Below are 113,856 nucleotides of genomic sequence, written 5' to 3'. Positions count from 1 at the left end.
TCTCCACCATTAATTCTACTTCTTTTACAAATTTGTCCAAGGGCATTGTGTCTAGACCAAATCTCCTCATAGGCTCGTATCTTTTTGAATCATCGGTTATTAGTAAACTCTTTGTATATATCGCCGTTGCTGCTGTCAGTACATCTTCTATATCGGGCATCATGCCCTTTCTCATTAAATCTGCTTCAATCTGAGCGGCTTTTATGGCTATCTCCTCGTTAAGAGGAACTATGTTGTAGATATCCTTTAACACATCTAGCTCAAGTTCAATGTTCTTCTTTAGGTATGCCCTTACAGTGAGGTAGCGGTATACAGTAACTATTGACAAATTTACGGTAAACTTTGCTAACGTTATCTCTAGTATTCTTTTCATACTTTGGGAGTGCATTTTTATCAAGGCTGGACTATCAAAAGTTATATCTGGTGGGAGGGGCATTTTTAACTCCCCTTCTTTTTCTTTAGCATGGTGATTAAGGTTTCTGCTTCTTCGTCATTTAGTATTATTTTATCGACTTTTTTGTCCAATTCAACGAGATGCCAAGTCTCTATTAGTCTTTGCAGGACTTCATCATATGATCTGGCTTCCATTTTGTCCTTAAGCATCTTAATTTTTTTCCACGTAGTTTCATCGACTGCTATTGTCTTCATTCAATCCCCTCCGCTACAATCATTTTATATGTTTCAACACTTCTCCTTCTTGGAATTCTTTCTTTAGTTATTAGATCTACTTCGTATAACCCAAATCTAATTTTAAATCCCATAGCCCATTCATAGTTGTCAGTCAGTGCCCAGTGGAAGTATCCTCCCACCTTTATTCCATTTTCTATCAACCTTTTAACTTCTCTAACGTGGTCAACAATGTATCTTGGCCTTAGTATATCTTTTGAATCAGCAATACCATTTTCTGTTATGAAGATATCCTTTTTATATTCTGCAGCTTCCAGAGTAGAATCATAGAGACCTTGGGGAAATACCTCCCAACCAAAATCGCTTGTTGGATTATTATCTGGTGATATGCTGTTTGGATTTCCAGAGTATCCGTACCCTTCAACTCCAACAAATGTAACTAATGGCAACTCTTCATATTTTGGTTCGATGTGCTTAACAACTTCTCTGGTGTAATAGTTGTTTCCAATCCAATCATTTCTCTTTAAGTGTGGGATTTTGGTGTATTCACCTGTAACTTCTAGGTCAACATTTCCTCTATTTACCGCCTCTAAGAACAACCTATTGTGGAAAAGATCATAGTTCTCTGCGGCTTTTACATGCTTGGGATCATTTGGATCAAATGGATACGCCGGAATTATGTTGAGGATTATTCCAACAGGTTTAGATGAATATTCTTTTATTGCATCATATGCCCTAGCATGAGCCACTATCTGATTAATTATCGCTCTTTTGGCTGCAGATGGATTAAGGATCCCCGGAGGCCAGCCAACGTACGGTGCCAAATACCCGAGCTCAACTGTTACCATCGGCTCATCAAATGTTGCCCAATAATCAACGTATTGATCAAACTTCCAAGCTACATAGGCAACATATTTTACAAATTCCACTATTGTTTTCTCATCTACCCATCCCCTTGCCCTAGCCTTCTGAAAATTTGCTCTAACTGCTATTGGATCGTGGATCCATATTGGATTAGTCTGATGATTTAATGTAACGAATGTTGTGAATCCAAGCTTTTTTAAGTTTCTTAAAGACATTTAGGTAGTGTTCTACTTCCCTATGATTAGCGAGTTGGTCAAGTTCCTCCAGGTTTTCTTTTTTTATCTTTATCCTTTTTATCAGCCCATACCCATCCCTCTCAACCTTAACATCTACGCTAAAAGTAGGGCATGGAAAAATTCTGCTCCATTCTATCGTTAATTGGTAAGCGTTTAAACCTAGATCTTTGGCCAATCTGTGGTCTATCTCATAAAGGTCATAGTTGTTTATTCCTTCTTCAGGTAAATCTCCACTGACGAGCTCATTTTTAATGTTGTATGGGTCTCTGACCCAATGCCACCAATCACTTCTAGTGTCTATGTTTTTTCTATAGGGATCTCCCATTTCAAACTGGAATGCCGATTGAACGACTCCCCAGTAAAATTCCATAAACTTCCCCTTACAGAATTATATGTTTCAGTGTTTTTATAATTTTGCATCTTCCACCATATTAAATCTAGCTATAGGACTTGGCACGTTCAATCCTTACCTAGTTATAACCAAAAAGTTTATATAGGATCTCAATTTTTTATAAATCTGACTAAATTATAATGAGGTGACATGCTATGAAGAAATACCTTGCTACAGTTTTAGTTGCTGCCCTAGTTTTGAGCAATCTTGGAGTAGTTCTTGCAGCAGAAGAACTTCCAAGAGAAGAAACACTGTATACCGCCAATAGCTCCCCGCCAACCAATGCAAATCCCCTTCAGGGGAGTAACATAATACCAATAGCCGGGTTGGTGTTTGAACCACTGTTTATGTTGAACTTCATGAAAACAGACTCATTCCTTGGCTTGCAGACTATGGAAAGTGGGTAAACAACAATGTATTTGAAGTTAAGCTAAGAGAAGGAACTAAATGGCAAGATGGCAAGTCTTTAACAGCTAATGATGTTAAGTTCTCATTTGAATACTACGAGAAAGTCGGACTTAAGGACTGGTCAAGGTATGGACTTACTGAGATTAAAGTTGTAGACGACAGAACAGTACAATTTGTTTTTAGTGGGACTCCAAACGTCTGGGCATGGAGAAACGAGCTTTATAGTGTTTTAATTCTTCCAGAACACATCTTCAAAGATCTCGATCCCCAACAGGTCACCCAGATGACATTCTTGGGAGCTGAGCAAAAATACTTGGTTGGTTCAGGGGCATATAAACTTTACAAAGTTGTCGAACAACAAAAGGCAATATTCGTGAGAAACGACGATTGGTGGGGTGCGAAGTACTTTGGACTACCAAGTCCCAAGTACATAGTCCAGCTTTACGTTGGTTCAAATGATCAAGCAGCAAACATGTTCCTTAAGGGGGATCTTGATGTAGGTACTTATTACGTGGATATAGTTGAACTCAAGAAGCAGAACCCCTACATAGTCAGCTGGCTCGATAGGCCACCCTACTTCCCACCCGTTGTTCCTGTTATCATGTATTTTAACGTTAAGCACAAGCCTCTAGACAATCCACTTGTAAGAAAGGCCATAGCTGAGGCAATTTGTCCCTCTCAAATAGTCAAACAAGGTCCAATCAGTGACCTCCCAGACCAAACTCCACTGGGTAACGTCATGAAGCCATGGAAGGAGAAGATAGGGGTTAGCCAGCTAATTGAGAAGTATGGATGGAAGTACTGTAACCCAAGTGAAGCCGCTGAACTATTAGACCAAGCTGGAATCAAAGACATTGATGGAGATGGAATAAGGGAGTATAATGGACAGGATCTTGTTCTAACATTTGCCGCATGTGGAGTATGTAGTGACTGGATGCAGGCTGTAGAAATTGTAGTTAACCAGCTAAAAGCAGTGGGAATAAAGGTTGACGTCAAGAAGTACGATTGGGGAACAATGGTTAGCAAGCAACAAGCAGGTGAATTTGATTTAACAATGCACTGGGCTGGAACGTTTAAGCCCGATCCATACAGCGTCTATTACGACCTCCTCTACTACAAGAGTGACCAAGAGAAGGGTGGAGCAAACTTTGGCAACTACTACAATTCAAAGGCAAATGAGTTGCTCGATGAACTTGCAAAGACACCAGATGAAGCAAAGCAAGTTCAACTTCTTGCCGAGCTGACAAAGATATGGCTCCAAGACATTCCAGCAGTCCCACTCTACATGGGTACATTATTCTATGAAGCAAACACCCAATACTGGGCCAACTGGCCAAATGAAGACAATCCGTATGGTGTACCCATCTTCTGGCCAGGCTTTGGTACCTGGGGTACAGCTCTAGCCTTCCTGGGAGTTAGACCAGCAAAAGCAGTAAGCCCAACTACTTCCACAGTTATCCAGGAGAAGACCGAGACAGTTACCCAGGAGAAAACTAAAACAGTAGTTCAAACCGTTACAGTAACTCAAACTCCAACAGAGACTGCAACGTCACCAACAGAAACTGAAGGAATTTGTGGGCCCGCAATTTTAGTAGGTCTAGCTGTAGTCCCACTCCTTCTAAGAAGGAGGAGGCGTTGAGTTTCTTCTTTTTCTAAATTTTTCTAGGGGGGAGTGTTATGGGGTTTAAAGAATATCTAAAGAGGAAAATTATTGTTTACCTCCTGACGTTTATTTTTGCTGTAACTTTAAACTGGTTACTTCCCAGGCTCATGCCCGGGGATCCAATTCAAATTATGATTAATTCTGCCTTAGGATTATCTCCCCAAGAGAGGGAAATATTATTGAGATTTTATGAAGAATTATATGGATTAAATAAGCCCCTTTACGCTCAGTTTGTTAGCTTCTGGGTGGCCCTCTTCAAAGGGGATTTGGGATACAGCATACTTTATAGAGCTCCCGTTTCAAGGTTACTTAAGAATGCCCTCCCATATGACATTGCAATTTTGTTCCCAGCTATAGTATTAAGCTGGGTGATAGGAAACTGGTTGGGGGCACTAGCAGGCAAGAACAAAAGATACGACACATATATGATGCCCCTATTTTATTTCCTAGCCAGCATGCCATACTTCTGGTTTGCAATGCTCCTCGTATACTTCGTTGGTGTAAAGGCAGGAATCCTTCCTTATCAAGGGGCCTACAGCCCTAACCTAGTTCCAAGCCTTTCTCTAAGATTCATCGTGGATTTCCTCAAACACTGGATAATGCCATTTCTCAGCTTATTTGTCGTAATGATTGGCAGCTGGGCAATTGGTATGAGAAATATGATAATATACGAGTTAGAAGCAGATTACGTAAGATACTTGGAGGCCCTTGGAGCAAGTGAAAAGCTAATGACAAAACATGCATACAAGAATGCAATTCTGCCTCAAATTACAGGACTTGCGCTCCAGCTCGGTTTAATGGTAGCAGGAGCGATAGCTACTGAGATCGTCTTTAACTATCCAGGAGTGGGGGTCCTTTTAATGAGAGCTGCAATGAGCCAAGACTATTTTCTTCTCCAAGGGGGTTTTCTAATGATCGTAATCTCAGTTCTCGTCGCCAACTTCCTGATAGATATCGTCTATGCCCTCATTGACCCACGTGTTAGGGCTAGCTATACGGAGGGATGATGAATGGAAACAATAAAGCTTGCCTTCAAAAATAACAAATTCAAGTTTGGATTTGGAGTATTGATGGCATTCATAATCTTTGGACTAATCGGCCCACTCTTTACATCATTTGCAAGTGATGGGTTGTATTATGAACAAGTGGGTAAAATCAAGATTGCCTCTTACTCAACTAAAACTCTTCCTCCAATGACCAGGGAAAACATAACTACATACACTGGAAAAAGCGTCGAAGTCCTGCACATCCTGGGAACAGATAAGGAAGGAAAAGACCTCTACGCTCAGCTCGTCTATGGCCTCAGAACATCTCTATGGATAGCGTTTTTAGCCGCAATAATAGGGACGCTAATGGGAATAACAATAGGTTTTGTCTCAGGTTACAAGGGAGGTCTAGTAGATGAAATCTTAATGATGTTCGTCAACATAATGCTGGTAATTCCCTCAATAGTACTCCTAATCCTAGTGGCCGCTTATCTTGAAGCTAGAAGCCCCGAAATTCAAGCCCTTATAATAGGATTAACAAACTGGCCATGGGTAGCTAGATCAGTTAGAGCACAAACGCTCTCGCTAAAGAATAGGGAATTCGTCCACCTCTCTAAGATAATGGGACTTGGAGATCTCAGAATAATAATGGAAGACATTCTTCCCAATATGATCTCCTACATCTTCATGGCTGGGATCCTCCAAGTTAGTGGAGCAATCTTGGCTTCAGCAACCCTAGATTTCATAGGACTAGGACCAACAACTATGGTCTCCCTGGGAGTAATACTTCAAAAAGCAATTATGCACAACGCCCTTCAGTTCGGCTGGTGGTGGTGGTTCATTCCACCAGGATTGTTTATAACTCTCATAATCACAGCGTTGTTCTTTGTGAATCTCGGTCTTGAGGAGGTGTTTAATCCGAGGTTGAGGAGGGAGTGAGATGCTTAAGGTTGAGAATCTCAAGATTTACTACTCAACCCCAATCGGATTTGTAAAAGCAGTTGATGGAGTAAGTTTCGAAGTCAAGAAGGGGGAAGTGTTTGGAATTGCTGGAGAGAGCGGTTGTGGGAAATCAACCCTCGTCCACTCCCTAATCCTCAGAAAACCACCAATGACACACAAGGGTGGGAAGGCAATCTTCAAGGGGAAGGATTTAATGAAACTCTCGAGGGAGGAGGCAAGAAAAATCCAATACAAGGAGTTATCAATAATCCCACAATACGCAATGAACGCCCTAAACCCAACGAAAAAAATCAAGGACATAGTATGGGATTTAGCAAGAGAACACGGCATGCAAGATAGAGAGGAAGTCGAAAAACTCTTGAAAGAAAGACTAAGCATGGTAAAACTCTCACCAAAGGTCGCCGAAATGTACCCAGTGGAATTGAGTGGAGGAATGAGGCAGAGAGCCACAATGGTAGTCTCAACCCTCCTAAACCCAGACTTGCTAATTGCTGATGAGCTAACATCAGCCCTAGACGTGACAACACAAAGAGTTGTCATTGAATTACTCCACTACTTCATGCAGGAGGGGATTGTAAAATCAATAATCTTCGTTACACACGATCTAGCCTTGCTAAAACAGATTGCAGACAGGGTTATGGTGATGTACGCGGGGAAGGTTGTTGAAATCGGGCCAATGGAGGAGGTTTTAGAATCCCCAGCCCACCCCTACACGCAAATGCTCCTCGACTCCCTCCCAAGAATGGGTGTACACTACAAGAGGCAAAAACTCCACGGAATCCCAGGTTATCCAATAAGCCTACTAAACCCACCCCAAGGTTGCAGATTCTACACAAGATGCCCCTACGCAATGGAACACTGTCCAAAAATAGAGCCAAAATTAGTCCAAGTCTCCAAAGAGCATTACGCAGCCTGCCACCTCCTCGGGGGTGAGGGAAGTGCTTGAACTCGAGAATGTGACAAAAACCTTCACCTCGGGACTCTTTGGTGGATATGAGATTAGGGCAGTGGATGGAGTATCATTCAAGGTTGAGGAGGGTGAGATAGTAAGCTTGATAGGGGAGAGTGGGAGTGGGAAGACTACAATCGGAAAACTAATCCTAAGGTTGATTAAGCCAACTTCTGGGAGGATACTCTTCAAGGGGGAGGACATTTGGAGTTTTGACAAGGAGAGGTTGAGGAGGTATTATTACAAGAACGTGCAGGCAGTCTTCCAAGACCCCTTCGCCAGCTTCAACCCCCTCCACAAGGTTGACAGAGTCTTCGACCTAGTATTCAAGAACTTCCTGGGGAATGTTGGTGAAGAGGAGAAAAAAGAAATGATCAAGAGGAGTTTAGAAAGCGTAGGCCTTAACCCCAGTGAAGTGTTGGGAAAATACCCACACCAGTTGAGTGGAGGGCAATTACAAAGAATCCTAATTGCCAGGGCATTACTCGTTGAACCATCACTCTTGATTGCAGATGAGGCAGTGTCAATGCTCGATGCTTCAACTAGAATTGACATTCTAAACTTGTTGGGCGAATTCAGGGATAGGGTTGGGACTTCAGTAATCTTCATTACACATGATTTAGCCTTGGGTTATTACATTAGTGATAAGGTTGTGATCATGTACAGGGGGAGGATTGTCGAGTGGGGTGATGCTGAGAAAATCTTCAACAACCCCCTACACCCCTACACGAGAATGTTGCTGGAGAGTGTTCCTGACTTGAATGTGAAGTGGGAGTTTAAGGGGATTGAGCCTGAGAGGGAAGAGGAAGGGATTTATGAGATTCAAGGCTGCAGGTACGCGCCCAGATGCCCTTACGCTAGAGAAGAATGCTACAAAAAACCACCACAAACAACCCAACCAGAAAAAAACCACCACGTAGCATGCTACCTCTATGAAAGGGGTGAGGCTTTATGAAAACGCTAACAGAGATTAAACAAACTCCTAAAGGTATAATCAAGGCAGATGAGAGCTTTAATCAGGTGAAAGATAAAATAAGACTACCACGCCGCATCCTATACCTGGGATGCGGCTCTTCCCACTTTTTAGCCAAGCTCTTAGCAATGGTCACAAACATGCACGGAGGAACTGGAGTAGCCCTACCTTGTTCGGAGTTCCTCTATTCTAAAGAAGCATATCCAATAGGGAAACCAGAACTAGTAGTTGGGATATCAAGGTCAGGAGAAACAACAGAAGTTCTTCTGGCCCTAGAAAAGATCAATACTCCAAAGCTTGGAATCTCTGCCTATGAAAGCTCTCTAACTAGAGCTTGCGATTATTCCCTGGTTGTTCCCACTATAGAAGAGAGCGTCGTGATGACGCATTCATTTACAGCCTTTTACTTTGCATATCTCCAGTTACTGAGACACTCTTATGGACTTCCATTATTAGAGGCCACTGAAGTTGCCAAAGCGACTGAAAAGGCTCTTGAATACGAGAATTATATAAAGGAGATAGTGGAAGATTTTGATTTCCAAAATGTAATCTTCCTGGGTTCAGGGTTGTTATATCCAGTGGCCCTAGAGGCCAGTCTAAAAATGAAGGAAATGGCGATATTCTGGAGTGAAGCTTATCCAACATTCGAGGTAAGACATGGTTTCAAGGCAATAGCAGATGAAAACACTCTAGTTGTGCTAATGGCCCAGGAACTTTTTGAATGGCATAAGAAGCTCGTTAATGAGTTCAAAGGTCAAAGAGCAAGAGTATTATTAATCTCAAATTCTCAACAGGAGTTTGGGCAAGACTATTCTATAGAGGTTCCCAGGTTGAGCAAGGATGCAACCCCAATTCCCTATCTTCCTGTGGTTCAGCTTCTTTCCTATTATAAAGCCGTAGCTCGGGGATTAAATCCAGACAATCCCAGGTTTTTAGATAAAGTTGTGAGGTGGTAAACATGAGGGTTAGTCATGATGGTAAAACCTATCTTCTTGATGGTAAAAGGATTGTTGTTTATGGAGGTACCCTTCAGTATTTTAGAGTTCCCAGGAACTCCTGGGAAAGAATGCTAAAGAAAATGAAGTCTCACGGGCTAAACACCATTGATACGTACATTGCTTGGAATTGGCACGAGCCCCAAGAAGGACTCTTCGACTTTACTGGCGAAACTCACCCCCAAAGAGATCTCGTCGGTTTTCTTGATCTAGCACAAAAACTCGGCTTTTACGTTATCATAAGACCTGGCCCATACATTTGTGGAGAGTGGAAAAATGGAGGCATCCCTGAGTGGTTGATTAACTCTCATCCAGAAATACTTGCAAAAGGCCCGAATGGTACTCTTCCAAGGGATATATACTATCCTCCAATCACATACCTCCATCCCACTTACTTGGAATATGTAATGAAGTGGTATGAGAATGTTTTTCCTATAATAAAAGAATATCTGTACTCCAATGGGGGGCCTATAATAAACGTGACGATTGATGACGAACCTTCCTACTGGGAAACCATCTTCCAGGCATTCTTGACCGATTACAACGAAATAGTAGTTAAGGAGAATGGGATCTGGCACTCTTGGCTAAAGGAAAACTACCAGTTGGATGAATTGGAGGAGAGATACGGTCAGAAGTTTTCAGATTATGCTGAGATTGTCCCACCAACGTCATTCTCAGAGCCCCTTCCAAAGATACTCGACTGGCATCACTTCAAGATATGGATGATCAACGAGTACGTAAGGATACTCTACGAAAAGATAAAGAAGTACGTTGATGTTCCAATTAGCATTTTAGATCCCTATTTACTCTTAGCCGCATGGAAGGAGTTTTACCTCTACGTAACCAAGCACAAGCTCGACATCCACCTATGGACGGAGTTCTGGTACTCATTCTACAGAACATTTGACTTCAAAGAAGACAGACTCGGCCACCTCTACTATAAGACGGGGGTTTATAGATATTACATAAACAAGCTGAAGACTCCCCCACTAAGCATAGAGACCCAAACATCCCTCGCCAATGTTATAGAGAAGGATGAGGCCGAGCTCCTCTATGCCCTCCTTCCAGCTTTGGGAATCCACAACATAAACTACTATCTCTACGTGGGTGGCGAAAATCCGAAAGGTTATGAATCACACAACGGAGCTACCTGGGACGTGTATTCCCCCATAGGATTGGATGGAAGAGAAAGACAGCACGTGGAACCAATAAAGTGGATTGGCGAGTTCTTAAAGTCTAACATGGACTTCATCGAGTCCCAACTAAAGCCAAAAGTTGCCTTTGGGATGTACGAGCCTTATGAAGCCTTAAGCATGTGGGGACATCGGCCAGAAAGCTTCGAAGAGAGCGTAAATCTCCAAGAATATCTCTTTGGGGAGAGAGGATTGCTCACACTCTTGGCCATGAGCAATGTTCCCTTTGACGTCATAGACCTTGAACTTTCCACTGTAGAGGAGATGCTCCAATATGAGCAGATTTGGATTTACAGCCTGGATTTCATGAGCAGAGAAGTTCAAGAAAAGCTTGCTAGATACGTGGAAGAGGGAGGAAACCTCGTGATCCTACCAACCCTTCCATCCCTTGATGAGAACATGAAGCCCTACACAAAGCTGAGGGACTTCCTAGGAATTGAAGTTGAGAAGGCCAAGGCAAGGGATAACATGAGGTTAATTCCCTACATCAGCGTTGATGCAGAGGAGATAGACAGGATGGTCGTCAGAAACGTCGTTAGGGAGGTTAAAGGAGGGAAAGCTATAGCTTGGGTTGGAGATAAAGTAGTAGGGGTTATGGTAAGGAAAGGAAAAGGTTCTGCAGTTGTCTTAGGGTTCAGGCTTCAGTACTACTCGAGCTACCACGATCTACACAGGAAGTTTGTTGATAAGATACTCCAGCTCCAAGGGATTGAAAGGGATTTTGAAGTCTCAAACAGAGACATAATAGTAATTCCAAGAGGGAATTATCTGGTGGTGGTAAATCCCAGGGACGACAAGGTTACTGGAAAAGTTAGATACAGGGGTGTCGAGTTTAATGTTGAGCTTAATAAGAGGGGAGTTCTCTACATCCCAATTAATGTGGAAATAAACGGCATTAAGGTGCTCTATGCCACAGCAACTCCAGTGGGAAGGGGAGAGGGAACAATTAGATTTAGAAACCATTTGGCAAATGTAACTGAAATTGCAATTAACGGCAAGATCAAGGAAGTCTCAGGGGGGTATATCCTCCAAGAGAAGAGCTCAGGAGAGAAAAACATCTATGTGATAAAACACGAGAGCGAAACATTCGAAATAAGAGTTTAGCTTTCTTCCTTTTCCCTTCTCCCTATTTGCCAGGCCTCATAAAATCTCTTCCATTCTTCCTCAAAGTCTCTCTTAACCCCCCATCTCCTTCTAAATGCGTTCAACAACACGGAAATATCTCTCTTTAGCAATTCCAAGCTTTCGGGATTTACACAGCTCAAATACTGGGCCCAGTCTATTATTAAGATGTCGTTATCCCTCGTTATAACTATATTAAACTCGCTCATGTCCCCATGTACAATTCCAAACTTGACTATCTTCTCATACTCATCCAAAACTTTTCCCAGGATTTCCTCTGCTTCTTCTTTCGTTAGATCAGTGTCCCTAAGCTCTGCCAACTCCACACCATCAATGAACTCCATAACTATGGCATGTCTATTCCATGCTATTGGCTTTGGAACCTTTGCAAAAGAGCTCAACAACACTAAAGCTTCATGTTCCTTCTTCGCTATTAGTCTTGAAACATAAAGCCAGCTCTTGTGGTGCTTGTCTGCAAAGACGTCGCTGTGGTAATAGGCCTTTCTGGCACTTGTCCTCTCCCCAATTCTGTTGAATTTAATGGCAACTTTCTCTCCCTGGGGAGTTATTGCCACATAAACATCTGCATCCTTTCCAACTCCTATGTGAGTTGAGCTAATGGCCTCGATAACTCCCTTCTTTGCAAAGGCCCTTATCGCCAAAGCATCATAGCCATGAATAGTTAGCTGGTAACCAATGTATCCTATGTCACTTCTCCTAATAACTAGGCCCAACTTGTCGAGTTTGCCAAGCCTATAGCTTGCGCTCTCTAAGTCTATTCTAGCAAACTTTGCTATCTCCTCCAGAGGCACCCATTTATAGTGTCTCATATTAAGCTCGACAGCCCTAAGTAGCCTGAAGTCTATATCTTTAAGCTTTGGGTAAGCTTCTAGCGCAAGTAGCTTGCTAACCATACTCAAATAAACGTTAAGTTTGAGAATTTTAAAGGTAACGTTAAAATACTTCTTCTTCCTAGATTAACACATGAGTATGCTTGAGATTGCAATGGTAATCACGGCTTTAATAAAACTATCTGGAGCTGGTTACCTTATTAGAGTATATCGGAAGACTAGGAGGAAATCATCGCTAATGTTTGCAACTGCCTTGGTAATGTACTCTCTACATACGTTCTCTGATCTCTTGGGTAATTACTTTTTGAATCAAATCTCGATAGCATTGACTTCAGCATTAATATTTAGCTCGATCTATTATCTTAGAAGTGAAGAGGAAAGTTTGGCTTCAAGATCAGTCCACATTTTGATGTCCTTTACCCCAATTATTGTTACCCTCTACACATGGTTGCTGTACAAGATAAAAATAGATTTTGAATTGTGGGGAATAACAGCAGTAAATTGGGGAGTCTCGGGGTTCTTTATATTGTTGTCTGGAATACTTGCCCTTGAACTCAGGAAAACTTTCAGTAAGGACATTCTATGGCTGGCACTTCCATTAATAGCGATAGGTGCTCATGAAATGGACTATCCCTTCCTTAGGCCTGTTCAATGGTTTACCCCGATAGGTTTCCTGCTTGCAGCAGCATTGGTTGTGCTCTTAGTCTATGGGATTGTTGTAGTTTTTGGAAGTGAAGTTTATTTCAAAGAAGAACACGCCAAGAGGCCAATCCAACTTAATTTATCCCCCGGAAGTGTTGTTATGACAACTCAAGAATTTAATAAGGTAATGCCAAGCCTTAAGGAATTCCCCACTCTAGCTTTTGTCAGGAACTTGAAACCTCCTGAGAACTGGTACTCGTACTTCATTACTCGGATTCAAGAAGATGAAAACACCCTTAATCCAACGAACTTGCCTAGAATGCTCGAGCTTTCCAGGAAGTATCTCCAGTCTGTTAAGAATGGTATAGTTGTCATTGACAGCCTTGAATACCTCTCGCTATACAATGGCTTCGAAAACACCCTCAAGTACCTTGCACTTATCAGAGATTACGCTCTCATAAATGGTGGGACACTAATAATAGTCACAGATAGGAAGATTTGGAATGAAAGGGAGTGGGCCCAATTAATGAGCTTGTTCTCCTAGCCCTATAGCTGAAATCACTTTGTTTTTAAGGTCTTCAAGAGTCCCTTCGTTCGCTATCACTATATCCGCCACTTCCTTTATCTTCGTTGTGCTGTAAAGTTTCTCCTCCCACTCGTCAAACTTTAGCAAATCCTCCAAAGAATTTATTCCCTTATCTTTTTCCGCCCCTCTTAACTTTAGCCTCTCAAACCTTATCTCAGGTCTGGCCTCTACGTAAATTAAAATTCCTCCCATCTTTTTTATTGCTTTCACTTCTCCCATGGACCTTACGCCATCAACAACTATATTCTTACAATGCCTAAGCTTATCTACCGCAAGCCTTATTAGAACGTCTTCTCCATACTTCTCCTTAAGAATCCTCCCCAGCTCAATCAAATTCTCCCTCGTTGGCTCACCCTTGAATTCGACTTCTGGAACCCAGGAATACCCTTGAGTGTTACCCGTTAAAATGTCAACTAAAGGCTCGCTACAGCTTATTCTACAAAATCCAAGTTCCTCCAAGATCTTTGCCACTGTAGTTTTTCCAGCCGCTATTTTTCCCGCAATTCCTATTATCAATGCTTCCACCCCCACCAGATAATCTTGGCACCATCAGTGGCCTCCATAAGGCCATCTCCAACCTGCTCCACAACATAATCTATTAGGTCTTCTTTTTGGAAAACTGCTGGTCTTGTTTCTCCAAATAAGTATTTGGTCTCAAAGTAACCTATTCCAAAGAATCTCATTGGATTTATCAAGATAACATCCTTCTCTACTTTGCAGCATTCTTGGAACTCTGAAATTGCAATTTCAACATTTTCATTTCTTGAAATTTCTGCCACAAAACTTGAATCTGGGAAAAATAGCTCCCTCAGAGGTCTATCAACGACTTTATAATTCAATTTAGGAAATGTGTATCTTATCCCATATACGCTTTGTTCCTTGAACATTAATTCTCCAAATCCCAGAAGGGCTGGAGCATTAAACGTGAGGAAAATCAATCCCTTCTCCTTCTTTTTAATTTGGGGCCAGTTTCTTGGTGGAAAGTTAAATTCCGCTTCAATTATTGGAATAAGGAAATCCAGACCATGCTCCTCTGCAAATTTTAGGCTCTTCTTTAAAGTCTCTCTTTTTACTAGCAAGTCAAGAGTAGTATAAACCGTCACAAGGTTAACTCCCAAGATTTCCCTCAGCTTTCCTATGACCAGACTACTTCCAATGATAACGCTTTTGTCAGTTCTATCGTGGGCTATTATGAAAAGTTTATCGCCTTCCTTGTCATACCTTATCTCATCTATCTCAAAGGGAGAGAGAGGCAGGCCGTGTTCCTTTCTTATTTGTATAATCAGCTCCTCTATCTCTTCCTTTGTTATCATTCTACCACCTCAGGGTATTGGAAATCCAAGGCCTTTTAGTATCATCCTAACAGCCAATATTGCCATAACTATTGAAAACATTCCCTTAAGGCTTTTAGCTCTCGTCTTTTTAGCTAGTCTAGCCCCAATTTGAGCCCCTATAATAAGCCCAGGAACGAGGAATGGGAGCCAGATGATCTGAACATTTCCTAGCATGTAATGCTTTATTGCCCCACTTAGGGAAGTGAACACTATTGCAAAGCTTGAGGTTGCCACGGCGTAGTGGATAGGCATTCCAAGCCAGGTTAGGAATGGGACGTTTATTATACCCCCTCCTACTCCCAGGAGGCCACTTGCTATTCCTGAGAAAAATCCTCCAACGGGTATTAATTTTTCATTGAGCTTAATCTCTTCTAACTTAACTTCGCTTGGCTCTACTGGCTTTTTCTTATACACCCTATATGCGACAAAAATCAAGGTTATACCGAAAATTACTTTGAGTTGATTCGATGGGAGAAAGGATGTCATCCAAGCTCCAATGTAGGCCCCAATTATTGCCGTACTCGCTAAAAGTATCCCCGCCCTATAGTGGATCCTTCGCTGTCTGGAGTATGCTATAGAGGAGCTGAGAGAGGTAAATACTATGCTTGCGCTTGAGGTTCCTATGGCACTGTGTATTTCAACTCCTAAAATGTTAAGGGTTGGGACTATTAGAAAGCCTCCACCAAGGCCAAACATAGCTGCAAGTATTCCTACAACTATTCCAACGAAAAAGAGAAATATCATTGCCTTCCCTCCTAGATCTCAAATGTTATTGCTTCTATTAAAGCAATTAGTGCCTCTAAATCTTTTACATTTAGCATCTCAACTTCACTGTGGAGATACTTCATTGGAACGCTCAAAGCCAAGACCTTGGACTTGTGCTGGAATACTGAAGCATCCGTTCCCCCACCTGTAACCCCTATCTGAATTGGAATGTTATTTTTCTCCGCGATTTCCCATACTTTCCTGGCCAAATCTCTTGAATAAATTGCTGAGTTGTCCACAGCCCTAATCACAGCCCCTCCTCCAAGTCTAACGTCTCCAGTCAGCTCAGAGCAACATGCAAAAGAGTCTATGGCAAATGCATATTCAGGGGAATACTTCTCTGCCAAAAACTTAGCCCCTTTCAAGCCTATCTCCTCTTGGACTGTGAATGCAAAGATGAACTTCCCACTTAACTCGTGGTCAACTAAATTCCTTATAGCTTGAACTAAAGCCACAACACCAAATCTGTCGTCTAAGCTTCTTGTGCTAACTATCTTGTTGTTCAAAACCGAGAAGTGTTTCTTAAATACGGCATAGTCAAGTGGCTTAACTCCCAGGGAGAGCGCCTCCTCTTTGCTTTCAGCTCCAATGTCTATTGTAAGCTGGTACCATGGGACTACATCTTTCACTCCTTTCACGTTGAGGTGTGGGGGAAGAGCTCCAATAACTCCATCTAATTTTCCATTTTCCGTTATAACATCAACGTGCCTCCCGTATAAAAGCCTGTCGTCAATCCCTCCGACTTTTCTAAATCTCAACTTTCCATCCTGGGTAATTCCAGTAATTAAAAGGCCAATCTCATCCATGTGGGCCATGAAAACCGCCTTTACTTCTCCCTCTCCAAGCTCCACAATTAGATTCCCGATTTCGTCAACTTTATAATCGGCATAGTCTTTTATCCATTCAATAATTTTCTCTCTAACTCTTTCCTCATACCCTGAAATCCCTGGGACTTGGGTTATCTCCTTTAGCATTTCAATTAGCTTCATCTTTCTCCCCCTCCTAAAGCATCTTTACACTTTCAATTGGCCTTATTTTTAACACTTCCTTATTTACTAAATCTTCGGGAACTATTCCTCTGAATATTGAGATGAGGTTTTCAACTGCCCTAAACCCTACATCTTCCTGAGCTTCTACAGCAAGCCCAGCATAGTGGGGAGTTAAAACAGTCTCCCACTCATACTTAAAGAGCTCATGCTCTCTAACAGGCTCATTCTCAAACACATCTGTTGCATAACCCTTCAATTTTCCTTGTTTTATGGCCTCCGTTATGGCCCTTTCATCAACCAACGCTCCCCTTCCAATGTTTACTAGGTATTTTCCTTCGAGCTTTTTCACACGTTCTTCGTTTATTATATGGTAGGTATCCTTCGTTAATGGGAGTGCAAGTATTACGATATCGCTCTTCTCCAACAATTCATCTATGTCCATGTAGGTAGCGTGAAGTTCACTTTCAACATCCACCTTCCTATGCCTTGACCAGTAGTAGAGTTCCACTCCGAAGGGAATTAGCCTTCTTGCAATTGCCTTCCCTATCGCTCCCATGCCAAGGATGCCAACCTTCTTTCCATACAAGCTTTCAATACCCTTAAAGCCAGTCCATATCTTCACATGACTCTCCCATTCTCCCCTTCTAATCAATTTATCAGCATAGTGGATTTTTCTCATTAGATTTATCAATAAACCAACTGCAAACTCAGCCACGGCTTCGCTTAACAGTCCCGAAACTTTTGTAACGTAAATCCCTTTTCTCGTGGCCTCTTCAACGTCAATATGATCATAACCAGCGGAATGACAACTTATAACCTTTAGTCTCTCAGCCTTTTCGAGAACATCTTTAGTTATCTTAGTAACGGGAGAAACTATAATCCCATCGAACTCGTGGATTTTATTCTTGAGCTCTTCCTCTGATGGATATGGAATAACCTCTACCTCGGCATACTTCTCAAGCTCTTCAAGCGCCTCCCTTTTCATTTTTAGAAGAACTCCAACTTTGGGTCTCATTTTACCACCATGTAGATGATCATCGAAAGGGGGTATAATAGTTTTTCTGAATGTTTGACAAATAAAATAGCAGAATGTTTTTATATTAAATGGACAGTTTGAGTAATTGATGCCTTATGATAGGCAGGAGTGATCGTTTTTGGATGTTCTAGTCTTATTCTCCTGATTTGTCTAACAAACCTTCTAGGAGGTGAAAGTTTTGGCAAGGGAAACTTGGGGGAGTAGAGTAGGTTTTGTTGCAGCTGCAATAGGAAGTGCTGTGGGACTTGGAAACATCTGGATGTTTCCAATGAGGGCAGGACTCTATGGAGGAGCTGCATTTCTCATCCCATATTTAGTTCTATTGTTTGCCGTGGGAGTAGTTGCCCTTACGGTAGAGTGGACGCTTGGAAGAGCAACAAAGGGCGGGCCAATTGAGGCGTTTGAAAAGACATTACCAGGTGGAAAATATCTAGGGATTCTGGTGAACGTAACTATCCTCATGATATTCGCCTTTTATTCCTTGGTGCTCGGATGGGTGATCAGATACTTCATAGCTTCACTAAGCGGTGAGCTAACAAGGATAGAACCAGATAAGTTCTTTAACGCCCTCGCCTTTAGCAGGGAGGCCCTCCTGTGGCTATTCGTAGTTATTGCATTAACAATAGCAATAGTAGCTATGGGTGTTCAGAGAGGAATCGAGAGGGCAAACAAGATCATGATGCCTCTTCTCTTCGTTCTCCTAATCGTGTTGGCAGTTAGGAGCGTTACACTACCAAACGCATACGAGGGCTTGAAGTTCTACCTACTACCAGATCTGAGCAAAATAGCAAGTGGAAAAACATGGATGATAGCACTCTCTCAGATGTTCTTCTCCCTAAGTGTTTTAGGGAATACAATGGTTGTTTATGGAAGCTATCTTAGAGAGGAGGACGACATACCGTTATCAGCAATCGCCACTGCATTCGGTGATACTGCAGTAGCGGTCACTGCTGGATTTATAGTCTTTCCAGCAGTCTTCTCATTTGGCCTTGAGCCCACAGCTGGCCCAGGGCTAGTGTTTGTAACCCTGCCAATGGTGTTCCAAAAAATGCCAGGAGGAATGATCTTCAGTGCATTGTTCTTCCTCTTGCTAATATTTGCAGGACTTTCTTCAACTGTTTCGATGCTTGAAGTTTATGTTGATTCTGCAATAACAAAGCTCAAAATCAGCAGAAAAAATGCCTCAGTGCTTTTAGGCTTGCTAACTTTCCTGGTGGGAGCACCTTCCGCACTTTATCCTGCCTACTTTGATTGGCTCATCAACATTTCAACCGTATACGTAGGTCCCCTAGGAGCATTAATAGCAGCTCTTGCCCTCATAAAGCTGGGAGTTGATAGAGCATATGAAGAACTCCAAAAAGGTGCCCTTATTAAAGTGCCAGAGCTCTGGAAGCCCTGGGTTAAGTTCCTATATCCAATAGTGATAGTGGTAATATACATCTCCCAATTCCTACTGGGGTGAGGAAAGTTGGATGTGGTTTACATAGCAGCCTTGATAGTAATCGTAATAGTCTATGGGCCTCTCTTGTGGGCTCTCTACAAGCTCTCAAAGGCTTCTTAATTTTCCTAAAACTTATTTAATTATTTTGCTGAGTTTCTAGTGGTGGATAACATGGGTGTTGAAGAGCACAAGAAGGAAGCACCAAAAACTTTCAAGTTTGGAGTTATAACGGTGAGCGATAAAGGGGCAAAGGGAGAAAGAGAAGACAAAAGCGGTCCACTCATAATAGAGGAACTCTCTAAGCTGGGGGAACACGTTTACTACAAAATAGTACCAGATGATAAGATCGAAGTATTAATAGCTCTTTTTGAGGCAATAAAGAGTGGAGCAGATGTAGTTGTAACTACGGGTGGAACTGGAATAACAAGGAGGGACATAACGATAGAGTCCATAAAGCCCCTCTTTGATAAGGAGCTGAGCTTTGGAGAGGTTTTTAGGGCCAAGAGTTATGAAGAAGTTGGGTATGCAACAGTTTTAACAAGAGCCACTGCAGGAATTATAAGAGGACAAGAAAGGATAGTCGTCGTGTTTTCCCTTCCTGGGAGCGTTAATGCCGTAAAAACTGGACTGGAAATAATAAAAAGTGAGGTCTTCCATATCCTAAAACATGCAAGAGAATGAAAAAGGCATAAAAACAATTAGGCTTTCCTAATTTAAAGGGGAAGAAAAATGAGAAAAGCAGTAGTTCTCCTAATAGCGATTACTTTATTCGTTAGGCCGGTTATATCTCAAGAAAGAGAAAAACCACTCGTTGTAACTAGCCTTCCTCCAGTTGCTTCAATAATAAAAGAGGCGCTAGGAGACAGTGTAGAAGTCGTTTATCTAGTCCCTCCCGGCGTTGAGCCCCACCAATACCAGCTCTCCCCAGAGCAGATAGCACTGCTGAAGAATGCCGATGTAATAGTAACCACAGGTCATCTGCCAGCAGAGAATAAAATAATCGAGCTAAAGAGCGAAGGAAGCATAGAGGGAATTGTCTTAGAGCCTAAAGATTACTCAGAATATGGGTTCAAATACCTACCAGAGAGGTGGTATGAGGGAAAGAATAACCCTCACGGAACATGGCTTGATCCAATGAACGCTCTAGCAATAGCTAAGGCAACTGCCGTTGCACTGTCCCAACTATATCCAGAGAAAGACCAAGAATTTTCTAAAGCATTTGAAAGATTTGAGGAAAAGGTAACAACAATAATAAAGGCATATTCTTCCATAGCAAAGGATAAAAAGGCCATAATAGAACTTCCATCTCAACAATATGCCCTTGAATGGTTGGGAATTGAGGTTATTAGCTCTATAAAGCCCGAAGCAGAAGGTCCAGCGAAATCCATAGATGAGCTCTCCACATTAAGGCCAGATATAATTGTTTATGATGAGAATACGCCAGACGTGTTAAAAAATGCAGCCTATGAACTCTCAAACAGGCTAGGAGTTCCCCTGGCGAACATAACTGTGCTGTGGACGGATAAGAATTACACCGAAGTTCTAATCCAAAATTCAAAGTCAGTAATAGGTGCCCTAAAGGAAGAAAAGAAAGTTGTCGTTAAAGAAGGTAACGAGAAAGTCCAGTACATAGCTATTTCTCTCTTAACGGGCCTAATAGTTGGAGTCTCCATAGGGGTTGTCATCAGGAAGTGTCCAGTGTTCTGAGGTAGATTTATATTCTCCCTTCCCAACTTTTATCCTTGGGATGAAAAGATGGAAATTGGAGTGGTAGGAAAACCAAATGTAGGGAAATCAACATTCTTCTCAGCCGCCACCTTGGTTGATGTGGAGATAGCAAATTACCCCTTTACCACGATAAACGCAAACGTTGGAGTTACCTACGCGATAACCGAACATCCATGTAAGGAGCTTGGCTGCACGCCAAATCCTCAAAACTATGAGTATAGAGAGGGATTAGCTTTAATTCCAGTGAAAATGATTGACGTCGCTGGTCTAGTCCCAGGAGCTCACGAAGGGAGGGGGCTTGGCAACAAGTTCTTAGATGACTTAAGAATGGCCTCTGCCCTAATTCACGTTATAGATGCCACGGGGAAAACAGATGAAGAGGGCAGGCCCACAGATTTTCATGATCCAGTGGAAGACATAGAATTCCTAGAAAGGGAGATTGATTACTGGATCTATGGAATACTAAAGAAGGGGTGGGAGAAGTTTGCAAAGAGAATAAAGCTTCAGAAAATGAAAATTGAAACCGCGATAGCGGAGCACTTAAGCGGAATTGGAGTTACTGAGAATGATGTGTGGGAGGCTATGCATAGGCTTGGCCTTCCAGATGATCCTACCGCTTGGAGTGACGAGGACTTGCTGAGCTTTGCCTCGGAGATTAGGAAGATAAACAAGCCAATGATAATAGCGGCAAATAAGGCAGATGCAGCTAGTGATGAGGATATAAAGAGATTAAAGAGAGAAGGAGAAAAGAGAGGATACATTGTAGTCCCCACCTCAGCCGCCGCTGAACTAACCCTTAGAAAAGCGGCAAAGGCTGGGTTTATTGAATACATCCCAGGATCTAGTGATTTTAAAATACTCAAAGAAATGAGTGAAAAGCAGAAAAAGGCCTTAATGTTAATCAAGGAGAGAGTTTTAGATAGGTTTGGCTCAACTGGAGTTCAAGAGGTAATAAATAAGGCAGTATTTGAGCTCCTAAAGCTGATTCCAGTGTATCCGGTGCAGGATGAGAATAAGCTAACGGATCAATTTGGAAATGTCCTTCCACATGTGTTTCTAATGAAAAAGGGCTCAACTCCCAGGGATCTAGCATTTAAAGTTCACACCGATCTTGGTAAGGGATTCCTCTATGCAATAAACGCTAAAACAAAAAGAAGAGTTGGAGAAGACTACGAGCTTCAATTCAACGATATAATAAAGATTGTTGCAGTTACCAAGTGACCTCTTTTTTTCTTCACTTCTTAAGCTTGAAGCTCATTGCTTGTTTTTGTTGGATCTCTTGTGCCTTCTTTGCTAGCTCAGCTGCTCTCTTCTGAAGCTCGTTGAGAGCTTCCTGGGTCTTTCTTATTGCTTCATCGTACTCTTTGATCCTCTCATCCAGATATTTAATTGCATCTTCAAGCGTCTTCTCAACTGCATATCCAGAACCAACGCTGATTATTGCGTTGTTCTTATCCACTATCTTTCCTTTAAGAAAAGACCCAGCACCTATAGGAACTAGAATTTCAGGATTCTCATCCTCAATTTTCATTAGGTTTTCCAGAGTTTCCTTTACAGTTTGAACCTCCGCCTGTGCTAAGCTGAGAAGCTCCAAATTTTGGGCCAAAAGCTGAGCTTGGGCCTGTACAACTTGGTACTCATAAGCAACCTTTTCCAATTCCTTATTGTTTTCCATCTTAATCACCCAATAAAAAAATAATTAAAGCTCGAGGCTGAGCCTCCTAACAACTATGTCTTCCGCTTCTTCTGGCCTAATTTCCTTGATTTCCTTGATGAATATCTTGTTCCTCTTCACTTTGTGCTTGCTTCCTATGTCTGAGTATACGAGCTCCTTTACGTCTTCCTCCTTTATTCCCCTGTACTCCTTGGTGAACTTAAACTTCCTCCCATTCTTTTCAAAATATCCGTGAACGCGGAAGACCTTCACCTTCATCGGCTCACCTCCTTCATATAAATCCTAATGCCTCTTCGATCTTAACAATTTCAGGACCAGTAGTTAGATGACCAACGACAACTCCGTAAGAGTTCGCTAACATACAGGAACCAACGTAGGGAACGCCCATGTTAGCCGTTCCAACATACACGTCAACCTTAAAGAGATCTGAAAGCCACTCTAACTCCTCATCAGTGGCCTCTGGGTGGACGAGCCCTCCCTTGTTTGTGACTACCCCAGCGCTACCAACAGCCACTATTCCTGCAATAACTCCCCTCTCAACTTCAACTCCTAAGATGTCCCCGATTTTCTTAGCTTCTTCCCTTGAAAACTTTGAGCTTACTAGCGCTCCCTTGTCATTGGTTAGGATTAAGTTACCGAGGGCAGTATACTTGGTTTGGAAGGGAACAACTTCTGTATCAATACCATATTCCCTAAAAGCATTTTTTATTTTTTCCAGCTCAGAATCCCACACATACCAAGGGACTATTATTGCGTTGGAATTTCCAGCTCCCAATACTCCAATTATTCTAGACTTCATTAAGCTAGCCTCAACAACGGGAACTTTAAGGACTTCCCTAATAACCTCTAACTTCTTCTCCTGAAGCCCTTCCCTAATTAATACAACTTTGTCAGTAGCTATCCCAAACACGCCGAGATATGGAGAATTTTCAAAGTCGAGCTTTTCTATGTGCATTAATATCACCTATTGGGAGGGGGAAGTCAGGCGAGAGTAACGTAGGCTATCCTGACAGTTTCTTCCCCCTCCCTCTTCTCTTCCTCAACTTTTACCTTAACCCTAAGCTTGCTTGGGGGCTTCTCTATTCCCCTCTCCCAAATCTTCTCGTTAACTTTAGGATCAATTATAACCTCTTGAGCTTTTGCATGCCTTGCTACGAATTCTCTAACGAACTTCACTGCCCTCGGAGCCCTCTTCCACCTGGGAACTATCTTCTTTATTTTCTTTATCGGAACTGTGAATATTACTTCCTCCCCGGCCTTAATTGCCATTTTCATCACCTCACTCCTTTAGCTTAGTCCTCCTCCAGTATCTCCTCTTCGGGTGAGTTAGTACTCTCCTATTAGTCTTTACAATAACCCACACGGGAACTCTTCTGTTCTGCTTAAGGGCCTTAGCAAGCCTGAGCTTCTTTGCAAGGGGCTTGTTCCTCGCCATCTTAATCCCTCCCGTATGATTTTAATCAGAATGTCTGTTCACCTTAGCGGAAGGAAACTTAAAAGGATTTCGCATTAAGGTTAAAGTTTAAATGAAGTTTTATAGATTTGAAATAGGGTGGCACAAATGGGTGTCGAGAAAGTCCCAAAATACGACATTCCAGTTAAGAAAGTTGAGTACGTTTTTATAGAACTCGATAAGATGAAGCCCCACGAACAGTTAGTTCAAAGAGAGCTGGAAGACTTTATAGAGAGTGTCACTGGCTCTGGAATATTCTGGAAGCCAATGCTTCTAGCCAAAATCCCAGGAACTGATGAATATTTGATTGTAGATGGTCACCACCGTTGGGCAGGCCTACAAAAGCTCGGTGCCAAGAGAGCTCCTTCAGTGATCTTAGATTACTTTGATGAAGGAGTTAAAGTCTACACCTGGTACCCAGCATTCAAAGGAGATGTAAATAAGGTGATAGAAAGACTAAAGGCCGAAGGACTTGAGGTCATTGAAGATGAAAAAGCAGAAGAAAAGGCCGAAAAAGGGGAAATAGCATTTGCCTTAATTGGTGAGAAAAGCTTTGCCATCCCAGGAGGGTTAGAGGAACAGAAGAAGGTTAGCAAGGTTCTAGACGAAATGGATCAGGCAAAAGAAATCGAACTAGTATATTATGGCCTAAAGGAAGATGCAAAGGCAGACATGGAAAAGGGGGAAATAGACTACGTCTTCATAAGGAAGGCCCCAACTAAAGAAGAAGTCATGGAGCTCGTGAAGAGAGGAGAAGTGTTCTCTCCAAAGACTACAAGGCACGTTCTACCCTTCATCCCAGACAAGATTGATGTCAAGCTTGAAGACCTCTTCTAATCGAAAATTGTATAACTTCCTTTTTCCATATTTTCTTGGTGCTCCATTATGAGGACCTCAAAGCTTGCAGTTAAGCTGTTAAAAAGCGAAAGTGGAATTGTTTATTATGACCCAATATACCATGGCAGAACTCTAAAGATCATAGGGATTGATAACGATCCAATAGAGGTCATGGAGTATTTGCTCAGGCAGTACAAGGAAGAAAAGAAGTACTCAATAATCGTTTTTGACACTTCCGGAGAGTTTCCCACCACAATGTTTGAAAAGGTTGTAAGGATTGAAGAAGGAAGACCTGCAGGATTAGATCCATTAAAAATGGCCAAAATGGGAATTATAAATGACCCATATTCTGCCGTAACAATAGTTCAAACAATTTATGAACTCGATAGGGCGTTAACTGATAAGTTATACGCGGACTTTATCGCTGGAAAAGTAAATTCCATTGAAGAAGCACTAAAAGCAAAGAAGGAATATAGTGAGGTAATAGCCGAAAGCTACACGGATTTAGATGGAATACTATTTTCGGGAGATCCAATAGTTATACCAGACACAGCCCTTATCGATCTAAGTGGATTGAAGAGCATTACACTCACAGGAATTGCATTCCTCGTACTAGCGGTAGCCTTGGAGAATAGGAGGAACATTGTATTTGGCCTTCATGACTTCGCAGTTTTGGGGTTCACTCCCGCAGGTAGCGCTGCAGTTCCCTTACTCACAAGACCTGCAAGGAGGAGAGTCGCCATAGTTGGAACTAAGTATGCCCTAGATTTCGTTTTGTCAACCCCTGGGCCTACTTTGGTACTCTACAACGATCCAGAGGTTCAGTCAATGATATATGAATCCCAGGGTGTGCCAAGTGGATTTAGGAGCTTTGTTTACAAGGGAGAAGGGGCCTACATTTGGAGGAGTCCCGAGACAGTTAACGTTGAGTTTGGAAAACTTCTATCCCAGGGTGAGGAAGGTTCTTAAATATTCCTCTGAAGTTAGAGCTGAGGTGGTGAAGATGCAAAACATTCCACCCCAAGTCCAGGCAATGCTTGGGCAATTAGAGAGCTACCAGCAGCAACTCCAACTCGTTATTCAGCAGAAGCAGAAGGTTCAAGCTGATTTAAATGAAGCTAAAAAGGCCCTTGAGGAAATTGAAAAGCTCACTGATGATGCTGTAATTTACAAGACCGTTGGCACGTTGATAGTTAAAACGACAAAAGAAAAAGCTTTACAGGAACTTAAGGAGAAAGTAGAAACTCTTGAAGTTAGGCTTAATGCGCTAAACAGGCAAGAGCAGAAGATAAATGAAAAGATAAAGGAGCTCACTCAAAAGATTCAGGCAGCCCTAAGACCTCCAACCGCTGGATGACTTCTTTTATTATTTTTGTTTTCTCTGGTGGTTGATATGAAAAAAGTTATTCACATCGGACTTCCAGAGCTAAGCGAGGAAGAATTGATTAGGGTTGGAGAGATAGGGCAGAAGATAATAATCAATTATATATTTGACCACTTAGCTAAGAGCGAGGTTAGGGATTTAGAGGTTACTGCGAGGATAAACAGGGGAGAAACACTCGATTTAGAGCTTGAGGTTTATGTTGAGGTCCCCATATTTGTCAAAGTTGATGTGGAATCTCTAATAGAAGAAGCTCTCGATAAAGCCTACGAAGCTATAGAAGACTACTTAAGGAGGATATCAAATGAAAGGGGAGAGAAAGCTCAAAGAACTTCTGAAGAGCCTTAACAAAGATGAAAGAATAATTATACTCTGCCATCACAACGCCGATCCAGATGCATTAGGCTCTGCCATAGCGCTTTCCAGGCTCCTCCTTCACCTGGGATTTAAGAATGTTAGAATTGGGATAGCACAGAGTATTGCAAGCTATGCAAGGAAGCTTACCCTTTTCTCTCCCGTTCCAATTGAAAAAGATCCCATTATTCAGGAAAAGTACGTGTTCATTGTGGACACATCTTCTCTAGAACAGTTGGCCCCAATTGATATTCCTCCTTCATCTTACCTAATTGTAATTGATCACCATACAGAGAAAGAGAATCCAATACCAGCTGACATTTCACTCTTAGATCCCACAAAAACATCAACATCCGAGATTGTATGGGAAATTTTCAAAAAGTATAAGTTTTCAGATGAAGAATCGGCAAAAGCCCTCTTAGCTGGAATAGTCTCAGATACCTCCAACTTTAGATATGCAAACGCGAAAACATTTAAGACGGTGTATGAAATCTTGAACCTTTATGAGATCTCTTTGGGTGAGATATACCAGTTGATAGCACCAGTTTCCGATGAAAACATTGAGCAGGCTAAGAGAGTTGCCGTGCTAAAGGCGTGCCAGAGAATGCAGATTCACAAGTTCAGGAAGTTCATAATAGTAACCTCCAAGGTCTCGGCATATGAAGCTCTAGTGTGTAAAGTCTTTGTAAACCTAGGAGCTGATGTTGCCATAGTGGGTAGCGAAAAGAAAGGAGAAGTTAGAATTTCGGCTAGAGCAAGAGAGAATATAGTAAAGATGGGCCTCCACCTGGGAAAAATTATGGAGAAAGTTGGGGACATAATAGATGGGGCTGGAGGAGGGCATGCAGGAGCTGCTGGAGCAAACGGGAAGAAGAATTTAGATAAAGCAATGAAATTCCTTGTAAAAGAGATTAAGAATGAACTGAAAAAGATTTCGGGGTGAGAAAATGGCAAAATGTCCCATTTGTGGAAGCCCTCTAAAGTGGGAAGAGCTCATAGAGGAAATGCTCATTATTGAGAATTTCGAAGAGATAGTAAAGGACAGAGAAAGATTCCTTGCCCAGGTTGAAGAGTTCGTTTTTAAATGCCCAGTCTGTGGAGAGGAGTTTTACGGAAAAACACTGCCAAGGAGAGAAGCCGAAAAGGTATTTGAACTCTTAAATGACTTTAAAGGTGGGATTGACTGGGAAAACAAAAGAGTTAAGCTTAAGCTAAATGATTTGTTGGCCTTAGAGACAATGCTTGAGGAGTGGGACAGAAGAGTTAAGAGGTGAGCCCAATGTGGGACACGAGTAAAGATTACAGACTCCTCGTTGCTGAAAAGGCCGTGGAGCTCTTCTTAAGAACAATCGAGGGGGCAAAGTTTAGAGGACAGTGGGATAAGAAGAAGGCCGTGCAACTTGCAAAAGAGATGATCCCAGACATTCAAGCCCTTAGATATAGCTACATAGATCCAGAAGAGCTCGTTGATACTCCACAAATAAAATCTCTAAAGGAGAAAGCACAAGGCATAATCGAGGCCCTCGGAGGAGAAGATTGGCATCACAAGTTTTTGTCCCAGGCCACAAAAGAAGAGAGGGAGAAGGTAGAAGAGCAGGTAGCAAAGATAAAGTTCTTCCTCAACACGATACTTAGGCTTGACAAAAGGCTAAAGCTAGGGAAGATAAATGATCCAGTTATTGCAGTTGACATTGTTGTTGGAGAAGTTATGAGCGTAGGAAAGCATCCAAATGCTGATAGGCTCTTGGTAACCAACGTAAACATTGGAAACAGAGCTATAACAGTAGTTACAAATGACTTAACCGTAAAAGAAGGCAACAGAGTTGCTGTAGCATTACTGACTCCAAGGAACTTTTTCGGTGTCGTAAGCGAAGGAATGTTCTTAGGAGCTGGGGAAGGAGTTTTAAAGGACGTTAAGGGAGAAATAGGCGGACTACCAAAGGGCATTCCATTGGAAGCACTAAAGGAAACTAGAAATGCTGTTGAAGCTTTTCTGAAGGGATGAAACATGAAGGCCGAGATAAGTAAAGCTATAGACAGGGGAAACTACATTAAGTATCCACTATTTGAGAGGGAACTCCCGGAAGGTAGCTATGCCCAAATAGTTGAAATAAAACCAAAGAGTAGAGTGGGCAAGCACTATCACAAGTTTCAGTACGAGCTCTTCTACATAATAAGTGGAGAAGCAAAGCTGGGAATTGGAAATGAGGAATACCACGCAAAACCAGGAGATATTTACCTAGTCAAGCCAGGAGACGTTCACTGGGTGGAAAATAATTCAGAGGAGAGCTTTAAGCTACTCGTTGTTAAGTTGAACTTTAGAGGAGAGGACACTGTCTGGCTTTAACTTTCCTTTGTTGGGACTTCAATGATAACTTCCCCTTCCTTGGCCAACAAAACTCTTATTTTCTCTGCACTCTTCGGTATTGAAATTCTAACCACTTGCTTGTTGTTCACCTTTTCATATGAAGGTGCACTGTAAACGATCTCTCCATCAACCTCAACTTTCTCAATGCAGATTTTAGATCCAGGGCAAGGCTCCTTATAGATAATTATTCCATCTATGAAGTCCCCCGATATCTCCCCATAAAAAACTACGTTCCCTTTTTCAATTTCAAAATCATATTTTGGAACGAGGGCATATATGAGTAAGCCCGATATTAGGAAAGATGCTCCTAAGAGAGCTATAGTTTCTCTCTTGTTTATCTCTATTTTTCTTCCTCTAACAGGAGTCACTGCCTCTGGCATATTCTTGTATCCTAAGAGCTCGTATACATTAGCGACAATTCCAATAATGCTCCCCACTATTACCGGATAGAGGAGTATCGCATACAGCAATAATTCCCTAGATGTTAGGAAGTTCTCTTCACCAGTTACCTCGTAAAAGTTTTCAAGGATAATTCTCCTCAGTATTGCGATGAGAGCAACAAACGGATAGTTTAAAATGGTGTACACGAAGATAAGTTTTGAAAAGCTAGTAATGGACAATGCTATTCTTTCAGCTCTTAACAGAATTAAAACCGCAACAACTTGAAATATTGAGATCACGAATATCAGAAGAGCTAACTTAAACGACCTCTCATCTACGAGCTCCTTCCATCTATAGAGACCATACAAGTAAACAATACCCCCTATTATGGAAAGCACCCTTCCCGTTCCTGGGAGGTATGAGAGCAACGCCAATAGGGAGCCAATGAACAATATTGTCTTTATATCACACACGTAAGTTTTAACTTCATTAGTTGTGGCCATGTTCTATGATTGCCTAAATTTTATTTATAATATTTTCGTTAAAAGGTTTACAACTAAAAGTGAATGGTAACGAGATACTGTTAGGATAAGCGGTAGGGCGTTAGGTTTAAGTTTCTGATAATTTTTCAGAAAAAGAAGGGAGAGAAATGAAGGCTGAGAGCATTCTATACTCACTGATTTCAGTCTTAAAACCTTTTCGCCGCAACAAAATCCCACCAGAAAAGAAAATCAGAGCAGTAGAACTATACCTGCGAGGCCTCAGCTACAGACAAGTCGGAAAAATCCTCAAAATCAGCCACACAACAGTCTGGGAGGCAGTTCAAAAACTAGCAGAAGCAGTTTACCAGCCAACACTCCTCGCAGTAAGAAAACAGAGGAATTTTATCGCAGTTGATGAGACTGTCGTAAAAATCAACGGGGAGAAGAGATTTCTCTGGGCTGCACTTGACGTTGAGAGCAGGGAAGTTCTCGCAGTCTGGATTACAACAACCAGAAACTGGTGGATTGCTAGAGACTTCATTCTGGTTGTTTTGAAATCCTGCAAAGGACAGCCTGTTTTTCTGGTTGATGGTGGGAAGTGGTACAAGTCTGCTTTTAAATCCCTTGGACTGGATTTTGTTCACGTAACCTTCGGGCCGAGGAACTGTATTGAACGCTGGTTCAGGACTTTAAAAGAAAGAACAAAGCGTTTCTGGAATAATTTCAGGGCTAGAGACTGGAGGAGGGTTCACAGGTTTGTTTTTCTGTTTGCGTTCTGGTATAATTTTGTTAGGTTTCATTCTCGGTTTGGTTGTCCGCCTGGTGATGTGACTGAGTGGCTTCAAGAGGTGATGCCCCAGTTATCCTGACAGTATCGGTAACGATGACGAAATCCTTATAAACCCTCTTTAAATGAGTAAATAACGACCTGTGCGGTGGTAGTCTAGCCTGGTCTAGGACGCCACCCTGCCAAGGTGGAGACCCGGGTTCAAATCCCGGCCACCGCACCACAATCTTTCTCTTCTTGATGTGGAACCCACCCTTGGCTGAATGATGATGAGGCCTCGTGGGTTCCGAAGTTTTTATAAACAACTTTCTGATGATATCTTTTCGGGTGCCCCGGTGGCCTAGCCTGGATAGGGCGCGAGGCTGCGGACCTCGAGGTCCGGGGTTCAAATCCCCGCCGGGGCGCCAATTACCTTTCCTTGAAGCCATCCCATTCCATAAACTGCTGCATCTTTTTCAATTTCTCCTTTTACGCGTTCTTTAAGAACGAAGGCTGGAACTAATCCTAGAGGTTCTATGGAGATTTTTAAGAGATACCCATCTTTTCCTAAAACATTGACCTCCCTAAATTCTTTTACATGTCCAGTAAAGATGTAATCGTCAATAAAACCACCATTCAATGTTCCTGGGAGCAACACTTCTGCTTCACTCAAATCAATAACGATGTTTTCCCCACCAGGCCCCTGAACTTCTTTCCGAGCGTCAACACCTACCTTTAAAAAGTATAAAAGAAGGCCCACACCAACTTTAGCATTTTCTCTCCTTACATATTCATCTTTTTTCATGAGGTAATCCACCGCAAAAAACGTTATTTGCGGACCATATTCGTTCGAAACTTCACAAACAATATCCCCTTCCGGCCACTCTTTCCATTCTAGAACTTTCAGTATTCTCGCTTCAACTTCAACTAGATCTTCAAGCATGGGATAAGTTGTCAATAGAACATTCTTTTCATCCGTGACAACTCTGAAGGTTATAACACCTAAAGGAACATCGTATATCTTTAATTTTAGTTTCTTCTTTATTATTCTACCTTTTTCAAAAACAACACTTCCCACTTGCTCTCCTTTCATTGATAGTATTTCTGATAATCTTTCTGCGTATCCTAAAACTGTGTCTAAGTGACTTCCATGAGGTATACCCTGAATTAGCTCAACCTTATTATCCTTCTTGATAAACATCGAAAATCACCGAGCATTGTTTTTGCTATTAAGTTTTTTAAGTATTTTGATGCCTACAAATTTTTGTACTTCTTATTATTCCTAGGAGATATTGGCCAATTAACAAATATACTAAACTCTACTAATGTTGTAAAATATTTTTGCTTTCGTCAACATTTAATAGAACTAAAACAATAAATATGTTGGTGACCTCTATGTATGGCAACTGGGGTAGATTTATACGTGTAAACCTTTCTACCGGAGATATTAAGGTAGAAGAATACGACGAAGAATTGGCTAAGAAGTGGCTTGGAAGTAGAGGTTTGGCCATATACCTTCTTCTAAAGGAAATGGATCCAACTGTAGATCCCTTAAGCCCCGAAAACAAGCTTATCATCGCCGCTGGTCCTCTAACTGGAACAAGCGCACCAACCGGTGGAAGGTACAATGTCGTAACAAAGAGTCCCCTAACTGGATTCATAACTATGGCAAATTCCGGTGGGTACTTTGGAGCTGAGCTGAAGTTTGCAGGTTACGACGCCATTGTTGTTGAGGGTAAGGCGGAGAAGCCCGTTTATATTTACATCAAAGACGAGCACATTGAGATTAGAGATGCTTCCCACATATGGGGCAAGAAGGTTAGCGAGACTGAAGCCACAATAAGGAAGGAAGTTGGAAGCGAGAAAGTAAAGATAGCATCCATCGGCCCTGCCGGTGAGAATTTGGTCAAGTTCGCGGCAATAATGAATGATGGACACAGAGCGGCTGGAAGAGGTGGAGTGGGAGCTGTAATGGGAAGCAAAAACCTTAAGGCAATAGCAGTTGAGGGAAGCAAAACCGTCCCAATAGCTGACAAGCAGAAGTTCATGCTTGTTGTTAGAGAAAAGGTAAACAAGCTTAGGAATGACCCCGTTGCTGGAGGAGGACTTCCAAAGTACGGAACAGCTGTTCTAGTGAATATAATTAACGAAAACGGGCTATATCCAGTCAAGAACTTCCAGACTGGTGTTTATCCATATGCCTACGAGCAAAGCGGTGAAGCAATGGCTGCCAAGTATCTAGTTAGAAATAAGCCATGTTACGCTTGTCCAATTGGATGTGGTAGAGTAAATAGATTACCAACAGTTGGAGAGACAGAAGGTCCAGAATACGAGAGCGTTTGGGCCCTGGGAGCTAATCTGGGAATTAACGATCTCGCATCAATAATAGAGGCAAACCACATGTGTGACGAGCTTGGACTTGATACAATATCAACTGGTGGAACTCTGGCCACTGCAATGGAACTTTATGAAAAAGGCCACATAAAGGATGAAGAGCTCGGAGATGCTCCACCCTTCAGGTGGGGCAACACCGAGGTTCTCCACTACTACATAGAAAAGATAGCAAAGAGGGAAGGCTTTGGTGATAAGCTCGCTGAGGGAAGCTATAGACTGGCTGAGAGCTATGGACACCCAGAACTTTCCATGACCGTTAAGAAGTTGGAGCTACCAGCTTATGACCCAAGGGGAGCAGAGGGGCATGGTTTAGGTTATGCAACAAACAACCGTGGTGGATGTCACATTAAGAACTACATGATTAGCCCTGAGATCCTCGGATACCCATACAAGATGGATCCACATGATGTTAGTGACGATAAGATCAAGATGTTAATCCTATTCCAAGACCTCACGGCATTGATAGACTCAGCAGGCCTATGTCTCTTCACAACATTCGGCCTTGGAGCTGACGATTACCGTGACCTCCTCAATGCCGCTCTAGGATGGGACTTCACAACCGAAGACTACCTCAAGATAGGAGAGAGGATATGGAATGCTGAAAGACTGTTCAACCTTAAGGCAGGCCTAGACCCAGCAAGAGATGACACTCTACCAAAGAGGTTCCTCGAGGAGCCAATGCCAGAAGGTCCAAACAAGGGACACACAGTTAGACTTAAAGAGATGTTGCCAAGATACTACAAGCTTAGAGGATGGACTGAAGACGGGAAGATTCCAAAAGAGAAGCTTGAGGAGCTTGGAATCGCTGAGTTCTATTGAACTCTTCTTTTCAATTAACTTTTTATTTCCTTCTGGGGGATTTGTAATATGCAGGTGAAATTATTTGCAACCCTTATAGAGTTCACTGGAAAGAGAAAACTTGAGATTCACGGCCCAAAGACCGTGAGAGAGCTTTTAGATAAGCTTGAAGAGATGTTCCCAGGGTTCAAAAAAGAGCTAGAGCAGGGATACATGATTTTAGTCAATGGAAAGAACATAGAGCATCTTCAGGGCCTCGACACTCCACTTTCAGATGATGACACAGTGAGCATTTTCCCTCCAGCTGGTGGTGGATGAAGTGGAAAAGGAGTATACATTTACACTCTGGGATGGGAAAGTTGTAATAAAACCGAAGCTCGACATGAAGTACCTCTACCTAGAGATAACTAGCAGGTGCAACTTGAGATGCGAGATGTGCTTTAAGCAGCACTGGGAAGATGAAGAGGGAGATATGGACTACGATCTCTTCCTCAAAATTCTTGACGATGCAGAGAAGTTTCCCGAGCTAAAGATGATATACTTCGGAGGCATAGGTGAACCTACAGTTCACCCAAGGTTCATGGATATGGTGAGAGAAGTAAAGAAGAGAGGCTTTGCCCTGGGAATTAGCACCAATGGAACCCTTTTAACGGATGAAATGCTCAAGGAGCTTGCAGAGCTTGGCGTTGATTTAGTTTATTTCTCCATGGACGTTTTACCCACAGCTCAAAATGTGGTAACTCTCGGGCACATTCTAGCGGGAGTTACTGCGGAGAAAATAAAGAAACTCGTAAAGTATAGGGAAGAAGTGGGAACCCACAAGCCAAGCATAGGTGTTGAAGTTGTGGTTACAAAGGAAAATTACAAGCAGTTGCCAGAGCTCGCTAGGTACCTTCTAAACCTTGGCGTTGATGCAATGTTAGTTTCAAACCTCCTTCCCTTAACCCCAGAGCAGGTGAACGACATAGTATACGACGGGAGCATTGATATGACTCCCATAGTTAATGAGCTCTACAAAATAGCTCACAATGGCCTCTACATCAAACTACCATACTTCGAGTTGAAAACTGAGAGGGTTTGCGACTTCGATGAAAATAAAGTGGCTGTAATTAGATGGGATGGTGAAGTTGTCCCTTGCTATAGGTTCTTGCACACGTACAGGGAATACATATTTGGAAGGGAGAAGAAAGTGAATACTTACTCCTTCGGCAATGTAAGAGAGAAGAGCTTGGCTGACATATGGACGAGCGAAAGGTACACATGGTTCAGGTTCATAACGAAGAACTATCTATACCCCTCCTGTACCGATTGCTCTCTAAGAGATGCGTGCGACTTCGTGAAGACAACCGACATTGACTGCTGGGGTAATGAGCCAAGCTGTGCCGATTGCCTCTGGTCAAGGAGAATAGTCATGTGCCCAATACCCCAGTACAACTTTGGAAAGTTCCTCTAGCCTTATAAAAGGAGCGGCCTTTATTAAAGTGGTGAACCCTATGGACTGTGGAAAGGACTATTGTGTTAAGGATTTGTCCCTTGCAGAGGAAGGTTGGAAGAAAATTGATTGGGTTTCTAGGTTTATGCCCGTTCTTCAATACATAAAGAGAGAATTTGAAGAAAAGAAACCCTTTAAAGGCGTAAGAATAGCAGCAACTCTCCACTTGGAAATGAAGACTGCATTTCTCCTTCTTACTCTAAAAGCTGGCGGTGCTGAAGTTTCTGCAGCCGCAAGCAATCCACTGAGCACTCAAGATGACGTAGTCGCCGCCCTGGCAAAGGCCGGAGTTAAAGTTTACGCCATAAGAGGGGAAAGCAGAGAGCAATACTATGAGTTCATGCACAAGGCCCTGGATATAAGGCCAAACATAATAATAGACGACGGAGCCGACATGATAAGCCTAGTCCACAAGGAGAGGCAGGAAATGCTGGATGAAATATGGGGAGGAAGTGAAGAAACGACCACGGGGGTCATAAGGCTAAGAGCCATGGAAAAGGCTGGAATTCTCAAGTTCCCAGTTATAGCGGTGAACGATTCTTACATGAAGTACCTCTTTGATAACCGTTATGGAACTGGCCAGTCCACCTGGGACGGAATAATGAGAGCTACAAACCTCTTAATAGCTGGGAAGAACGTTGTCGTTGTAGGGTACGGGTGGTGTGGTAGAGGAATAGCTATGAGAGCTAGGGGGCTTGGGGCTACCGTAATAGTGGTTGAAGTTGATCCAATAAAGGCCCTGGAAGCGAGGATGGATGGATTCTTAGTTATGGATATGAAGGAAGCAGCAAAGATTGGGGATATCTTTGTTACAGCCACTGGGAATATTAAGTGCATCAGGAGAGAACACTTCGAGTTAATGAAAGATGGAGCAATTATGGCAAATGCAGGGCATTTCGATGTAGAGATATGGAAGCCAGATTTGGAAAAACTTGCTGTCGAAATTAATAATCCAAGGCCTAATGTTACCGAGTACAAGCTCAAGGATGGAAGAAGGTTATATTTGCTGGCAGATGGAAGGCTTGTAAACCTTGTTGCAGCTGATGGCCATCCAGCGGAGATAATGGACATGAGCTTTGCCCTTCAAGCAAAGGCAGCTGAGTATATAAAGGACAATCACGAAAGGCTCGAGCCAAAAGTTTACATTCTTCCCAGGGAAATCGATGAAATGGTGGCAAGAATAAAGCTGGAGTCAATGGGTATAAAAATTGAGGAGCTCACAGAAGAGCAGAAAAAGTACCTTGAAAGTTGGGAACATGGAACCTAGCAAAAAAGTTATTACCTTGCTTTCATAATTTTTTATCATGGAGGAAGAAATTGACATCAGAGAGTCTTTAGCTAATGGTGAGGATTTGGAGAAGATTTTAGTTATGGCAAAATATGATGAAAGAATTCTGGAAGAATTAATAAAATTGTTAGATGATGATCTCTGGACCGTTGCAAAGAACTCGCTGACAATTCTTGTAACATTGGCTAAAACAAGGAAAGAGTTGTATGAACCTCTGGTTAAGAAGCTTTTTGTTATGCTTAAAAAGAGTGAATCAATACCACTAACCCAAGAGGTTGCCAGGGCACTAGGACAAATAGCAAAAGAAAGACCCCAACTAATTAGATCCCTAGTCCCAATATTGTTCGCAAACTACAGGATAGGAGACGCAAAGATCAAGATAAACCTCAGCTATGCTCTAGAAGAGATAGCGAGGGCAAATCCCGAGCTTATGAGAGATATCGCTAGAGACATCTTCTCGATGTTATCATCAAAAAATAGAGAGGAGAAACTTGCCGCGTTAAATTTCATCGAAGCTATGGGTGAAAATCAATTCAGATACGTTGCCCCATATTTGCCCAGGCTAATAGCTCTACTTCACGATAGAGATGAAGTTGTTAGAGCTAGCGTCGTTGAGGCCCTAGTTCACTTAGCAAGAACAAACGAAAAGCTTAGAAAAGTCGTGATCAGAAAGCTTGAAGAATTTGAAGATAACAGTAGTTTAGTCATGAAGGCAGTAAGAGAAGGCCTTTCCCTTCTCACTCTTCTTGAGAGGGGCTCTCAGTAATCCCTTCTTCCATTATAGTTTTTATTAACTTTGTTATCTTCTCGATTTCCTTTCTGAGCCTCTCATTTTCTTCTCTTAGCTCCTCATTTTCCCTCATGAGTTCTTTTATATTTTTAGCCAGCTCCTCTACCTTACTCTTTGGTATGTAGCTTCTCTCAATTATGTTTAGGGCTTCTTCTACATCATAAACACCTGTTATCTTAATTAACCTAGCTTTTATTTCCCTTAATTCTCTAGCAACCTTTTCATACTCTCCAATCTTTTTCTCGATCTCCTGAACTTTCTTTGCTCCCTCTTCAAAGCCTTTTAACTGCTCCTTTAGCTTCTTTATTATTTTCTCCCTTTCTTCAAGCTTACTCTTGAGTTCCAAGTTTTCCCTGATTGCCTTCTCATATTTCTCCATTATATCCTTAATGACTCCCGGGGTCATGCTTTCTATCTCTTTCAACTTTGAGTTCACGATATTTTCCACCTTTTTTTCTAGACTTTCTAGAATCCTCTTCTCCATGCTCTCTGCCACTTCCAACGGGTAAGAATAGAGCTTTTCTTCTATCTCACTCAACCTGGGTAAAAACTTTTCCAAATTTGAGACAACAAGTGTTCTCCTATCGAGCTCATCTATATTCTCTTTTAGCTTTTCTATTTCCTTTTCAATTCTTTTGAAGCTTTTTTCGTTCTCTACCTTGTAGCTATCTAGCTTTGAGTTCAGAGAAAACAACTCTTCTCTGATACTTTCAATCTCCTGCATTATTTCCCTCCTCAAAGCAACGAGAGCAGTTAAAGCTAGAATTGAGTACTCACCCAACCTCTCTGAATCTGCCAGAGAGCTCTTTACCCTCTCCCATTCCCTTAACGCTTTAAGCTCCTCAACAACCTCAGGATAGTGCTTCTGAAAGAATGCCCATGTAATTCCCTCACTCTTCTTCTTTCCCCCAAACATTCCCCCTCAACTCTTAGAAAATATTGCAGTTGATCTATATAAGGCTTGCTTCTCTCTTCAAGAAATTCGAGAGGGGTTTGCATAAATTTCAATTAGATGATTCCCAATTACATTTCCGAAACATTTATTAATTATCCAAACAATTATAATATAGGTGGGATAAAATTCAATGCCAATAATGGAGGGATGCTCCAGTGCCACCAATAATCGACCCACACATCTTACGGTCATTACACCGAAGCGAGCTAAGGAGAAGGATACTTCATTATCTTTACGAGATTTATCCTTCTGCCACTTACCTTAGCGAGATAGCGAGGGTTGTTAGTTCTGATCCCTCTAATGTGAGGGGAGCCTTAGTGGGTTTAGGAAATAGATACAATAGTGAGAGTTCCCTTGTTTATCTGGGGCTTGTAGAGGAGATCGTTAATAACGGATTCAAATATTATAGACTCACTGAATATGGAAAGAAAGTTGTTGAGATGCTAAAAGACTACCAAACGTACTACAGGAAATTTATGTGAGGTGAAAGAAAAATGGAAAAACTAGAGAAGACCGTTGACATGAACATTCAACAGATGATAAACCTTAGTGTACTTGAACTAGTTAAGCTTGGCCTAAAGTATGGAATTTTCAAAGCTGTGTCAAAGAAGATATCGTACATTGATCTCCTAATTCAAGTTGATGTCCCTAATAAGCCCCTGCTTAAGAAACTAATCGACCATTTAAAGTTGCTTGGGATAATAGAGGAAACCCCAACCCACTTACTTCTCAATAGCTTCTCATATGAAATTAGATTTCCAAAAGAGGAGCACATGTACCTCCTACCCGACTGGATTCCATCTTTCGAAGAGATATATAGGATGGTAGACTTTGCCTTGATAACTCCCAATCATCCCCATGTTCTAATGGATTTTGATAAAGACGCTGACTTCTGGGATCTCAGGTTGTCTTCTACATTCCATGAAGCGTATAGAATTTTAATAGCAAAACTAGGAGAAATAGGAGAAGGAAGTAGAGTTTTAGACATAGGCTGTGGCTCAGCTTCACCAGCGTACTTCGGAAAGTTAGTGGGAGAGGAAGGAGAATACGTGGGAGTAGATTATTCCCCAGCACTGTTAGAGATTGCCAAGAATAGAACAGAAGGACTGCCTGTAAAGCTTAAGGAAATGGACGCCAGTTTAATTAAGCCAAAGAATAAATATGATGTTGCAATAATGAGCTTTGTTCTAGAATACATCGAAAACAGAAGATCTGCTCTTAGAAATGCCCTAGATAGCTTAGAGAGTGGAGGAAAGCTAATAATTGTTGATGCATTTAAAGATGAATTTAGAAATGTTGAGGCGTTAGAATTCTTTGAAGGATTAAACTCAGCATTTCGCGAATATCCGTCCAAGAAATATATCAAAGAAGTAATATTAGATGAGGGATTCGAAGTTAAATTCGGGGATTATGGAAAGGCAATTCTTCTCATTGAAAAGTTGTAATTCTTTCTTATTCTTTTTAGTATTAACCTACATGTGTAGCTACATATGTACTTGAACTTCTACAAACATTTCCACAGACAAAAAATTGATTTATATCCAATAGCTAGTATACTATATTGAAAATCCTCCATAAGGAGGTGCTGAGCCTATGGCCAAGAAGGGTGCTGTCGGAATTGGAACCCTTATAGTGTTTATTGCCATGGTGTTAGTGGCTGCAGTAGCAGCAGCAGTACTAATCCAAACCTCAGGATACCTCCAACAAAAGAGCCAAGCAACTGGTAGGGAGACTACACAAGAAGTTGCAAGTGGTATTAAAGTTTTAAGTGTTGTAGGAAAAACTGATAGTAACAAAACCTACGTTGAGAAGTTAGCAATTTATATCTCACCAAATGCTGGAAGTGAAGGAATTGACCTTAATAACACAAGAGTTGTACTTAGCAATGGAACTGTACAGGCTGTTCTAAAATACGAGAAAACAGCATATCACAAAGGAGCCGTTGGAGATGTGTTTAATGCATCTACTGCATGGAATGTAAGTAACACCAATTTTGGAATAATAGTTCTCCAAGATGCAGACAACTCAGTCGACCAAAACTATCCAACACTTAACAAAGGTGATATTGTAGTCATAACAGTAAAAGTCGGAGAGGGAAATGGAGTTTTCGGTAAGGGTATTCCACCTAGAACCAAGATAACAGGAAAGGTAATACCAGAATTTGGAGCTCCAGGTGTCATAGAGTTTACTACTCCAAGCACATACACTAGTGAGGTCATAGAACTACAGTGATACTTTTCTATCGCTTTTAGTTTATTTTTTCTTTCTTTCTCAGTCCTAAGGAGGTGATCAAGTGAGGAAGGGAGCAATAGGCATTGGTACATTGATTGTCTTCATTGCAATGGTGCTTGTTGCGGCAGTAGCAGCAGGGGTAATCATAGGAACAGCAGGATATCTACAACAGAAAGCTCAAGCAGCTGGAAGACAGACAACCCAAGAAGTTGCAAGTGGAATAAAAATTGTCAACGTGTTTGGCTATATAAACGCCACCCCTCCAAGCAATGGGACCATAGTTAAGATGGCAATATTCGTGACACCAAACGCAGGGAGCAGTGGAATAGACCTAAGTAATGTCAAAGTAGTGCTCAGTGATGGGAAAAAATTAGTCGTATACAACTACAGTGGAGAACTGTACACTGGAAAGATACTTGATCTGTTCAACCTACCAGTTTGGAACAATACCAAGAATGGAACATTCAGCATAGCTGTGGTTAACGACGTAGGCTCAAAGATGGAGGATACACATCCAACCCTCGAGTGGGGCGACACTGTTGCACTGCTTCTTAGAACGGATGATGTCTTTAATTATAAGAGCAAGAATGGAATAGGACCATCAACGAGGATAATAGGTAAGGTAATTCCAGATGCTGGGGCGGCCGGAGTTATAGATTTCACAACGCCCCCAACATTTGAGTATAATGTGATAGAACTGCAGTGAGGTGAGAAAATGAAGAAAGGAGCAATTGGTATCGGAACGCTCATCGTCTTCATCGCAATGGTGCTTGTTGCGGCAGTAGCAGCAGGTGTGCTAATAGCAACAAGTGGATATTTGCAGCAGAAGGCCATGGCCACAGGTAGACAGACAACCCAGGAGGTTGCAAGTGGAATCAAGGTTACTGGTGTGTTCGGCTATATCAATGGCACTCCCCCTGGAGCCTCAAACATAAGCAGGATTGTCATATATGTTGCTCCAAATGCAGGGAGTAGTGGAATTGACTTAAGATATGTAAAAATAGTGTTAAGCGATGGGAAAAGAATGGCAGTGTACAGGTATTACGATCCAAAGGAGGATGGAAGCTCAGACCTAAAGCCAGAATACATTCACTACAAAGGAGATATACCTAACATATTTGCTTATGGAGAGTGGGAACCCTACTACAAAAACAAGAAGCCACAGATATCTGGAGAATACATCACCGATAATATTAACGTAAGTGCAGTTTGGTGGAACCTCTACAGTGCCTACAACAACTCAAGCAAGCTACTCTTCGGGATTGCGGTAGTTCAAGATGGGGACAACAGCCTTAGCGATCCACAACATCCAACATTAAGCTGGGGAGACTTAGCAGCCCTAATGATATGGACTTTCCCATTCGACGATGACAATAATATCTCCAACGGTTTCGGGCTAAGACCAGGAACAAAGATTATAGGAAAGGTAATTCCAGAGAGCGGAGCTGCTGGTGTTATCGACTTCACAACTCCCTCTACATATACCCAAAACTTAATGGAACTTCAATGAGGTGGTTGTTATGCCACTCGACTTCCTTTCATCTTTATTCAAGAGAAAGAAGGAAGAGGAGGTGGAAGGAGAGCAGGAAGAAATCAATGTTGAGGAACTTGAGGAGAGAGTAGAAAACAGAGAGGAGAACGAGCAACTCAATCAGATAATGGAGAGGATAAACGAAATTGAAAATGATATTCCAAGGATAAAGATAAGCATTGACAACATAAAGAAGCAGATACAAGAGCTCAGAGAAGAAATAGAAAGGCTTGACAAAACAATAAAGGATGTCATGATGCTTTACGAGGTTGTATCTCAAGAGATAAATCCCTTCAAAGAACAATTAAGCCAAGAGACGTCACTTAGCAGTGAGATACAGGAACTCAAGAAGCAGATTGAAGAGATAAGGATGGAACTTGCTCAAGTTAAAAACGACATTAAGGTCCTGGCTGGTTATGGGGTTGATATAGACTCAATATTGTATGAAGTTCTTGCGGAGGTGTGAAGCATGGAAGAGCTTGGCTATGTCACTGATGCAGAAATAAATGCAAAGCTAGCAGAACTTAAGGGCAAAGTACCCAGCGTTGTCATAAATGAGCTCAGGGAAAAACTGATGGCCAAGAAGGATTCCTTAACCCCTAGACAACTAGATGAAATAGTAAAGAGGGTTCTAGAAGCCTATGGGAGTCAAGCAGCAAAATATGAGCAGATTAGTAAGAGAGTTGACGAGCTAGGAAAGAAGTTAAGCGATTTAAGCTCTCAACTGGCCAGATTAGTTGAAGCTCTAGAAGAGAAAAAGTTTGCCGTCCACGAAAAGAAAGCTGAGGCTGTAGCTGAAAAGGCGGCCGAAGTGAGTGAAAAGATAGAGAAGATAGAGGAGATGCTGGAAGAAAAACCTAGAAAGTCAGAAATTGAGAAAAAATTAGAGGAATTGCACAGAAAGATCGAGGAGTTAAGTGAAAGAGTTGCCAAAGAAAAGGTAGAAGAAACCAAAGCCAGGATTGAAGAGCTCGAAGAAAAAATAGCCAAGGGAGAGGAAATCAAGCCTGAAGAAATTAAAGAGATTGAAGAAGAAGTTGAAGAATTAGGTGAATTTGAGGAAGCTCCTGTTGAGGAAATTGTTGTAGAGGAAGAAAAGCCACCTGAACCTGTTGAAGAAGTTCCCGTTGTAGAAGAAAAGAAAGAGGAAGTTATTGAAGAGGTACCCGTTGAAGAAGTTGTTGAGGAGGAAAAGGTTCCCTCTCATGTTGTTGAAGAAGAAAAAGTAGAGGAGGAAGGTGGTAGGGAAATGGCCGAAAAAATGAAAATACCTGAGGATATTGCAAGCTTACTCTTCGAGGAAGAACCCAGAAAGGCAAGATTAGAGGAAATTCCCGACGATGTAGTGTCAATTATGATAGCTCTAAAGTGGTTAGGCTTCCTAATAGACAGAGTGGGCATTCAAAACCTTGAGAAGGTCCTCGAGTTCTACTATGACATAGGATGGATTAGTGAGAAGGTATTTAACCAACTCCTAAGGTTTGCAAAGGGAACCAGGCCACACCACAGGGATCCCGAATGGAAGCCCGCCGAGAAGCTCACAGTTCAAGACCACCTAATAAGCTTACTCTTCATCGAGAGACTTAGGGGATTGAGAATAACTAGAGATGTTCTAGATAAGCTCGAGAGAGAAATAAAGATGCTGGAGAAGACTCTCGATGAGTTCTATGGAGTCTGAAGTAGGAGGGATTCCCATTGGGGTTCAGCGTTTCAGCAAGTGCAGCAATAATCTTTATTTCTTTTTTAGGTGCAGCGATAACATTGTATGCAGCATGGGACAGTGCTTACGCTGACGTTAAATCTGCCCAGGAGTTTTGGTATGATTTAAAGATTTCCCAAATGTCAACAGATTTTACTTATAATGAAACCCCTGGGTATGTTTATTTTTCTCCAACTACCTATAGTATAACCCTCGTGTTAATTAATACTGGAAGAACATTGTATGCTCCATATTGGAGTGGAGTGTATGATGGAAGGTATATAACCCTCTACAATGTCAGCGATGACAATGTAGGTTTCTCGGAAAATTACACCTACATATTACCTGGGGACTACTTCCAAATTACCATTGCAAACATTCCCCGAGATACAACAACACACAACCTAACAATCACAGTGGAAAACGGATGCTGGTTTAGATTGAGCTGGTATTATGACGGAACCACGGTATTGGTGTTACCCATCCAGAGAGGCTGCCCAACGGAGGTGGACTGATGGCCGCAGGAGAGCCCGCAAGCGAGCTAATATTATTCATAGTTGCCGTTATAGTTGCAAGTACGGTTGCTGGAGCATTGGCCTATGTTACAACAGATATAGCCAATGGCATGAAAGATAGGGGAAAACTACTTGCTAATCAACTTAGGGTAGAATTTGCAATAATAAATGATCCTCAGAGTGTTCGTGTAACAGGAACTGGCCCATATACCTATACATTTTACATCAAAAATATAGGAAAAGAGACAATACCGTTTACCTCAAGTTCAGTTCAAGTCTTCATAGATGGAAACTTAATTCCCCCATCAAACTTAACGTTCAAAGACGTTAATGGAAATCAAATAACTTCCCTTAAGCCCTACGAGGTTGGAGTCCTAGAAGTTACCCTGGGAAATCCATTAGACACAACAACTACACACAGAATCGTCGTTGTTCTAGAAAATGGGAAGAAGAGATCTCTCGTATTTAGAGTGAAAAGTTAAAATCAGTAGCCAGGAGGTGATCATCATTGGTCGAGGAACTCTTAAGGATTGAGCTAAAGGGCGATGAGCTTCACAGAAGGTTGGGCGGTGGCATCCCTGCAGGAACTATTATGCTCATTGAAGGAGACAGGGGTACTGGGAAGTCCATAATATCCCAGAGACTCCTCTATGGTTTCTTGATGAACGGCTACACCGCAAGCTATGTTTCAAGCCAATATACTACAGTTGAATATGTTAAGCAGATGGTATCAATAGGTTATGACATAATTCCATTTTTAATAAGAAAGAAGCTTGTTTTTGTATCCCTCTACCCTTTACTTAGCGGTGTTAGTGAGGAAAGAAGGTTCCTAAGCAGGTTATTGGGAGAGCCCAGGTTGTGGGAGCCCGATGTTGTAATCATTGATTCATTTTCATCCGTGCTATCGCGAGAGGAAGAGTTGAAAAGCGTGAGAAATTTTCTAATGTATCTAAAGAGACTCTCGAGCCTGGGAAAAGTTATAATATTAACAGCGAATCCTGATGAGATTCCCAGAGACACGCTCTTTTTGCTTGAAGAAGCATCAACGCTGTTAATGAGGCTCAACGTTAGGGTTTTTGGCGGAGATTTAAAGAATTCAGCAACTATAGTCAAGTATAACAATGCAAAGGGTGTATTTCAGAAGATAATACCATTTAGAGTCGAACCCAAGGTGGGATTAGTAGTAGAGATTGCTGCAGTCGTGTGATGCGAGAGGGGGTGAGCGAGATGGCGGAAGTTATGTCACAAACACTTGAAGATGCCATGAGAAGAAATCCTCATCTAAGGAAATACGTTGAAGAGTTTAGGAGGAAGTACGGTAAAATCCCGGAATTTCACGTACAGTTGAGTAGGGACATGAAGGAAATTCCCTATCCAAACATAATATACCCAGTGGGAGATCCAATATTCATTCACATCTATGGTGATCCAAACACAGAAAAGCAATACATAGTGATAGAGCCAAGAATTGAAACTAAAGAAGAAGAGGAGAAGTATAAGTTAATTAGAGATAGAATGTTAGAATTGGCCCCAAACAAAGACATACCCGAAGAGCAAGAAGAGTTTGAGAGATTTCTAGACTCCCTATTTGAGGAAGCAGTTCTTTCTCTAGTAAAAGGAAGGAAAGGAATAACAATAACAAAGGAAGAGATGGAGAAGTTTAGGTACTTGATAAAGAGAGATATAATTGGTATAGGACCATTAGAACCAATAGCTAGAGATCCGTACATTGAAGATATCCACATCATAGGAGCTCACTACGTATCCCTAGTTCATAAGATATTCGAACATCTTCCAACGAACATAAAGTGGAAAGACAACGTGGAATTAGCCGATTACTTCAAGAACTTATCTGAAAGAATTGGAAGGCCAGTTAGTGATAGGAATCCTATTGTTGATGGATCACTTCCAGATGGTTCTCGTATCAACATAATCTACTCCCCAGACATCTCACTTAAAGGGCCTAGTGCAACAATAAGAAAGTTCGCTGCAACTCCACTCAGCATAACTCAGTTAGTTGCATGGGGGACAATGAGTGCAGAGATAGCCGCTTACCTTTGGCTCGCCATTGAATATGGAATGAGTATATTCGTATGTGGTGAGACTGCATCTGGTAAGACGACAACTCTAAATGCAATAATCCCATTCATAAAGCCCGGATCAAAGGTTTATACTGCCGAAGATACTCCGGAAGTTCAAGTTCCACATCCAACATGGCAGAGACTAGTTACTAGAGAGAGAGGGCCAGAAGAGAGCAGAGTTACACTATTTGACTTGCTAAAAGCAGCCTTAAGGTCGAGGCCAAACTACATTATCGTCGGTGAGATTAGAGGTGCGGAAGGTGCAATAGCATTCCAGGCCATGCAGACTGGACATCCCGTTATGAGTACCTTCCACGCAGGAGATGTAAAGAAGATGATCCAGCGTTTCACAGGTTCTCCTATAAACGTCCCAATAACCTTCATAGACAACCTCAACATAGCTATATTCCAGCAAGCAGTTTACGTTAAGGGGAAGTTCCTAAGGAGAGTCATTAATGTCGTGGAGATTGAAGGATATTATGAAGAGCTGGGTGGTGTAGCAACTAGAAATGTCTTCGAATGGGATCCTGTAAGCGACAAGCACATATTTAGAGGTATGAACAACTCCTACATTCTCGAAAAGAAGATAGCCGAGATAGCGGGTTATGAGGATCCCAAGGACATATACGATGAACTGTTCTTGAGAGCTAGAATAATTGAGAAAATGGTTGAATTGAAGATTTTCAACTACTGGGACGTTTACAGGGAGATTAAAGCATTTTACCAGAGGGGGCTGGAAGGACTAAGCTTCAGAATCTGACGGTGGTGAAGATGCCAGAGGAAAAGGCCAGTATATTTGTAAAGGCAGACATAGACCCCAAAGAATATATGAAGAAAATTCTTATCCCTGGGATAGTTGGATCTTTCGCTACGTTGTTGGCTATTATGATATTTACAAGAATATTTACCCTACCAACTGGATTAAAGGTCTTCATGTACTTAATCCCCATTATTCTGATGTTTTACACTACTGCTTATCCATATCTAATTGCTGATTCCAAGAAAATTGCCATAAACTCCAAGATCCCCTACTTTATCACATACTTTGCAGTCCTTTCTACAAGTGAAATTGGAAGAAGCGATCTACTAAAGGTAATGGCCCAAGATCCAAAGCTTGGGGCCATAGCAAAGGAACTGAAAAAGGTGTATGTATTGGTAGATAAGTTCCACCGCTCTCTTCCAGAGGCATTTAGATTTTTGGCTAGAAGAACACCAAGCAGAGTATTTGCAGATTTTCTTGACAGATTAGCATATTCACTTGATAGTGGTGTTGAGCTGAAAGAATACCTATTCCAAGAGCAACAAACTGTTATGGATGATTATCAGACATTCTACGAGGGGGCACTGTATGACCTTGACATATTTAAAGAGATATATGAGTCAATAATAATCTCGGTAGTTTTTGCTGGTGCATTCATAATAATTGGACCCTTGATTACTGGTCAGGATATAGGTAGGCTGGCCTTGTACTTAATATTTATGATCTTGGCAGCTGAAGTTGGAGCACTTCTTGTCATTAAGTATAGAATGCCAGAAGATCCAATATGGGCTGAGGCTAAGGTCAGAACTCCAAGAATGGTGAAGATTAGGAAGGCTCTTATCTTATCAATTCTCTTAGTTCCAATTGTTGGATTAGTGTATTTCCTCTTTATTAGACCGAGATTTTCAATCCCGACACCCTTTGTGGTGGCTATAATACTCACTCCTCTTGCATATGTAGGAAATGTTGTCAGAAAAGAAGAAGGGGTTATATTTAGGAAAGATGAGAATTTTCCAGCATTCATTAGAAGTTTATCCTCATCACTGGCAGCGAGCGGTGCTTCTCTACTTCTAGTTTTGAAGTACTTAAGTGCCCACGATTTTGGAACTCTCACAGAGGATATAAAAGCCCTATACAGGAGATTAGCCATAAGAGTTGATCAAGATAGAGCCTGGGATTACTTTATTGCCGAAACTGGAAGCTGGCTTGTTGGAATGTTCTCTGAGATATTTAGAGAAAGCTTAAGGCTAGGAGCAGAGCCCGACTATGTAGGTAAGGTAATTAGTAGGAATTTCGAGAGGATAGTTCGTCTCAGGAGAAAGAGGCAGCAGAGCATATCCAACTTCATTGGAATAATTCTTGGACTAACGGGAGCATTTGCATTTTCCCTAGCTGCATCCTTCCAAGTAGCTGTTTCGATTAACAACCTCTTTAGTCAACTTCAAGTTCCAACTGAATACATAGGAGAAATAATTCACATCATTCCACCCTCAGGAATGCAACTCCTAACAATCTCAATGCTTACGCTAATGATCCTTCACTCCTTCCTTTCAGCTGTGGCAATAAAGGTTGCTGATGGCGGGCATTTGCTAGTCTCATTGTACTATTTCGTAATTTTGCTCTGGGTATTTGCCGCAGGAATGTATGTCGGTCAACTCCTAATGGCGAGGTTCATGAACTTTGGCACTACTGAAATGATCTTGCTTTTAGTGAGGTGATGAAGATGAAAAGACTAGTAACAGTTATAGCACTCATTTGGGTGCTCTTCATTCCTTATGTCGAAGGATCAAGCTACACAGGATGGATAGAAGTAGGAGAGAGCATAAATTATGGTGATTATTCCATAAGAATCGTGGATATTTCAGTTGATGGCAATATTTTAGTAGAAGTTAGTAGGGGGAATGAAGTTACTTACACCACCTTAAAGATTGGGGGAAGTTCTGAAGTCTTAGGAATTAAAGTGAAAGTTGAAAAGATATTCCTCTCGGGCACAAATTTAACCTACATTAACGCCACCTTTGAGCCAGTCTTAGTGGGGGGAAGAGTTAAAGTTGGAAAATTTACCCTCTCATTGGTAAATGTAACTTTAGACTCTATAAAAGTGCAAGTTGGGAACAAAACTTATACAAGCACTACTTTTGAACATGAAGGATATAAAGTTTCCCTAAAACCCCATCCAAAAATATTCTCTGGAGAAGTCAAGATTGGAGACAATATTACATACTCTTCCTATAAGCTAACAATAGAAAGCCTCAACATGAGTATTGTAAATAACAAAACGGTAAGCGTGGTTACACTTAGATATGACGACAAGACTTATGAAGTAAAAGAGGACGAAAGCAAATCTATAGGACCGTTTATAGTGAAGTACAACGGATTTAGGTGCGAAATGGTAAACAACTTATGCGACCCGCGAATATCGCTTGAAGTGTACTTAAGGGGGGCTGAAGTCTCGATTTCCTACACCCCCTTCACTAAAATCGAGATGTACGAAAAGAAGGATTATAAGATAGGAGAATTCCTGGTTAGGCCTGTAGGAATATCTGGAGATACAGCTTATTTCAGCATAATGAATAATTGTGGAGATGAAATCTTCTTTGGAAAATCTTTTGTTAGGGATAATATCATTCAAGGCATAACTTATGATGGCTTAACCATTGGAATAGTTGGAAGTGAGAGCGACTCCAGCGGAAAAAAGGCAATAGTACTTTACACTTACAACCAAGAAGAAAAGCCCAGATATTTAGCATACCTAAATGTGACTATAATACCTCCAGAAAAGCTTATTCAGTATAAACCCTCCGCTCTTAAGATAAAGGTAATAAACGAGGGGAATAGCAGAGTCATTGGTGCCTTTTTAACGTTTTTCCCAGGAGATGGGATAAAGATCTCGGGGGATTCTGCATTCTACATAGAAAAGCTTGAGCCTGGGAAAGAGGTTGAATATTCGATAGAGATTGTGCCTCTAGTAAATGGAACTGTCAATCTAGGCAATGCAGTTATCAGAGCTCCCATTCCTTATCCACTTGCATGCGGAGGTCTTGACGTCATTGAATTCTCCTCCAACTCGCCAAATGCTTTTGTCGAGTCGTTTACTCCAATGCTCTCTATAGACGTACCAAAAACTGTAGAGTTAGGAAAACCCTTCAATGTAACTATTAGCCTAAACAAAAATGTTGCTGGAAACATTACTCTCATACTGCCTGAAGGAATTGGAGTGTTGTACAATGGAAGATTAGTAGGAAAGGAGGTAATCCTTCCGCCTAAAAATACCACCCTAACATTAGTCTCTCTCAATCCAGGTTTCCATAAAATTAAAGCCCTCCTAACAATTGATTCAAAGGAGATATCTCAAGCAGAGGCAACCTTTGAGACCACAGCAAGAGAGGGAGAAGAGAACTATGTTACGATAACAAAAACTGAGACATCAATGATTACCCTTACCGAAACACTTACTGAAACAACAACTCTTACCCAGGAAACAATAACTAAGACTGAAACTAAAAGTGAAGTTAGAACGGTGGCAACTACCGTCACCTTAACTGAAACCCAGCCACCTGGAATGCTTCCAACGATAATTTCATGGGCAGTGGGGGTTATAACGGGAATTATGCTAATCCTCCTGATAGCATGGTTTAACTACCGCCAGCAGGTTTCCAGAACTCGTAGATCACGGCGCCGTCGATAACCCCATAAATCTCTGTCCCATCTATTGAGTAATGAATTATTGGACTTCCCACGATACTTGAGACCTTCTTAAGACTTTTGATATCTTTTAGTATCACTCTAGACTTTATTCCGCTTGGAATTCCTTCTATTGAGCTTATCTTAAGTTTTCTCTTTGGTTCCCAGGTTGCAAAGGCCAATAACCCAAACACAAAAGCTCCCAATGGAAATATTACTCGAGCCGTCGAAACCTTTAATCCACCAATTATGAAGTTATCGAAAGTTACTTCATTAGTCTCCGTCTCTCTCTTTACAACCTCAGTGTTTTCTATGCTCGTTAATCCGCTGACACCTTCAACTACCGGCATCACCTGGGAGAACTCTCCCCTCGGTGTTGAAACCTTGGCAATTATCTTGATATCATATGACATCCTAGGCAACTTTAAGCCCTCGCCGAGCCTGTTATTTTCCTGCTGAATTTTCGTAAAGTTTATAGTAAATTGCCTATCAAAGCTTCCCTCAAAGTTTCCCGAATAGTTGAATATTGTTTGATTAACTAGGTATACCTTTTCCTTCCCCGCGGAAACATAGTACCCAGCCTCTCCAATTAAGGTATAGCTTCCATTGCTAGGAGGTGTTATCGAGTAAGAATAGTGGCCAAAGATTGCATCTGTAATTTTCGTTGGATAGTGTGACAAAGCGGCCTCTTCTCCAAAGATAGTCGAGTTTAGAAAATGACCTTTATGGAACAACGTTCCCTTCTGAACGACAACTGCCGTGACTTCACTTCTCTTATAGGTAGGTTCAGCTAAATATGCGATAGTAGATAGCATAGTTAGTACTATAAATGCTCCAACCGAAAGATAGAACACCCTCTTATCAATCCTTTTCATGTTCTTCCTCTCCAATCCAGCATCTTGATTTACACTTCACATGGATTCTTGCTCCTCCACCGTCCCAGGTAGCGTAAACTGTGTAATCTCCTGGGAATACGAAAAAAGGCACTATTTCCCCTGGGTAGACCTTCCACCATCTAGGACAGGAGAAAGAGCAACCATCCCTTACAACCTTTATATATACAATTTCGTCGAGATTATTCTCCACTATCAACAAGGGAGCCTTACATGAAACGTCAATATAAGGATCTTCCCCTACCGAAACTCTTACTTGCCTAGTTGCTTGGTACTCTCTAAAATTGGCTGAAGAGCTTATGACAAGCACAAGGGCGAGTGCAATGAGCAATATTCCAATAAATTTCTTCATCTTCGAAATCTCCCAATAATTATTTCTTCTTCATCTCCAATGAGCAAGGGTTTAAGCACTAGTAGTCCTAGAAAAACAATCATTGCTTCTACGGCCAAGGGAAGATAAGGAGATTTTTCAAACATCCTTTCTACAACTCCGGTTGGAAGCAGGGGATAGTACATGTAGACTCTAATTTTCTCGGTATAAATCCTAGTCTCATTCGGAACGATTATAGTTGCAGGTAGCATTACTTTATCTCCGCCATTCAGGGCAAATGTAGTTTTGTTTATTATTTTCCCTTCAACAACTCCAATCATTCTATACTTTGCGAAATTTTGGACTGTTATGTTTTTTTCAACAACGCTCCCAGGTAGATACCAATTTTCCCTTTCTCCTCCTCCAAGAGTAGAGGCGTAGCTGATATTGATAATCCTCCAGTTAGTCGTTCCAACGATAAAAAATCCCGCTGTCAATATAGAGATAACAATCAGATAAGTTGCAGTTGTACTTATTGTTACTCCCCTTCGCCTTCTTTTTCGTCTGTTTTTTTCAGGAAGTAGAAGTAACGCACCTAGGCCTAAGAAGACAATTGGAAGTTTGCTCTTGCTAGAGGCTAGATATTTCCCTAGTTTCGGTATTTTTAGCGGTTTTTCACCTAATGTTATAACTTTTCCTATTACTTGGTTCTCTGGTATAGGCGATCCCTTTCCTCCCTGCTGATCTGTTGCAACATTATTGTCTCCCTTGGTTATGTAACCTTCACTTGTTATAGCATAGACTCTGTGAACCGTCCAACTTCCCGAAAGGTTAAACACAACTATATCTCCAACATTTCCCTTAGAGAGGGGGTTTATGAAAAATACATCCCACTTTTTTAGAGTTGGATACATGCTGTTTGAGTAAACATAGGAGACAAAAATGGGCCTCCCCATGACATACCCAGCCACTGAGGGGAATACAACTCCTCCCAGGACCAGTAGCATTAATACGTCGGAGGCCCTTAGTCTCATTTTCAGCACCTAACTATCAGTCGCATGCTCCAGCTTGTGCACTAATGCTAAGCTGTCCTTGGTCTGATCCGAGGCCTTCTCCAGTCATATCAAATATCATGCCTATAGGCACGGGGTTTCCATGTTCAACAGTAAAGGTTATGCTTGTTCCTGGCCCCGCAATTGGGGAGTCATAAGTTCCTGCAAATAGGGTAACATGTGAGTTTTCTGACTGGATGGTAACACAGATTGGATAGTTGCTCTCTTCGTTCTCCCATAACTCGTTGCTCACATTAAACATTTCCTCAAATACGTATAGTGAGTCTGGGCTAAGTCCGTCTCCATATCCTGGGTATTGGTTCGTGTTGTCAGGGCTTATCTTTATCGTCAACTTGCCATTGCTCAAATATGCATAGGGTTGTACTGGGGTTAAGTCTATTAGCTCGTTATCGTCCGCTACTATGGCGACGCTTACATCCCTATCTGCCTCAAAATACCTAAAGTTGGCTCCAGTGCCAACTGCCAGCATAAGCCCTGCTAGAAACAGGGCAATTCCAAACAATTTATTCATTCTTCAAACCTCCAATTCATGGGCTCTGCCCACACTTACCTTGCAGGTAAGCAGGTTCAGTCCCAAGTCTATATGCTTTGATCTGTATTTCTCCTGTCCAAACATCTCCAGGTGAGTCTCCATTTGCTGAAAGATCCATGCCAATGTTTACTTGTCCAGTGTGTGGAACCACAAAACATACATGTTGTCTTGCGGAATCACTGTCGTTTGCCTTTTGTCCGTCGTCAACTGAATAAACTTCACCATCTGCTCCATAAAGCTCTATGTGCGAGTTTGTGGAATAGATTTCCACTACTATGTCTAGGTCTTCCCAAAGATGGTTGCTAACTCCAAAAACCTCGTCAAAGTTGTATTCACTTGCAGGACTAATTCCGTCCCCATATCCTGGGTAGTTCGGGTTGTTTTCTGAAAAGTCAATTACCAATTTTCCGGTGGTTGCGTTTATGTATGAGTACGGTTGTATTGGTACAAGATCTATTAGCTCTGTATCGTCAGTAACTATGTCCCAATGGGCGCTTCTGCTTGCGTTGTAGTCTCTAAAGTTGGCTCCGGCCCCAAGAATAAGGCCAAATGCTGCCAACAAAGCCAACATTGCCATTCCAAATTTATTCACTTTTTCCATCTCCAAACTTTTTAGGCCTCAGTGTTGAGACCTAATAGTGAGTAGAAGCCTCCAGGTATATAGGTAATTGCAAGTTTCTTGAAGTAATAGATGCTTACTTTTTTGTGACCCATTGGAATATGGCTAGACCAAGAAGAACAAGAGACATTACAACCCCCAACCCATTATTTAAAACTAGAGATGCTAGAAGGAACAGAAAAGAAACCGTTACATATATGTGAGGCCATAAAATAACTTCTTCTGAGGATATGTACTTTTCAACGTCACTAGGAACATTCTTGAGGTAAATTTCATCTCTCTCAGTAGTTATGAACCCTTCCCTTTTAAGTCTTGGAATATGGGTTTGAATTAAGCTTACATACACACTCTTGCGGTGCCTTTTACTTTCATTTCCTTCTTTTTGACAGATATAATCAACTAAATCAGATATTTTTGCGGTTTTTGTATCACTCTTCATTAGATACTCAATTATCATCATTCGCCTCTCATTCCCAAGCACAGTGGATGAACTTAATTCAGCTTTTTGACTTGTCACTTTAACTCATCTCCAAATGTTAAAGGAGATATGATTTAAACTATATTAAGGTTTTGTAATGTTTTAATTGACAAACATCTAACATAGATCCTCTGGATTGGAAGAGCTTTTTGCCTTTTTTGACCTTGGAATGTTTTCCAAAACTTTTTGAAAAACCATAAAGCTTAAAAATTGGTTTATAAGAGTAAAATTCGGAAGTAGCCCCGTGGTGTAGCGGCCAAGCATGCGGGACTCTGGATCCCGCGACCGGGGTTCGAATCCCCGCGGGGCTACCATTTTCTTGAATTTCTTCTAACCATAAGATTTTAAAACCTATCACTTTTATTTACCACTTGGAGTGCGGGGGTTGCCGAGCCTGGTCAAAGGCGGGGGACTCAAGATCCCCTCCCGTAGGGGTTCCGGGGTTCAAATCCCCGCCCCCGCACCAACTTAACGTTTTTATCTCTTAATAGCTCATCTTTTCTAGGTGGCATAAATGGGAATTGTAAGGTTTGGGGTTTCTATCCCAAAGGAATTGCTCGAAAAGTTTGATGGTATAATAGAGGAAATGGGATACACGAATAGAAGTGAAGCTATCAGGGATTTGATAAGGGATATGGTCGTGAGGCATGAATGGCAACTTGGAGATGAAGAAGTTGCTGGAACAATAACTATAGTGTATAACCACGACGAAGCTGACGTCGTTAGAGAACTTCTTGACTTGCAACATGAATATCTTAACGAAATAGTTTCAAGTTTACACGTTCACATGGATGAACATAATTGTTTGGAAGTCATAGTAGTTAAGGGAAGAGCCAAAAAAATTAAGAAAATCGCTGACAGGCTTTTGAGCTTAAAAGGGGTTAAGCATGGGAAGCTTGTGATGACAACTACCGGTAGGGACATAGTCTAGCGAAACTTTTATTAACCAAAGTTTACTAAATTATCTCTGGAGTCAATAGGTTTAAATGGAAGAAAAACAAAAATTAATATTGAAATGGAGGTGGTTGAAAATGGTAGGAATACAAGTCCAAGAAGTTATTACAGATAAGTATGCAAAAATTGATATAAATGCCCCACTTTCTGAGGCAATTGGAATATTTGAGAAGGAAGATCCCGATCTAATTCTCGTGTTTGATGGGAATGTTTACAAAGGAGTTCTCACTCAGGATTTAATTATAAAGTCTCACTTAAAGTGGGATCCAACTAAAGCAAAGGTTAGAGATGTGTATAAGCCAGCTCCCGTTGTTAAGCCTACTGATGACCTAAGCCACGCAGCAAAGTTAATGCTCGAGACAGATTTAAGATCACTCCCAGTTGGAGAAAATAAAGCCGAAATAATAGGAGTTATTAGTGATTTAGCACTGTTGGAGAGAGTTGTTGCTGAAGAATTTGGAAAGAGAAAAGTAGAAGAGTTTATGACAAAAGACGTGATTACTCTAACTCCAGACGATACAGTTGCAAAGGCATTAGCCACAATGAGAGATCATGGTATCTCAAGAATCCCTGTTGTGGACGAAGAAGGAAAATTAGAGGGGCTAGTAACACTTCACGACCTAATAATAAGGTTCATCAAGCCTAGATTTAGAGCGCAAGCTGGGGAGCTTGCAGGAGAAAAGATACCTCCCTTCAGCATGAAGCTCAGAGAGGCAATGATAAGAGGAGTTATAACAATTCTTCCAGATGCAACCATAAGGGAAGCTGTCGCTACTATGAAGGACAACAATATAGATGGATTAGTTGTAGTTGACGAAAACAACAAAGTCGTTGGAATATTAACAGTTAAGGATCTACTGCTTCCAATCTCCAGAATGGTTGAAAAGGAGGCAAAGTTCTACTTACAGCTCGGAGGAGACGCCGCTGCATTAAGCGACTTTACAAGAGAGAGAATAATAAACGACATTAAGAAGTTCGTGGATGGTTATTCAGACCTGCTAGGAAATGAAGGAATAATATACTTATACATAAGAAGATTCAACGAAAAGTTCAGAGGAGTTCACCTATATCAGGCAAGAATGAGAGTGGTCACAGACAGGGGGGTGTACGTTGCAACAGGAGAGACTTGGGGAGCAATTCAGGCAGTTCACGACGCATTAAGAGCTATAGAAAGACAGCTCCTCCAGAAGGCAGAGCTAGAAAGAGATATAAGATATGCAAAGCGGTTCATTGAGAAGCTTGAACTTTGGCGCTGATCTCAAAAAGTTTCCTCGAAAGCTCTAGAATCCTTTTATTATTTCTTCTTTTCCCTTCTTCAAGAAGCTCAAATGATAGAAATCTTAACACATCCTTTAGTTTTTCTTCTTGTCTAAATATCTCCAGAATAAGCTTCAGAGCTTCTTCATTGCTATAAGTTACTGCAATCCTATAGGCAAGGAGTACCTTATCAATTGGCCGTACAACAGTTTTTACATCATCATTTCTCCCAAGAAAGAATAGTAATCTTGGAAGTGTTCCTCCTCGCTTTATTTTTTTCATAATACTTTCTGCTTCTTCCAAATTGCCATTCTCTAAATATTCTAAGCCCAATTTTTCCAAAAATGCTGATTTAAATGGTTCTGAAAGATTAGTTAAGTCCAAAAAGTCCTCCTGAAGGCTTTCTCTTACATCTTTAACTTCAAGTTTAGTTTCCGTTACCTCAACTACTTCGTTTCTCAATTCTCCAACTCCTTTAACTATTTCAGCATCGATTAAGAATTTGCCGTTCTCATATTTAATTCCTGGAGGCAGAGGTTTGAGAAGTTCAACATCTTCTTCACTCAGGCTTAATTCTCCCAATTTTACCTCTGTAACGTTTTTCTTTTTTAAGGTATTTGCCAAAGCATTAGTTATTTTTCTAAGAGCTTTCTTTCTCGAATATTTGTCCTCAATCAACTTTGCTGTTTCTATAGCCTCCTTAAATTTCTCCTCATTAGCAAGTTCGTATGAAAGGTAGAGTAGGGTATCATTCCTCAAAGAAGAAATCAAAATCTGAGAGGCAATTTTCCTAGCTCTTTCGGAATTTATTTTAACAATTTCCTGGGCAATCCACTTAAAAGCATAAGATCTCCAATAGCTATCCTTTATTTTTTCTGCGATCTTTACAGCATTCTCAAAGTCTCCCCTGTTTAGTGCATCCCTTACATAGAATAAATCCTTTATCATCCTTATACCTTTAAAACTCAATTCTAATAATTCTTTTGGTGGTTAAAATGAAACCCAAGGTATTCATAACGAGAGCCATCCCCGAAAACGGAATAAATATGCTAGAAGAGGAATTTGAAGTTGAAGTGTGGGAAGAGGAAAGAGAAATTCCCAGGGAAAAGCTGTTAGAAAAAGTAAAGGATGTTGATGCTCTAGTAACGATGCTAAGTGAGAGAATTGACCAAGAGGTTTTTGAGAATGCTCCCCGATTAAGAATAGTAGCTAACTACGCTGTCGGATACGACAACATTGACGTTGAGGAAGCGACAAGAAGAGGTATATACGTCACCAACACTCCCGACGTTCTAACCAACGCTACAGCAGATCACGCTTTTGCCCTTCTATTGGCCACAGCTAGGCATGTAGTGAAGGGAGACAAGTTTGTTAGAAGTGGAGAATGGAAGAGAAAAGGGATAGCTTGGCATCCCAAATGGTTCCTGGGATATGAGCTCTATGGAAAAACTATAGGAATTGTAGGTTTTGGAAGAATTGGCCAAGCAATAGCTAGAAGAGCCAAAGGATTCAATATGAGAATTCTCTACTATTCAAGAACAAGGAAGTCCCAGGCAGAGAAAGAGCTTGGGGCAGAGTATAGACCCCTAGAAGAGGTACTTAAAGAGAGTGATTTTGTAATCCTAGCGGTTCCCCTAACAAAGGAAACTATGTACATGATAAACGAAGAAAGGCTAAAGCTAATGAAGCCAACAGCAATACTCGTTAACATAGCTAGAGGTAAAGTTGTTGATACAAAGGCCCTAATCAAGGCATTAAAGGAAGGTTGGATAGCTGGGGCAGGATTGGATGTGTTTGAGGAGGAACCATACTATAACGAAGAGCTGTTCTCCTTAGATAACGTAGTTTTAACTCCACACATAGGAAGTGCAACATTTGAGGCAAGAGAGGCTATGGCAGAACTCGTAGCAAGGAATCTAATAGCTTTCAAGAGAGGAGAAATTCCACCAACCCTAGTGAACAAAGAAGTTATAAAAATAAGAAAACCAGGGTTCAATGAGCAATGATGAGCTCTATCCCTATCTGACCCATGATGACTGTAGCGCGCGCTGAGCTACTCCTTTAAAATTTTTTCAATTGGAAAACCTTCTTCGTACTTCTTCAGCTTTCTCTCAAAAAACTCCACAAAGAGCTTGTACCTCTTCATCCTATGCCTAGGCTGACCTCTTATGCTGTGTCCATGAGCTCCCCTCTTGAATATAGCTATGTAAGCTTCCTTTCCTAGATCCTTAAGCACGTGATAAAACATCAAACTTTGATCTAAGGGACAGCGATAGTCTTCTAGACTGTGAATTAATAAAATTGGGGCCTTAACATTTTTCGCATAGAAGAGAGGACTCAGCCTTCTGAAGTTTTCATTCTCAAGTGGGTTCTCCCCTATCACCTCCTTATCGAACCACAAGCCAATGTCCGAAAATGCATAGCTGGTTAACCAGTAACTTATCCCATTCTCACTTATTCCAGCTTTGAAGAGATCACTTTGTGTTAACGCCCAGTTTGTCATGTATCCTCCATAGCTTATTCCCGTGATACCAATTCTCTCCCTGTCCGCCTGAGGTTCAAGCTTCAGGAATTCCTCAATACCGTTTAATATATCTTGGAAGTCCTCCAGTCCAGTTCTGGTTAATACTCTTAGTGCAAAGTCTTCACTATATCCATTGCTCCCCCTGGGATTAACGTAAACTATATAGTACCCCTTGGCCGCCATTAATTGCATTTCATACTTGAAGTAATAACCGTACATTCCCTTGGGCCCACCATGGACAAATACTATCACGGGGGCTTTTTCTCCCTCCTTGAGCTCGGGCTTCATATACCAACCATCAATCTCTAAGTCTAGGCTTTTATAACGGAAGTGAACTGGTTCGAAAGTTTTCAGCTTAGCGAAGATTGGATCATTATAGTCAGTGAGTTGTTTCTCTTCACCGTCCCAGGTAAAGAGCTCCCTTAATCTAGTCGCCGTCTCTTTAAGGTAAACAACGATCTCATCAACGTCAAATCCCATTATCCAATGCCTTCCCTTGGCTATGGGTTTAATTTCCCCATCCCAAATGTATAGGTTTACGCTTCCCTCTTCAAAGAGTGTAAAGTACACTTTCCCATCTTTTATCTTGGCTTGGCCAACTCCTCTGTCAACTTCATCAAGAATGCCCATCACTTCTTTCCCATCGTAGATGTAAAGCTTATTGTGCTCGCTCATGTACTTCTTCTCGGGCTTTCCATAGAGCAAAATTCTTTCTCCATCCGAATCAACTGCGTAGAACGATACTTTTTCAAACATCTTTTCTTCTTTTCCGTCTTCCCAGATATAGATGTCCCAGAACTTAAAGTATTGTGGGATTATCTCTCTATGGGGAACATTCACAACAATTTTGTCTCTATGCCAAATTCCTGAAGAAAAGCGCGGCTTTTCGAACTCCTCTATAACTTCTTCACTCTCCGTGTCAAAAATCCAGAATGTTGTCTTCTCTCCATCAAAGAATCCAAGATCATCAAACCACGCTGGAACATCATCCTCGAATATAAAGTCTTCATCTTCCCTCCTCTTAAAGCCAACAATGAGAAGTTTTCTTGAGTCTTCGTTCCATTCCAAAGATCTTATGTTCTTAGCTTCAAGGATTTTCTTGCTACTTAAAGTTTCTAAATCTGCCACCCATATCTCACTTACCTTCTTTTCTTCATTAGCCCTCATAAAAGCTATCTTTTTACCATCGGGGGAAATTCTTGGCATTGTGGCATTTTCAATAAACCTTCTTGCATTGTTCTTGAGGTTCTCAATAACAATTGTGTTTTCATATTTGTTGTCCTTTAGGTTGGCCTTTGTTAATACATAGGCCACCAATTCTCCCTTTGTCCTGGGATCACTCAAGTATGCAAACTTTGCAAACGTTTTTTCGTTCCATTCGATTGAACTCATAACGTTATCACCAAAATTAATTGAAAGTAAAGTTTAATAGTTTTTCCTTTCCTGATAAAGTTCCAACCACACAGCTAAGAGAATTAAAAACGCCCCTAGATAGCCTTTAGGAGGCAACCTATCATTGAGAAATGCGAGAGCAAGGAGATGGGCAAAAATTGGTTCTGATGAGTAGATAATTGCCGCCTTATAAGACTCCACCTTTGGCTGATATTTTACCTGAAGCGTAAAAGATAATGCCGTGGCAAATATTCCTGTGTAAATTATCCCACCCAGAACTTTTGGATCGCTTGGAAGAGAAATTCCCTCAAAAATCCCGGCATAAACTGTAGAGAGAATGAAATTCCAAAATATTTGCCAAAATGCAAGTCCAACTCCCAGGTTTCCAAAGTATTCTACAAGAACTATCTGGAATGCAAAGCTTAGGGCAGCGACAACTGTCAATGCATCACCATAATTCAATCTCAACTCTGCATTCGATATTAGGTAAAGCCCAATAACGGCCAAAGACAGGGAAAAAGCGTCAAACATCTTAAGCCCCTTACGGAAGAATAAGAACGCTATGAAAGGCGTGAAGACAACATAAAGGGAAGTAATAAATGCGGAGTTGGAGGGTGTTGTGTACTTCAATCCAACAATTTGAAAGCCGTGACCAAGAAAAAGCGTGAAACCAAGAATTAACCCTGGAAAGAGAGCATCTTTTCTAATGTGCTTCCTTAGGGCTAAAAAGAGAACAAAAGAGGCGATGCCAAATCTAAGGGCTATGAAAGTAATCGGGGGAAAGTCTTCTACCCCTATCTTCATAACCGGAAAGGTTGATCCCCAGATAAAGGTGGCCCCTAGAAGGACCAGCTCTGCCTTTCTTCTTTCGTTCATGCTATGGGTAGATTTTTGAGGAAATTAATAAATTCTTCTCTCTTCTCATCGCTGAGTAATGGAAAAATTTTCTCTTCCACAAACCTTACTTCTCCTTCATCAATCATCTTTAGGCCAATAAGGACTAAAGCTTTTTCCCTTAACTCTTGAGACTCTAAGGTTATTGCTATCTCGTAGGCCTTTAAAGTATCATCGATTTCAAGTAAAAGCTGAACTACCTTAAATTTTTCTTCATCAGAGAGTTTACTTGCTGATAACTTCTCCATTGTAATTTCTTTTAGCTTTAATCTTTCAAATACATTGGTCTTATATGCCCACGCTGTCAACTCCAAAAGGGGAATTACATTATTTCCACCAAATCTTTTCTCTATTTCGTGTAAAGCTTGAATAAACCTCCCTTCGTACGCAAGCTTCCTAATGTCTGGATAGCTTGTATGCATTAAAGTTCTTGTAAGTTCAATCTTTTTCTCAATGATCCCTTCCCTTTGGCCCAGTTTCAGGTTTTTATATATGTCTTGAGCCATTTCATAGAACTTAAGTGCATTTTCTGAGTCCAAAGCATCTCCACTGGCTTCCAATATTTCAGCCAATTGAATTATTAAGTCTGTCTTTTTCGTTAACTCAATATTAAGTTCAATAATCTCAGCAAATGCATTCTGAAACATCTCAAGAGATAAGTCTACAAAACCTGCTAAAGCTAATCTGTTCGCCAAGATTGTTAAAGTTATTGCCTTATCCACGGGATTCAGATTTTTTGTTAACTTAACTGCTTCTTCAAAGAGTTCTAGGCTCTCTTCTTCATATCCAAGAAGAGCATAAACTTTAGCTACTTCTCCATACCCTATGGCTTTGTTGTCATGATCTTTGATCTTTTTTAAGAAGTAAATCGCATCTTCGAGAAAACTCTCGTCCCTGGTTAATTCAGCTATTTTACAGAGAGCAATTACTTTATCAAAGTTCTCCTGCAAGTTTTCAACTATCTTAATTGCCTCTTCAATCATTCCTTTCCTAACCAAAGTTTCCACACTTTCAACGATGTCATCTTTCATGTAATTAAAATTACATTCATAGTATTAAAGGATAGTGCTTTTAAACTTTCCAGACCTTCTAAATTTGATGCTAACGATTGGCCTCTACAATACATACGATACCAAAAAACTTCACGAGGCACATATCAGAGCCATAGCTAGAGCTGCCCCAGTTGCTTACGCTTATGAATTCCACTTAGCCCTTATTGGTTTTCCCTTTGATTCGGATGATCCTAAAGAAGTAGCTGAAAGAGTAGCTTCCACAACCACAATAGGAGAAGGGGGAAAGTATCTCCTAGAGCTTGCAAAGTCAAACAAGTTCCACCTTCTAGATTTTCCAAAAAGAGGTTTTCCACCCCAATTTGGCGAAGTTATAGCAACTACTTCAAAACCCTCTAAAGAAAAAGTTATTGGTAGTAGGGAAGTCGCTGAGATGGCCCTAAGGGGAAAAAGCCTAATGTTAATAATTGGTCTCGGTAGGCATGGATTGCCCAAAGAAGTTTTTGAAATTTCGAAGTACCATTTAGACATAACTGATGGAAGAGAAATTAGCTTGGAAACGTGCACGGCAATTGGAATAATTCCCGCGAGGATAAAAACATTAATGGAGGCGTTAAAATGGAAAAAGCCGTAAAGGAAATACTTTCAACAGTCCTAGTCTTTTTACTAACGTTTTCCATATATTATGGGATGAGGATAGCTCTCCATACAGACACACCTCTCGTTGTAGTGATCAGCTGGTCCATGAAACCTGTCTTTTACAGAGGTGATGTAGTCTTGCTTAAAGGGGTCTCTCCAGAAGAAATCAAAGCGGGAGATGTGGTCGTGTATGAAAATCCCCTTTACAAATACCCAATAATTCATAGGGTTAGGGAGATAAAAACTATATCAATTGAAGGCAGGGAGGAGTTATGCTTCGTAACCTGGGGAGATAATAATCCAGTTCCTGATGTCTATCCAACTCCCTATGGGATGCTCGATTGTGTCCCAGGGGAAGCTATAAAGGCCAAGGCACTTGTTGTATTTCCCAGGATAGGAATAATTTCCATAAAGGTTAGAGAGTTCCTGGGAATAGGTGGATGAAGAAAGGGTAGGTAGCTGAGCGGTGATGATCTAATCGGCCCCTGACACCGCATAACGAAAAGTTTAAGTCATCTTCCATTTATCTCCTTTGGTGATATCTATGCCCACTTGGGAGGAGCTTTATAAAAATGCAATAGAGAAGGCCATAAAATCAGTGCCAAAGGTTAAAGGGGTTCTGCTTGGATATAACACAAACATCGACGCTATAAAATACTTGGACAGCAAGGACCTTGAGGAAAGAATAATAAAAGCTGGAAAAGAGGAAGTGATAAAGTATTCAGAAGAGCTCCCAGATAAAATCAACACTGTCTCTCAACTCCTTGGTTCAATACTTTGGAGCATAAGAAGGGGAAAAGCTGCAGAACTGTTCGTCGAAAGTTGCCCAGTGAGATTTTACATGAAGAGATGGGGCTGGAATGAGCTCAGAATGGGAGGCCAAGCTGGAATAATGGCAAATCTCTTGGGAGGAGTTTATGGGGTTCCTGTAATTGTTCACGTTCCCCAGCTTTCAAGACTCCAAGCTAATCTATTCTTGGACGGCCCGATCTACGTTCCAACTTTGGAGAATGGAGAAGTAAAATTGATCCATCCAAAGGAGTTTAGTGGAGACGAAGAGAACTGTATCCACTACATTTATGAATTCCCCAGGGGATTCAGAGTTTTTGAGTTTGAAGCACCTAGAGAGAATAGATTCATAGGCTCCGCCGATGATTACAACACAACTCTCTTCATAAGAGAGGAGTTTAGAGAAAGCTTTAGCGAAGTAATAAAGAACGTCCAGTTAGCAATACTGAGTGGACTGCAGGCTTTAACAAAAGAGAACTACAAGGAGCCTTTTGAGATTGTCAAGTCGAACTTGGAGGTTCTGAACGAGAGGGAAATCCCAGTTCACTTGGAATTTGCATTTACGCCTGACGAAAAAGTTAGAGAAGAGATATTGAACGTTCTTGGAATGTTCTACAGTGTAGGGCTTAACGAGGTAGAGCTGGCATCAATAATGGAAATCTTGGGAGAGAAGAAGCTCGCAAAAGAACTACTGGCCCACGATCCCGTAGATCCAATAGCTGTGACTGAAGCAATGTTAAAGCTTGCCAAGAAGACTGGGGTTAAGAGGATACACTTCCACACGTATGGTTATTATCTCGCACTAACCGAATACAAGGGAGAGCACGTGAGGGATGCTCTCCTATTTGCAGCCCTAGCAGCCGCTGCCAAGGCCATGAAAGGAAACATAACAAGCCTTGAAGAAATAAGAGAAGCCACAAGTGTTCCAGTCAATGAAAAAGCCACCCAGGTCGAAGAGAAACTAAGAGCAGAGTATGGAATTAAGGAAGGAATAGGAGAAGTGGAGGGATATCAAATAGCTTTCATTCCAACTAAAATAGTGGCAAAACCAAAGAGCACTGTCGGAATTGGGGACACCATCTCAAGCTCGGCATTTATTGGTGAGTTTTCATTCACTCTCTAACTTTTCTTTTTTAATGGCAAATCTAATACATTAATTTTCAAATACAGATAGTAACATCTACAGAGGATGATGAAAATGATTAAAAAGCTTATAGGAGGAATTATCTATACGCTCGGTTTCATTCTAACCGTCATTAGGCCCCCAGTAGATAGAGTTGCCTGCATGACCCTCCCAGGGGGAGAAGTTTGCGAAGGAATTAATATGTTCTTCTTACTCCTTGAAACTGGAATTGTACTAGTAGGGGCTACCTTAATAACCCTCGGTCACAACTTCAAGAGCAAATGCAAGGAGAGAGGGTGGATTTTTCTTGCGGGTGGATTAGGAATAGGGTTCATTGGAGGATACTCAAGGATTTTAGAAGTAGCACTTTTTGGAGCTATGCTCGTAACTCTTGGTGTCATGGAGGTGAGAAAATGAAGGCCATTGTTGTTGAAGATCTTGAGAAAGACTACGGTAAAGTTAAAGCCTTGAAAGGCATATCTTTTGAAGTCAAAGAAGGAGAAATTTTTGGGCTTATCGGCCCTAATGGAGCTGGGAAAAGCACCACCCTCAAAATTCTAGCCACCCTACTCGTCCCAACTGGAGGTAGGGCAGAGATATTTGGATATGACGTTGTGGAAGAGGCTGAAGAAGTTAGAAAGTTAATAAGCTACCTTCCAGAGGAGGCGGGGGCATATAAAAACTTGACTGGGTACGAATATCTAGAATTCATGGCCAAACTTTACGCAAAAACTGGAAAAGATTATAAAAAGATGCTTGAGACAGGTGTAGAGCTCAGCGGGCTTGGAGAGAGGTTAAAGGATAGGATATCTACATACTCCAAAGGTATGACGAGAAAGCTTTTGCTTGCAAGGGCTTTAATGGTCGAACCAAAGCTTGCCATATTGGATGAACCTGCAAGTGGGCTAGACATAATCAACGCATACTCCATAAGACAGACAATAAAACAGTTCGCAAGGGAGAAAGGGATAACTTTCCTACTCTCAAGCCACAACATGCTTGAGGTCGAGTTCCTCTGTGATAGAGTGGCCTTGATAAACAAGGGTAGAATCGTGGAGATCGGAACTCCCAAAGAATTGAAGGAAAAGTACAATGCAGAAAACTTGGAAGAGGTTTTCATGTCAATTGTAGGAGGGAAGAAAGTTGAGTGACTTTTGGGTTCTCGTAACGAAAGAGCTTAAAGATCTTCTGAGGGATAAAGGATTGATTTTTGGAATCATAATAGTTCCTCTCATCATATATCCCGCCCTGGGACAAATGCTACAGGTGGGATTTGAGCAGGCTCAAGAAGAAACTAAAGTCGTTCTTGTTAACTTTGATGAGGGAAGATATGGTAATTTACTTATCAAAGCCTTAGAAAGCGCACCCAACGTAACTGTAACAAAAATAGAGGCCAAAACCCTTGATGAGGCTCTCAAAAAGGCCCAGGAAGAAGAGTACAATATGATTGTCATAATTCCCAAGAACTTTTCCCAGGCGATAGAGAGCAATCAAAAGGCCAGCGTTGAAATTTACGGAATAGTAAAGGGGATAAGCGGAAGTATGAGAGAAGCTATAAGCGAGGGGAGGATAAATGCAGTAATTTCAATTCTCAACGAATATCTCGCAAAGTTAAAGATAGAGAGAAGAATTGAAGGAGATCCAGAGGCAATTTTAAAGCCTATTGATGCAAAGAGCTATACAGTAATCAAGGGGCGCATCGTTGAAATCCCTCCATCTGTTGTATCAAATATAATAGCCTCTCAATCATTCTCCATGCCCCTAGTGATATTCATCATGATCATGCTAGTTGCTCAAATGTCCGCTGGGAGCATGGCCATGGAAAAGGAAAACAAGACATTGGAAACCCTATTAACGTTGCCCGTAAAAAGGATAACCATTGTAGCGGGAAAAATGGTGGGTACGGCGATAATTGGAATTATAGCGGCTATCTCCTACATGATCGGAATGAGGAATTACCTAGGGAAGTTAACCTCTTCAGCTCAAGTTAGCATTACACTTGAAGAGCTCGGCCTTAAAATAACTCCTCTCGGCGCAACACTATTCTTAATTATAATCTTTCTGACAATGGTATTCACACTAAGCTTTGCAATGCTTTTAGCTGTCTTTGCGGAGGATACAAAGACTGCAAATACTGTAGTTACCGCAGGAATAATGCCTCTAGCCTTTCCAACGTTCATACTAATGTTTGCAGACGTAAATACACTACCCACTGTTCTCAAATATCTCCTCCTCGGAATTCCCTTCAGCCACCCGATACTTGCGTCTAGAGCAATGCTCATGGAGGAATACTCCACGATGTACGTGAGTGCTGTATATCTAGGAATATTGTCGGCAGTGACGCTATTTGTAACGGCAAAATTCTTTACCACAGAAAAGCTTCTCACAGCAAAGCTTAGGTTCATGAGGAAGAAAGAGTAACTATTATGACGAAAAGTTTTTAAATTCATTTTTTAGGAATGCTAATGGGTTGCCCCGGTGGTGTAGCCCGGTCAAACATGCGGGCCTTTCGAGCCCGCGCCCCGGGTTCAAATCCCGGCCGGGGCACCAGAAGTTTACTATTCTTTCTTAAAACTTAAAACAAAAGGATAAACCAAATAAAAAGAAAAGCTAGATGTTCTCCCTCAAATCTATAATGTGCTCCAGTTCTGGACCCGTCTTTATTAAACCTACTGGAACTCCAACTCTCTCTTCAATCTCCTCAATAAACTCCTTTGCCTTCCTGGGAAGCTTATCGTAATCAGTAATTCCAAAAGCTTCCTTATCGTACTTATCCAGCATTGTAACAGCGAGCATTGTGGCACCGTTAATTCTAGCAGCGTATCTAGCCATCTCAAAGTCAAACCATCCTACCCTTCTCCTCCTTCCAGTAACTGTTCCATACTCGATCAATCCAAGCCTATCTGCTTCTTCCATTGGCATCTCCGTGGGGAATGGACCAGCACCTACCCTCGTTGGGAAACTCTTGAAGACCACTATCACATCATCAACTCTCGTAGGCCCTATTCCGACATCACTTGCAACTGCAGAAGCTGTGGTGTCTTTTGAGGTAACGTAGGGATAAGTACCGTAATAAAGGCTTAAGCCAAACCCCTGGGTTCCCTCAACTAAGACGAGTGCCCCCTCATCCAGGGCATCGTTAACCTCTGCAGCAACATCCGTAAGATAAGGCTCCAACTCTTTAATGTCTTTTGCCTGCTTTGCCACCCTCATGACCCTATCAGCATTGGCAGGTCCACATCCACTTCCAGTTGTTCCTATGGTACCGTGAAGATAGTCATTTTTTCTGTCCATCTCCTTGTGCTTTGGCTCGATTATTGCACACCTGTAGTCTATTCCAACCCTCTCAGCAACATTGAAATCCTTTAAGTGCTCGAGCTCATAAAAGAAGACCTCAGGATCAACTAAAACTCCAGCCCCTACAAGAAGCCTAGCCTTGGTCTGCATAAACCCAGTGGGCAACTGCCTCACAGCGTACTTCTTCCCGTTTATAACCACGCTGTGCCCAGCATTTGTTCCAACGCCACCTCTTGCTATGATCTCTGGCTCGTCGTGGAGTGCGAGATATGCTATTATTGAACCCTTTCCCTCATCTCCCCACTGTCCACCAACAACAATTACACTTGGCATCGCTCTTACCCAAAGCTAAGTCAATAACCCCCTTAAAACACTTACGGAATAAACATTTTTACGTCAAATAAATGATGACCACCAATCATTTATAACTAAACTTATGAAGAATTAGAAGGGAAGAGTATGAGAATTCTCTTGGTGGGTCATTACCCTCCTCACAAAGGTGGTGTAGCCAGGCATGTTAAGCAGTTGAAGGAGTGCCTAGAAAAGAGACACGAAGTGTACGTGCTCACATATGGTACCGTGGCCGTTGAGGAAGAGAATGTATATTCTGTTAAGGTTCCAAATATCTTTGGCATAAGGGGGACTTCCTTTGCCTTGTTAGCATCAAAGAAGATTGTTAAGCTTCATGAGAAATATAACTTTGATTTGGTTCACGCTCACTACGTGGGAACCACGAGCTTTGCTGGGGTTCTTGCAAAGAGGAAGACTGGAGTTCCATTAGTGATTACGGCCCATGGAAGCGATTTAGAATTCATGTCCCGACTTCCCCTGGGAGGGTACTTCGTTAAAACATCCATAATGGAAGCAGATTACGTAATTGCCGTGAGCCACTACTTAGCAAAAAAAGCTTTAGAGCTTGGAGCGTCTAGAATTTCAGTAATTCCAAACTGGACTGAGTTAAGTGGAGAGAGTGAGAGAAAGTACATACTTTTTCTTGGGAGAGTTGCAAGTTACAAAGGTATTGAAGATTTCATTGAACTCGCTAAGAGATTCCCAGGAGAAGAATTCGTCGTTGCGGGAGAGGGCCCACTCCTTAAAAAACTTAGAGCGAAAAGCCCACCCAATGTTAAGTTTTTAGGCTACGTTCCAGCGGAAGATGTGCTTAAGAAAGCAAAGGTCTTAGTGCTTCCTTCAAAGAGAGAGGGATTTGGATTGGTTGTAATTGAGGCAAACTCATTTAAAGTCCCAGTATTAGGAAGGAATGTAGGTGGAATTAGAGAGCTTATCAGATTTTCAAAGAACGGCTATCTCTTTGAGGACATTGAAGATGCTATCACATATTTAAAGACACTTCTAGTACCAAAGACAAACGTAAAGTTGGGGTCTATAGGAAAAAGGATTTCCAAAGGGCATTCCCAGGAAAAGATGTGCGAAAGAGTTGAAGAAATATACAGAGAGGTGATTTCATGACGATAGTAATAAACATGCGAGACAGGATAGATGAAAGAAAGCTAAGGGTTGCGGCTAGACTAATAAGAGAAGGGAAGCTCGTCGCCTTTCCCACGGAAACTGTCTATGGTCTAGGAGCCGATGCACTGAATGAAAAAGCTGCAAGAAGAATATTTGAAGCTAAGGGAAGACCAGCGGACAATCCTTTGATAGTTCATATTGCTGAATTCTCCCAGGTTTACGAGCTAGCAAGAGAAGTTCCAGAAGAGGCTAAAATGCTCGCCAAAAAGTTCTGGCCTGGCCCACTAACCATAGTTCTTCCCAGAAGGGAAATAGTGCCCGATGTAACCACGGGAGGCTTGGATACAGTTGCAATAAGAATGCCTGCAAATGAAATTGCTTTAAAGCTGATAAAGCTCAGTGGAAGGCCAATTGCAGCTCCCTCAGCAAATATTAGTGGAAAGCCCAGCCCAACTACAGCAGAGCACGTGGCAGATGACTTCTATGGAAAGATAGAGTGCATAATAGACGGGGGTGAGACCAAGATAGGAGTTGAGTCGACCGTTATAGATTTAACGGAATGGCCCCCTGTGCTTTTAAGGCCTGGAGGCTTACCCTTAGAGGAAATCGAGAAAGTTATTGGAGAAGTTAGAATTCACCCCGCAGTATTTGGAAAGAAGGTTGACGTAGCAAAGTCCCCAGGAATGAAGTACAAACACTATGCCCCCGATGCAGAAGTAATAGTCGTGGAAGGGCCCAAAGAGAAAGTTAAAAGAAAAATTGCCGAGCTGGTTAAAGAGTTCAAGGAGAAAGGAAAGAGAGTTGGTGTTATTGGATCTGAAAGCTATAACGCCGACGAATTCTTCTACCTGGGAGAGACAGTAGAGGAAGTGGCGAGAAATCTCTTCAAGGCACTAAGGTACATGGACAAGGCAAAGGTTGACATAGTCCTAGCGGAGGGAGTCGAGGAGAAGGGGCTTGGACTAGCTGTAATGAATAGATTGAGGAAAGCTGCTGGGTATAAGATCATCAAGGCTGATTGAGATGCACTTCATCAAACATTTTGAAGAGGAGCTAATTGCTCTAAGCAACGCTCCCCATAGGGGAGGCCTTACCAAAGCAAGGGGCTTCTTCTTCATGAAAGTTGAGAAGAACTACAGAGGAGACTACAAGAAAGATTGCTTAGAATTTGAAAGAAAAAACGGGCTGAGAAGTTTTGTAGGCTTTATGACAGCTGTGGATATAGAGAAAGTTATGGCAATAAAAAGCCTTGGAAATGTTGAAGTTTACCTAACTGCAGGAATTTCGAACCCTGCAATAGCTGGGGAAGAGCCAAAACCTTGGGAACCTGGGACGATAAACATGGCCATTGTCATTGATGAGGGACTGACAATAGGGGCCATGGCCAATGCAATAATGACTGCTACTGAAGCGAAAACTTACACGCTCCTCAAGCTGGGATACAATGCTACGGGAACAACTAGTGATGGGATTGGAGTCTTTGCCAGGCAGGGAAATGTGGAGTGGGCAGGGACTGCAACAAGGTTAGGATTTGAAATCGGAAAGGCTGTGAGAGAGGCATTAGAGGAAAGCATAAAGAAGTGGGAGAAGATAAAAAGTCTTTAGGGCTGTCATAAAAGTCTTTTTCCGAATTTTTGAACAGTTTTATAGTGTGACAGTTTCCGATATAGGAGTCTTTAAGCCCAGGAAAGGCGATTAGAGTTGCTCTTGCTTTCAAAGAAAAATGATGTAGAAAGATTATTATACTTTGCCAACATCATTTTAGTGGTGAAAGTAGTGTTCGTTAACAGAAAGGAAGAGCTGGAGTTCCTTGAAAGAAAGTGGAGAGAGGAAGGTGCCCAACTCATAATTATTTACGGGAGGAGGAGAATCGGTAAAACAATGCTTCTAAAGGAGTTCTTAAAGGGGAAAAGAGGAATTTACTTCCTAGCCACAGCTGATTCAATGGCAGAGAACATCAGGGGATTAGCTGAGAAGTTTACCAAACTAACTAGAAGAGAATACTTCATGGAAGTAAGAGACTTTAGAAGACTCTTCCGCTACCTAGCTGAAGAGATGGGAAAGGAGAGAGTTGCAGTAGTTCTCGATGAATTTCAATACTTAATTTCCCTTGATCCTGGAATACTAAGTGTCCTTCAGAAGATATGGGACGAATACTTAAAAGATACAGGTATATTCCTCATTCTCTGTGGATCCTCGATTGGAATGATGGAAAGAACCCTTGAATACAAAAGCCCCCTCTATGGCAGAAGAACTGGGGCTTGGAAAGTGAAACCCTTTGACATCCGAGGCATAGCCGAGATGTTTCCAGAGAGAAGCATGGAGGAGCTTGTGAAGATCTATGCTGTCTTTGGTGGTGTTCCCTTCTACCTTGATCTTATCCGAAACCTAAGCGTCGAGAACGCGATAAAGGAGAGGATATTGAAAAAGGGCGAAATCCTCTACGAGGAGCCAGAGTTTCTCCTTCGGGAGGAGCTAAGAGAGCCAAGGGTCTATAAACTGATCCTCAAGGGGCTAGCGCTTGGTTATGAAAGCCTTGGAGAACTGATCAACTTTACGGGTCTCGACCGTGGCAACCTGTCGAAGTACCTCGACACTCTCGAAAGGCTTGAGCTCGTTGGTTATGAACTCCCCTACGGGAAGAGAAAAAGAGGGCAATACTACATTAGAGACAACTTCTTCAACTTCTGGTTCCGCTTTGTCTATCCAAACTTAGCCGACCTCGAGTTGGGTCTCGTTAATGAGGTCTGGGAAAGGATTAGTGGAGAAATCAACGCCTACTACGGAAAGATGTTCGAGAGACTTGTGAGGGAGATGCTTAGGCTTAGAATCCTTGATTTTGGACAGAAAGGCGTCTCAAGGTGGTGGCATAGGGGGGAGGAGATAGATGCTATAGCTGAACTCAAAGACAAACTGCTCTTCGTTGAGGTCAAGTGGAAGGATCTCAACAGAAGAGAGGCCAGGAAAATCCTCAAAGACCTCAAAAGAAAGTCCGAGCGCTTTGAGGGAGAGAAAGAGTTTCTACTTATAGCCAAGAGAATTGAAGACAAGGAAGAAGGAATGCTTGACTTAGAAGATTTGGAAAAGGTGATAAGAAACTTGTGAGCTTTTATTTCTTTAAGCCACTAAAATGGAAAATTAAGAGATTAGCTTTCTGTAGAGCTCTTCAACTTTCCTAACAACATCTTCTGGAGAGAAGCCGGCCTTAACTGCAAGCCAAGTAGCTCCTCCTGCACCAACTCCCTCCTTCACGTATCCCTTTTCATAATCTCTTAGGCCCTTAAACTCACTCTTTGAAAAGTCCAAGTCCGCTGCATAACTTATTATTCCAATTTCCCTAGCGGTTTTAATGAAGGTCGCACTCTTGTCCTCAACAACCCATCTAGTAGTGGCTATCATGAACCTACTCAAGTCCTCTCCAAGTCCTTTCAATATTGCAGCTACTGCAAGCATTTGAGTTCCTCCCGCCAACACCACATCACCCTTAAATCCTAAGGACACCCCAACGACAGTTGCCAACATTGGATCACCTAACTGGCGGAGAGCTTCCAGGGGATTTTCCTTAAGTCCACCAAACTCTATTCCAGCCCTCTTAAACCCTTCTTCAATGACCTTTCTCTTTAACTCCTGAGGATTATTGGGGGAGGCTGAACTCGTCTTCCCCTCGTACCCTAGGGCCCAAAGGATTGCCTGGGCTGTTGTGGTTCCTCCAGGCGTGGATTCTCCAATGACAAGCTCTTCAATTCCACTTCTCTCCAATTCTTGCCCGAGAAGTTTTGCCCTTTCAATTATCTCACCAGCTTCGGGAAGAGCAGGCTCTCGCCTAAAATCCCTACCAACTATGGAACTAATGTGAACGTGAGGAACCTTTGGGGCTAAATAAGTCCCTCCCCTAACTACCAAAATGGGGAAATTTGCCAGCTCCCTCGCGGCTTTAGTTATTATCGCTGGTGTGGGATGTCCTTCTGGAGTAACTGGGATTGCATCTATTATCTTGGGCTTATCATAAAAGAGGTATTCCGCATCAGCAGGAGGCGTATACTTTGTGAGCTCAGGTGTAGCTCCAGCCACGCTAATTCCTGGGATTAGGCTAACTTCAGTATTTCCGAGAACTAAAAGAAACAGCGACTTCATCAAACCACCGATGGATTTTTTATCCATTCATTTTAAAATTGTTGTGATGACAAGAGTGTATCACATAGTTAAGTTCCAAGATGGGAATGCATACCTCCTCTTTGATGGATGCAACTGGAGATGTAAGTACTGCGTATGGAGGGAAGTCACGCGATGGAGCCTCTGCCTGCCAGAGAAGACAAGACAACAACTAGATTACCTGTGGAAGGAAAGAAAGGTTAGATATTTAACTGTTGAGGAGGTGGAAAGAATTTTAGAGAAGGAAAGAGTAAAGATTGCATTCCTTGGAGGGGGAGAGCCCACGCTCGATCCAGAATTAAAACCCCTAATGAAAGCACTTGCCAAGAGAGGGATAAAGGTCTGGCTTGTGACGAATGGAGAAGGATTAGATGATGAGATTGTTGATATTGCCTATGGGATCACCTTTAGCATAAAGGCTCTCGACGAGGAGCTACACAAGAGAATAACGGGAGTATCCAACTCAAAGGTTTTGGAAAATTTTAGGAGGTACGCAAAAAGTGGAAAGATAGTTGCTGAGACCGTATATGTTCCAGGATTAGTTGAATGCGAAGAGATCATGAAGATAGCGGAATTCATAGCCTCAATAAACCCAAACATTGCCTTAAGGATAGACCCACTAGTTCAAGGCGCGGATTTGGAGGAAGTTGATAAATGCATAGAGAAGGTAAAGAATGTTCTTAATGCATACAGGATAAAGGTAAAGGGAGAAGTAAAACCACCCAAACTTCTCTACCCGGTGGTGTGAGGGATGGGGAAAGCTTTAATGATTCAAGGAACGATGTCGGGAGTAGGAAAATCCCTAATAGCAACGGCGCTCTGCCGCATATTCTCGGACTTGGGCTATGATGTTGTTCCATTTAAAAGCCAAAACATGAGCCTAAACTCAGCTCCCAGCATAGAAGGAGGAGAAATAAGCAGGGCTCAATACCTTCAGGCCATAGCGTGTAGAAAGAAGCCAAGCATAAAGTTTAACCCAATTCTGCTCAAGCCCGAAGGTAATATGAGAAGTCAAGTTGTATTCCTTGGGGAACCTATTGGAAGTGTCTCTGCTAGGGACTACATGCTTTCAAAGAAAATAGAGTTGTTTAGAAAGTCAATGGAGGTCCTGAAAAGTCTCATGAAGAGGCATGACCTAGTTATAATAGAAGGAGCTGGAAGCCCCGTGGAAATTAACCTGAAGGACTATGACATAGCCAACATGAGGGTTGCAAGGGAAGTCAATGCCCCAGTTATTTTGGTTGCAGACATTGATAGGGGAGGAAGCTTTGCCCAAATAGTGGGAACAATGGAGTTGTTAAGTGAAGAGGAAAGAAACCTCGTGATGGGATTCGTATTCAATAAGTTCAGAGGAGATCCCAGCCTACTTTATCCAGGTTTCAAATTCTTGGAGAAAAAGTATGGAAAGCCAGTCTTAGGGGTTGTTCCCTACATTGACCACAGGCTTCCAGAAGAAGATTCACTGGCCGAGTTTCCCAGGGCGAAAGGGGAAGTTCACATTCAGATAATAAAACTTCCCCACATAAGCAACTTTACGGACTTTGAGCCTTTGCACTGGGCCAATGGAGTCGACTACGTGACGAAGGCCGAGGAAATTAAAGGTGACATAATAATCATCCCAGGGAGCAAGAATACTGTGGAGGATTTGATTTGGATGAGAGAGAATGGGATTGAGGATGCAATTATTGAAGCCCACCGTGAGGGTTCTTTCATCGTTGGAATTTGCGGAGGATTTCAAATGCTCGGAGAGAAAATTATTGATAACGTAGAGTCCAAGCGGGGAGAAGTAAAAGGAATTGGCCTTTTACCAGCAAAGACAATCTTTGCAAGGGAAAAGAGAACAAATCATCTGAAGGCCGAAGTTTTATGGGAACCAGCCAGAGGAATGAGAGTTGAGGGGTACGAAATTAGGTTTGGAAGGTCAACCACGAGAAGGCCGTTTTCAGTAATTAAGTGGGTAAACGGAAGAAGAGTGGAAGAGTTTGAAGGTGCGGTAGGAGAGAGAACCTTTGGGACTTACCTCCACGGAATATTCCACAACTTTGAGTTTACGGAGGCATTCCTAAATCTGATAAGGAGAGAGAAGGGGCTCGAACCAATAAAAATTCGGGAGTGGAGCATTGAGGATGAGATAAATAGATTTGCAAAGATCGTTCGGGAGAGCATAGACGTAGATTACATCATCGAATTCCTCGGACTCTAATTATTTCCGCTACTCTCTTTGCAAGCTCTAGCTCCCTGGGAGTGTTCACATTGAGGGCTAGGAGAGGGTTTGAAAAAACGAAGAATTTCTCTCCTTCCTTGGCAACACCATTAATTCCAACTATCGCGTAACCCATGTAAGAGTATGGCGTCAGGTCTTTGGGGACAACCTCCAGAGGCAAAACCCCAGTTAAGCTCACCTTTCCGTCAAATTCCTTAAGTAGAGAATATATATCGGAGGACTTGACAAAGGGTATATCTGAGGATAAGCTTATGAAGGGGCCAAACTCCCTTAGCAACCATTGAACATCCTTCACATACCCCCTCCCTGGGGTATCGACGAATTCAATCCCTTCCCTTAGACAGAGCTCTCTCGTCCTGGGAGTGTGCCTTGACAGGGCAACCAAAACTTCTCCAACGGCCTCAGCCTGCTCATAAACCCAGAGAAGCATCTCCTTTCCAGCTATCTTAAGAACGGGCTTTTCCCTTCCCATCCTACTGGACTTCCCGCCAGCCATGATGATTATCATGCCCAAACCCCCAGGATTAAGAGCGTTGCGCCCCTAGTTATCTCCCCCACGGCCCCTATGCAATCACCATTTAGTCCTCCAAAGTTGTCCAAGCTTATCTTTACTGCATAAATTCCCCCTACTAAGCCCAGGAGGGCAAATATTGATTGCGGATCATAGAGCAAAATTGGAATCAAGAGGAGAGCGTATAGAACTCCTCCCAAGATGACCTTTTTTGTTGTCAACCTATCCATAAAGTACTTTCCCAGTCCTTCTCCCAGGGGTCTCTTTGTTGCTAAGGCCAAGAGCATGGCCATCTTAGAATTCAGCTCAGCAAGATAAACGGAGTAAAATGGTGCAGAGGAAAGGGAGTAAACCTGAATCAAGAGAATCATCACAACCGCAAAAATTCCAGCAATCCCAGTGTTGACGTCTTTCATGGCCTTAACCTTTTTCTCCCTATCTCCCTTTACCATAACTCCATCCGCCCAATCAGCAAGCCCATCAAGATGCATCAAACCAATAACCCAGTAAAGGGAGAGGATCGAGAGAACATTTTTAAGAGGAATGTCAAGGTAGAGGATCAATGATGGAATAAAAGCAGTTAAAGGAGCAATCAATGGAAGCGCCCAAACCTCTTCCCTGGCCTTCTCGAACTCGCCTTTAATCGGAATCCTCGTCATGAAGGGTATTAAATTCTTCATGATTCAGAATATGCCTGGGGAGTTTAAATACCCAACCCAAGTTTATCTCAACTTCCCTACTAAGCACTTCCACGACCTCTGAGGGTAGGCCTTCCTTCTTAAGGGCCTTTTTAAAGGCTCTTCTCCCCTTATTATAGTGCCTAACTATGCCAGCCATGTAGAACAAAATCCTAGGAATATAAAGAAGAAAGCGGAGAAGAGAGGTAATTAAAGCCCTCATTTCTTTTCCTCTTCCTCCTTTTCAATCTCTATCTTCGGCATTCCAATGGGGATGTTACCTTTTGAACTAACTACCTTTGCCAAGCTCTCTATTAAGGACTTGAAGAGATTTATGCTTGCCATGTACTCTTTAGTTAGCTCAAGAGCTGCCTCCTTGTCCATACCTGCCTCAACCAAATCCTTGTAGAACTGGGCAACGCTCTTCCCAAGTGCTGCCATTCTCTCTGGATTGTAGAGTTCGGATATCAACTCTTTTATTGGTCCCAGAATGTCCTCTATCATTGGGCCGAGCTTATCCATCAGCATGGCGACCTTGTCCAAATCCTTGTCTCCCTCAATGGCCTCTATTAAGCTTTTCAGACTTTTGACCTTCCTTTCTAGCACTTCAACTTCCTCTGGTGTCTTTGCAGTCTTTATTTCTTCGGCTATCTCCTCAATAAGTTTTTCAATCTTCTCAGCTTCCACCATCTCGATCACCTCAATACTAATTAGTGTGCTCACACCTAATCTAAATTCTGATCAAACTAGAGCAGGTTTATGGGGATGCCAATTAAATCCAACCACCTCTTCACAACCTCACGGGAGAGGGTATAAACACTTCCCCTCTCACCTGGGACTTCCTTGACCACTCCCAACTTCTCCAGCTCATTCAGCTTTTTCCTAACAGTATTTCGAGAGGCTTTACCCCTCCTCCCCTTCAGCTCCCTAGCTATTTGACTAACGTTAGCGCGCTTAAGGTCAAAAAGTATCTTTACAATCTCCCTAGCAATTGGATCATGCTTTATCTCGGGTATAACCACATCTATCCCCAACTCCCCATATTCGGCGTAAACGTTTAGAAGTCTTATGTAAGCCTGGGCCAACTGAGAAACTACTTCAAAGCTTTTCTTCAGGTATTCAAGTGTTTCCTTGAGTTCTTTGAGCTCCCTCTCGAGATCATTAGGCATGATAAAATCTAGGGTTTCAACAATTTTTAGGGTTGTGGTCAGTTGTGACCACAAATTTATATTTCCCCTAAGCGAAACTTAAAAACATGAAAAGGGAAATCTTAACTGGGATAGGAGTTGGAGCACTTTTAGCGTCATCTCTCAGAGTCTTCGTTGCAGGGGTTTATTCCAGTGTTGAAAAGACCTTCTTCTACGGAGTCTACTTCCCCTCTATATTAGGCATAGTGCTTTTAATACTTGCAACGGCTTTGGTAGCAAGGATTCCTAAAAAGATAGGAGGAGCAATATTAGGATTATACATAATTGCAACCCTTGCTACCGATGCTACTGAATATACCCATCTTCTCGGAGCCCTTGCAATACCAATAATCCTCTCCCTAACCCTGGAGGTTCCTACAAAATATCTAGCTCTCGGAATGCTTGCAGATCTCTCCCTAAGAGTTCTAGCCACTGGAGGGGAACCGCTGGACTTCTACCATACCCGCGTATTGCTCGTCCTACTCACACTTCCAGTAGTCTACTACACGATAAGAGAAGAAGGAAAACTCAACAAAGCTCCATTCGAGCTCTATGCATTTGCAACACTGATCGAGCTCGGCCTAATATATCCAAACGCCATACTGAGATATTCAGGGATTAAGGTCTACTACCTGCCACTCTTTGTGGGGTATTCATTCATAATAACTCTAGCCCTCTTCCTGGGAATTTACTTAGGAAAGAAACCAAAGATTGCAACAATACTCTTAATCTTAGGCTCACTAACTCTACTCATCAAGCCACTCTCTCTTATTGGACTGCCAATAGCTCTGCTCTCCTCTGTGGCTCTTCTAGATAGTGCAAGGAACGGAAAAATCCCAGGGGTGCTTGGGCCAATATACTTCACTATCATGGCGATCTTAGCCACTGGGGCTTATATAGGAAGGGACATTGGATTGTCATTTATGGAGGACAGGCTAGAGGTTGTAATAATCCTGGCATCAATGGTGTATGCTCTAACAAGCTATAAGAGGAGCGTAGAAGAGGTTTCTCTTCCCACCTTAAAGGAAATAGCTTATTCTATAGCTGCATTTTTAATCATTGGGATCATAACATTATCAGCTTTCCACAGAGCCCCAGTTTATCAGGAGAGAAAAAGCGAAATAACGGTGTGGACCTATAACATCCACCAAGGATTTGGGCCATACAAGGGAACGTTCAACGGTAAAGAGCTTGTTGATTTGCTTAAAAACCACGGGCCAGACATAATAGGGGCCCAGGAAGTAGTTGGGGGAATGATTGCAAATGCCTACCAAGACATTCCGCTACTCCTCTCGGCCAGGCTGGGATATGACTATGAGTACAAGCCAGCCGTAGAGGGGACGTATGGAGTGGCAGTGTTCTCCAAATACCCCATGAAAACATTGGGAGAGATGAACTTGAAGAGCGTGGGACAGGCTAGACCAGTCCAAAAAGTTCTGATTGAGGGGCTAAACCTAGTCGTAGTAAATGTCCACCTAGGGCTTAGTGAGGAGGAAAGAGCCATGCAAGCTGAGGAGCTTCTAAAGTTTGCCACCACTGAGCCAAAGGCCCACATAATCCTTGGAGATCTTAATGCAGAACCAAAGGAGAGGGCCATAGAGATTTTAATGCAAGAGTATAGGGACTCATTTGAGGAGAGACCCCCATTTACCTTCAATTGGGGGAACATTGACATCGAGAACATAGACTACATTATGCTCAGAAAAGAGTGGAATGTAAGGGTGAAAGACTATGGATGCCTCTGCGAAGTAGAGGTGTCAGATCACAGGGCACTTTGGGTGGTTATAGAGATCTAACGTCGTTTTATCTTATTTTTTTGTTTATTGGAACTCTCCACTCTACTATCCCCGTCGCCTTTCAATTCTTTTTTTAGTCTTATTGGAACTTAAAAAAGTGCCTAACCGCTAATTCGGTAATCTCGATGTCAAAGTCTATATGCTCCTCAACGATTATCTTATCAGCACTTCCCCTTGCATTTTTCTTTACAACTTCCCACGCTTTAGGAATATCTTCGGGCCCTTTAACGAAGTACGATCCCTTCCCGCTGGAAATCATTATGGCCTTGGTGTGGCAGGGGTAGCCTATCTTCTCGCTTCTCGCAAGCTTCGTAGAGCTCATCCAGGGTTGTTGCATATGCGTAACGAGATGTTGGGACCTTTGCTTCTTTTGCAAGGGTCTCGCGAGTCCTCTCCCTGTGCATTGCTATCCATGTCGCCTTTGCATTTGGAACGACGGAGTAGCCTTCTTTCTCAAATTCAAAGAGGGCATCGAGGTTTATTGCTTCTATCTCCGGAATTATTACATCTGGTTTTTTCCCTCTCCACTATGCTCCAGAGAAAGTCCTTATCCTTGCTCTTATGAGCTACCTGCATTGCAGGGGCATTTGGGTATCGATCGACTGCTATGACTTCGACCCCTAATCTCTGGGCCTCTATGGTTACTTCTTTTCCAAGCTCACCGCTTCCGAGAAGGAGAATTTTAACAGCAGAATCAGTTAGGGGATGTTTCGTAAATAGTTGAGATCGTAAGGTTTAAATATTGGTTATACTTTATTAGTGGAGTCTTTCCACCCTGTGCCCGATATGTGGGGTTTGATAAGCCCGAATGGGCACGGATCCCGAAGATGTGGGAGTCTCCGTTCCCCCCGAAAGCCAGCCGATGAAGATGGGAGGCTGGAAGGTTGGCCGTATCGACATTACACAAATCACGGCCAACCAGAACGGTTCCGTTAGATGAGAGGTTTAGAGTTTTTAACATGGGAATTGGATTTATCGTTATAGTTTCACAAGAAGAGAAGGAAAATACCTTGCAAGTCCTTAACAAATATTCCCCAAGTCATGAAATAGGAAAAATAATCAAAGTGAAGAACTATAAAATCGAGCTTTAATAAAGTTTTTTGCTCTTTTTCAGTTAATTGTTGATATTTTTGGTTTTTTGAGTATCTCTTTCCGTAGAAGCAAACTGACTCTCCTAAGAGCAACTTCTTTGACATATATTGAGATCAGGATTACTCTTACTTGGTGTATACAGCCATATTAGACTTCTAAAAACCATCAAGCTAAAGGAATGAAACACCTAACAGTTTCAATCACATTGTTATTCATCTCTTTCTTTCAAGGTTTCGGTTCCCCAGTAGAGGGATAGGAAATACATGAGGGTAAATGGGATGTAAACCATCATTCCGCCGATTACAATCTCTTCTCCTGGCTCAATATAGCAGTTGCAAGCTTTTAAAGCATAGGGATGAATTATTCTTTCAACACTCCAAGCCAAGGAATAAGAAGCAAAGCCGATAACCCAAAACTCATGTGGCAACATTTTTCTAGAGAGTCTAACAGTTATCAAAGTTATCAGAAAGGGGTATACCCAAGGTACAAAGAGATAAAACAGCACTTCATACAGAAAACTTGTAAATCTAACCAACAACTCTAAATCTCTAAGTATAAGGCTTCCTATTAACACTAATGCAAAGTGAACAACGCTGATTTTTAACTTTTGTAAGTTTAAAAAACTTGGTAGTACAAAGAAAGATAAGCTTAACATACTCAGAAAACAATTAGCAAGGTAGTAAAATACCACATTGATATCACTCGCGTATAGAATTTTAAAAACCCAATATATGATTACCAAAACTGCAGCAAAAAGTGAGCTTTGTTTAGCTTTCTCAAAGGTTCCTGTTAAGCGAACAAAGGTAGCTCCAAGGAGGAAAAGTATAACAACTTGAGCCAAGAGCGAAGCAGAATTCCTGAAGAGCTGGTTAAATAAAGCCACAGTCAAAAATTGAAGAATTGAAAAGAGAAAAAGCTTGATCATTTTTTCTCACCTACTGGCCTTGATATTTACTATTTGCGGCATTGTGGTCACCATATGTGAAAAGATATTCTGATAGTGTCCATATTTTCTTTGGCTGATTGGGGTTGTTATCTTTTTCTGAACTCATTAAATGATTCCAGGTATTCACGTATATTATCTTAAAGTAAGTTTCACATCCATCAAGATGATCTGGCTTAATTACAAGGTAACTTTGATTTCCACTATAACTGCCAGAGAACCATGCATGGTAGATTTCACCATATGTTGTTTTGTCAATATAGACATAGAAAGTTTCAAGATCTACAAATCTGCCATATTCGCTATACCTATAAAGATCGTAAATATGATCGATATCTGGACTGAGAGGGTAATCTTCATCTTTAAATGCTAATGTATATTCAATAGTATCTACTTCTCCATCCATATCTGTATCATATGTTATCCAGAAGACTTCAATTAAGGGATTATTTCCTGGCTCTGGATAGTTAGGTGGCCACCATGTCCAAGGGATGATATCATACTGCAACTGGTAAATATTTGGTGCCAATCTCCTTGCAATTTCTTCATTTTCTGGTGAACTTGTTAATGGTACCGCCTTAGCTTTAAACTCACGCTCGAAGAGTACTCTAGCCTTTTCTTTTTTCAAGTTTTTAATGATTAATTGTTTTAGAGCGTCTTTTTCTTTTGTGTTTAATTTTTTCTCACTTGTAGTTTCTAAGAGGTTAATTAATTTTTCAAGTTTTCCACATCTATTGTTCCATTTTTAAGGTATTCCTGCCAAATTTTTTTACTAACTTTGCTCGATGCTAGGAAATATGGAAACTTTTCAAGTTTGATTTTATATTTGTTCCCCAAGATAACAAATCTATCTTTGACTTCAAACTTCGTATTATTGTAGAGTATATATCCGTCCCCATAGATTGCCTGAATACACTCTCCCTCAATGTTGAATGTCGTTGCGCTTCTGTTCTTTATTGCTAGTACTGGAGTGGTTGAACTCAAAACTAACAAACTAAATAACAAAACACCCAACGACTTCAACCGCATTGTTATATCCCCTATAGTTATTATGAAAAAATATACAACTAAAAATATTTAAACTTTTCGGATTTTTAATAGGATACTATTAAGGTAACTGGAGCATCACCTCCTGAAGCCATTCAGTAACATCACCAGGCGGACCACCGAAACTAGAATGGATTCTGACAAAATTATGCCAGAAAGCAAACAGAAAAACAAACCTATGAACCCTCCTCCAGTCTTTACCCCTGAAATTATTCCAAAAAAAGCTTTGTTCTTTCCTTAACAGTCCTAAACCGGCGCTCAACACTGTTCATCGGCCCAAAAGTCACATGCAGATAACCCAACCCCAAACTCTTAAACGCTGACTTATACCAGCCCGCCCCATCAACCAGAAAGACAGACTGCCCTTCACAGGACTTTAAAACAACGAGAAATCCCTGGCAACTCACCAGTTTCTAACAGTCGTAATCCAGACTGCCAAAACCTCCTTGCTCTCAACGTCAATTTCTCTTCTTCCCGTTTCATCAACTGTTTCCCTGTTTTTTGACTACGAGGATTTTTGGCTTGTAAACTGCTTCTGCTATTTTTTTGAACGGCTTCCCAGACGGTTGTGTGGCTGATTCCGAGGATTCTGGCAGTTTGCCTATAGCTTAAGCCGTTTAGGTACAAGTTTATTGCTCTGATTCTCTTTTCTGCTGGGATTTTGTTTCGGCGAAAAGGTTTTAAGGCTAAGACTACCCAGCAAATAATGGTTTCGGCTTGTATGTTCCCCTTTCTTTTTCTGTGGTAGTGTCTGGGATTTAAAACTGACGCCCTACTGCTTATCCTGACAGTATCTATCCAACTTACTTCGAACCCCCACTTTATAAACAAACTAACGCCCCCTAGGACTTTAAATCAAAAATACTCCTAGGGTAATCCTGAGAATAAACTACTGTCATCACACCCTATCTCACGAACAACCTCCACTAACCCAACCAAGCAAACTCCTACCTAATTACAATAATCAAACAGAATCTCTCAAACTTCTTACAAAAACATGTTATCAGTGCACTCTTCAAAAATTTTCGAAAAACTTTCGTCATAATTTGATAATAAAACTGTAACATACTGCAAATACTAACTTCAGGTTACTAAATTAAACCCCAATTCATCAAAGAACCTTTATTTTAAAAATTAAGCTCAAACAAAACTAAAAATCTAAAAATAAGCTTAAACATCGTGTACCGAAAATCTTCGGGCAAACTTTTATAACTTGCGGACAAAATATCCAACCATGGATATAGCCTTTCCAATCGCTCTCCTAATTGACTTAACCCTTGGAGAACCTCCAGCCGTAATTCACCCAGTTGTGTGGTTTGGCAAGATTATAGGCTTCCTTGACAGTAAATATAGAAGAAGGTCTCCTCCTCTTGATTTTCTAGCTGGAGTTCTTTCCTCCCTAGTTGTTGTTGGATTCGCACTTTTCCTTTCTTATCTCTCCAATCTCCTCCCAAATCCGTTCAATTTACTCCTCTCAATATACCTCCTAAAGTCATCCTTTGCAATAAGAAGCCTCCACGACCACGTAAAAAGAACGATAACTTCCGATTTAGAAGAGAAGAGGAGAGCAGTTTCAATGATAGTGAGTAGAGACACAAAGTCTCTTGACGAGCCCCACTTGAACTCTGCGGCAATAGAGAGCCTATCAGAGAACATAAATGACTCAGTAGTAGCCCCTATCTTCTATTACCTAATCTTTGGCCTTCCTGGGGTCATTATATATAGGGCCGTAAACACCCTAGATGCAATGATAGGGTATAGGAAAGAGAGATATGAGTACTTTGGAAAGTTCGCGGCCAGGCTTGATGATGTCCTAAACTTCATCCCAGCCCGAATAACGGTGCTCCTCTTCCTCCCCCTGGGAAGAAGAAAAGTTATCAGATACTATAGAATGGCAAAGTACAAGATAAATTCCGATAAGCCAATAGCAGCCATGAGCGCCGTGCTGGGTGTTTGGCTCGAAAAGCCAAACTACTATAAGTTCCCAGGGAGAAGGCCAGAAAATGAAGATATAAAGAGGGCCCTAAAAGTGTACTGGATTGTTGTTGTGGAGTTCCTCTTGGCCGTGTTTATCATCCTCTATGGGGGGTAGAGAATGAAGGGGAGAGGAGTGGCCTTCTTCTCGGGTGGAAAAGATGGGCTCTACGCCTTATACCTTGCAGAGAGGGAAGGAATTGAAGTCCCCTATTTACTTACCCTCAAGACAAGCATAGGGCTCTCCCCTCACTGGGAAAACTTAGATGCCCTAAAGGCTCTAGCGGAGAGTATGGGGAAGAAGCTCTTAACCTTTGATATGAGAAATGGAAGCGAAGCTTTGGCAGAGGTCATAAGTTCTCTCAATGTTGATTACATAGTAGCTGGAGACATATTTTTGGAAGATCACCTAAAGTGGGTGAACTTCCTCGCTGAAAAAGCTGGATTAAAGACTCTTGAGCCCCTCTGGGGAAGGAACACGCTTGAACTAGCTAAAGAAATGCTAGAGGCTGGGTTTAAATATTCCATCATTGCCGTGGACAAAAGTAAGTTGGGGAAGGAGTGGTTGGGCTACACTTTCTCCTCAATTAAAGACCTTGAGATCTTTACTAGTGAAAATCCCACAATTGATCCGCTAGGAGAAGGAGGAGAGTTTCACACCATAACACTCTCAAGCCCCCTCTTTAGGTATGCGTTTACCTTGGAAAAAATCTCTGTAGAGGAAAGTGAAAGGTACTGGTGGATGAGGTTTAGGGTGATGAGGAGATGATATTAGAAATCTTGAAGTCAAAAGGGATAACTCTCGAAAGGATTATTGATACTGCCTTAGAGCTCTACATTGGGAATGAGAGGGAGCGTATTAAGGAAAAGGTAAGAGGAGTGATGCTCCGCTATCTAGAGGATATAAATGTTCAAGCTCTTCTAATGGCCGCTTTACTGCTGGAGGAGAAATTTAATGTTGAGGAAGATCCAGTGAACTTAGTTGCGGATGAGCTAATTGGGATTGATATAGCCGAGTACATAGGAGGGAAGATGGCCCTCTTTAACTTCTTCTACTATGACACAAAGAAGCCTGGAATATTGAGAGAACTCCCTCCATTTCTGGACGATGCAATTGGAGGGTTTATAGCTGGGTGCATGACGTTAGTCTTCCATGAGCTCAATCTTAAGGGCTAAAAAACCAGCAAGGAGGGTAGCATATGATTCACCCAATAAACTTCAAGGCCTTTCATGGAGGAAGTAGAGAGGAAGGCTACATAGACTTCTCAGCCTCCGTAAATCCTTATCCACCAGAATGGACTGATGACATGTTCAGGAGGGCTAAAGAGATAAGCACTCTCTACCCCTACTATGAAAAACTTGAGGAAGAGCTCTCAGATTTAATTGGAGAGCCAGTAACTATAACTGCAGGAATAACGGAGGCCCTCTACCTACTCGGAGTTTGGATGAGGGGTAGGAAGGTTATAATGCCCAAGCACACCTACGAGGAATACGAGAGAGTCTCGCGCATATTTGGAGGGAGAGTGATCAAAGGTCCCAACGGCCCAGGAAAGCTTGCGGAGTTAGTTGAAGAGAATTCTTTTGTGTTCTTCTGCAATCCTAACAATCCAGACGGAAAGTTCTATCGAGAAAAGGAGATGAAACCTCTTTTAGATGCTGTTCAAGACACCAACTCAATTCTCATCCTGGATGAGGCCTTCATAGACTTCGTTAAGAAACCCGAAAGCCCAGAGGGAGATAACGTCATCAAGCTAAGAACCTTCACTAAGAGCTATGGACTCCCAGGAGTGAGGGTTGGATATGTTATTGGATTCGCCGATGCTTTCAGGAGCGTTAGGATGCCTTGGTCAATTGGCTCAACTGGAGTGGCCTTCTTAGAGTTCTTACTCAAAGACAACTTTGAACATTTAAAGAAAACCCTGCCTTTAATATGGAAAGAAAAGGAGAGGATTGAGAAAGAATTAAATGTGAAGAGCGATGCAAATTTCTTCATTATGAAAGTCAAGGAAGGAACAATTGAAAAGTTAAAAGAGAACGGCATTCTTGTAAGGGATTGTAAGAGCTTTGGGCTCCCTGGGTACATAAGGTTTTCAGTTAGGAAGAGGGAGGAGAATGACAAGCTTATAGATGTCCTTAGAAAAACACTTAATATCTAACTCCTACTCCCCACCATGCCAGAACCAAAAGAATTCGTGCTGAAAAAGTCTGAAGAAATTAAGGGAATCAAAGTTGAAGGCCCGTGGCTTGACGATACCCAAAGCTTGGAGGAAGTAGTGAGCTTTTACACCCAAATAGGATTCCAGGCCACTCATCTTGGAAAGGCCATAGAGATCTGGAGAAGAATAGAGGAAAAGAGGGAGAAAGGAGAGGAAATAAGGGTATTTCTCGGATACACCTCCAACATAATATCCTCGGGGTTGAGGGAGATAATAGCGTGGCTCGTGAAGCATAGGAAGATTGACGTGATTGTAACAACTGCCGGAGGCGTTGAAGAAGACTTCATAAAGGCCCTAAAGCCCTTCATCCTGGGGGATTGGATTGTTAACGATGCTGAATTGAGAGAGAAGGGAATAAACAGGATTGGGAATATATTTGTCCCAAACGATAGGTATATAGAGTTCGAGAAGTATATGATTCCCTTTTTTGAGAGAGTACTTGAGCTGGAAAGGGAAAGGAGAAAACCTCTAACTGCCAGTGAGTTCATCTACGAGCTTGGAAGGTACATGGACGAAAAGTTGGGTAAAGAAAAAGAGAAAAGTGTTATCTACTGGGCCTACAAGAACGAAATTCCAATATTTTGCCCCGCGATAACAGATGGCTCAATTGGGGATATGCTATACTTCTTCAAAGAGGAGAGAGGAGACAAAGAATTAGTAATTGACATAGCAAATGACATAGTTAAGCTAAACAACCTGGCAGTAACTGCTAAGGAGACCGCCTCAATAATTCTCGGAGGTTCCCTTCCAAAGCATGCGATAATAAATGCGAACCTCTTTAGGGGAGGAACAGACTACGCAATCTACATCACAACGGCAGTCCCCTGGGATGGCTCCTTAAGCGGGGCACCACCAAGTGAGGGAGTAAGCTGGGGAAAGATTAGGGCAAAGGCAGATTACGTGGAGATATGGGCCGATGCTACTCTTGTCTTCCCAATACTAGTATGGATGGTCATGAAGAGATGACCAAGCGGTTATAAAGCAAACAAAAAAGCCCAAAATGTTATGAAAATTTATTACTTTGGGCCAGAGGGTAGTTATACTGAAAAAGCTGCACTGAAGTTTGCAGAGCTTATAAATCTAAAGATTGCCCCAGCAGAGTCGATATACTCAGTTTTTAGAAAGGTTGAGAGAGGAAATTATGGAGTAGTTCCAACGGAAAATTCAATAGAGGGTTCAGTAACACTCACTTTAGATCTTTTGTTAAGATTCCCAGTCAAGATATTTGGAGAAACAAGTTTAGAGATCAAACATGCTCTTTTAGGTTATGACCTATCCACGATACAAGTCGTGCTTTCCCATCCCCAGGCCTTAGCCCAATGCCGTGAGTTCATTCAGAGAATGGGATGGAAAGTTAGGGAAACCAGAAGCACGGCAGAAGCAGCAAAGATAGTTGCAGAGAGCAGAGACCCCACCCTAGCTGCAATAGGTTCAAAGGAGGCAGGAAAGAGGTACGGTCTGAAGGTTCTAGCAGAAAACATCCAAGATTACCCAAACAATAAGACGCGATTTATACTAATTGGACGAGAGGACATGGAAAATCCGCTTGGAAACAGAACACCCCAAAAAGGGGCAATATTCTTAGAGTTAGAAAACGTCCCAGGGGCGCTCTATAGGGCTTTGGGAGTCTTTGCAAAGAGAGGCGTCAACCTAACGAGAATAGAATCTAGGCCATCCCTCAAAGATCTTGGCTACTACGTATTTTACATAGACTACGAGTATACTCCAGACGAGGAAGAAATACTTGAAGAATTGAAGCAAGTGTCTAAGTTCCTCAAGCACCTGGGAAGGTATTATGTAATCTAAGCAAATTTTTTAAATTTGAAAAGCATCTATAAACCTTGGTGGTGTATATCGTCCTCCATAAGAGAATTCCCTTCTACCTTTAAAAACACCACCGAGTTAGTTGTTACTTCTTGTGCCAACTTTCTTTCAAAAACCAAATGGGGGTTAGGAAATGCTACCTAAAAACTACGACCCAAACGAGATTGAGCCCAAGTGGCAGAAGTATTGGCTTGAAGAGAAGATATACAAGTACAAACTCGAGCCCGACAAGCCAAGCTATGCAATAGACACACCTCCACCATTCACAAGCGGAACTCTCCACCTGGGACACGTTCTAAGCCACACCTGGATTGACATAATTGCAAGGTACAAGAGAATGAGGGGATACAACGTCCTCTTCCCGCAAGGATTCGACAACCATGGATTGCCAACGGAGCTTAAGGTTGAGAAGGAGTTCGGCATTTCAAAAGACCAGCCAGAGGAATTCCTAAAGAAGTGTATAGAGTGGACTTGGCAGGCAATAGAAAAGATGAGGGAGCAGTTCATTAGAATAGGATACTCAGCAGACTGGGATCTTGAGTACCATACCATGGACGACTGGTACAAGGCCGCAGTGCAGAAGTCTCTCCTGGAGTTCTACAAGAAGGGATTGATATACAGGGAAGAGCACCCCGTTTACTGGTGTCCCAGGTGTAGGACGAGCTTAGCTAAGGCCGAAGTAGGTTACGTTGAGGAGGAGGGCTACCTCTATTACATAAAGCTCCCCCTTGCAGACGGTTCCGGTTACATTCCAATAGCCACGACAAGGCCAGAGCTAATGCCCGCATGTGTGGCAGTATTCGTTCATCCTGAGGATGAGAGGTACAAACACCTTGTAGGAAAGAAGGTTAAGCTCCCCATATATGAGAGGGAAGTTCCAATATTGGCTGATGAAGATGTCGATCCCAACTTTGGAACTGGAGCAGTTTACAACTGTACCTACGGTGACGAACAGGACATCGTGTGGCAGAAGCGCTACAACCTGCCCGTGATTATAGCGATAAATGAAGATGGAACGATGAACGAAAATGCTGGACCATATGCAGGGCTTAAGGTAGAAGAGGCTAGGAGGAGAATCGCTGAAGATCTTGAAAAGATGGGGTTGCTCTATAAGAAAGAGAAGATCAAGCACAGAGTGCTAAGGCACACCGAGAGAAGTTCGTGTATGGCTCCAATTGAGTTATTGCCTAAGAAGCAGTGGTTCATTAAGGTGAGAGAGTTTACCGATGACATTGTAAAGGTGGCCAGGGAGATAAACTGGTATCCAGAGGACATGTTCCTCAGACTAAAGGACTGGGCCGAGAGCATGGACTGGGACTGGGTAATCAGCAGGCAGAGAGTGTTTGGAACACCAATACCATTCTGGGTTTGTAAGAATGGGCACATAATTCCAGCCAGAGAAGAGGATCTTCCAGTAGATCCCAGGTTTGATAAGCCTCCCGTGGATAAGTGCCCAGTTTGTGGGGCTGAAATCGAGCCAGTGACGGATGTCCTCGACTGTTGGGTGGACTCAAGCATAACCCCACTAATAATCACCAAGTGGCACGAGGCAACAAAAGGCGATGAAGATGCAAAGAAATGGTTCGAGCACAACTTCCCAACTGCATTAAGACCGCAGGGAACTGATATAATAAGAACATGGGCATTCTACACGATATTCAGAACTTACATATTGACAGGAAAGAAGCCGTGGAATGACATAGTGATAAATGGTATGGTAGCAGGACCCGATGGAAGGAAGATGAGCAAGAGCTATGGTAACGTTGTCTCTCCAGAGGAAGTTATACCAAAGTACGGAGCCGATGCGCTTAGACTATGGACTGCATTAGCTCCTCCAGGAGAAGACCATCCATTCAAGTGGGAAACTGTAGATTACAACTTTAGATTCCTCCAAAAGCTCTGGAACATATACCGCTTTGCCGAGAGGCACATAAAGGACTTCGACTACGAAAAGTACAAGGATATTGAGCTTGAACCCCTTGACAAGTGGATACTCTCAAGGCTCCACAGGATAATTAAGTTCGCCACAGAAGAGCTTGAAAAATACAGATTTAACTTAATCACCAGGGAGCTAATGACATTCATCTGGCACGAAGTTGCAGATGACTACATAGAGATGATCAAGTATAGACTTTACGGAGAGGACGAGGAGAGCAAGCTTAAGGCAAAGGTAGCCCTGTATGAGTTACTCTACAATATAATGCTCCTCTTAGCACCATTCGTTCCCCACATAACTGAGGAACTCTACCACCACATATTCAAAGACAAGATCAGCGAAAAGAGCGTTCACCTACTTTCATGGCCCAAATATAGAGAGGACAGAATCAATGAAGAGGCAGAAAAGCTGGGAGAGTTAGCAAGGGAAGTTATAAGCGCAATGAGGAAATATAAGAACTCTCACGGAATGCCGCTGAATGCAAAGCTAGAGCATGTAGCAATTTACGCAACAGACAGCTATGAGATGCTAAGAGTTATAGAGAAGGACATAGCAGGAACAATGAACATAGAAAAGCTGGAAATAGTCAAGGGAGAACCACAGTTAGAGGAGAAAGTTGTTGAGGTAAAGCCCAACTACAAGAGAATTGGACCCAGGTATGGCAAGCTCGTTCCAAAGATCGTGAAGTACCTCCAAGAGAACGCGGAAGAGGTAGGAAGAATGATCAAGGAAGAAGGAAAGGTAGAGTTCGAAGTAGAGGGACAAAAAGTAGTGCTAGAAAAAGAAGATGTAGAGATAAAGAGGGCAGTATTCAGCGAGGGCGAAGAGGTTGAAACTGCCGTTGTTAGAGATGCAACAATTCTCTTCTTCTGAACCTTTATTTTTCTAATGCAAACGGGCTTATGTAATCACCATATTTTTCTCTGGCCTCCAAAATCCTCTTCCTTTCCTTTTCCAGCTCCTGGAACAGTTCTTCGGGAATATTGTCAATGGGCTCATATATCTTCCATATCCTGTCTATCTTAGCCAATAGCTCGGGGACTCTTATCTTGAACTGCTTTTCATAGTCCTCCCTTGAATAATCTTTGTTGAGAACCTGCCTAAACAGCACCTTTAAATCCTCGTACCTGGGTATATAACCTATAGGAGTTTCAATAGCCCCAACATCGTTGTGAACCCTCAGCTCCATCCACTTAAGCCACACAGCCTTGTCCAACTTTTCATTGAGCCATTGGCCATTCTCCCTTAGGAAGTAGTTCACTGCAAATATTTTTGGTGTCTTCTTGAGCTTCCTTCCAAACTCCAAATAGTTCCTCAAGTAATCTCCTATGTGAACGCTGAGAAAGTCAAGGATTGACATTGGGTTGAAAGCCCTTACACCTTCTTTGCCCAGGGTTGCCGCAGTTGTTTCACTCTCCAGAGCTGCACCCATTGTTATAACCCCATGCTCCCAATTGAAAGATTCCCTCACTGGAGGCCATGTATCTGGATCCCTTCCGCCAAATATTATCCCACCAACTTCAACTCCACATGGACTCTCCAACGCTTCCTTATCTAAGTTGGGGAAGGCATCAAGCCTTACGGTAAAGCGGGCATTCTTATGGCTTGGAGGTATTTCCTTACCCTCAGCATCCCTCTTTCCTCTCCACCACTTTCCACTGTGGTTCTCCCCCTCATCGGGAATCTCTATCCCCATGCCATTCCAGTAGGGCTTTCCATCCTTTACGAGGACGTTTGAGAAGATTATCTCAACTGGAGAATGGAGAACTTGCCATATTATTGGGTCATCCTTCTGATTCACTCCCTCTATTATTCCAAACACTCCAATCTCAACGTTAACAGCTCTAGCAACCCCATCCAAGTTCTTTATGAATACTAGGTCATCACCAACTATGTTCTCCCAGGGAATCATTGCTGTTGAAGTCTTCCCACACATGCTCGGATAAGCTCCAGTAAAGTAGGTTTTCCTTCCATTTGGGCCATTGACCCTCATAAGAAACATGTGCTCGCTTAGCCATCCTTCCCGCACTGCCCTTTGGATGGTTAACCTAAAGGCCAACTTTTTTAGGCCAATGACATTTCCACCATATTGAGTGTTTGCTGAGTAAACTGTCTCATCAACTAAGTCGATGTAGATTCTCCTCTTGTCAAGGTTTTTGCTCGTCTTCCTTTCATCCAGCTCGCCAGCAGAGTGAACAAACTTTAGGAAGTTCTTAGTTGGACCAAGCCTCTTGAATTCTTCATACCCCTTTCTATAGAGGAGGAATTCTGAGTGCATGACATATGCAGAATCAGTAAGCTGAACAGCTGGAATAGTAAAAACTGAGTTTTTGGGGCCTAGAACAAAGAATCCTATAAAGAGCTCCTTTCCTCTCATTATACCTTTCATTATCTCTCTAATTTCCCTAAGCCCATCTTCCCTATCCATCGTATTTAAGAAAGGCAAATTTGTACCTTTTGGAACCAGAAGCTTTGTATTTTGTTTATCCCTAGCTTGATCATAATAGTTGTCGTAGTGGACAGTATGCCTCACCATTTCGAGCATTCTCTCTTCTCCATAATACAAGGCCTTCCATCTAACGTATTCTTCATCTTCTTCGCTATCCGTACAAACGTAAACCTTACTTGGCTCTAGCCACTGTATCCACTCAGCCAAAAATGAGTGTAGGTAGGGATTGTTAATTGCTTTAATTTTCTCAAACTGGTCTTTATCGAGCAATTCTTCCAATTTTTTAAGAGCCTCATTCATCATTTTTATACACCCGTTTAAGTGTGTGCATCTTAACATTATTAATTTTGTTGTCAGATATTCAAATTCCCGTAATACACAAAATTGTCCCAAAAGGTTTAAATTTGATTAACAAAACCTTTGCTGGGGGAAGAGTTGTGGTAACCAGAGAAGAAGTTTTGAGAATTATAAAGGAGAATACAGGAAAAGAAAACATTGTAGAAAGTTTAGAGATAGAAGGGGATGTCATAAAAATAAGATTTAAAGAGAAAATTGATGATGCCACTCTTTTGGAGATATATAACAAGCTTAGGGAGTTAGAAGGTATCAGGCAGGTTGAAATTGGGTTTGTGAGAGAAACTAAAGATGAGAACCTTGAAATTACTGAAGAAATGATTCTGGAAAAGCTAAAGGAGGTTATCGACCCAGAAATTGGGATGGATGTTGTAAACCTTGGATTAATTTATGAGCTAAAGATTAATCCTGACAAAACGGTATATATAAAGATGACAATGACAACTCCTGGGTGTCCTTTAACTCTCTGGCTTCTTAGAGCTGTAGAGGAGAAAGTACTCGAAATCCCAGGAGTAAGAGATGTGGAGGTTGAACTTACCTTTGATCCTCCATGGACTCCTGATAGAATGAGCGAAGAAGCTAAGAAAAGGCTTGGAATGTTATAAAAGAAAAAGTGGGAAAAATTGGAGATTACTCTTCACCCTCTAATTCTTCTATGGCCTTTTCCAGTATCTTAACTGCCTTCATTTCATTGATGTATGCCTGTCTTAATGGAGGTAATAGTCTTATGTCTCCAAGGTATTGGATTATGTTACCCTCGCTAAGCTCAAGGGCCTTTTCGTAGTACTCTTTGGCTTTTTCATGGTAGCTGAGGGCTAAAGCTAATGTCTCGTTGTCCACTCCCAATTCAAGGGCCTTTTGGTACAATTCGTCAAACTTCTGTGAATATAGTCTGTACCATGAGTAGCCAAGGAAGTTAAGTGTCAAGATTGAGACTCTTGGGCCAGCATAGATAGTGTAAGTAACAGTTACTGTTACAGGTGATGCAAACTTCACTGTAATTATAACGTACTTGGCGTACTCTCCTTCCTCTATACTATAGGAAATTACGTGGTCTCCACTTACCTCGATGTTTTCGGCCTTCTTAGGAACAGGAACCACTATTGTTGCAGTCTCATTAGCGGTTCCGTTTATAGTTATTTCCACTGTCACTGTCTTTTTAACGCCACCCTCACTCTCCATCTCAACTGATACTATGGTAGCATTTGCTTCTGGTGATGACATTGCAAGCTTGGGCTCATTTATGTCCTCTTCAGTTATTTCAGGCTCTGATACTGTGATTTGGAAGGTCTTCTCTAATGTGTTGAAGTTCTCTTTCTTAACTATGACTGTGATTTCATCACTGCCTAACTTAGTTGGAGCATACGTGAATGTCACTGTACCGTTTTCGTCTGTGAGGTAGGTGTAGTTTCCTATAATCACTGTAGCATTTGGCACAGGCTCTAGTGTTAGGGCATGCTTTACAATTAGAGTGTAATTTCTAGCCTCTCCAAGTACTCCCTCTGCTGGTGTGAGACCAACGGCAAAGTCCGCCTTGTCAATTACCAAAGTTATGGGTATTTTCGCAATTGAAGTATTTGTATCCTGGTAGACCTCATTATCTCTAATCTCTATGATACCAGAGTATACTCCTGTAGGATGATCTCTATCAATTGTTATGTTTGCAGTTACAACTACGCTTTCATTGCTTCCAAGAATAATCGAGTCTTTGTCAAGCTTTATGTTTCCATTATCAAGGGTCATTTGAACAACTAAGTCAAAGGTGGTTGTCGTTGGATTACCATTTTCGTCCCTGACGCTGTAACCATGTACTACTATTGAATAAACTCCAGGCTTAGGATACTCAACTACAACCTCTTCTTCTGCTGTTGGGTTTCCATCTAAGGCCACTAAATTGCCTTTACTGTCATAAAGGTACAAGTCTAGATCTGAATTCGGAACACTTGGGTTGCCTATCCTAATCTTCAACTCTGCGGTGCCTTCAGGAACTTCAATGCCCTTTATGAAGAACTCTCCATCACCAACGCTTTCAACGCTCGCATTGTAGGTTCCAAGGCCAATGGGGATTAGAGTTGCATTAATTGGGGCATAGATGTTAGTAATATTGAATTCAATTGAGAATTCAGTGTTAGTGTCAAGGTATGTCCTGTTAATGTACCAAACGCTTGGAGTTATCTCTACTCCGTAAATCCTTACAAGGAAGCCCGACTCATAGAGGGGTGCAAAGTTAAATCCAGTCCATACTAGCTCCCAGTTTCCAGGCATTGGATTTGAGACTGCAGCGGGAAGATAATCTAGCTGGTATGGGAACACAAACATTCCATCTGGTCTGTACAGACCGTAGTCCCAGTATGTGGTCATCGCGTAGAGAACGTCCACTCCCTCAGGCACAGTGAAGAAGTGGTGAGTCACCATTTCTGGACCATTAATATCATACCAGGTGAGGGTGTAATTGTTCTCAGGAGTGAACTTCTCGGGAATAACAATTGTGTTCAAGATCTCGTCTTCAATAACTGGCGTTGTTGGATCATCAATGATTATCCTTCCAACATAGAGACCTGGCTCAAGACCCTCTACATCATATTTCACCCTAAGGACAAACTCGGTATTGTTCTCTAGAATTACACTTCCACTGACAAAAGGCTTAATCCATGGCTCAGTTGCATAGATCTCAAAAGTTCTGTACTCCGTGTCCCCTACGTACTTAATGTGCCACTCGACAATGTCAGGTATAGAGTTCCTTGCGTAGAGACCTCTTATAACGTCCACACCCAAGTACTCCGCAAAGTCGCTGTAGGACTTGTCTGCCCAGTGATCAACAATTGGGAGAGTGGTGCCGTTTATAGCCTTAAGGATTTCCCAGGACTTGGTAACGTTAACAAGACCATGACCTTGGTCAAGCTCAGTGTACTTCTGCCCAGTATATGGATCTCCCTCAAGCCAGGTTGCACCGCTCTCAAGAACCTTCTTAATTATATCTGGATTGTAGTATATTCCCTCGGCCTTTGCCCCGCTTATGAGGAGTGCAACGACACCGCTGACATGTGGAGTAGCCATCGAAGTTCCAGACATGAAGTCAGCTCCGCCAATCCACATCGGCAGGGATGAGTAAATTCCGTAACCTGGAGCCACTACATTGGGTTTTATTTCACCATCTATTCTCGGCCCTCTGCTTGAGAAGAATGCTATTCTAACGTTTGTGTAGGCGGGGAAGTAATAGAATCCATAGTAATCAGGATATCCAAGTGCTTGGGAAACATAAACTCCAACGTTAATGGGCACTGCAGCAGCTCCAACAGTTATTGCCTTTGTTGCAACACCAGGACTTCCAACGATGTTAATGCCAGGACCTTCATTTCCTGCAGCTATTACGAATACAACACCGTACTTTTCGGTAAGCTCATCCACAGCAACGCTTTCTGGATCAGTACCATCTAAGTATGGAGCATTTCCACCGAGACTCATGCTTATAACGTCTGCACCATGGGTTGCTGCGTATGTCATACCTTCTATAATATCCCACATGCTACCCCGTCCATCACTCCTAAGAACTCTTATTGCCATTATTTGGGCACCTGGAGCAACACCCTGCACGGTGTCTGTGGTAACGTTCGTATAATCCCAACCATAGAGTCTTGAGAACACTTCCCATTCACCAGAGTACATACTGAGCCAATCCCAAGCATCATTGTTGCTGTCGTAACCAGCAACAGTTCCAGCTACGTGAGTTCCGTGACCGTGACCATCCCACCCAAATACTGCATATTCTCCGTTAGGATCTATTTCTGCAAGCACGTAGTTGAGAGGACCGTAGTAGTAGCTAAAAACAGCAACATCATAAGTAACGTTGTACTGGCCAAGTGGAACTTCGTCGGTGAAGTCGTAGTCAAGGTCAGTATCCACATATGCAATGTCATAACCATTGCCAGTGGAGTTAACTAATAAGACAGGATAGAAGTCCTCTTGATCACCATCGAAGTTTAAGTCGAAGTATCTTTCTGGGAGCAGGCCGAAGTGATAGATGCCATTAGCAGAAGTGATATTTCCAATGGTCACATTGCTCACGTAAACAGTCTTAACAACGTATTCCATAAGTCCTGTCGATTCATTCAGCGTGAGACCTGAGGCCACTTGGAATGTTGTGTTAATTATAAGAGTCCCATTTACAACCTTGCTAAAGCTGAATGATGTATCCACGAATCCCTCGTCTGTAAAATCCTTCCATTCTATAATTTTCCTGCGTCCATCTGGAGTTATGCTCAAGAAAGGATGGTTCGGATCAACTCCCGTGTCAAGTACTGCAACAACAACACCACTACCATCATATCCAAATTCCTGGATGAACTGGAGAGCATTAATTACCCAGGTGCTGTTATACATTTTTGGTTCTAGGGAGGGCTCCTTAGTCTTGACGTCCTTTTCGACAATTGGAGGGGAAAGCTTAACTTCTCTGTTAAGCCAGGCTTTTTCAAGAGATGAGATATAGTTGAGCTCTTTAACTTTCTCAGGCTTAATCTTAACTAGCAACATGTTAAGAACTCTATTTTCGTCAAGAATCTCTGCACCTAGCTTTTCAAGCTCGGTTTTTGCCTCTTCAAGTTTGCCTTCCTTAGTCTTGATTATAAGAACCATGTTGGGTTGTCCTTTCATTATAGCATTAAGCGCCGCTTGTGAAACTTCTTTTGTCACAACTTGTTGGTTAGGGAGTATAGAAGTTGTTGAATTTTCTGAACTAACCGGTGGTGTTCCTGCGGACACAAAGTGCACTGGAACTACTGAAAGTAGCATTATCGCTATAAATAGCACAGTAAGTCCCTTCTTATTCATTCTACAGTCACCTCCGAGGTTATATTCATTTTGTATATTCACTGCGTTCCAATTATAAACATTTTGGGACTGTAATGATGTATCTTACTCATCACTCGGAGTGATTATATCTTATAATTTAAATCAAGGAGGATAAAGGAGGATAAAATTAAATTAATTAAGGACCAGAGAGCGCAAACTTTATAAGCCTACCAATAAAAGTTAGTAATGGGTCGTGCAGCGGGGTGGGGCAGCTAGGAGTGCCCGCCGGGCTCATAACCCGGAGGTCCGAGGTTCAAATCCTCGCCCCGCTACCATTCTACTTTTGGTTGTAATATTTTTACTCAATATGAAAGTAAAAATGATTTAAGAGCTCGCCACTTTCTATCAATAGTTAGTCCAATTTCCTCACCAAATGCCTTAACGCTCTCTCGTCTATATATCCTAAGCTCATAGAGATCTCCGTTATATTTGTATACTTTTCCTCTGATAATAACCTCGGAGTTCTTCTCGCGTTTAAGGAAAATTGTCGAGTGTATGTTAAAATTGTTCAGTAGGAGACGTCTACATATCTCCAATAGCTCTCTATCATAATTCCAGACACTAATGTATGCCATTCTAGGATCTTTTGGATCTACAAAAACATAGCCTTCACTATCAAAGAACCCCCTTATAAACTCCCTGGGAAACATTTTAGCAATCCTCAGGAGTTCTTCTTTTGGCTTACTCAAGAACATGTAGAGCTCTTTGCTTGTGGCCTCAACGCACCATCTACCTGTAGAGCCTTCAAAATAAATTCTAGGATTTGCCCCTATATCCTTAAGTGCATTTGCAAAAGCTTCAGCGAACTCCTTATCAACGACCTTGAGCCTGACCCTATACCTGTACTTCTCATCTGCATCTATGCTACCGTCCCCAAAGTAGACCCCTATTATATACGCCAGTTGAGGAGATGGCTCAAGGTTTACCCTTTTTATCCTATTTGCAGGATCGCTCGTCCCTTTGCACCATCTAATCACCGTTGCCTTGGAAATACTAACATGAAACTCCTGCCCAATTATCCCTGCTATCTTTGAGTAGCTAAGTCCTTCGTCTCTAAGCTCCGAGATTCTCTTCTTTATGTTCTCAACCTCATCTAGACTCAACTCCGAGATCCTTCTCATAAACTCACGATAGTTTTAATTATTTAAATAGCTTTTGGTAAATGAAAGCAAAATTTAAGCGTATTTAAATTTTTAAAATGATTGTACTTTCACTAAAAGTTCTTAGTGGAGTGAAGAAGGATAAGCCTCAAAAGGAGAAAGAAACCAAAGAATCACCTCTCCAAGGGATAGTTCGGAGCTTCGTTCGTGATTATAATGTCATGAGGATGACTCTCCCTTAAACCAGCCGAAGTTATTATCACGAATTCGCCTTTCTCCTTTAGCTCCTTGATGTTCCTGGCACCAACGTAGCCCATTCCTGCCTTTAACCCACCAACAAGCTGGTAGAGAACTTCACTGACGGTCCCCCTATAGGGGACTACTCCCTCAACCCCCTCGGGAACGAACTTCCTCGTCTTCATGTAGCCTCCCTGGTAGTACCTCTCGGCCCCTCCCTTCATCATAGCTCCCAGGGAACCCATTCCCCTGTACTGCTTGTACTTCCTTCCGTTTATTATCACCTCTTTTCCTGGGGCTTCCTTGGTTCCAGCTAGGAGGTTGCCAAGCATTACTGCATCTGCCCCAGCGGCGATTGCCTTCACTATGTCACCAGAATACTTTATCCCTCCATCGGCTATGACGTAAAGTCCATACTCTTGGGCTCTATCTGCAACCATTGCTATTGCGGTTATTTGAGGAACTCCAACTCCCGCAACTATTCTCGTCGTGCATATGCTTCCAGGACCTATGCCAACTTTAACTGCATCTGCAAACGTTAAGTCATCCACAGCCTTCGGATTTGCTATGTTTCCAACTATGAAATCGGCACTAACCTTTTGCCTCATTTCCTTCATCGCTTTTATTGCCTTTAAATTGTGGGCATGTGCAGTATCAACGACTATAACGTCAACTCCAGCCCTGTCAAGTTCAATTGCCCTTCTTAAATCAAAAGGACTAACCGCGGCCGCGACAAGTAGCTCCCCTTTCTCGTTTCTTACGGCATTCTTATACTTCTTTCTAGCCACGAGGTCGCTCATTGTTATTAGACCAACTAATTTCCCATCCTCATTCACTACTGGCAATCTATCTATTCTGTTCTCCATCATTATCTTCAGGGCCTCTTCAACATCAACGCTCTCTGGAACCGTTATCACTTCCCTTGTCATTAGTTCCTTGACGGTTCTTCCTTCTCTTGCCGCTATGTCCTTTTTCGTTATGATTCCAACGACTCTATCCTCTTCAACAACTGGCAAACCATCTATTCCATGCTTCTCCATTAAGAAGAGTGCATAGTCAATGGTTTCATCTGGAGCTATGGTTATAACGTCCTCGACTATAAACCTCTCCGCTCTCTTCACCCTTTTTACTTGTTCTACCTGCTCCTCTATGCTCATATTCCTATGAATTACTCCCAATCCTCCTTCTCTAGCCATTGCAACTGCCATTTCCCATTCTGTAACGGTGTCCATAGCTGCACTGAGAATTGGGATGTTTAGCTTTACATTGGGTGTAATTTGGGTAGAAACGTCAACATCTTTTGGCTCAACTTCAGTCGGTTGAGGAATCAAGAGAACGTCGTCGAATGTATACCCTCTAATTGCATTCTCAAGCTTCTCCACGAATTTTCCCATTCCCTATTCCCCCTTCACCCTTTTTCTTGAAGTATTCAGTGGATATAAAAACCTTTGGCAAAGATTTAAATATGCATTTATACCCAATATTGAGTAAGAGGTGGCAAAAATGATTCATATAATAGAGGAATATTTCAGGCCATATCCAGCCCGTAAAAAGGTGGCTCAAATATTATGGGAGGCTGGAATGTCAGTAAAAGATGGCAAAATTTACGTTAAAGGAGTAGAAGTTCCAATAAGCGGGATTGCACAGGTGGCAGGGGTTAACAGGAAGATAGTGTATCACACTATAGAGTATATAGAGTCCAAGCCTGCACTAAAGCTGTTATTTGAGAACCTCTCCCCAAGAACGAGCTTAATATCAATAGCTCCTCTAATGGGATGGGAAGTTTTAGAGCTGACTATTCAAAAGGGAAAGTACGAGAAAACCCTAGCTAAAGTTCTGGAAAGCTTAGCGGAGAGAAGGGTTAGGGTTATAGAGATCTTTGGCTCAAATCCCTATGAGGAGAAAAGCAAGGCATTTTTAGTTGTTGAGGGAATAGTTCCATTCGAGGTTATATCGTCTCTCCGAGAAGAGGGGAGCTTGGAGAGAATTGTAATCCACACGCCAGAGAAAGAAAAGGAGAGGATGATTTGTCCCAAGTGTGAGATAAAGTATTGTCCCAGGAAGATATTCATCTCTACCCGATGATTCTAAATCCTTTTTCCCCTTTGGGCTCTTCCCAGGTAACCTCAACTCGAGTAACTCTAGCTAAAGGAGGCCCTTGGTGAGCCCACCCAATTAAAGCCTCGACCCTCTCTTCTTCTCCTTCCAAAACAGCCTCAACGCTTCCATCAGGAAGATTTCTCACCCAACCGTTGACTCCTAATTTTTTAGCTTCCCTCTGCATGCTCCACCTAAATCCAACCCCTTGAACCCTTCCGTATATTCTTAGATGAGCCCTGACTATCCCCATAGCTCCTCCCATAATAAAATTCCGTGAAGGGGATTTAACCTTTGAGGTTTAAAAGCTCCACACTGTCACCTTCAATTACTGCATAGTATCCCCTAGCAAGAGGCCCTGGGTTTACAACTATTGTATTTCCTATCTTCTCCACTCCTCTACCCTCATGAATGTGCCCACAGATGCATAACTTTGGCTGCTTCTCTTCTATGAACTTTCTCAACCCCATACTTCCAGCATGAATTCCAGAATGCGTCTTGTCGAGCTTTGTGCCATAAGGAGGAGCATGAGTTAGAACTATGTCTCCCTGCCTATAGTTTCTAATGAGAGAGGAGTAAATAACATCGTCGCTGAATTCCCATATGGTTGAGAAGGGGGTTATATTTGAGCCGCCAAATCCAACAACTCCTACTCCCTTTATCTCTACCCTCTTGTCATGCACACTAACTCCCCTTTCCTCTAAGAAGTCCAAAACGTCCCTACCATCGCAGTTCCCCATAACAGCTAGGAGTGGAATCTCGAGGGTTAACAAAGGAGATAATACCCTCTCAGCTTCTTCAGCGCCACTAAAGTGAGTTATATCTCCCGCTATCAAAATTACATCAACATCTTCTCTCCTCACCACGTCAACTAGCTTTTCCACCATCGATCTTCTACCGTGAATATCAGTTATTGCCACAATCCTCATTTTAACCCCCCTAAATCTTTTGTTTCTCTAAAATTAAAAATATTTGCAATAAGGTTAAATAACCTAGAGAGGTATTTTTCTTGGTGGCTTAAACATGCCAGGCCCTGGTATATTGCTGGCAGGTCTGGGGATTATTGGGGCAATAGTTCTACTAATAGCTTTGTTTATAGCAGGATTATTCCTCCATCTAGGAGCTAAGCTCGTGGGAATAAAGGAAGCAACGCTAGGCAAGTCAATAGTGGCAATCCTTGGAGGAGGGATTCTAGCGGTTATAGTGACAGCAATAACTGGAGCAATCCCAGTCTTTGGAATATTGGCCCCAATATTTGGATTCATAACATACCTTTGGGTTATCAAAGCAGTTTTCAATACAGGCTGGCTAAGAGCCTTTCTTGCATTAGTTCTTGCCGTAATAATTGAGTTTATAGTGGCAATTATCCTGGGAATTGTGTTTGGAATATCACTCCTCGCCCTCCTTTAATTTAAAAATTTTTAAATGAAAAATCCTTCATAAATCTAGGTATGACGTGGCGAGAAATTCTTAGGAAGGAAGGTTTCTTGGATCTGGGAGAGTTCATTGTTGAGCTAGTCTACATAGACTGTCCTTGCGAGCCAATACCTCCAACTTTGGCAATTTACGATAAGAAGGGGGATGAATGGTACAAGGTAGAGGAAGCTCCCAACGTGCAGAATTATAGGGAAGCTGTAGAATGGGCCATAGAAGTCCTGGAAAGAATAAGAGATGGAGAAAACGTCAAGTTAGTGAGCTTAGATGGCCCAGCCCCACCCAAGGTTATGAAAAGGCTAAGCCTAGCACTCCAAAAGTTAACAGAATAGTTTTTATTGAATTCTTCCTATTAATGCTGGGATTGAAATGGAATATGTCATAGAAACTAAGGATCTAACGAAGTTTTTCGGAAAGAGGAACATAGTGTATCATCTTAATCTTAAAGTTCCTAAAGGCGTTGTCTACGGCTTTTTAGGACCAAATGGTGCTGGAAAAACAACGACGATTAAAATGCTCACTGGGGCTTTGAGGCCTACTTACGGGGAGATTAAAATCTTTGGACTTGACATGCCCCAAAAGAGAGTTGATATAATGAAGAAAGTTGGTTACATGCCCGAAGTTCCAATAGCTTATGAAGACATGACTATTTTTGACTTTCTGATTTATATGGGCAGGCTCTCAGGCTTAAAAAAGGAAGAGGCTAGAGAACAGGCGAAAATGCTTATGAAGTATGTTGGAGTTGGAAGGCTAGCATTAAACAAGATAAAGGAGCTTTCTTCAGGTCAAAAGCAGAGGGTAGCCTTTGCATCAGCTTTAATGGGAAATCCAGAACTCTTGATTCTTGATGAACCTACAGCAAACCTTGACCCCCTGGGAAGAATAGAGTTCATAGGAAAGATAATCTCCCTAGCAAAGGAAGGAAAAACTATTTTTGTTAGCTCCCACATAGTAAGTGAAGTCGAGAAGATGTGTAATTATGTAGGGTTGATAAATCAGGGGAGATTGATAGCTCAAGGGAAAATTAGCGAACTTACAAGAATTGAAGAAGACGAGTACGACATTTCTACGTCAGACAACAAGATGGCAATTGAGTATCTAAAGGAAAAGCCATACGTTAGAGAGGTTTGGGAGGAAGAGCATATAATTAGGGTTAAGGTTGATCCAAGGTTTCTCGATGAGTTTTTCCTACAATTTCCAAGATACCTAACTTCCCAGGGAATACGATTAAAGTTATTTAAACCCCATACGAGTCCACTTGAGAGGATTCTCATGGAGAAGTTCAATATAGGTGAGGGAAGTGATTAGCGTTTTATATCAAACTGAGGTTTATAGGCTTTTGAAGTCAAGAAGGCTCAAGGTTATGCTTGCCTTAATGTTCCTGCCCGTTATAGTTTACTTCTTTACCCATGAGGAAATCACCGAATATAGTGCAAAGGCCCTTGAAATATCTTTCCAGATAAATCTCTCTCAATTTTTAATAAACTTCTGGGCAAGTGTTATTGGCCAGCTTGTTGTTATTATTCTTATGAGCGATTTGCTTGCGAGCGAGATTGACAAAGGCACAATAAGGCTACTCCTTGCAAAGCCAATAAGAAAGAGTGAGATAGTTTTCGGCAAGTTCTTTTCAGGAATTACTGCAATTCTTATTATTTTTGGCATTCCTTATCTCGTTATGCAAATCTACATGGTTCTCCTCTACAAATCAGGCTTTGAAGGGTTTAAAGTAACTTTTGATGACTTCCTCTTTGCTTTAGGCGTTACCACCCTAATCCTGGGAAGCCTTGGAGCAGTTTCAATGCTTCTCTCAGTAGTCCTTTCAAGGCCTCTCTATGCATCCCTCGCAAGCTTTGGAATAGTTTTTACGGCCCAGTTTATATTACCCCAGTTGCCCTTCTTCGACAATCCAGAGCGCTTCAACTTGAGTTACCAGATAGGAGTTTTATTAAAGAGGAAATTTACCCTCCATACAGGATTAGATGCATACAAAGGAGACCCAAGCATGAGTGCTCTGTTTTTCATCAGCGTTATTTTGCTAAGTCTCATATTCACCCTCCTGGGATTATACAAAAAGGAGTTCGAGGGATGAAAGATGAAGAAAATATTGCCATTTTTAATTCTTCTATTTTCAGTGGGAAACGTTCTCGCAATGTCCATAGAGTTGGGAATCGACGAAGTTTTAATTGTCGATAATACAGTTGTCAGCTTTGATGTAGCTCAAAATGATCCGAGCTTAGTTTTCCTATTCCTTGAAGGGAAAAACAAAAGCATGTTTAAAGGGCTTCATTTTGGCGAAAGCGTTGTTTTTAATGGCGTAAACTACACTGTGGGAAGTTTCGATTCAAGTAAAGCCATATTGAAGATACACTTAAGTGGCAATTATTCTAGCACTAGAATTCTCAAAAAGAGAGACTTCGAGGTTGAGGTTATGGAAGCTTTTGATGCTTACGTGAAGGTGAGAATAAAGAATACAGGATATTATGAAATCAATGACACTCTTGTTGTCCTCGCCCAAGGAATGGAGATTTATAGCTCCCCCATTGCTCTTAAATCTGAAGAAAGCTTAGTTGTGAAGATCTCCCCATCATACACTCAGCTAACGTTTGTGTTGAAGGAAGCAAAGATATCTAAATCAATAGCAATAACTTCTCTTAAAGATCTAGTGACAATTGAGCGCATCTGGAGAGATGAAAAGCTCCACGTTCTTTTGAAGAATCATGGGGATCCTGTCAACGTAACTATTAAACTTCTAGTTAATGGCCTGACAATAGAAAAGAGAGAGATTTCCCTTGACTCAAGAAAGGAAAAAGAGGTAGCGTTTGAAGTTACTCCTTCCCAGGGTGCGATTCTAGTAGAGTATGGAGGAGCAATAAAACAAGAAACATTCTACTTCGAAATGCCGAGAATAACTCTTGTAAAAGTTGAAAAAGAAGTAGATAAGCTAAAGATATGGCTAAGAAATGATGGAAAAACAACTTTTTCAGGAAGAGTATCCGTGTACCAAAGCTCCATAATTGTAGGAGAACCATATTTTGTTAATGTAACAATAAAGCCAGGAGAAGAAGCCTATGTAGAATTTAAAGTGCCAGAAGAAGCTCAGATCTTAACTATTGGAGTGACATCAGACTCTTACTCTGTTACTTTTCCCATTTCACTCAAGGGAGGCGAGATAAGTGCAAAAGCCATTAACTCATATGGAAAGGGAGTGCTTGGAGGAAGCGTGAGTTATGTGATAACTCTTACAGGGAATGGAAAAGTTAGGTTTGGAGTTGAAGGACTACCAGAATCTATAAAGGCCCACTTCTATTATGGAGAGACCCAGGTAAAGGAACTTGAAGTTGTCCAAAATGCCCAAGTTGTTCTTGTTTTAAGGCTTCCACACTTACCCCAGGGCTTTAGGATTGATGAACCAATCGGCTTTAATGTAACAGTTAACGAAATCAAAATTCCACTAGAGTTAGAAGTTGGGGGAATTGGAATGCTTGCCATATAGAGTTGTTGGAAAAGAAATAACACCACCCTTCCTTTTTGAACCCTGGGAGGGTGAGAAAATTGCAATTATTTATGGAAGACACATACGCCAAGGGAAAGATCTAAGACTCCATCTCCTAAATCTCTCGGGAAACATTATAGCTTCGTCAATTCAGGAAAAAGGAAAAAGCGATTACCTAATTTTTAATGAGAATGAATTTATGATAATGGTTGAGGGAGATAACTACTTTGAAGGCATTCTCCTTGTATCCGATTACCTTAACGAGCCAAAAACCATTACTCTCGACATTAAGAGGAAAGATTTTGGAGAAGGCCTTAGAACGGTTATATTAAATGCAACATCTCTTAGGGGAAAAAAGCTAAGGTTTTCCCTTTCCTCAGATAGAGATGTTGAACTCAGAATATATTACTTTACCTTAAACAGTGAAAAAGAAAACTTTGATCCCTTTTCAACAAACTTTAAGGGAGTATTCAAAGGAAGAGGCAAGACTATTACGGGAGATATTGGAATAAGAAGCTATGAGGATTTCATAGCTATAGCAATTATTGGAGAAGGAAACGTTACCATTAATTTTGAAGAGATGGAAAGAGTAGCAGATGTGAGTAAAGTAACATCAAAAGCATATTTCATCCTCGGAACACTAGTGACACTTCTCCTTGTAGTCATATATTTAGAGAAGAAAATTGGATAGTAATACTTATAAGCAACTAGCAACGCTACCTTGGTAAGGGACATAATGGAAAAGTTTGATGTAATAATTATTGGAGCTGGTCCAGCAGGACTTTTTGCAGCTTACGAGCTTGTTGAAAGAAGCAACATGAAAGTTCTAATAATCGACGAGGGTGGAGACGTAGATCAGAGAGTTTGTCCGATGGATCAGCTGGGCTACTGTATTGGATGTAAGCCCTGTCATATAATGAGCGGTGTAGGTGGGGCTGGAGGATTAAGCGATGGAACGGTAAATCTAAGGCCTGACATTGGAGGCGATCTCACAGAGTTGACTAACGACGAAAACTATTCTTGGCAACTTGTTTGGGAGGTTGATCAAATACTATTAAAGCATGGAGCCCCAAGAAACCTCTACAAAGGTGATCCTGATCAGATAAGGTACTGGGAGAGAAAAGCTGCACAAGCAGGTGTTAAATTTATCCCGATAATTCAAAGGCATATTGGTAGTGACAACACTCCTAGGGTTATTAAGAGCATAAAGCAATACCTAGAGAGCAAGGGAGTAAAGTTCCTTCTCTGGACTAAGGCTTTAGAATTCAATAAGGGATGGGTCAAGGTAAGAAGAGGAAAAGATGTATTTACAATAGAGGGGAAGTACATTATAGTCGCCCCAGGAAGAGGGGGGGCTGAATGGTTCCACGAAATCGCTCAAAAAATAGGGTTAAAAGCTAGGCACGGTCCAATAGATGTTGGTGTCAGAGTTGAAGTTCCAGCAATAATAATGGAGCCAATAACAAGCATTAATCACGATCCCAAGTTTCACATATACACCGATACCTACGATGACTTCGTGAGAACGTTCTGTACAAATCCATATGGCTTCGTTGTTGAAGAGAGGTATGACGGTTACGTGGGAGTTAACGGGCATTCAATGAGGAACAAAAAGAGTAACAACACAAACTTTGCTTTTCTAACTAGAATAGAGCTAACGGAGCCTGTAGAGGATACAACGGCATATGGAAGGAGCATAGCACAGCTTGCAACGACAATAGGAGGAGGAAGGCCAATACTTCAAAGGCTTGGAGATTTGAGAAGAGGGAGAAGAAGCACTTGGTCAAGAATAAGGAAGAGCAACGTTGAGCCAACACTAAAACACGTAACTCCTGGAGATATCGCAATGGCCCTACCCCACAGAGTTGTTACAAACATTATTGAAGGGCTAGAAAAGCTCGATAAGGTAATCCCAGGAGTTGCAAGTGATCATACACTCCTCTATGCACCAGAGATAAAGTACTATGCTATGAAAGTTGAAGTCAACGAACTTCTAGAGACTAGTATAGAGAACGTATTTGCGGCTGGAGATGGAGCAGGGCTAAGTAGGGATATCGTAAATGCTGCAGCTACGGGAATAATGGCAGCAAGGGGAATACTAGTAAAGGAAGGCCTATACAACTTAAAAGACTTTAAAAAGCCTGGAAACTGGAAGGAAAAGATAGAATCATTAGAACCAGAAGAGTAGCTACTTCGAAAACGCCAGCTTTAGAAGGAATGGAGTAACTAAAGTCGTAACAACAACCATGACGACAGGAATTGAAAATACATCTCTCGTAAATACCCCCTCCCTTAATCCAATATTTGCCATAATTAAGGCAACTTCCATCCTTGGTATCATACCAACCCCAACTTGAAGTGCTTCCTTCGGCTTGAACTTTACGAGAAGAGCTCCGAGTGAACATCCGACAATCTTACCCACTATCCCAACAACAGCGTATACAATTGCAAAAAGACTAGCATGGAGCAAAACATGAAGATCACTCTCTATTCCAATGCTCACAAGGAAGATGGGAATAAAAAGAGAATATCCAATTGTCATTATTTTGTTTGTTATTTCTCTTGCCTCCTCAGTCATTGCAACAAGTATTCCTGCCAAATAAGAGCCTGTAATCCCGGCCAATTGAAACTTTTCAGCTATGTATGCGAAGAGTAGCATTATAGAAATTGCAAAAGCCGTTACAGTTTCAGGAAGTGTTATCCTTTCTGATAACTTGAGCATTTCTTTAACAGCTGGATTACCTAAGAGTAGGCCAAGGGTAAAGAACACTACTACTTCAAGAAAGATTATTCCTAAATCAAACAAATTGACGCTACCCCTCGTACTTATTGCAACTAAAATAGTGAGAACAATTATGCCAAGCACATCATCTATCACAGCAGCTGCTAAGATAGTTGTCCCAACCTTCGTTCTTAGCTTCTTCATCTCCATTAATATGCTCGTTGTAAGGCCAACGCTTGTAGCTGTAAGCACTCCTCCAAGAAAAAGAGCCTGCATGTTTGGATATCCAAAGGCAAGTGCAGAAGCATATCCCAGAACAAAAGGTACAAAGACTCCCAGAATGGCAACTATAAAGGCCGGAAAACCTACCTTCTTGAATTCCTCGACATCAGTCTCAAGTCCAGCCAAAAAGAGAAGGATTACAACCCCAAGCTCAGCAAGCAACCTAACCTCTTCACTGTAAGGAACTATGTTGAGGAGAGAGGGACCTATTATAATCCCCCCTATGAGCTGTCCTAAGGCAGCTGGAAATCCAAATCTCACCGAAATATAGCCGAAGATTTTAGCCATTATTAATATCAGAGCTAATTCTAAAAATACATCCATGTTATCATCCCCTTGCTATACAGTAAAGAATAAGTCCTGAAAATTTAAAGGTTACCTTAGGATTAATAAAATCTCTCACCTAACGTGAGCTGGGTGAAGAAAGTGCCTGCTAAATGTAAATTTTGTGATAGGCCTGCCTTTATCAAGCTCCACTATCCCAAAATGTATCTGTGCGAGGAGCATTTTAAAGAATACTTTGAGAGAAAAGTAGCAAGAACTATTGAAAAGTATAAGCTAGCAAGTAAAGACGAGAGAATACTCGTTGCAGTTAGTGGAGGAAAAGATTCCGCCGTAACAGCTTATGTGTTGAAAAAGCTAGGATATAAAATAGAATGTTTACACCTTAACCTGGGAATAGGAGAATATTCAGAAAAAAGTGAAATTTACGCCAAAAAACAGTGCGAGTTCATTGGAGCACCCCTAAACATAATAAGAGTTAAGGAGTTGCTCGGCTATGGGATAGGAGAAGTGAGAACTTCCAGGCCAACCTGCTCCTACTGTGGGCTAACCAAGAGATACATTATGAACAAGTTTGCATATGACAATGGTTTTGATGCAGTGGCAACGGGTCACAATTTGGATGACGAAGCAAGCTTTCTCATGAACAACTTACTCCACTGGAATACAGAGTACCTGGCTAAGGGAGGTCCTCTGCTCCCAGGGGAAGGAAAGTTCGTAAAGAAGATCAAACCTCTCTACGAATTAACTGAGAGGGAAGTTGTTGCCTATGCCATTGCCGTTGGATTGGAGTACATAGTAGAGGAGTGTCCTTATGCAAGAGGTGCGACAACTCTTGACATGAAGGAAGTTCTCAATGAATTGGAGGAAAAAAGGCCTGGAACAAAGTTCAACTTCGTGAGAGGATTCCTAAGAAAGAAAAAACTTTTCGAGCCAGAAGTGAAGGGGAAAGACCTCAAAGAGTGCAAGATATGTGGAATGCCCGCAAGTGGAGAGATTTGTTCATTTTGTAAGTTTTGGAAACTTGGTAAACCATTGACGTTTAAAATAAAATAGAAGGGCCGATGAGGGAGTCTTTCGGGCCCTGATTGGTGATGAGGGCCTCCCTATCCCGAGGCTTCCTCAAATTTTAGCTTAAACCTTATTTTATCCTCCAACCTTATTGGAACTATGTAGCTGACACCCTGCTGGATTAGATCCCAGCCACTTTCACTTTGACTGAGAGTCTTTACTGGATACTTCCAGACTTCCATTTCGTCTTCAAACTTCAGTGCAAACTTCCCAACTGCATACTTGTCATCAACGACAATTTCTTTCCCCCTTAGAACTCCTGGGCTCTCCATTATGCTCTGAACTGCAACGTTAAGTTCCACTGCGAACAATACAGGATTTCCTGTCTTGTTGTTCACTATATACTCCACCTCAAATCCATCATTCACTAACTTCACTGTTTTTTCAACTTCTATTCCCAAGTGTTCCCTCTTCAGCCTTATTCCTCCATCTAGTAGTTCATATGAGTATGGAACCCTAGGAAACTCTCCGATCTCCTGTTGTCTTGAGAACATGAAGTCTTCCAGAGTTGTTCCCAGGGGGACTACGTGATCTTGAAGCATGAACCTTCTGTACTTGTCGTAAGCAACTTCTTTTCTTATTTCATCTGGTATCTTTTTCTCGAGCTCATGAATGCTGGCTACTCCATCAAATTGACTTTCCACATAGCCATGATAGTGTTCCCACCTTCTTGCCAGAACATCTACATAATTCACGAGTCTATTCTTTGATGAAAACTCCACCAAGGAACCACCGTAAGAGGGTTTAAACACTGCATAAAAGTTGTCATTCTCTATGAGAACTTCCTCAAAGCCATCGTAGTCGATATCCCTTATGACCTTTCCAAGGCTTACATAGCTGTTGGCCTTGATTAAATTGTTCCAGATGGCCCTCCTAAGATGGGGTAAATATACTCCACCGAAGAGGCCGTGCCAATAAGCATCGTTACATTGTGCTCTCAGCAGATACTTCCTGGCCTCAGGATTGTTTCTCACTAACTTACTTACCATTAGCATTCTCTTGTGCATGTAGTTGCTCTCTGGGTATTTATAGAAGAAATTCTTCCAAATTCCTCCCCTAACAAATACCCTGTACTTTTCAAATATACCTTTAACTTTAAGCTCATTGACGAACTCCACAAAGAGCCTTGCCTGCTTTGCTGGCAATGACCATTCGCTCATCTCAAAATATGAAGCTATTGGAAGATAAACAAGACCTCTAGGCTTATATTTTTCTAAGTATTCAGTGTAAAGCATTAAGTTTATCTTTTCATCACTTGAAATTCTATCAAAGAATTCTCTTAACCATCCCTTTTCATACACCCACTCATAAGTTCCAGGCCAGATTCCAAACTTCTCACCATCGTCATGAAATACTGCAACTTTGCTCTCATCACCATCTATGAGAGAATGCAGGTATTCTAAGACCTTATCAACGGGTCTAAAGGGAATCAAATATCTCAACTTCTCATCTATCGGGAAAACAGCTATAACTTCCCCACCATCTTCCGTATAATATGGCCAGTACAGCTCCTCTTTACTTAATCCCGCACTCATGAAGTGGTAATCGTCAACTATTACATAATCTATTCCGCTCTCCTTAAGGGTCTTTACGAGCTCTGGTTGCCATACTCTTTCAGTTAGCCAAACTCCCCTAGCATCAAATCCAATACTCTTAGCCCACTCTTTCATTAACCTTATCTGCTCTATTCTATCTTCCTTTGGGATTGATGCTAGCACAGGCTCGTAGAACCCAGCAACGACTATCTCCACCTGTCCTCTTTTCACTAGACTTCTAAGCAAGTCTATGTATTCGGGTCTATTATCTTGGAGCCACTCAATGAGGGGGCCACTTGTATGAATGGCAACCTTCATGTTTGGATATTCCTCCAGAGTCTCCAGAAACGGCCAGTAACACTTTTCATAAGCCTCCTCAAACACCCATCCAAAGTTGCCCAGGGGCTGATGGTTGTGAATTCCAAATATGAAGTTAATTTTATCTCCCACTTCCGTCCACC

The 113,856-nt window shown here is 41.8% G+C and carries 115 protein-coding genes, 6 tRNA genes and 5 pseudogenes (1 of these 126 running past the window's edge); 79 read left to right on the top strand and 47 right to left on the bottom strand.

The features are described 5' to 3' along the window. The 3 genes and pseudogenes from ACMFNG_RS04970 to bgaS all read right to left on the bottom strand — a co-directional run. Positions 1-436: the 5' portion of a type II toxin-antitoxin system VapC family toxin gene (locus tag ACMFNG_RS04970; RefSeq protein ID WP_430515250.1), read on the bottom strand. 14 nt of this gene lie to the left of the window's left edge; only the first 436 of its 450 coding nucleotides appear in the window; the start codon lies at positions 434-436; the stop codon falls past the left edge of the window. A 2-nt stretch (positions 437-438) separates the two neighbouring features. Continuing rightward, the gene (locus tag ACMFNG_RS04965; RefSeq protein WP_288072409.1) at positions 439-648 is read right to left on the bottom strand and encodes a hypothetical protein; all 210 of its coding nucleotides are present in this window, start codon (positions 646-648) and stop codon (positions 439-441) included. Beyond that, positions 645-2,097 (bottom strand): annotated as a pseudogene (bgaS, locus tag ACMFNG_RS04960) (beta-galactosidase BgaS). Before bgaS ends, ACMFNG_RS04965 begins: the two are co-directional and overlap by 4 nt. A 176-nt stretch (positions 2,098-2,273) precedes the next feature. On the opposite strand from bgaS, the pseudogene ACMFNG_RS04955 reads away from it, so the two are divergent. From ACMFNG_RS04955 to glmA, 7 genes and pseudogenes are all read left to right on the top strand, one after another. Further along, positions 2,274-4,165 (top strand): annotated as a pseudogene (locus tag ACMFNG_RS04955) (ABC transporter substrate-binding protein). A gap of 38 nt (positions 4,166-4,203) precedes the next feature. After that, positions 4,204-5,196, top strand: a complete 993-nt coding sequence (locus ACMFNG_RS04950; RefSeq protein ID WP_430515249.1) for an ABC transporter permease — start codon at positions 4,204-4,206, stop codon at positions 5,194-5,196. A gap of 3 nt (positions 5,197-5,199) precedes the next feature. After that, the gene (locus tag ACMFNG_RS04945; RefSeq protein WP_288072420.1) at positions 5,200-6,114 is read left to right on the top strand and encodes an ABC transporter permease; all 915 of its coding nucleotides are present in this window, start codon (positions 5,200-5,202) and stop codon (positions 6,112-6,114) included. Position 6,115: 1 nt separating this feature from the next. After that, on the top strand, positions 6,116-7,084 hold the full coding sequence (locus tag ACMFNG_RS04940; RefSeq protein WP_011012353.1) for an ABC transporter ATP-binding protein: 969 nt from the start codon (positions 6,116-6,118) through the stop codon (positions 7,082-7,084). Then, a complete protein-coding gene (locus tag ACMFNG_RS04935) occupies positions 7,077-8,042 on the top strand; it encodes an ABC transporter ATP-binding protein (protein ID WP_011011475.1) in 966 nt (321 codons plus the stop codon). Before ACMFNG_RS04940 ends, ACMFNG_RS04935 begins: the two co-directional genes overlap by 8 nt. Then, positions 8,039-9,016, top strand: coding sequence for a glucosamine-6-phosphate deaminase (gene glmD, locus ACMFNG_RS04930; RefSeq protein WP_011011476.1), 978 nt, complete (start codon positions 8,039-8,041; stop codon positions 9,014-9,016). Before ACMFNG_RS04935 ends, glmD begins: the two co-directional genes overlap by 4 nt. Positions 9,017-9,018: 2 nt before the next feature. Next, positions 9,019-11,352, top strand: a complete 2,334-nt coding sequence (glmA, locus tag ACMFNG_RS04925; protein WP_014835124.1) for an exo-beta-D-glucosaminidase — start codon at positions 9,019-9,021, stop codon at positions 11,350-11,352. On the opposite strand, the gene ACMFNG_RS04920 is transcribed toward glmA, so the two are convergent. Continuing rightward, entirely contained in the window at positions 11,349-12,284 is a 936-nt protein-coding gene (locus ACMFNG_RS04920; RefSeq protein ID WP_430515248.1) for an RIO1 family regulatory kinase/ATPase, read from the bottom strand. The genes glmA and ACMFNG_RS04920 overlap by 4 nt on opposite strands. A gap of 70 nt (positions 12,285-12,354) precedes the next feature. Here ACMFNG_RS04920 and ACMFNG_RS04915 point away from each other — a divergent pair, with 70 nt between their 5' ends. Then, entirely contained in the window at positions 12,355-13,407 is a 1,053-nt protein-coding gene (locus ACMFNG_RS04915) for a DUF835 domain-containing protein (RefSeq protein ID WP_430515247.1), read from the top strand. On the opposite strand, the gene ACMFNG_RS04910 is transcribed toward ACMFNG_RS04915, so the two are convergent. The 5 genes from ACMFNG_RS04910 to ACMFNG_RS04890 are packed head-to-tail and all read right to left on the bottom strand — an operon-like array spanning position 13,387 to position 17,552. After that, on the bottom strand, positions 13,387-13,965 hold the full coding sequence (locus ACMFNG_RS04910) for an AAA family ATPase (protein ID WP_430515246.1): 579 nt from the start codon (positions 13,963-13,965) through the stop codon (positions 13,387-13,389). The two genes, ACMFNG_RS04915 and ACMFNG_RS04910, sit on opposite strands and share 21 nt — an antisense overlap. Continuing rightward, the gene (locus ACMFNG_RS04905) at positions 13,962-14,762 is read right to left on the bottom strand and encodes a hypothetical protein (RefSeq protein ID WP_430515245.1); all 801 of its coding nucleotides are present in this window, start codon (positions 14,760-14,762) and stop codon (positions 13,962-13,964) included. Before ACMFNG_RS04905 ends, ACMFNG_RS04910 begins: the two co-directional genes overlap by 4 nt. Before the next feature lie 9 nt (positions 14,763-14,771). Further along, the gene (locus ACMFNG_RS04900; RefSeq protein ID WP_430515244.1) at positions 14,772-15,527 is read right to left on the bottom strand and encodes a sulfite exporter TauE/SafE family protein; all 756 of its coding nucleotides are present in this window, start codon (positions 15,525-15,527) and stop codon (positions 14,772-14,774) included. Between the two features lie 11 nt (positions 15,528-15,538). Continuing rightward, a complete protein-coding gene (locus ACMFNG_RS04895; protein WP_011011483.1) occupies positions 15,539-16,537 on the bottom strand; it encodes a M20/M25/M40 family metallo-hydrolase in 999 nt (332 codons plus the stop codon). Positions 16,538-16,550: 13 nt separating this feature from the next. After that, positions 16,551-17,552 (bottom strand): NAD(P)-dependent oxidoreductase, encoded by a 1,002-nt coding sequence (locus ACMFNG_RS04890; protein ID WP_011011484.1) that lies wholly within the window; start codon positions 17,550-17,552, stop codon positions 16,551-16,553. 190 nt (positions 17,553-17,742) lie between these two features. On the opposite strand from ACMFNG_RS04890, the gene ACMFNG_RS04885 reads away from it, so the two are divergent. The 4 genes from ACMFNG_RS04885 (at position 17,743) to ACMFNG_RS04870 (ending at position 21,963) form a co-directional block, all read left to right on the top strand. After that, the gene (locus ACMFNG_RS04885; protein ID WP_011011485.1) at positions 17,743-19,035 is read left to right on the top strand and encodes a sodium-dependent transporter; all 1,293 of its coding nucleotides are present in this window, start codon (positions 17,743-17,745) and stop codon (positions 19,033-19,035) included. A gap of 150 nt (positions 19,036-19,185) precedes the next feature. Beyond that, positions 19,186-19,695, top strand: coding sequence for a MogA/MoaB family molybdenum cofactor biosynthesis protein (locus ACMFNG_RS04880; protein ID WP_011011486.1), 510 nt, complete (start codon positions 19,186-19,188; stop codon positions 19,693-19,695). Between the two features lie 48 nt (positions 19,696-19,743). Next, positions 19,744-20,721: a metal ABC transporter solute-binding protein, Zn/Mn family gene (locus ACMFNG_RS04875; RefSeq protein WP_011011487.1), complete on the top strand. Its 978-nt coding sequence runs from the start codon at positions 19,744-19,746 to the stop codon at positions 20,719-20,721. A gap of 48 nt (positions 20,722-20,769) precedes the next feature. Beyond that, positions 20,770-21,963, top strand: coding sequence for a redox-regulated ATPase YchF (locus tag ACMFNG_RS04870; protein ID WP_011011488.1), 1,194 nt, complete (start codon positions 20,770-20,772; stop codon positions 21,961-21,963). 13 nt (positions 21,964-21,976) lie between these two features. On the opposite strand, the gene pfdA is transcribed toward ACMFNG_RS04870, so the two are convergent. From pfdA to ACMFNG_RS04845, 5 genes are read right to left on the bottom strand one after another with little or no spacing between them, the layout of a single operon-like run. Further along, positions 21,977-22,417, bottom strand: coding sequence for a prefoldin subunit alpha (pfdA, locus tag ACMFNG_RS04865; RefSeq protein WP_011011489.1), 441 nt, complete (start codon positions 22,415-22,417; stop codon positions 21,977-21,979). A gap of 24 nt (positions 22,418-22,441) precedes the next feature. Continuing rightward, on the bottom strand, positions 22,442-22,675 hold the full coding sequence (gene rpl18a / locus ACMFNG_RS04860) for a 50S ribosomal protein L18Ae (protein WP_011011490.1): 234 nt from the start codon (positions 22,673-22,675) through the stop codon (positions 22,442-22,444). Between the two features lie 13 nt (positions 22,676-22,688). Next, positions 22,689-23,372: a translation initiation factor IF-6 gene (locus ACMFNG_RS04855; protein WP_011011491.1), complete on the bottom strand. Its 684-nt coding sequence runs from the start codon at positions 23,370-23,372 to the stop codon at positions 22,689-22,691. A gap of 26 nt (positions 23,373-23,398) precedes the next feature. After that, positions 23,399-23,686 carry a 50S ribosomal protein L31e gene (locus ACMFNG_RS04850; RefSeq protein ID WP_014835121.1) on the bottom strand — a complete coding sequence of 96 codons (288 nt, stop codon included), beginning with the start codon at positions 23,684-23,686 and terminating at the stop codon, positions 23,399-23,401. A 10-nt stretch (positions 23,687-23,696) separates the two neighbouring features. Beyond that, a complete protein-coding gene (locus ACMFNG_RS04845) occupies positions 23,697-23,852 on the bottom strand; it encodes a 50S ribosomal protein L39e (RefSeq protein ID WP_011011493.1) in 156 nt (51 codons plus the stop codon). A gap of 126 nt (positions 23,853-23,978) precedes the next feature. On the opposite strand from ACMFNG_RS04845, the gene serK reads away from it, so the two are divergent. Genes serK through ACMFNG_RS04805 form a run of 8 tightly spaced genes read left to right on the top strand, consistent with a single transcriptional unit; the run spans position 23,979 to position 28,789 of the window. Then, the gene (serK, locus tag ACMFNG_RS04840; protein WP_014835120.1) at positions 23,979-24,707 is read left to right on the top strand and encodes an L-serine kinase SerK; all 729 of its coding nucleotides are present in this window, start codon (positions 23,979-23,981) and stop codon (positions 24,705-24,707) included. Positions 24,708-24,755: 48 nt separating this feature from the next. Beyond that, positions 24,756-25,676 carry a hypothetical protein gene (locus ACMFNG_RS04835; RefSeq protein ID WP_011011495.1) on the top strand — a complete coding sequence of 307 codons (921 nt, stop codon included), beginning with the start codon at positions 24,756-24,758 and terminating at the stop codon, positions 25,674-25,676. A 34-nt stretch (positions 25,677-25,710) separates the two neighbouring features. Beyond that, positions 25,711-26,064, top strand: coding sequence for a prefoldin subunit beta (locus ACMFNG_RS04830; RefSeq protein ID WP_014835119.1), 354 nt, complete (start codon positions 25,711-25,713; stop codon positions 26,062-26,064). A 36-nt stretch (positions 26,065-26,100) separates the two neighbouring features. Then, complete coding sequence (locus ACMFNG_RS04825) at positions 26,101-26,436, top strand: DUF3194 domain-containing protein (protein ID WP_011011497.1); 336 nt, start codon at positions 26,101-26,103, stop codon at positions 26,434-26,436. Continuing rightward, the gene (locus ACMFNG_RS04820; protein WP_011011498.1) at positions 26,393-27,385 is read left to right on the top strand and encodes a DHH family phosphoesterase; all 993 of its coding nucleotides are present in this window, start codon (positions 26,393-26,395) and stop codon (positions 27,383-27,385) included. The genes ACMFNG_RS04825 and ACMFNG_RS04820 overlap by 44 nt, the downstream gene beginning before the upstream one ends. A 4-nt stretch (positions 27,386-27,389) precedes the next feature. Then, positions 27,390-27,716: a hypothetical protein gene (locus tag ACMFNG_RS04815; protein WP_011011499.1), complete on the top strand. Its 327-nt coding sequence runs from the start codon at positions 27,390-27,392 to the stop codon at positions 27,714-27,716. A gap of 5 nt (positions 27,717-27,721) precedes the next feature. After that, on the top strand, positions 27,722-28,447 hold the full coding sequence (locus ACMFNG_RS04810; RefSeq protein WP_011011500.1) for a tRNA-binding protein: 726 nt from the start codon (positions 27,722-27,724) through the stop codon (positions 28,445-28,447). A 3-nt stretch (positions 28,448-28,450) separates the two neighbouring features. Further along, entirely contained in the window at positions 28,451-28,789 is a 339-nt protein-coding gene (locus ACMFNG_RS04805) for a cupin domain-containing protein (RefSeq protein WP_011011501.1), read from the top strand. Here ACMFNG_RS04805 and ACMFNG_RS04800 read toward each other — a convergent pair. After that, entirely contained in the window at positions 28,786-29,694 is a 909-nt protein-coding gene (locus ACMFNG_RS04800) for a hypothetical protein (protein ID WP_430515243.1), read from the bottom strand. The two genes, ACMFNG_RS04805 and ACMFNG_RS04800, sit on opposite strands and share 4 nt — an antisense overlap. Before the next feature lie 146 nt (positions 29,695-29,840). On the opposite strand from ACMFNG_RS04800, the gene ACMFNG_RS04795 reads away from it, so the two are divergent. The 3 genes from ACMFNG_RS04795 to ACMFNG_RS04785 all read left to right on the top strand — a co-directional run bounded on the left by ACMFNG_RS04795 (position 29,841) and on the right by ACMFNG_RS04785 (position 30,867). Beyond that, positions 29,841-30,542: an IS6-like element ISPfu2 family transposase gene (locus ACMFNG_RS04795; RefSeq protein ID WP_011011181.1), complete on the top strand. Its 702-nt coding sequence runs from the start codon at positions 29,841-29,843 to the stop codon at positions 30,540-30,542. Between the two features lie 63 nt (positions 30,543-30,605). Further along, positions 30,606-30,683, top strand: a tRNA-Gly gene (locus ACMFNG_RS04790). Between the two features lie 106 nt (positions 30,684-30,789). Further along, positions 30,790-30,867: transfer RNA gene (locus ACMFNG_RS04785), tRNA-Arg, on the top strand. Here ACMFNG_RS04785 and ACMFNG_RS04780 read toward each other — a convergent pair. Continuing rightward, positions 30,846-31,640, bottom strand: coding sequence for a hypothetical protein (locus ACMFNG_RS04780; RefSeq protein WP_014835118.1), 795 nt, complete (start codon positions 31,638-31,640; stop codon positions 30,846-30,848). The genes ACMFNG_RS04785 and ACMFNG_RS04780 overlap by 22 nt on opposite strands. 194 nt (positions 31,641-31,834) lie before the next feature. On the opposite strand from ACMFNG_RS04780, the gene aor reads away from it, so the two are divergent. From aor to ACMFNG_RS04755, 5 genes are read left to right on the top strand one after another with little or no spacing between them, the layout of a single operon-like run. Next, a complete protein-coding gene (gene aor / locus ACMFNG_RS04775; protein WP_011011461.1) occupies positions 31,835-33,652 on the top strand; it encodes an aldehyde ferredoxin oxidoreductase in 1,818 nt (605 codons plus the stop codon). Between the two features lie 48 nt (positions 33,653-33,700). Beyond that, a complete protein-coding gene (locus ACMFNG_RS04770) occupies positions 33,701-33,949 on the top strand; it encodes a ubiquitin-like small modifier protein 1 (protein ID WP_011011460.1) in 249 nt (82 codons plus the stop codon). A 1-nt stretch (position 33,950) separates the two neighbouring features. After that, positions 33,951-35,084, top strand: a complete 1,134-nt coding sequence (locus ACMFNG_RS04765) for a tungsten cofactor oxidoreductase radical SAM maturase (RefSeq protein ID WP_011011459.1) — start codon at positions 33,951-33,953, stop codon at positions 35,082-35,084. 40 nt (positions 35,085-35,124) lie between these two features. Further along, positions 35,125-36,390 (top strand): adenosylhomocysteinase, encoded by a 1,266-nt coding sequence (locus ACMFNG_RS04760; protein ID WP_011011458.1) that lies wholly within the window; start codon positions 35,125-35,127, stop codon positions 36,388-36,390. Between the two features lie 37 nt (positions 36,391-36,427). Next, positions 36,428-37,177 carry a PH0542 domain-containing protein gene (locus ACMFNG_RS04755; protein WP_011011457.1) on the top strand — a complete coding sequence of 250 codons (750 nt, stop codon included), beginning with the start codon at positions 36,428-36,430 and terminating at the stop codon, positions 37,175-37,177. On the opposite strand, the gene ACMFNG_RS04750 is transcribed toward ACMFNG_RS04755, so the two are convergent. Next, positions 37,149-38,117 carry a hypothetical protein gene (locus tag ACMFNG_RS04750; RefSeq protein ID WP_011011456.1) on the bottom strand — a complete coding sequence of 323 codons (969 nt, stop codon included), beginning with the start codon at positions 38,115-38,117 and terminating at the stop codon, positions 37,149-37,151. The genes ACMFNG_RS04755 and ACMFNG_RS04750 overlap by 29 nt on opposite strands. Before the next feature lie 194 nt (positions 38,118-38,311). Here ACMFNG_RS04750 and ACMFNG_RS04745 point away from each other — a divergent pair, with 194 nt between their 5' ends. The 13 genes from ACMFNG_RS04745 to ACMFNG_RS04685 all read left to right on the top strand — a co-directional run bounded on the left by ACMFNG_RS04745 (position 38,312) and on the right by ACMFNG_RS04685 (position 50,662). Further along, entirely contained in the window at positions 38,312-38,638 is a 327-nt protein-coding gene (locus ACMFNG_RS04745) for a helix-turn-helix domain-containing protein (protein ID WP_011011455.1), read from the top strand. Between the two features lie 12 nt (positions 38,639-38,650). Continuing rightward, positions 38,651-39,601: a class I SAM-dependent methyltransferase gene (locus tag ACMFNG_RS04740; protein WP_430515242.1), complete on the top strand. Its 951-nt coding sequence runs from the start codon at positions 38,651-38,653 to the stop codon at positions 39,599-39,601. Between the two features lie 148 nt (positions 39,602-39,749). Beyond that, positions 39,750-40,388, top strand: a complete 639-nt coding sequence (locus tag ACMFNG_RS04735) for a flagellin (RefSeq protein WP_430515241.1) — start codon at positions 39,750-39,752, stop codon at positions 40,386-40,388. Between the two features lie 61 nt (positions 40,389-40,449). Then, positions 40,450-41,094 (top strand): flagellin, encoded by a 645-nt coding sequence (locus tag ACMFNG_RS04730; protein WP_149586321.1) that lies wholly within the window; start codon positions 40,450-40,452, stop codon positions 41,092-41,094. A gap of 9 nt (positions 41,095-41,103) precedes the next feature. Continuing rightward, the gene (locus tag ACMFNG_RS04725; RefSeq protein WP_011011452.1) at positions 41,104-41,898 is read left to right on the top strand and encodes a flagellin; all 795 of its coding nucleotides are present in this window, start codon (positions 41,104-41,106) and stop codon (positions 41,896-41,898) included. A 10-nt stretch (positions 41,899-41,908) separates the two neighbouring features. Further along, positions 41,909-42,385, top strand: a complete 477-nt coding sequence (locus ACMFNG_RS04720; RefSeq protein ID WP_011011451.1) for a flagella accessory protein C — start codon at positions 41,909-41,911, stop codon at positions 42,383-42,385. 3 nt (positions 42,386-42,388) lie between these two features. Beyond that, positions 42,389-43,597, top strand: coding sequence for a FlaD/FlaE family flagellar protein (locus ACMFNG_RS04715; protein WP_011011450.1), 1,209 nt, complete (start codon positions 42,389-42,391; stop codon positions 43,595-43,597). Between the two features lie 17 nt (positions 43,598-43,614). Continuing rightward, the gene (locus tag ACMFNG_RS04710) at positions 43,615-44,133 is read left to right on the top strand and encodes a flagella (RefSeq protein WP_430515240.1); all 519 of its coding nucleotides are present in this window, start codon (positions 43,615-43,617) and stop codon (positions 44,131-44,133) included. Continuing rightward, positions 44,133-44,615 carry a flagellar protein G gene (locus tag ACMFNG_RS04705; protein WP_011011448.1) on the top strand — a complete coding sequence of 161 codons (483 nt, stop codon included), beginning with the start codon at positions 44,133-44,135 and terminating at the stop codon, positions 44,613-44,615. The genes ACMFNG_RS04710 and ACMFNG_RS04705 overlap by 1 nt, the downstream gene beginning before the upstream one ends. A gap of 26 nt (positions 44,616-44,641) precedes the next feature. Then, on the top strand, positions 44,642-45,340 hold the full coding sequence (locus tag ACMFNG_RS04700; protein ID WP_014835114.1) for an ATPase domain-containing protein: 699 nt from the start codon (positions 44,642-44,644) through the stop codon (positions 45,338-45,340). A 20-nt stretch (positions 45,341-45,360) separates the two neighbouring features. Next, on the top strand, positions 45,361-46,974 hold the full coding sequence (locus ACMFNG_RS04695) for a type II/IV secretion system ATPase subunit (protein WP_011011446.1): 1,614 nt from the start codon (positions 45,361-45,363) through the stop codon (positions 46,972-46,974). Positions 46,975-46,985: 11 nt separating this feature from the next. Then, on the top strand, positions 46,986-48,692 hold the full coding sequence (flaJ, locus tag ACMFNG_RS04690; protein ID WP_011011445.1) for an archaellar assembly protein FlaJ: 1,707 nt from the start codon (positions 46,986-46,988) through the stop codon (positions 48,690-48,692). Between the two features lie 5 nt (positions 48,693-48,697). Continuing rightward, entirely contained in the window at positions 48,698-50,662 is a 1,965-nt protein-coding gene (locus tag ACMFNG_RS04685) for a hypothetical protein (RefSeq protein ID WP_014835113.1), read from the top strand. Here the strand turns inward: ACMFNG_RS04685 and ACMFNG_RS04680 are convergent. The 6 genes from ACMFNG_RS04680 to ACMFNG_RS04655 form a co-directional block, all read right to left on the bottom strand. Then, positions 50,610-51,533 carry a hypothetical protein gene (locus tag ACMFNG_RS04680; protein WP_011011443.1) on the bottom strand — a complete coding sequence of 308 codons (924 nt, stop codon included), beginning with the start codon at positions 51,531-51,533 and terminating at the stop codon, positions 50,610-50,612. The genes ACMFNG_RS04685 and ACMFNG_RS04680 overlap by 53 nt on opposite strands. Next, on the bottom strand, positions 51,520-51,903 hold the full coding sequence (locus ACMFNG_RS04675; protein WP_011011442.1) for a hypothetical protein: 384 nt from the start codon (positions 51,901-51,903) through the stop codon (positions 51,520-51,522). Before ACMFNG_RS04675 ends, ACMFNG_RS04680 begins: the two co-directional genes overlap by 14 nt. Continuing rightward, a complete protein-coding gene (locus tag ACMFNG_RS04670) occupies positions 51,900-52,895 on the bottom strand; it encodes a signal peptidase I (RefSeq protein WP_014835112.1) in 996 nt (331 codons plus the stop codon). The genes ACMFNG_RS04675 and ACMFNG_RS04670 overlap by 4 nt, the downstream gene beginning before the upstream one ends. Positions 52,896-52,911: 16 nt before the next feature. Next, the gene (locus ACMFNG_RS04665) at positions 52,912-53,445 is read right to left on the bottom strand and encodes a DUF1102 domain-containing protein (RefSeq protein WP_011011440.1); all 534 of its coding nucleotides are present in this window, start codon (positions 53,443-53,445) and stop codon (positions 52,912-52,914) included. A gap of 16 nt (positions 53,446-53,461) precedes the next feature. Beyond that, positions 53,462-54,067, bottom strand: coding sequence for a DUF1102 domain-containing protein (locus tag ACMFNG_RS04660; RefSeq protein ID WP_011011439.1), 606 nt, complete (start codon positions 54,065-54,067; stop codon positions 53,462-53,464). A 94-nt stretch (positions 54,068-54,161) separates the two neighbouring features. Further along, a complete protein-coding gene (locus ACMFNG_RS04655) occupies positions 54,162-54,566 on the bottom strand; it encodes a DUF7344 domain-containing protein (RefSeq protein WP_430515259.1) in 405 nt (134 codons plus the stop codon). A 235-nt stretch (positions 54,567-54,801) separates the two neighbouring features. On the opposite strand from ACMFNG_RS04655, the gene ACMFNG_RS04650 reads away from it, so the two are divergent. The 4 genes from ACMFNG_RS04650 to ACMFNG_RS04635 all read left to right on the top strand — a co-directional run bounded on the left by ACMFNG_RS04650 (position 54,802) and on the right by ACMFNG_RS04635 (position 56,773). Next, positions 54,802-54,877, top strand: a tRNA-Gln gene (locus ACMFNG_RS04650). A 64-nt stretch (positions 54,878-54,941) separates the two neighbouring features. After that, positions 54,942-55,029 (top strand) — tRNA-Leu (locus ACMFNG_RS04645). Between the two features lie 48 nt (positions 55,030-55,077). Further along, positions 55,078-55,494 (top strand): nickel-responsive transcriptional regulator NikR, encoded by a 417-nt coding sequence (gene nikR / locus ACMFNG_RS04640; protein WP_011011437.1) that lies wholly within the window; start codon positions 55,078-55,080, stop codon positions 55,492-55,494. Between the two features lie 100 nt (positions 55,495-55,594). Then, positions 55,595-56,773 carry a CBS domain-containing protein gene (locus ACMFNG_RS04635; protein ID WP_011011436.1) on the top strand — a complete coding sequence of 393 codons (1,179 nt, stop codon included), beginning with the start codon at positions 55,595-55,597 and terminating at the stop codon, positions 56,771-56,773. On the opposite strand, the gene ACMFNG_RS04630 is transcribed toward ACMFNG_RS04635, so the two are convergent. Beyond that, on the bottom strand, positions 56,745-57,722 hold the full coding sequence (locus tag ACMFNG_RS04630; RefSeq protein ID WP_011011435.1) for a hypothetical protein: 978 nt from the start codon (positions 57,720-57,722) through the stop codon (positions 56,745-56,747). The two genes, ACMFNG_RS04635 and ACMFNG_RS04630, sit on opposite strands and share 29 nt — an antisense overlap. Positions 57,723-57,769: 47 nt before the next feature. Between ACMFNG_RS04630 and gyaR the strand changes: the two genes are divergently transcribed. After that, complete coding sequence (gene gyaR, locus ACMFNG_RS04625; RefSeq protein WP_011011434.1) at positions 57,770-58,780, top strand: glyoxylate reductase; 1,011 nt, start codon at positions 57,770-57,772, stop codon at positions 58,778-58,780. Between the two features lie 47 nt (positions 58,781-58,827). On the opposite strand, the gene ACMFNG_RS04620 is transcribed toward gyaR, so the two are convergent. From ACMFNG_RS04620 to ACMFNG_RS04610, 3 genes are read right to left on the bottom strand one after another with little or no spacing between them, the layout of a single operon-like run. Then, positions 58,828-60,690 (bottom strand): S9 family peptidase, encoded by a 1,863-nt coding sequence (locus ACMFNG_RS04620; protein WP_011011433.1) that lies wholly within the window; start codon positions 60,688-60,690, stop codon positions 58,828-58,830. A 33-nt stretch (positions 60,691-60,723) separates the two neighbouring features. Beyond that, entirely contained in the window at positions 60,724-61,566 is an 843-nt protein-coding gene (locus ACMFNG_RS04615) for a DMT family transporter (protein ID WP_011011432.1), read from the bottom strand. Continuing rightward, on the bottom strand, positions 61,563-62,615 hold the full coding sequence (locus ACMFNG_RS04610; RefSeq protein WP_011011431.1) for a hypothetical protein: 1,053 nt from the start codon (positions 62,613-62,615) through the stop codon (positions 61,563-61,565). Before ACMFNG_RS04610 ends, ACMFNG_RS04615 begins: the two co-directional genes overlap by 4 nt. A 67-nt stretch (positions 62,616-62,682) precedes the next feature. Between ACMFNG_RS04610 and ACMFNG_RS04605 the strand changes: the two genes are divergently transcribed. The 7 genes from ACMFNG_RS04605 (at position 62,683) to ACMFNG_RS04575 (ending at position 67,695) form a co-directional block, all read left to right on the top strand. Further along, positions 62,683-63,228 (top strand): DUF531 domain-containing protein, encoded by a 546-nt coding sequence (locus tag ACMFNG_RS04605; protein WP_193328786.1) that lies wholly within the window; start codon positions 62,683-62,685, stop codon positions 63,226-63,228. Further along, on the top strand, positions 63,213-63,677 hold the full coding sequence (locus tag ACMFNG_RS04600; protein ID WP_014835110.1) for a signal peptidase I: 465 nt from the start codon (positions 63,213-63,215) through the stop codon (positions 63,675-63,677). Before ACMFNG_RS04605 ends, ACMFNG_RS04600 begins: the two co-directional genes overlap by 16 nt. A gap of 100 nt (positions 63,678-63,777) precedes the next feature. After that, positions 63,778-65,145, top strand: a complete 1,368-nt coding sequence (locus ACMFNG_RS04595) for an ADP-specific glucokinase (protein WP_011011427.1) — start codon at positions 63,778-63,780, stop codon at positions 65,143-65,145. Between the two features lie 66 nt (positions 65,146-65,211). Continuing rightward, on the top strand, positions 65,212-65,562 hold the full coding sequence (locus ACMFNG_RS04590) for a hypothetical protein (RefSeq protein WP_011011426.1): 351 nt from the start codon (positions 65,212-65,214) through the stop codon (positions 65,560-65,562). Further along, the gene (locus ACMFNG_RS04585; protein WP_014835108.1) at positions 65,559-66,296 is read left to right on the top strand and encodes an ABC transporter ATP-binding protein; all 738 of its coding nucleotides are present in this window, start codon (positions 65,559-65,561) and stop codon (positions 66,294-66,296) included. Before ACMFNG_RS04590 ends, ACMFNG_RS04585 begins: the two co-directional genes overlap by 4 nt. Then, positions 66,289-67,566 (top strand): ABC transporter permease, encoded by a 1,278-nt coding sequence (locus ACMFNG_RS04580; protein ID WP_011011424.1) that lies wholly within the window; start codon positions 66,289-66,291, stop codon positions 67,564-67,566. The genes ACMFNG_RS04585 and ACMFNG_RS04580 overlap by 8 nt, the downstream gene beginning before the upstream one ends. A gap of 51 nt (positions 67,567-67,617) precedes the next feature. Further along, positions 67,618-67,695: transfer RNA gene (locus ACMFNG_RS04575), tRNA-Glu, on the top strand. A gap of 60 nt (positions 67,696-67,755) precedes the next feature. Here ACMFNG_RS04575 and ACMFNG_RS04570 read toward each other — a convergent pair. Beyond that, positions 67,756-68,775, bottom strand: coding sequence for an adenylosuccinate synthetase (locus ACMFNG_RS04570; protein WP_011011423.1), 1,020 nt, complete (start codon positions 68,773-68,775; stop codon positions 67,756-67,758). A gap of 126 nt (positions 68,776-68,901) precedes the next feature. On the opposite strand from ACMFNG_RS04570, the gene ACMFNG_RS04565 reads away from it, so the two are divergent. From ACMFNG_RS04565 to ACMFNG_RS04550, 4 genes are all read left to right on the top strand, one after another. Beyond that, entirely contained in the window at positions 68,902-69,912 is a 1,011-nt protein-coding gene (locus tag ACMFNG_RS04565; RefSeq protein ID WP_011011422.1) for a glycosyltransferase family 4 protein, read from the top strand. Beyond that, positions 69,909-70,934, top strand: a complete 1,026-nt coding sequence (locus ACMFNG_RS04560) for an L-threonylcarbamoyladenylate synthase (protein WP_011011421.1) — start codon at positions 69,909-69,911, stop codon at positions 70,932-70,934. Before ACMFNG_RS04565 ends, ACMFNG_RS04560 begins: the two co-directional genes overlap by 4 nt. Before the next feature lies 1 nt (position 70,935). Further along, positions 70,936-71,517, top strand: coding sequence for an adenosylcobinamide amidohydrolase (locus ACMFNG_RS04555; RefSeq protein ID WP_011011420.1), 582 nt, complete (start codon positions 70,936-70,938; stop codon positions 71,515-71,517). 162 nt (positions 71,518-71,679) lie between these two features. Continuing rightward, positions 71,680-73,017, top strand: a complete 1,338-nt coding sequence (locus tag ACMFNG_RS04550) for an ATP-binding protein (RefSeq protein WP_223208994.1) — start codon at positions 71,680-71,682, stop codon at positions 73,015-73,017. 33 nt (positions 73,018-73,050) lie between these two features. Here ACMFNG_RS04550 and cobT read toward each other — a convergent pair whose 3' ends face one another. Then, entirely contained in the window at positions 73,051-74,046 is a 996-nt protein-coding gene (gene cobT / locus ACMFNG_RS04545) for a nicotinate mononucleotide-dependent phosphoribosyltransferase CobT (RefSeq protein WP_430515239.1), read from the bottom strand. A gap of 46 nt (positions 74,047-74,092) precedes the next feature. On the opposite strand from cobT, the gene ACMFNG_RS04540 reads away from it, so the two are divergent. Further along, the gene (locus ACMFNG_RS04540) at positions 74,093-74,812 is read left to right on the top strand and encodes a radical SAM protein (RefSeq protein ID WP_048059029.1); all 720 of its coding nucleotides are present in this window, start codon (positions 74,093-74,095) and stop codon (positions 74,810-74,812) included. A gap of 3 nt (positions 74,813-74,815) precedes the next feature. Next, positions 74,816-76,267 carry a cobyric acid synthase gene (locus ACMFNG_RS04535; protein WP_011011416.1) on the top strand — a complete coding sequence of 484 codons (1,452 nt, stop codon included), beginning with the start codon at positions 74,816-74,818 and terminating at the stop codon, positions 76,265-76,267. On the opposite strand, the gene ACMFNG_RS04530 is transcribed toward ACMFNG_RS04535, so the two are convergent. From ACMFNG_RS04530 to ACMFNG_RS04510, 5 genes are read right to left on the bottom strand one after another with little or no spacing between them, the layout of a single operon-like run. Then, on the bottom strand, positions 76,245-76,796 hold the full coding sequence (locus tag ACMFNG_RS04530) for an NTP transferase domain-containing protein (protein WP_011011415.1): 552 nt from the start codon (positions 76,794-76,796) through the stop codon (positions 76,245-76,247). The two genes, ACMFNG_RS04535 and ACMFNG_RS04530, sit on opposite strands and share 23 nt — an antisense overlap. Continuing rightward, positions 76,793-77,479, bottom strand: coding sequence for an adenosylcobinamide-GDP ribazoletransferase (gene cobS / locus ACMFNG_RS04525; RefSeq protein ID WP_430515238.1), 687 nt, complete (start codon positions 77,477-77,479; stop codon positions 76,793-76,795). The genes ACMFNG_RS04530 and cobS overlap by 4 nt, the downstream gene beginning before the upstream one ends. Beyond that, a complete protein-coding gene (locus ACMFNG_RS04520) occupies positions 77,439-77,699 on the bottom strand; it encodes a hypothetical protein (RefSeq protein ID WP_430515237.1) in 261 nt (86 codons plus the stop codon). The genes cobS and ACMFNG_RS04520 overlap by 41 nt, the downstream gene beginning before the upstream one ends. After that, positions 77,696-78,166 carry a hypothetical protein gene (locus ACMFNG_RS04515; protein WP_430515236.1) on the bottom strand — a complete coding sequence of 157 codons (471 nt, stop codon included), beginning with the start codon at positions 78,164-78,166 and terminating at the stop codon, positions 77,696-77,698. The genes ACMFNG_RS04520 and ACMFNG_RS04515 overlap by 4 nt, the downstream gene beginning before the upstream one ends. Positions 78,167-78,222: 56 nt before the next feature. Then, a complete protein-coding gene (locus tag ACMFNG_RS04510) occupies positions 78,223-78,645 on the bottom strand; it encodes a BlaI/MecI/CopY family transcriptional regulator (protein ID WP_430515235.1) in 423 nt (140 codons plus the stop codon). An 86-nt stretch (positions 78,646-78,731) separates the two neighbouring features. Between ACMFNG_RS04510 and ACMFNG_RS04505 the strand changes: the two genes are divergently transcribed. After that, positions 78,732-80,459: an endonuclease/exonuclease/phosphatase family protein gene (locus ACMFNG_RS04505; protein WP_430515234.1), complete on the top strand. Its 1,728-nt coding sequence runs from the start codon at positions 78,732-78,734 to the stop codon at positions 80,457-80,459. 94 nt (positions 80,460-80,553) lie between these two features. On the opposite strand, the pseudogene ACMFNG_RS04500 reads toward ACMFNG_RS04505, so the two are convergent. Continuing rightward, positions 80,554-81,140: pseudogene (locus ACMFNG_RS04500) on the bottom strand (ATP-grasp domain-containing protein); the annotation flags it as partial. A gap of 245 nt (positions 81,141-81,385) precedes the next feature. On the opposite strand from ACMFNG_RS04500, the pseudogene ACMFNG_RS04495 reads away from it, so the two are divergent. Further along, positions 81,386-81,550 (top strand): annotated as a pseudogene (locus tag ACMFNG_RS04495) (AIR synthase-related protein); the annotation flags it as partial. Positions 81,551-81,759: 209 nt separating this feature from the next. On the opposite strand, the gene ACMFNG_RS04490 reads toward ACMFNG_RS04495, so the two are convergent. The 4 genes and pseudogenes from ACMFNG_RS04490 to ACMFNG_RS04475 form a co-directional block, all read right to left on the bottom strand. Then, positions 81,760-82,125, bottom strand: coding sequence for a hypothetical protein (locus ACMFNG_RS04490; protein WP_430515233.1), 366 nt, complete (start codon positions 82,123-82,125; stop codon positions 81,760-81,762). A 361-nt stretch (positions 82,126-82,486) separates the two neighbouring features. Beyond that, a complete protein-coding gene (locus ACMFNG_RS04485; RefSeq protein ID WP_430515232.1) occupies positions 82,487-83,122 on the bottom strand; it encodes a hypothetical protein in 636 nt (211 codons plus the stop codon). A gap of 80 nt (positions 83,123-83,202) precedes the next feature. Further along, positions 83,203-83,487 (bottom strand): hypothetical protein, encoded by a 285-nt coding sequence (locus ACMFNG_RS04480; protein WP_430515231.1) that lies wholly within the window; start codon positions 83,485-83,487, stop codon positions 83,203-83,205. Between the two features lie 115 nt (positions 83,488-83,602). Then, positions 83,603-84,264 (bottom strand): annotated as a pseudogene (locus tag ACMFNG_RS04475) (helix-turn-helix domain-containing protein). A gap of 511 nt (positions 84,265-84,775) precedes the next feature. On the opposite strand from ACMFNG_RS04475, the gene cbiB reads away from it, so the two are divergent. From cbiB to ACMFNG_RS04440, 7 genes are all read left to right on the top strand, one after another. Beyond that, a complete protein-coding gene (cbiB, locus tag ACMFNG_RS04470) occupies positions 84,776-85,633 on the top strand; it encodes an adenosylcobinamide-phosphate synthase CbiB (protein ID WP_430515230.1) in 858 nt (285 codons plus the stop codon). A gap of 3 nt (positions 85,634-85,636) precedes the next feature. Next, positions 85,637-86,284: a diphthine--ammonia ligase gene (locus ACMFNG_RS04465; RefSeq protein ID WP_430515229.1), complete on the top strand. Its 648-nt coding sequence runs from the start codon at positions 85,637-85,639 to the stop codon at positions 86,282-86,284. Beyond that, complete coding sequence (gene cobZ, locus ACMFNG_RS04460) at positions 86,281-86,691, top strand: alpha-ribazole phosphatase CobZ (RefSeq protein ID WP_430515228.1); 411 nt, start codon at positions 86,281-86,283, stop codon at positions 86,689-86,691. Before ACMFNG_RS04465 ends, cobZ begins: the two co-directional genes overlap by 4 nt. Positions 86,692-86,714: 23 nt before the next feature. After that, a complete protein-coding gene (locus tag ACMFNG_RS04455) occupies positions 86,715-87,671 on the top strand; it encodes an aminotransferase class I/II-fold pyridoxal phosphate-dependent enzyme (RefSeq protein ID WP_430515227.1) in 957 nt (318 codons plus the stop codon). A 15-nt stretch (positions 87,672-87,686) separates the two neighbouring features. Beyond that, positions 87,687-88,697 carry a deoxyhypusine synthase gene (locus tag ACMFNG_RS04450; protein WP_430515226.1) on the top strand — a complete coding sequence of 337 codons (1,011 nt, stop codon included), beginning with the start codon at positions 87,687-87,689 and terminating at the stop codon, positions 88,695-88,697. Positions 88,698-88,736: 39 nt separating this feature from the next. Beyond that, on the top strand, positions 88,737-89,537 hold the full coding sequence (pheA, locus tag ACMFNG_RS04445) for a prephenate dehydratase (protein WP_430515225.1): 801 nt from the start codon (positions 88,737-88,739) through the stop codon (positions 89,535-89,537). 151 nt (positions 89,538-89,688) lie between these two features. Further along, positions 89,689-92,364 (top strand): valine--tRNA ligase, encoded by a 2,676-nt coding sequence (locus tag ACMFNG_RS04440; RefSeq protein ID WP_430515224.1) that lies wholly within the window; start codon positions 89,689-89,691, stop codon positions 92,362-92,364. 4 nt (positions 92,365-92,368) lie between these two features. Here ACMFNG_RS04440 and ACMFNG_RS04435 read toward each other — a convergent pair whose 3' ends face one another. Beyond that, complete coding sequence (locus ACMFNG_RS04435) at positions 92,369-94,243, bottom strand: phosphoenolpyruvate carboxykinase (GTP) (protein WP_430515223.1); 1,875 nt, start codon at positions 94,241-94,243, stop codon at positions 92,369-92,371. Positions 94,244-94,377: 134 nt separating this feature from the next. Between ACMFNG_RS04435 and ACMFNG_RS04430 the strand changes: the two genes are divergently transcribed. Continuing rightward, a complete protein-coding gene (locus ACMFNG_RS04430; RefSeq protein ID WP_014835102.1) occupies positions 94,378-94,899 on the top strand; it encodes a metal-sulfur cluster assembly factor in 522 nt (173 codons plus the stop codon). A 25-nt stretch (positions 94,900-94,924) separates the two neighbouring features. On the opposite strand, the gene pls is transcribed toward ACMFNG_RS04430, so the two are convergent. Continuing rightward, positions 94,925-99,121 carry a pyrolysin gene (pls, locus tag ACMFNG_RS04425; RefSeq protein WP_011011401.1) on the bottom strand — a complete coding sequence of 1,399 codons (4,197 nt, stop codon included), beginning with the start codon at positions 99,119-99,121 and terminating at the stop codon, positions 94,925-94,927. Positions 99,122-99,339: 218 nt separating this feature from the next. On the opposite strand from pls, the gene ACMFNG_RS04420 reads away from it, so the two are divergent. Next, positions 99,340-99,417, top strand: a tRNA-Met gene (locus ACMFNG_RS04420). A gap of 27 nt (positions 99,418-99,444) precedes the next feature. Here ACMFNG_RS04420 and ACMFNG_RS04415 read toward each other — a convergent pair. Further along, complete coding sequence (locus tag ACMFNG_RS04415; protein WP_011011400.1) at positions 99,445-100,263, bottom strand: LAGLIDADG family homing endonuclease; 819 nt, start codon at positions 100,261-100,263, stop codon at positions 99,445-99,447. A 152-nt stretch (positions 100,264-100,415) separates the two neighbouring features. Further along, complete coding sequence (gene guaB, locus ACMFNG_RS04410; RefSeq protein WP_011011399.1) at positions 100,416-101,873, bottom strand: IMP dehydrogenase; 1,458 nt, start codon at positions 101,871-101,873, stop codon at positions 100,416-100,418. Between the two features lie 109 nt (positions 101,874-101,982). On the opposite strand from guaB, the gene ACMFNG_RS04405 reads away from it, so the two are divergent. Beyond that, entirely contained in the window at positions 101,983-102,564 is a 582-nt protein-coding gene (locus tag ACMFNG_RS04405) for a hypothetical protein (protein WP_014835101.1), read from the top strand. Here ACMFNG_RS04405 and ACMFNG_RS04400 read toward each other — a convergent pair. Continuing rightward, positions 102,554-102,829 (bottom strand): acylphosphatase, encoded by a 276-nt coding sequence (locus ACMFNG_RS04400; protein WP_011011397.1) that lies wholly within the window; start codon positions 102,827-102,829, stop codon positions 102,554-102,556. The two genes, ACMFNG_RS04405 and ACMFNG_RS04400, sit on opposite strands and share 11 nt — an antisense overlap. A 34-nt stretch (positions 102,830-102,863) precedes the next feature. Next, complete coding sequence (locus ACMFNG_RS04395) at positions 102,864-103,505, bottom strand: metallophosphoesterase (RefSeq protein WP_011011396.1); 642 nt, start codon at positions 103,503-103,505, stop codon at positions 102,864-102,866. Between the two features lie 94 nt (positions 103,506-103,599). Here ACMFNG_RS04395 and ACMFNG_RS04390 point away from each other — a divergent pair, with 94 nt between their 5' ends. The 7 genes from ACMFNG_RS04390 to ACMFNG_RS04360 are packed head-to-tail and all read left to right on the top strand — an operon-like array spanning position 103,600 to position 109,691. Further along, positions 103,600-103,986, top strand: coding sequence for a hypothetical protein (locus tag ACMFNG_RS04390; protein WP_011011395.1), 387 nt, complete (start codon positions 103,600-103,602; stop codon positions 103,984-103,986). Positions 103,987-104,027: 41 nt separating this feature from the next. Beyond that, positions 104,028-104,342, top strand: a complete 315-nt coding sequence (locus tag ACMFNG_RS04385) for a hypothetical protein (protein WP_011011394.1) — start codon at positions 104,028-104,030, stop codon at positions 104,340-104,342. 37 nt (positions 104,343-104,379) lie between these two features. Next, on the top strand, positions 104,380-105,318 hold the full coding sequence (locus ACMFNG_RS04380; protein WP_430515222.1) for an ABC transporter ATP-binding protein: 939 nt from the start codon (positions 104,380-104,382) through the stop codon (positions 105,316-105,318). Then, a complete protein-coding gene (locus ACMFNG_RS04375) occupies positions 105,311-106,099 on the top strand; it encodes an ABC transporter permease (protein ID WP_011011392.1) in 789 nt (262 codons plus the stop codon). Before ACMFNG_RS04380 ends, ACMFNG_RS04375 begins: the two co-directional genes overlap by 8 nt. Positions 106,100-106,102: 3 nt before the next feature. Further along, positions 106,103-107,503, top strand: a complete 1,401-nt coding sequence (locus ACMFNG_RS04370; protein ID WP_430515221.1) for a hypothetical protein — start codon at positions 106,103-106,105, stop codon at positions 107,501-107,503. Beyond that, positions 107,484-108,194, top strand: a complete 711-nt coding sequence (locus tag ACMFNG_RS04365; RefSeq protein WP_430515220.1) for a hypothetical protein — start codon at positions 107,484-107,486, stop codon at positions 108,192-108,194. The genes ACMFNG_RS04370 and ACMFNG_RS04365 overlap by 20 nt, the downstream gene beginning before the upstream one ends. Positions 108,195-108,239: 45 nt before the next feature. Further along, complete coding sequence (locus tag ACMFNG_RS04360) at positions 108,240-109,691, top strand: NAD(P)/FAD-dependent oxidoreductase (protein ID WP_011011390.1); 1,452 nt, start codon at positions 108,240-108,242, stop codon at positions 109,689-109,691. Here the strand turns inward: ACMFNG_RS04360 and ACMFNG_RS04355 are convergent, their stop codons facing one another. Then, complete coding sequence (locus ACMFNG_RS04355) at positions 109,692-110,831, bottom strand: cation:proton antiporter (protein ID WP_430515219.1); 1,140 nt, start codon at positions 110,829-110,831, stop codon at positions 109,692-109,694. Between the two features lie 102 nt (positions 110,832-110,933). Between ACMFNG_RS04355 and ttuA the strand changes: the two genes are divergently transcribed. After that, complete coding sequence (ttuA, locus tag ACMFNG_RS04350; protein ID WP_014835100.1) at positions 110,934-111,845, top strand: tRNA-5-methyluridine(54) 2-sulfurtransferase; 912 nt, start codon at positions 110,934-110,936, stop codon at positions 111,843-111,845. Between the two features lie 50 nt (positions 111,846-111,895). On the opposite strand, the gene amyA is transcribed toward ttuA, so the two are convergent. After that, positions 111,896-113,845 (bottom strand): alpha-amylase AmyA, encoded by a 1,950-nt coding sequence (gene amyA / locus ACMFNG_RS04345; RefSeq protein WP_014835099.1) that lies wholly within the window; start codon positions 113,843-113,845, stop codon positions 111,896-111,898. Between the last annotated feature and the right edge of the window lie 11 nt (positions 113,846-113,856).

The sequence above is a fragment of the Pyrococcus woesei genome, from assembly GCF_050496105.1.
Taxonomy (GTDB): Archaea; Methanobacteriota_B; Thermococci; order Thermococcales; family Thermococcaceae; genus Pyrococcus; species Pyrococcus furiosus.
The sequence above is the reverse complement of the archived record's forward strand: the minus strand, read 5'-3'. Positions and strand labels throughout refer to the sequence as shown.

Coding starts and splice junctions, on each gene's coding strand:
- ACMFNG_RS04965 (WP_288072409.1), bottom strand. CDS start 648: ATGAAGACAATAGCAGTCGATGAAACTACGTGGAAAAAAATTAAGATG.
- ACMFNG_RS04950 (WP_430515249.1), top strand. CDS start 4,204: ATGGGGTTTAAAGAATATCTAAAGAGGAAAATTATTGTTTACCTCCTG.
- ACMFNG_RS04945 (WP_288072420.1), top strand. CDS start 5,200: ATGGAAACAATAAAGCTTGCCTTCAAAAATAACAAATTCAAGTTTGGA.
- ACMFNG_RS04940 (WP_011012353.1), top strand. CDS start 6,116: ATGCTTAAGGTTGAGAATCTCAAGATTTACTACTCAACCCCAATCGGA.
- glmD (WP_011011476.1), top strand. CDS start 8,039: ATGAAAACGCTAACAGAGATTAAACAAACTCCTAAAGGTATAATCAAG.
- glmA (WP_014835124.1), top strand. CDS start 9,019: ATGAGGGTTAGTCATGATGGTAAAACCTATCTTCTTGATGGTAAAAGG.
- ACMFNG_RS04920 (WP_430515248.1), bottom strand. CDS start 12,284: ATGGTTAGCAAGCTACTTGCGCTAGAAGCTTACCCAAAGCTTAAAGAT.
- ACMFNG_RS04915 (WP_430515247.1), top strand. CDS start 12,355: ATGAGTATGCTTGAGATTGCAATGGTAATCACGGCTTTAATAAAACTA.
- ACMFNG_RS04905 (WP_430515245.1), bottom strand. CDS start 14,762: ATGATAACAAAGGAAGAGATAGAGGAGCTGATTATACAAATAAGAAAG.
- ACMFNG_RS04900 (WP_430515244.1), bottom strand. CDS start 15,527: ATGATATTTCTCTTTTTCGTTGGAATAGTTGTAGGAATACTTGCAGCT.
- ACMFNG_RS04895 (WP_011011483.1), bottom strand. CDS start 16,537: ATGAAGCTAATTGAAATGCTAAAGGAGATAACCCAAGTCCCAGGGATT.
- ACMFNG_RS04890 (WP_011011484.1), bottom strand. CDS start 17,552: ATGAGACCCAAAGTTGGAGTTCTTCTAAAAATGAAAAGGGAGGCGCTT.
- ACMFNG_RS04880 (WP_011011486.1), top strand. CDS start 19,186: ATGGGTGTTGAAGAGCACAAGAAGGAAGCACCAAAAACTTTCAAGTTT.
- ACMFNG_RS04875 (WP_011011487.1), top strand. CDS start 19,744: ATGAGAAAAGCAGTAGTTCTCCTAATAGCGATTACTTTATTCGTTAGG.
- ACMFNG_RS04870 (WP_011011488.1), top strand. CDS start 20,770: ATGGAAATTGGAGTGGTAGGAAAACCAAATGTAGGGAAATCAACATTC.
- pfdA (WP_011011489.1), bottom strand. CDS start 22,417: ATGGAAAACAATAAGGAATTGGAAAAGGTTGCTTATGAGTACCAAGTT.
- rpl18a (WP_011011490.1), bottom strand. CDS start 22,675: ATGAAGGTGAAGGTCTTCCGCGTTCACGGATATTTTGAAAAGAATGGG.
- ACMFNG_RS04855 (WP_011011491.1), bottom strand. CDS start 23,372: ATGCACATAGAAAAGCTCGACTTTGAAAATTCTCCATATCTCGGCGTG.
- ACMFNG_RS04850 (WP_014835121.1), bottom strand. CDS start 23,686: ATGGCAATTAAGGCCGGGGAGGAAGTAATATTCACAGTTCCGATAAAG.
- ACMFNG_RS04845 (WP_011011493.1), bottom strand. CDS start 23,852: ATGGCGAGGAACAAGCCCCTTGCAAAGAAGCTCAGGCTTGCTAAGGCC.
- serK (WP_014835120.1), top strand. CDS start 23,979: ATGGGTGTCGAGAAAGTCCCAAAATACGACATTCCAGTTAAGAAAGTT.
- ACMFNG_RS04835 (WP_011011495.1), top strand. CDS start 24,756: ATGAGGACCTCAAAGCTTGCAGTTAAGCTGTTAAAAAGCGAAAGTGGA.
- ACMFNG_RS04830 (WP_014835119.1), top strand. CDS start 25,711: ATGCAAAACATTCCACCCCAAGTCCAGGCAATGCTTGGGCAATTAGAG.
- ACMFNG_RS04825 (WP_011011497.1), top strand. CDS start 26,101: ATGAAAAAAGTTATTCACATCGGACTTCCAGAGCTAAGCGAGGAAGAA.
- ACMFNG_RS04820 (WP_011011498.1), top strand. CDS start 26,393: ATGAAAGGGGAGAGAAAGCTCAAAGAACTTCTGAAGAGCCTTAACAAA.
- ACMFNG_RS04815 (WP_011011499.1), top strand. CDS start 27,390: ATGGCAAAATGTCCCATTTGTGGAAGCCCTCTAAAGTGGGAAGAGCTC.
- ACMFNG_RS04810 (WP_011011500.1), top strand. CDS start 27,722: ATGTGGGACACGAGTAAAGATTACAGACTCCTCGTTGCTGAAAAGGCC.
- ACMFNG_RS04805 (WP_011011501.1), top strand. CDS start 28,451: ATGAAGGCCGAGATAAGTAAAGCTATAGACAGGGGAAACTACATTAAG.
- ACMFNG_RS04800 (WP_430515243.1), bottom strand. CDS start 29,694: ATGGCCACAACTAATGAAGTTAAAACTTACGTGTGTGATATAAAGACA.
- ACMFNG_RS04795 (WP_011011181.1), top strand. CDS start 29,841: ATGAAGGCTGAGAGCATTCTATACTCACTGATTTCAGTCTTAAAACCT.
- ACMFNG_RS04780 (WP_014835118.1), bottom strand. CDS start 31,640: ATGTTTATCAAGAAGGATAATAAGGTTGAGCTAATTCAGGGTATACCT.
- aor (WP_011011461.1), top strand. CDS start 31,835: ATGTATGGCAACTGGGGTAGATTTATACGTGTAAACCTTTCTACCGGA.
- ACMFNG_RS04770 (WP_011011460.1), top strand. CDS start 33,701: ATGCAGGTGAAATTATTTGCAACCCTTATAGAGTTCACTGGAAAGAGA.
- ACMFNG_RS04760 (WP_011011458.1), top strand. CDS start 35,125: ATGGACTGTGGAAAGGACTATTGTGTTAAGGATTTGTCCCTTGCAGAG.
- ACMFNG_RS04755 (WP_011011457.1), top strand. CDS start 36,428: ATGGAGGAAGAAATTGACATCAGAGAGTCTTTAGCTAATGGTGAGGAT.
- ACMFNG_RS04750 (WP_011011456.1), bottom strand. CDS start 38,117: ATGTTTGGGGGAAAGAAGAAGAGTGAGGGAATTACATGGGCATTCTTT.
- ACMFNG_RS04740 (WP_430515242.1), top strand. CDS start 38,651: ATGGAAAAACTAGAGAAGACCGTTGACATGAACATTCAACAGATGATA.
- ACMFNG_RS04735 (WP_430515241.1), top strand. CDS start 39,750: ATGGCCAAGAAGGGTGCTGTCGGAATTGGAACCCTTATAGTGTTTATT.
- ACMFNG_RS04725 (WP_011011452.1), top strand. CDS start 41,104: ATGAAGAAAGGAGCAATTGGTATCGGAACGCTCATCGTCTTCATCGCA.
- ACMFNG_RS04720 (WP_011011451.1), top strand. CDS start 41,909: ATGCCACTCGACTTCCTTTCATCTTTATTCAAGAGAAAGAAGGAAGAG.
- ACMFNG_RS04715 (WP_011011450.1), top strand. CDS start 42,389: ATGGAAGAGCTTGGCTATGTCACTGATGCAGAAATAAATGCAAAGCTA.
- ACMFNG_RS04705 (WP_011011448.1), top strand. CDS start 44,133: ATGGCCGCAGGAGAGCCCGCAAGCGAGCTAATATTATTCATAGTTGCC.
- ACMFNG_RS04695 (WP_011011446.1), top strand. CDS start 45,361: ATGGCGGAAGTTATGTCACAAACACTTGAAGATGCCATGAGAAGAAAT.
- flaJ (WP_011011445.1), top strand. CDS start 46,986: ATGCCAGAGGAAAAGGCCAGTATATTTGTAAAGGCAGACATAGACCCC.
- ACMFNG_RS04685 (WP_014835113.1), top strand. CDS start 48,698: ATGAAAAGACTAGTAACAGTTATAGCACTCATTTGGGTGCTCTTCATT.
- ACMFNG_RS04680 (WP_011011443.1), bottom strand. CDS start 51,533: ATGAAAAGGATTGATAAGAGGGTGTTCTATCTTTCGGTTGGAGCATTT.
- ACMFNG_RS04675 (WP_011011442.1), bottom strand. CDS start 51,903: ATGAAGAAATTTATTGGAATATTGCTCATTGCACTCGCCCTTGTGCTT.
- ACMFNG_RS04670 (WP_014835112.1), bottom strand. CDS start 52,895: ATGAGACTAAGGGCCTCCGACGTATTAATGCTACTGGTCCTGGGAGGA.
- ACMFNG_RS04665 (WP_011011440.1), bottom strand. CDS start 53,445: ATGAATAAATTGTTTGGAATTGCCCTGTTTCTAGCAGGGCTTATGCTG.
- ACMFNG_RS04660 (WP_011011439.1), bottom strand. CDS start 54,067: ATGGAAAAAGTGAATAAATTTGGAATGGCAATGTTGGCTTTGTTGGCA.
- nikR (WP_011011437.1), top strand. CDS start 55,078: ATGGGAATTGTAAGGTTTGGGGTTTCTATCCCAAAGGAATTGCTCGAA.
- ACMFNG_RS04635 (WP_011011436.1), top strand. CDS start 55,595: ATGGTAGGAATACAAGTCCAAGAAGTTATTACAGATAAGTATGCAAAA.
- ACMFNG_RS04630 (WP_011011435.1), bottom strand. CDS start 57,722: ATGATAAAGGATTTATTCTATGTAAGGGATGCACTAAACAGGGGAGAC.
- gyaR (WP_011011434.1), top strand. CDS start 57,770: ATGAAACCCAAGGTATTCATAACGAGAGCCATCCCCGAAAACGGAATA.
- ACMFNG_RS04620 (WP_011011433.1), bottom strand. CDS start 60,690: ATGAGTTCAATCGAATGGAACGAAAAAACGTTTGCAAAGTTTGCATAC.
- ACMFNG_RS04615 (WP_011011432.1), bottom strand. CDS start 61,566: ATGAACGAAAGAAGAAAGGCAGAGCTGGTCCTTCTAGGGGCCACCTTT.
- ACMFNG_RS04610 (WP_011011431.1), bottom strand. CDS start 62,615: ATGAAAGATGACATCGTTGAAAGTGTGGAAACTTTGGTTAGGAAAGGA.
- ACMFNG_RS04605 (WP_193328786.1), top strand. CDS start 62,683: ATGCTAACGATTGGCCTCTACAATACATACGATACCAAAAAACTTCAC.
- ACMFNG_RS04600 (WP_014835110.1), top strand. CDS start 63,213: ATGGAAAAAGCCGTAAAGGAAATACTTTCAACAGTCCTAGTCTTTTTA.
- ACMFNG_RS04595 (WP_011011427.1), top strand. CDS start 63,778: ATGCCCACTTGGGAGGAGCTTTATAAAAATGCAATAGAGAAGGCCATA.
- ACMFNG_RS04590 (WP_011011426.1), top strand. CDS start 65,212: ATGATGAAAATGATTAAAAAGCTTATAGGAGGAATTATCTATACGCTC.
- ACMFNG_RS04585 (WP_014835108.1), top strand. CDS start 65,559: ATGAAGGCCATTGTTGTTGAAGATCTTGAGAAAGACTACGGTAAAGTT.
- ACMFNG_RS04570 (WP_011011423.1), bottom strand. CDS start 68,775: ATGCCAAGTGTAATTGTTGTTGGTGGACAGTGGGGAGATGAGGGAAAG.
- ACMFNG_RS04565 (WP_011011422.1), top strand. CDS start 68,902: ATGAGAATTCTCTTGGTGGGTCATTACCCTCCTCACAAAGGTGGTGTA.
- ACMFNG_RS04560 (WP_011011421.1), top strand. CDS start 69,909: ATGACGATAGTAATAAACATGCGAGACAGGATAGATGAAAGAAAGCTA.
- ACMFNG_RS04555 (WP_011011420.1), top strand. CDS start 70,936: ATGCACTTCATCAAACATTTTGAAGAGGAGCTAATTGCTCTAAGCAAC.
- cobT (WP_430515239.1), bottom strand. CDS start 74,046: ATGAAGTCGCTGTTTCTTTTAGTTCTCGGAAATACTGAAGTTAGCCTA.
- ACMFNG_RS04540 (WP_048059029.1), top strand. CDS start 74,093: ATGACAAGAGTGTATCACATAGTTAAGTTCCAAGATGGGAATGCATAC.
- ACMFNG_RS04535 (WP_011011416.1), top strand. CDS start 74,816: ATGGGGAAAGCTTTAATGATTCAAGGAACGATGTCGGGAGTAGGAAAA.
- ACMFNG_RS04530 (WP_011011415.1), bottom strand. CDS start 76,796: ATGATAATCATCATGGCTGGCGGGAAGTCCAGTAGGATGGGAAGGGAA.
- cobS (WP_430515238.1), bottom strand. CDS start 77,479: ATGAAGAATTTAATACCCTTCATGACGAGGATTCCGATTAAAGGCGAG.
- ACMFNG_RS04520 (WP_430515237.1), bottom strand. CDS start 77,699: ATGAGGGCTTTAATTACCTCTCTTCTCCGCTTTCTTCTTTATATTCCT.
- ACMFNG_RS04515 (WP_430515236.1), bottom strand. CDS start 78,166: ATGGTGGAAGCTGAGAAGATTGAAAAACTTATTGAGGAGATAGCCGAA.
- ACMFNG_RS04510 (WP_430515235.1), bottom strand. CDS start 78,645: ATGCCTAATGATCTCGAGAGGGAGCTCAAAGAACTCAAGGAAACACTT.
- ACMFNG_RS04505 (WP_430515234.1), top strand. CDS start 78,732: ATGAAAAGGGAAATCTTAACTGGGATAGGAGTTGGAGCACTTTTAGCG.
- cbiB (WP_430515230.1), top strand. CDS start 84,776: ATGGATATAGCCTTTCCAATCGCTCTCCTAATTGACTTAACCCTTGGA.
- ACMFNG_RS04465 (WP_430515229.1), top strand. CDS start 85,637: ATGAAGGGGAGAGGAGTGGCCTTCTTCTCGGGTGGAAAAGATGGGCTC.
- cobZ (WP_430515228.1), top strand. CDS start 86,281: ATGATATTAGAAATCTTGAAGTCAAAAGGGATAACTCTCGAAAGGATT.
- ACMFNG_RS04455 (WP_430515227.1), top strand. CDS start 86,715: ATGATTCACCCAATAAACTTCAAGGCCTTTCATGGAGGAAGTAGAGAG.
- ACMFNG_RS04450 (WP_430515226.1), top strand. CDS start 87,687: ATGCCAGAACCAAAAGAATTCGTGCTGAAAAAGTCTGAAGAAATTAAG.
- pheA (WP_430515225.1), top strand. CDS start 88,737: ATGAAAATTTATTACTTTGGGCCAGAGGGTAGTTATACTGAAAAAGCT.
- ACMFNG_RS04440 (WP_430515224.1), top strand. CDS start 89,689: ATGCTACCTAAAAACTACGACCCAAACGAGATTGAGCCCAAGTGGCAG.
- ACMFNG_RS04435 (WP_430515223.1), bottom strand. CDS start 94,243: ATGATGAATGAGGCTCTTAAAAAATTGGAAGAATTGCTCGATAAAGAC.
- pls (WP_011011401.1), bottom strand. CDS start 99,121: ATGAATAAGAAGGGACTTACTGTGCTATTTATAGCGATAATGCTACTT.
- ACMFNG_RS04415 (WP_011011400.1), bottom strand. CDS start 100,263: ATGAGAAGGATCTCGGAGTTGAGTCTAGATGAGGTTGAGAACATAAAG.
- guaB (WP_011011399.1), bottom strand. CDS start 101,873: ATGGGAAAATTCGTGGAGAAGCTTGAGAATGCAATTAGAGGGTATACA.
- ACMFNG_RS04405 (WP_014835101.1), top strand. CDS start 101,983: ATGATTCATATAATAGAGGAATATTTCAGGCCATATCCAGCCCGTAAA.
- ACMFNG_RS04400 (WP_011011397.1), bottom strand. CDS start 102,829: ATGGGGATAGTCAGGGCTCATCTAAGAATATACGGAAGGGTTCAAGGG.
- ACMFNG_RS04395 (WP_011011396.1), bottom strand. CDS start 103,505: ATGAGGATTGTGGCAATAACTGATATTCACGGTAGAAGATCGATGGTG.
- ACMFNG_RS04390 (WP_011011395.1), top strand. CDS start 103,600: ATGCCAGGCCCTGGTATATTGCTGGCAGGTCTGGGGATTATTGGGGCA.
- ACMFNG_RS04385 (WP_011011394.1), top strand. CDS start 104,028: ATGACGTGGCGAGAAATTCTTAGGAAGGAAGGTTTCTTGGATCTGGGA.
- ACMFNG_RS04380 (WP_430515222.1), top strand. CDS start 104,380: ATGGAATATGTCATAGAAACTAAGGATCTAACGAAGTTTTTCGGAAAG.
- ACMFNG_RS04370 (WP_430515221.1), top strand. CDS start 106,103: ATGAAGAAAATATTGCCATTTTTAATTCTTCTATTTTCAGTGGGAAAC.
- ACMFNG_RS04360 (WP_011011390.1), top strand. CDS start 108,240: ATGGAAAAGTTTGATGTAATAATTATTGGAGCTGGTCCAGCAGGACTT.
- ACMFNG_RS04355 (WP_430515219.1), bottom strand. CDS start 110,831: ATGGATGTATTTTTAGAATTAGCTCTGATATTAATAATGGCTAAAATC.